This window comes from Asticcacaulis sp. AC466 (assembly GCF_000495815.1).
Taxonomy (GTDB): domain Bacteria; phylum Pseudomonadota; class Alphaproteobacteria; order Caulobacterales; family Caulobacteraceae; genus Asticcacaulis.
On record NZ_AWGE01000012.1, the window covers coordinates 1 to 115343 of the forward strand.

Here is a 115343-nt window from a genome sequence, read left to right on the forward strand (position 1 = left end):
CCGCCGCCGCCGCCTCCCCCGCCGCCGGTTGTGGCGCCTCCGCCTCCTCCGCCGCCGGCTCCGGTCGCGCCTGCCTATGAAGCCCGCGAGTTTGTCGTTTACTTCGAATTCGACAAGTCCGATCTGACGGCTGATGCACAATCGGTTGTCTCGGCTGCCGCTGATTACGCCAAGGCCGGTAACGCCGCCCGTATCGTTGTCGTCGGTCACACCGACACCTCCGGTTCGGCTGCTTACAACATCCGCCTGTCGGAACGCCGCGCTAAGACCGTTGCTGATGCCCTCGCTGGCCTCGGCGTTGACGGCTCCAAGCTGGCTGTCGACTGGAAGGGTGAAGCGGACCTGGCTGTTGCCACCGGCGACGGCGTGAAGGAACCTCTGAACCGTCGTTCGACCATCGACATCACCTTCTAATTTGAAAGTGAGGGACTTCGGTCCTCGTCAATAGTCGAATTAAGACTCAATGGCCCGGCCTGACGTAATGTCAGGCCGGGTTTTTGTTGTTTCAATTGAAGGTCGGAGTGCAATTTGTACGATGTCCAAATTCAAACATAGTCACCAATTTGACGCTACGTAAGGCTCTTATCTGTCGTAATCGTTGACGACTTTCGCCTCATGTCCACGTCAATTAAGGTCAGAATTGGGGCGTGATTTCCAAGCCTGACTTCCACCTGGTGGATTCGTGTTGTTCTGATGTCGCAAAGCGCCAGATAATATATATCAATAAAAACAGTAACATTCTTATATTGCGTCGCAGCATGTGTTGCTGCAATGCCGCAACACGTTGCGTATGTGACAATTGTCACAAAACGTTCATAGGATTTGTAAAAAAAAAGTTATAAAGAGCCCTAGAGATCAATCCGGCAAATATTTCTGAATGTCCGAATACGCACAGGCGGTGAAGCCTGATTTGCGCGCAGGATACCTATGTCGTGTTGCTTTTTTGTTTTAAACCTGGAGAGGGATACTCCTTATGAAGTTCACCAAGTCTATTATTCTGGCCGGTACGGCTCTGACGGGCCTGTTCGTAACCACAGTCGCATTTGCTCAGTCGACGGCGACGGAAGAAGTTGAAGTCATCGTAAAGGGCTCGAAAAAGGGTCTGGGCCCCATTAACAAAGAAGTCGGCACCAAGACCAAGACCACGATCGGGCAGGACTTCATTTCCACCCAATCCAGCGGCCAGACAATTGCCGAAACCCTCAACCTGACGCCGGGTTACAACTTCACCAACAACGATCCGTATGGTTCGTCGGGTGGTAACATGCGTCTGCGTGGCCTTGACAGCTCGCGTATCTCGTTGACGATGGACGGCGTTCAGTTGAACGACGCGGGCAACTACGCCATCTACACCAACCAGCAGCTTGACCCGGAACTGATCCAATCTGCTACGGTCATCACGGGCGCGACCGACGTCGACTCGATGACAGCCTCCGCTTCCGGCGGCACGGTCGCCTACACCACCCGCAAGACGGCGAAAGATTTCGGCGTTGAAGCGACGATCGCTACCGGCAGTTTCAACTTCAACCGCGCTTTCGTCCTGGTGAACACGGGCGCCATTGGTCCATTCGGTACGCAAGCCTGGTTTGCGGCATCGAAGACTAACTACGACACTTTCACGATTGAAAAGCCGAACACGGGCAAGCTCGATAAGCAGCAGGTCAACTTCAACATTTATCAGCCGCTGAGCAACGGGTCCTACTTCGGTATTCGCGGTCACTACAATGAAAACCGCAACCGCTTTATCTTCGGCCAAAGCCTGTCGAACTTCGCCTCGAATGGCAAGTATTACAACAGTGCGGGCATCAACAACATCAACCCGTCGAACACCGGCAACCTGCGCGGCTATTCGAAGTGGGTGATCAATGATCACTTCTTCTTCACCGTCGATCCGACCTACCAATTCGTTGAAGCCAACGGCGGCGGTACGGGCAGCATCAACGAAACCAACGGGCAGATGTCGGTCAGCAGCCGCACCTACCGCTATACGGAACTGGCGGGCGTTGACATCAATGGCGACGGCAAGCTGGGTAGCGTAAGCCTTTACAACCCGAACACGACGACGACCAACCGCTATTCGATCAGCTCGACCGGCGTTTACACTTTTGACCGGGGCGATGTTCTGCGCTTCGGCGTCTCGCTCGATCGCGGTCGCACACGTCAAACCGGCGAGAGCACCTTGCTTGATGCCAGCGGTCGTTACGTCGATCCGTTCGGTGGCCGTGACGACAAGAGCCTGCGCATCCTCGGCAAGGACGGCTCGGTGCACGAACGTCGCCAACGCTTCTCCCTGGCCAATGTCGATACATATTTCCTCGAGTACCGCGGTCGCTTCCTGGAAGATAAGCTGTTCGTGTCGCTGGGTGTGAAACAGCAAAAGATGGAACGCGATCTGAACCAATTCTGCTATTCGCCGGATGACGGTTCGGGCTCCTACGCTCCCTTCTGCACCACCACCGCCCCGACGGTCGATTATGGTAATGGCACGGTTGGCTTCGGCTATACCTACTTGACCTCCGGCGGTGTTGCCCATACGCGCTTCATCAAGCCGTATCACACCAATGTTGACTTCTCGAAAACCCTTCCGAGCCTCGGCGTCACCTACCAAATCGCCGACGGCAGCCAGCTCTATGCCAACTATTCGGAAGCCTTGTCGGCGCCACGTACCGATAACTATTATGGCGTCATCTACCAGGACAACGCTGTGAAGCCGGCCAATCCGCTGCCGGAAACCAACAAGACGCTTGAATTGGGTTATCGCTTCTCGTCACCGACCTTTACAGCTCAGGCTGATGTTTGGGCCCAGAAGTATGAAAACCGTATCGTGTCTTCCTATGACCCGGCTTCTGACAGCTACTTCGACCGTAACGTCGGCAGCGTTGACCTTAAGGGTGTCGAAGCTTCGGCCGCGTGGGCTCCGTCCACCAAGGTTTCCTTCTACGGCAGCCTGACCTATACCGATACGGAAATTCTCGACAACTACGCCAACGGTTCGACCACCACGGTCAACACCAAGGGCAAGGCTCTGCCGGAAGTTCCGGAATGGATGGGGGCATTCGGCGTCAGCTACAAGCCGTTCAAGGACTTCTCTTTTGATCTGAACGGCAAGTATGTGGGCGACCGCTACGCCACCGATCTGAACGATCTGAAGACGCCGTCCTATACGGTGGTCAACGGCTCCGCCCGTTGGGATCTGCCGGAGACCGGCTTCACGAAGCCGGGCACCTACCTGCAACTGAACGTGATCAACCTCACGAACAAGTACTACTTCGGCTCGATCAGCAGCACCGTCGCTGCCTCTAATAATCCGTCTTTCAATGTCGGTGCGCCACGCACCGTCATGCTGTCGCTTCACGCCGCTTTCTAACCATAGCGCATGATGAAACAAAGAACGGCTTCCGGATTTCCGGGAGCCGTTTTTTTATGTAAATCGTGGTCAAGTCGCCCGGCCCTGTGCTAAGAGCCGGACATATCCTGGAGACCAATCTCCGAGTGACCAGAGCCGCAGCGGATCGTCGTCCGCAGAGGCCAATTGGCGGGAGTCATCATGACACGTATCGTTCCGGCGGAGTGGGAAGCGCACAAGGCCATCTGGCTCGGCTTTCCCAGTCACGAAAACCTGTGGCAGGAAGACCTGATCCCGGCCCAGGCCGAGGTGGCGGCGCTGGTGCGGACCTTGTGTGAACTGGGTGGCGAACACGTCAAACTAATGGTGATGGGGGAGGCGGCGCGCAGCGCGGCGCAGGACCTGCTGGGCGATCTGAAAACCCTGGACATCGTCGATGGCCGTTTCGGCGATATCTGGTTCCGCGATACGGGTCCGATCTATGTCAGTGACGACGCCGACGATGATGACTTGCATCAGGCCCTGCCGGTCAGCTTTCAGAACAATGGCTGGGGCGGCAAATATCACCTAAAGCACGACGATGAGGTGGCGCTTCAGATCAGCCAGGCCGATGGTTTCGCCCACACCGTGCAGGATTTTATCCTTGAAGGCGGCGCGTTGGACCACGACGGTCACGGTACGGCGCTGACCACGCGGCAATGCCTGCTAAATCCCAATCGCAATCCGGGCTGGACCCAGTCCCTCGCCGAAGAAGCCCTGTTTCAGTCCCTGGGCATCCGTAAGGTGATCTGGCTCGATGACGGTATGCTCAACGACCACACGGATGGTCACGTTGACAATCTGGCGCGTTTTGTGGCGCCGGGTGTTGTGGCCTGTCCGATCGCCTATGGGCGTGATGATCCCAACGCCGCCGTCTACGACGCGACGGCCAAGCTGTTGTCGTCCCAGACCGATGCCCGGGGCCAGCCGCTCCAGATCGTGCGCATTCCGTCACCGGGCGAAGTGCTGGACGAGGATGGCGAAATCATCCCGGCCTCCCATATGAACTTCCTGATTGCCAATGATTGCGTGGTCGTGCCGATGTATAACGACCGGCCGGGCGAACTGGCGGTTGAGGCGCTCCAGATCCTCTTCCCGGAACGTCAGGTGCTGGGCCTGTCGTCGCGCGCCATCCTGACCGGCGGCGGCAGTTTCCACTGCATCAGCCAGCAGGTGCCGCTAATCAAGGCGTGACCCGCGCCCCCTTTTTTTGACCATGCCGGACTGCCGATGCATTCCGGAAATGGAGTATGATAGTCATGACCCGTACCGTGTCCGTCGCCGCCATCCAGACCGCCTATGGTCCCGATATGGCGGCCAATATCGCCAAGACCGAAGCCTTTGTGCGCGAAGCTGCCGCGAAGGGCGCTCAGGTCATCCTGCCGTCGGAACTGTTCCAGGGCGAATATTTCTGCGTGTCGCAGGAAGAGAAGTGGTTCGCAACCGCCTTTCCGTGGCGTGAACATCCCGCCGTCCTGGCCATGCAAAAGCTGGCGCGCGAACTGGATGTCGTTATCCCGACCTCGATCTATGAAAAGGAGGGCCCGCATTATTTCAATTCGCTGGTCATGATCGACGCCGGCGGTGAGCTGATGGGCGTGTATCGCAAGAGCCACATTCCCGACGGTCCCGGTTATCAGGAAAAGTACTATTTCCGCCCCGGCGACACCGGCTTCAAGGTCTGGGATACCCGATTCGCCAAGGTCGGCGTCGGCATCTGCTGGGATCAGTGGTACCCGGAAGCCGCCCGCGCCATGGCATTGCAAGGCGCCGAATTGCTCATGTATCCGACCGCCATCGGGTCGGAACCGCACGATGCAGAGCTAAATACCGCCGCGCCATGGCAACGCATCATGCAAGGCCACGCGGTCGCCAATGTCATGCCGGTGATCGCCTCCAATCGTATCGGCACCGAAAGCCTGATTTCGCCGCAGAACGGCGCGGGTCAGACCTTCTATGGCCATAGCTTCATCGCCAATCATCGCGGCGATAAGGTGGCGGAATTTGGCGCCGGAGAAGAAGGCGTTCTGGTGGCCCAATTCGACCTCGACTTCCTCAATACGCACCGCGCCGCGTGGGGCTTTTTCCGCGACCGCCGCCCGGAATTATACACGGCGCTGGCCTCGCCACGGCCGGCACTTTAACGAGCCCGCGCTTTGCCGCAAAGGCATTGTCTCGGTCCACATAAAGGGAAGCGCCATGAAACAGATGCCTTTGATTGCTGTCTTGAGCCTGTGCTTTGCCCTGAGCGCCTGCGCCCAGACTCCGCCGCATGTCGAAGCGGGCCCGGTGGGGTCGCGCCTGGCCATTACCGATGACCTGCAATGTCGTATTCTGGCTGATCTCGGCCAGGCTCTGTCGGCTGACAATTTTGATCCTCAGGTCGACGGCGAAGGGGGCAAGATCGACTGCACCACGGCGTTCCGGTCGGCCGGCCTGCCCATGACCGGTAGCGAAGAGCGCAGTGTGCGCTTCGGCGCGCCGCAGTTTACCGGCGACGACGAGGCCTTCGTCAGGACGGACTTCGTCTGCCGCCGTCTCTGCGGACATGGTGAAATGATTACCCTGCATCTCGATGGCGGTCGCTGGACGATCGCCAATCGCAAGACCACCTGGATGTCGTAGGCCGCTATTGTGGGATCAGGAGGGCTTGCGCTTCTGCCGCGCTCAAAAGCCGCCATTTGCCGGGTTTCAGATCACCAAGGGTCAGGGTGCCCATCTGCGCGCGATGCAGGGTTTCGACATGGTTGCCGACGGCCGCGAACATGCGGCGGACCTGATGATATCGCCCTTCATAAAGGGTGAGGCGCGCCGTTTTTTCACCGGTCACTTCAAGGAAGGCCGGTTTCAGCGCATCCTTTTCGCTTTCCAGCACAAGTGTGCCGGCGGCGAAAATAGCGGCGTAATGGTCTTCGATCGGACGGGCGCAGGTCACTTCGTAAATCTTGGCGACATGATTTTTCGGCGAAATGATCTTGTGCAGATAATCGCCGTCATCGGTAAACAACAGAAGGCCCGACGTATCGGCATCGAGCCGCCCGATGGTCGACAGGACCGGTTTGCGTTCGGCGAACCGTGACGGCAGAAGTTCATAAACAAGCCGCCCGCGATCCTTCAGCGAACAGACATAGCCGGTCGGCTTGTTCAGCATCATCACCATGCCGAAGGCGGGGTCCAGCGCCTTGCCCCGGTAGCGGATCTCTTCGTGCGCAATATCGGTATCGTCGGACAGCGGCGTGCCGGCGGCATCGGTGATGGCGCCCATGCGGATCAGCGTCTGCATCTCCTTGCGCGATCCGTAGCCCAGATTGGCGAGGCGCTTGATCAGCTTCACTTGCTGACACCCTTCGGGCCGACGGCGCGGAAGACCTTGTAGTAGCCGTTTTCGGCGGCGACGCTGACCGACTTGAAGACGCTGTTCAACGTCTCTTCGTAGGGCAGGTGCCGGTTGGCCACCAGCCACATCTGTCCGCCCGAAACCAGTGCCCGCGCGGCTGACACGATGAACGCCTTGCCGATGTCATGGCGATCGGCGCGGTCCGTGGCGTGGAAGGGCGGGTTGGTGATGATGGCGTCGTAGGGGCCGGGAAGGGGCTTGGTGGCATCCAGCCAGTGGAAGCCGACACGGTCGCCATAGGCCGCCAGGTTTTGCCGCGCCATGTCCAGCGCGCGGCCTTCCGCTTCGATGGCGTCGAGGTGGGTGACGGCCGGATTGCGCTTCAGCACCTCGTCGGACAGGAAGCCGAAACCGGCCCCCAGATCGGCCACCTTTCCCTTGAACGTCGCGGGCAGGTGTTGGGCCAGCAGACGTGAGCCCGGATCGAGATGGTCCCAGGCAAAGACGCCGGGGCGGCTGACGAAGCGACCCTCTTCGATATCGCGCGGCGCGTCCAGTTGCCGCCAGTCCGCGATCAGGGCGGCATCGGCGCGAGTGGCATCGACGCGCGCCCAAAAGACGCGGCACTTATTCTTCGACTGGCTGGATATATTGCCGGCCAATGCCTTCAAATCGCTCTCGACGGTCTTGGCGCCTTCGTTGTTGGACACGGCGGCCATAACGATCCCACCGTCCACTGTCTGCGTCAGGGCGCGGGCCAGAAGGGCACGATATTCTTCGCGCTGGCGGGGCGGCAGGACGATGGTCAGGCCGAAGGGGCCGGCATCGCTATCGGCCATGGCAAAGCCCGCACGCAGCAGGGCGTCATGCTGCGGCTTGAAGCTCTGTTCACAGAGCAATTTATCACGCGCGATGTCGTCCAGCGCGTCACCGGTGCGGGCGCGCAGGAAGAGGGCGGGGCCGTTGGCGGGCCAATCGATAGCGCCGCTTTCGAGCGGCAGGAACAGGGTATCTAAGACGGGATCTTGCATCGGCTGGCTATCGCACAGACAGCCGCAAAAGCAAACTGCCTTGCATACATTTCTGAAATATCAGAACCGACATCAGTCGAGCCGATATATGCGGGCGTCCCATCCCGCCAGCTCGCCCGTCGAACCGTTATCGTTGGCCAGAATGGGTGCGCGCGCCGGACAGTCGAAGGCGACGGCCTCACTCGAAAAATTCAGGATAATGAGAAATGATGTATCGCCGAGGGTGCGGCGATAGGCAAAAATCTGCGGATGATCGGGGGCGATGTCCTCATAGTCGCCATAGATCAGGGCGGGGTTGGCGTGGCGCAGGGCAATCAGACGGGCATAGTGGTCATAGATGTCCTGACCCGTCGTAGCGTTGATCTCGGCAAAATTCGGGTTGAGCGCAAACCACGGCGTGCCGGTCGTAAAGCCGCCTTCGGCCGTCCAGGGAATGGGCATGCGGGCATGGTCGCGGCTGAGCCTGTTCTGATTGGCGAAAAAGGCCTCCGGGCGCCACTGACCGCTTTCCACTTCGTCGCGCCAGGCATTCAGCGTCCAAAGGTCGTTGAACTGGCTGATGTCGCTGAACGCGCGGTTGGTCAATCCCATCTCATCGCCCTGATAGATAAAGGGTGTACCTTTCATCGTCAGGATGAGGGTGGCCAGCAGCATGGCCGATTTTTCCCGCCATTGCTGGCTATCGTCGCCGAACCGGGAAACGATGCGCGGATTGTCATGGTTGCTGAGGAAGACGGTAGGCCAGCAATGGCGGTCCAACGCCGCATCCTGACGCGCGAACACCGCCTTGAGGTCGGTCAGCCGCCAGGGCCTCCAACGCCCGTCCGGGCCGCGATCGACCTCGACCGCCGCAAACTGGAAAATCATGTCCAGCTCCTGGCGGCGTTCATCGATCAGTTTCGGCGTGTCCACCAGGGTGACGCCGAAGGCCTCGCCCACCGTCATGACGTCGTACTGGCTCAATACGTCCCGGTTCATCTCGTGCAGATAGTCGTGAACATAGGGGCCGTTGGCATAGACATATTGCGGTTTGGCGCGCAGGTCTTCGGGCAGGTCGGGAAAGGACTTGTCCTTGGAAATGAACGGGATGACGTCCATGCGGAACCCGTCGACGCCCTTGTCCAGCCAGAAACGCATCAGATCATAGACGTCATGGCGGACGGCGGGATTGTCCCAGTTGAGGTCCGGCTGCTTGGGGTCGAACAGATGCAGATACCAATCGCCGCTCGCGTCCTGCGTCCAGGCGGAGCCACCGAAAATCGATGTCCAGTCGTTCGGTTTGTGATCGCTCCAGATATAGTAGTCGCGTTTCGGATTGTCGCGCGACGACCGGCTTTCGGCAAACCAGGCATGTTCGTCCGAGGTGTGGTTGACGACCAGATCGATGATCAGCCGCATGCCGGCGGCCTTGATCGCCGCCAGCAGGTCGTCAAAATCTGCCATGGTGCCGAATTCGGCGCCGACCCGGCGGTAATCGCGGATGTCGTAGCCGTTGTCGGCATTGGGGCTGTCGAAATGCGGCGACAGCCAGATGACATCGACCCCCAACCCCTTGATGTGGTCGAGTTTGGCGATAATGCCGCGCAAATCCCCGATTCCGTCGCCGTTGGAATCATAGAATGAGCGGGGATAGACCTGATAGACCACGGCCGCCTTCCACCAGCGTCTGACATAGCCATTGGGCGTGATCATATCCGCTGTCTGCACGCGTCTCTCCTGTCATTTATTCGCCGTGAGCTTGCCTCCACTTGGCGTAGGCGTCCAGCGCCTTTTGCGGTGACGTGCTGTACCAGTTGTAGCCCTTGCGGCGCTCGGTGGAAATCTCCATCACATCGTCGTGGATGGTGAGGTCGCGGTCGCCGAAGAGCGGCTGGCCCGTCGTCAGGCTGTAATAGCGGGCCCACAGTAAAGGCGCGCCGGCCTGTTCGATCAGTTCGCGATCTTTCGTCCATACCAGATCGTGCAGGGCGGAGGCTTCCAGCCAGGCGGCGCCGGCCTTGACGGCCGCAACCACGCGGGGCGATGGGGCCTTGATGGCCATGAGGTAGATCAGGAGGTTGGCGCTTTCCGAACTGGACAGGGCGGCCGGTTCGAAATTTCGTGCCCCGACCGGCGCCAGGCTAAGGGCGTCGTGCTGTTGCCCCCATACGGTCAATCGGCCGTCGATCCGGACCTGGGTGTCGAGGATACAGGTCAGGGCGCGCGCTTCGGCGTCACGGGCCTGGGTGCGCAAGGCGGCCGATACGAAAGCGAAGTCGGCTTTGCCGGCAGCCACGTCCGACAGCAGGCTGGTGATATCGCCCAGCGCATCGTCATTATAGGTGATGGCGTCGTGATATCCCCCTTGCAGCGGATAGACCTGGGGCCAGCCGCCATTCGGATACTGCGCGTCCAGAATATAGCCGAGACCGCGCATAATGCTGGCGCGATAGGCGTCGCCATCCGGTCCGGGCGTTTGCGCCGCCACGCGCGCCAGAAAGCGCATTTCGGTGGTTGTCGCATTGTTGTCGAACGTGCCGACCCAGTTCCACGCCAAGTCGTCCGGGATGGCCTTGGCGTGGCCAGCGACATAGGGCTGGCCCATTTTGCGCAACTCGCCATCGCGCGGCATATTCTTGCTCCAGCCGCCAGCCGGGGTCTGGAAGCTGACAATGACGTCGGCAACATGACGCGCGCCCGGCGTGGCGTACCACGCGGCTTCACGGTCGAGCGGCATGGTGTGGATGCCGGCACTGGTCTCGGCGACGGGTAGAACGGCCCCGTTGGTGGCCTGTTCCGCCGCCAATGCCGCCTTGTCGGCCGCCATCTGCGCCTGCGACCGTGCCAGATAGGCCTGCCAATCGCTCTTGCCGGCTACCCGCGCCTCTGTTAGCGCTTCGGCGGGCACCGTCTTGCCGACCACCGCGGCGTGACCGGGAGCGGCGATGAAAATCGCCAGGGCGATAAGTGAGGCTGCGCGCATGGTCGGTATCCCTGAATTTGCTTTTGGGGGAGAGTGCCACCACCCAGGCGGGGGCGCAAGACAAATGATACCGGTGTCATTTATTGACTAAAATCCGCTCTTGCATCAGGCCACAAAAATACGCATATAGGCCTCGAGACGGCTGGGCGAAGGCCTCGCCAACCTGGTCAGGGCCGGAAGGCAGCAGCCACAACGAATTCACCTTCGGGTCAGTCGTCTCACTCCGCGCTTTACGCGGATGTTTTGGCTCGGACGCCGCATGTCTCGGCCTGCCAGACAAGCCAGCGACGCTTAAAAAAACCTCACAATTGCACCTGTGCACGAATCGAGCTTTGTGGGCTGACGCTTGCGTAAAAAGCCACTATATAAGAAACCATGTCCGATCATTCTGACCTTGACGATCCTTTTGCCAACGCTGAACTGGATGTGCCGGAGCGCGATGACCTGACCGACGATATGTTCGGCGGTGCGCCGGAGCCCAAGTCGTTGCCGGTCGCCAAGCCGATCGACAAGTCCGAAGCCTATACGGTTCTGGCCCGTAAATACCGTCCGCGCACCTTCGAAGACCTGATCGGCCAGGAAGCCATGGTGCGCACCCTGACCAACGCCTTCCAGGCCGGACGCATTGCGCACGCCTTCATGCTGACCGGTGTGCGCGGCGTGGGCAAGACCACGACGGCCCGCCTTCTGGCCCGCGCGCTCAACTACGAAAGCGACACGGTTCATGAGCCGAGTGTCGATCTGTCGGAGATGGGCGTTCATTGCAAGGCCATCATCGAAGGCCGTCATATCGACGTGCTCGAACTCGACGCCGCGTCGCGAACCGGGGTCGACGCCATGCGCGACCTGCTCGAATCCGTCCGCTATGCCCCGGTCGAGGCGCGTTACAAGGTCTATGTCATCGACGAAGTCCACATGCTGTCGACGGGCGCTTTCAATGCGCTTCTGAAGACGCTTGAGGAGCCGCCGCCCCACGCCAAGTTCATTTTTGCCACCACGGAAATCCGCAAGGTGCCGGTGACCATCCTGTCCCGGTGCCAGCGTTTCGACCTGCGCCGCGTCGAACCCGAAACCCTGACGCCGCATCTGGAAAAAATCTGCACCCTGGAGGGGGTCAAGATCGATGCCGACGCGGTTGCCCTCATCGCCCGCGCTGCCGAAGGATCGGTGCGTGACGGCCTGTCTCTGCTTGACCAGGCCCTGGTGCAGAGCGAAGCGGGAGAGACGACGAGCGCCGAAGTGGTGCGCGACATGCTGGGTCTGGCCGACCGCTCCGCAACGCTGGCCCTGTTCGAAAACATCATTTCCGGTCAGATGAGCGAAGCGCTGCTGGCCTATCGCACCCTGTACGGGTTTGGCGCCGATCCGTCCCAGATCATGGGCGACATGCTGGAATACGCCCACGCGACCTCCGTCGCCAAGATTCTGGGCGCCGATGCAACGCGCCTGCCCAAGGCGCAGGCCATGCGCGTGACCGCCCTCGGGTCGCAACTGTCGGCGGGCACACTGTCGCGGCTGTGGACTCTGATGCTGAAGGCGTTCGAAGAATTGCGTCGCGCCCCGGATGCTTCGGCGGCCTTTGAAATGGCGCTTGTGCGCTTCTGTTACGCGGCTGACTTGCCGGGCCCAGAACTTCTGATGAAGCGTCTGCAGGGCGGTGAACCTCTGGTGCCGAACGGTCCGGGCGGCCTGCCCGGTGGCGGCGGTGGGGGAGGCGGCGCGACCGCCGTCCAGATGCGCCCGCAGGTTCAGGCCCTGCCCAATCCGCAAACCTTTCCCGACGTTCTGAAACTGATCTCCGAAAAGCGCGATATCGGTCTGCGCACGGACGTCGAGCAGTTTGTCCGCCTGATTGCTTTCAAACCCGGTGCGATCACATTCGAACTGGCGCCGCGCGCCCCGGCCGATCTGGTGCGCCGCCTGTCGATGCGCCTGCGCGAATGGACCGGTAGCCGCTGGCTCATCGCGACGGAAGGTTCCGGCGGCGCGGAATCGATCATGGAGCGCGACAAGCGCGAAACCGCCGCCGCCAAGGCGCGTCTCCAGGCAAACCCGTTCGTTTCCACCATGCTGGAAACCTTCCCCGGCGCGGAAATCATTGCCGTCCGCGCCCGCCCCAAACCCGTGGTGACAGAGACGGAGCCCGTGGTTCCCGTCGATGAACGTCCCGATGAAGATAAGGAAAACGACTGATGGATTTTGCCGCCATGATGAAGCAGGCGCAACTCGTCCAGCAAAAGCTGCACGAAGCGCAGGCCAAGATGAGCGAGAGCACGGTGCATGGCACCGCCGGCGCCGGTCTGGTCAAGATGGACCTTAAGGGTTCGGGCGACATGAGCGCGCTCACCATCGACGAAAGCCTGATGGCGCCGGGCGAAGGTGAAGTGCTGGCCGATCTGATCCGCGCCGCCCACGCCGATGCGCGCCGCAAGCTGGATGACCTCAATAAGGAAGTCATGGCGGAGGCTGCCAAGGATCTGGGGCCGGGCGGCGGTCTGCCCAACATGCCGAAATTCTTCTGATTTATGCGTGAAACCGCGCCTCCTTCCTGTATCTGCCGGCCTGTTGCGGGGCGCGTCTGATGGCTTCGGGCGCTGGACCTGAAATCGAGCGTCTGATGGCGCTTTTGTCCAAGCTGCCGGGGCTCGGACCGCGGTCGGCGCGGCGTGCCGCCCTGGCCTTGCTGAAGCGCCGTGACCAGCTGTTGATTCCGCTCACCCATGCCATGCAGGACGCCGCCGACAAGGTGGAAGCCTGTACCGTCTGTGGGCGTTTATCGACGCAAAACCCCTGTCCGACCTGCGCCGATCCGATGCGCGACGACGCCATGATCTGCGTCGTCGAAGAGGATAGCGCCTTGTGGGCCATGGAACGGGTGGGCGCCTTTACCGGGCAATATCATGTGCTGGGCGGGCTATTGTCGGCTCTGGACGGCGTGCGCCCGGAAGACCTGCGTCTGGACGGGCTGATCCAGCGCGTCAAGTCCGGTCGCGTGCGCGAAATCATCATGGCCCTGCCGGCCACAGTCGAAGGCCAGACCACGGCCCATTACATAGCCGACCGGCTGAAAGCGTTCGGGAACCAGATCGCCATCACCCATCTGGCGCGCGGCGTGCCTGTTGGCGGGGAACTCGACTGGCTGGACGACGGGACCATTGCCCATGCGTTCAAGTCCAGACGGTAAAAAGCCTGCCTTTTGGCGATAGGCGTCGCAGTCGTCGCTCGCAGGTATAAAAAATACCTGCATCGCTAGCCGGCTAGCCTCTCATCCAAAATTCAGGCTTTTTGTGCGGGGACGAGGCATATACTTATACCGCCCTGCTTGCGGGGCGGGGGACCGCACGAGACGCGAAGCGTTGAGATGTGGTGGTGGGGGCCTTCCTTCGCCCCCAATAGTCAGATACGGTTCAGGCGCCTGCCGCCAGCGCCGCCTTCTTTTCGCGGTTCTTCATCAGCAGATAGACAATCACGCAGCCGACCAGCTTGGACAAGATGGAAGCGCCGATGGCCCAGATGTTGAAAATGCCGGGAATGGCTGTCGCGGCCATCAGGTAAAAGACCGTCGTATCGATCGGTGAGCCCACCGCCGCCGAAATGAAGACGCGCTTCGACAGCGGCAGCTTCAGGAAGGTAAACAGGGCCCAGTCGATCGTCTCGCTGATCCCGAAGGCGACCGCGCTGGCCATAGCGATTTCCGCAGGGGCCATCTTGAACGATATAGCCAGACCGATCATCAGCGGAATGAAAATCCAGTGGCCGATTTCACGTTGCGCGAAGTCGCGCACCACCAGGACCAGGCCGGTGACAATGGCGAGCGGCGTCCATTCGCCGTGGTCGGGCAGGGGAATGGTCGGCACCGCCGCATAGGCCCAGTTGATGAACGGAATCAAAAACAGATACAGATAGGTCCACGGCGCCCGGCCGGTAAATGTCTTGCGCGCGGCCGCCCTGACGTCGATCATCCTATGTGTCCTCGGTTTCCGTCATCTCACGCCTTCTCTGGCGAAACTGTATCAGCGGCGGTGCGGACTGCAAGCGCAAATAGGGCTTGCCATTTTCGTTTCCGGAAGTTAGGAACATAGCATGAACATGTCAAGCGTCAGTCTGCTCGTTGTTATTGTTGTCGCCGTCGTTTTCGCCGGGGCGTGGTTTTTGGCCTTCACCGAGACGAAACGCCTGCGGACGCGCAACGAGGAACTGAGCGACCGGCTGACCGACGTCACCGCCGATCTGGCCGCGGCGAAGACGCAGGTGCGCAGCCTCGAAGACGCCCGCACGGCCATGAGCGAGCAGTTTCAGCTGGTATCCCATCAGGCCATGGAAAAATCGGCGTCGTCCCTGTTGCTGCGGGCCGAGGAAAGTTTTGTTGCGCGGGAAAAGCTGGCGCTTGAGCGTATGAATTCCAGCCTGCAACCCGTATCCGAAACCTTGACGCGCTTCGAAGCCCAGGTGAAGGCCATGGAAGAGGCGCGCAGCAAGAACAGCGGCGAACTGGAACAACAGATCAAGCAATTGCTGACCGCCTCGGACCAGACCCGTGAGGTGACGCAGAAACTGGCCAATTCGCTGCGCCGTGGCGCCGGTGTTCAAGGGCGGTGGGGCGAAGAAACCCTGCGCAACGTCCTCCAGGCGGCGGGCTTGACGCGCTTCGATTTTATCGAGCAGCACAATCTCGACACGGATGAGGGCCGCCGCCGGCCGGACGTCGTGGTGCGTATGCCCGGCGATAAGTCCAATGGCGTGTTCGTCATCGATTCCAAGGTCAACCTGACCGCCTTTCTCGATTCCATGGATGCGCTGGACGACGAGGCGCGCGAAACCGCCCTGCAACGCCATACCCAGGCCCTTCGCGCCCACGTTCGGGACCTGTCGGGCAAGGCCTATTGGGACCAGTTCAAGGATCAGTCGCCGGACTTCGTCGCCCTGTTTATTCCTGGTGACGGCTTTCTGGCGGCGGCGCTCGACCGCATGCCGCAACTGATGAACGAGGCCATGGACAAGAAGGTGATCATCGTCACCCCGACGACCCTCTTCGCCCTATGCAAGGCCGTCGCCTATGGTTGGCGCGTCGAAGACCAGATGAAGAACGCCTCCCATATCGCCGATCTGGGGCGCGAGCTCTATGCGCGCCTGTCGATCATGGGCGATCATGTGTCGGGCCTCGGCGGCGCATTGGGCCGGGCGGTTGAAAAATACAATGCCTTTATTGGTTCGCTGGAGACCAAGGTGCTGACCCAGGCGCGGCGGTTCGAAGACCTCCAGGTCGACCACCAGGGCAAGCCTTTGCCGGATCTGACGGCCATCGAAAGCCAGCCAAAGGTGGCTAACAAGTTGAAATCACTCCAATCGTCCGACAGTGAATCTGTTTGACTTGAAATTTTCGACCTGTGAGATTACATCTCCGCTATGGCCATACGCGAAATTCTTACCGTCCCGAACCCCGTCCTGAAGCAGGTCTCCAAGCCCGTCGCCGTCGTTGATGACGCCTTGCGCGCCCTCATGGACGATATGCTTGAAACCATGTACGACGCGCCCGGCATCGGCCTGGCCGCGATCCAGATCGGTGAACCCGTCCGGGTCATCGTTATGGACCTGCAGGAAAAGCCGGAAGACGACCCCGAAGGCGAAGCGGTCAAAAAGCCGCGTTATTTCGTCAACCCGGAAATCGTCTGGAAGTCGGATGACACCGCGCCCTACGAAGAAGGCTGCCTCAGCGTCCCGGAAATCTACGACGAAGTGCAACGTCCGGCCCGGGTCAAGCTGCGCTATCTCGACTATAACGGCAACCCGGTCGAAGAAGACGCCGAGGGCCTGTTCGCCGTGTGCATCCAGCACGAAATGGACCATCTGGAAGGCGTGCTCTTCATTGACCACCTGTCCAAGCTGAAGCGCGACCGCGCCGTCACCAAGGTCAAGAAGCTGACGCGCAACGCGGCGTAAAGAGCTTGCTCCCATAGTCTATTGCGATTAGACCTCCCAGACTTGCTGAGAGGTCTTTTATGCGTCTAGCCTTCATGGGCACTCCCGAATTCGCCGTCCGGGCGCTGGCTGAACTGGTGGCCAGCGGTCACGATATCGTCTGCGTCTACAGCCAGCCGCCCGCGCCGAAAGGCCGGGGCCAGGTGCTGAGCCCATCGCCGGTCCACAGCTTTGCGGAAAGCCTGGGGATCGAGGTGCGCACGCCCAAATCCATGAAGGCGCCCGAGGCCATTGCCGATTTCCAGGCGCTCGATATCGACGCTGCCATCGTCGTCGCCTACGGTCAGATTCTGAAGGCAGAAGTCCTCGATCATCCCCGTCTGGGCTGTTTCAACCTGCATGCCTCGCTTCTGCCGCGCTGGCGGGGGGCCGCGCCGATCCAGCGCGCCATCATGGCCGGCGATACCCATACCGGCGTCGAGGTCATGCGCATGAGCGAAGGCCTGGACGAAGGCCCGATTATCCTGACCGGACGCGTCGAAATCACCTTGGATGATACGGCCCAGAGCCTGCATGACAAGCTGGCGGCGCTGGGGGCTTCGCTCCTGCCGGTGGCCCTGGCCGCCATCGAACGCGGTGGCGCCAATGAGCAGGCACAGGTCGGAGAACCGACCTATGCCCGCAAGATTACGCCGGAAGAGGCCCGGATCAACTGGAACCGGCCGGCGCGCGACCTCGACTATCATATTCGCGGCCTGTCGCCCTTTCCGGGCGCGTGGTGCCTGTTGCAAACCGCCAAGGGCGAGCAGAGGCTGAAAGTGCTGATGTCGCGCCTGACGGATGAGGTGTCGGCAGAAACGCCGGGCACGCGCCTGCTGGGGGGCTTGAAGATCGCCACCGGCGACGGCGTGATCGAGCTTGTGCGGGTCCAGCGCGAAGGCAAGGCAGCCCAGGACGCCGCCGATTTTCTCAACGGCGGCCTGCTCAATCCCGGCGATATCCTGCTGTAATGCCCCGTTATAAGCTCCTTGTCGAATATGACGGTCGGCCGTTCAATGGCTTTCAGGCTCAGGGCGATCAGCCGAGCGTCCAGACCGCCATCGAGGCGGCCATTTTCAAGTTCACCGGTCAGGCCCTGCGCCTGACCGTCGCTGGCCGGACGGATACAGGGGTACACGCCACTGGGCAGGTGGTGACCTTCGATCTGGAGAAAACCTACCCGGCCAAGGTGGTGCGCGACGCCATCAATGCCCATCTGTTTCCACTGGCCGTGTCGATCCTGGCGGCGGAAGAGGTCGAGGCTGAGTTTTCGGCACGCTTTTCGGCGACGGGGCGCATGTACCTGTACCGCATCCTCAACCGCGAAGCGCCGCCCGCCATCGATCAAGGCCGCGTCTGGCATGTCAAAAAGCCGCTCGATGTCGAGGCGATGATCGAAGCGGCCAAGGCCCTGACCGGGCATCATGATTTCACGACATTCCGCTTCGTCGCCTGTCAGGCCAATTCACCGATGCGCACGCTCGACATCGCGCGTGTGAAGCGGTTCGGCGAAGAAGTGCATCTGGTCTTCGCGGCGCGGTCCTTCCTGCATCGTCAGGTCCGGTCGATGACGGGAACCCTGGTCGATATCGGCACTGGGCGCTATCCGGTGGCCTATGCCGGCGAAGCCCTGGCCGCCGCAGACCGCGCCCGTTGCGGTCAGGTTGCGCCGGCGCATGGCCTCTATCTGACGCAGGTCACTTACGAGGCGGAGCCGAATTTCGAAAAATATGCCTCGATCAAGGCCGAATAGGCGTGGGTCAGCGCTTCGAGATCGGCGACGGCCACGCACTCGTTAATCTGGTGCATGGTCTGGCCAACCAGACCAAATTCGACCACGGGGCACAGGTCGCGGATAAAGCGTGCATCGGACGTGCCGCCGGTCGTTGACCGGTCGGTGTCCAGGCCGAATTGCGCACGGATCACGTCGGCGATCAGGTCGACGAAGGGGCCGGCCTCGGTCAGGAAGGCCTCGCCGGAAATGCTCGACTGGACCTCGATGGCCGCGCCTGACCTGTCCGCGATATGGCGGGCGACGGTGTCGAACCACTGGCTCAGGGCCGCGCCGGTGTGCGCCGGGTTGAAGCGGATATTGACCCGCGCCCGCGCCGCCTGAGGGATGACATTGGTCGCGGTGTTGCCGGTGTCGATGGTGGTGATTTCGAGGTTCGACGGCGGAAATGAGTCATAGCCGTCGTCGAGATGGCGCGCCTTTAGTTCGGCCAGCAGATCAACGAGTACGGGCAGGGGGTTGAGTGCGCGCTGCGGATAGGCGACGTGGCCCTGCTTGCCGGTGACGGTAAAGGTGGCGTTGATCGAGCCGCGCCGCCCGACCTTGATCATGTCGCCCAGTTGCGCCGACGACGACGGTTCGCCGACGATGCAGTGATCGATGACCTCGCCCGTCTGCTTGAGCCAGTCGACGACGCGCACCGTGCCGTCGGTCGCCACGCCTTCTTCGTCGCCGGTGATCAGGAAGGACAAGGACCCGGCTTGGTCATCGATGCGCGACACGGCGGAGATCCAGGCCGCGATGGCGCCTTTCATGTCCACGGCACCGCGGCCGATCACCTGGCCGTCATGGATTTCGGCGCCGAACGGATCGTATTTCCACAAGGTGCGCACGCCGACCGGCACGACGTCGGTATGGCCGGCAAAGCACAGGTTGGGAGAGGCGGCGCCGCGCCGGGCATAGAGGTTTTCGATCTCGCCGAATGTGAGGCGCGTGCACGTAAAGCCCAATTCGGTCAGAATGGTCTCGACCGTATCCATGGCTCCGGCATCGGCCGGCGTCACCGACGGCCGGGTAATCAGAGCCTGGGTCAGGGTTGTTACGTCAAGCATTCCACACTCCGCGCCGATGTACCGCTTTTCGGCAAAAAACACATGCAATTGCCGCGCCTTTCCTCTAAGTGCCTTTAGACGCCGGGGGAAGACTCTAAATTAGGGTCGAGATTGCATTTTTGCTCAAGGTTTTGCCGTGACTACGCCGCCTGAAACGCCCGCCATCGACCTGCCGCCGCTGCAGGAAGACAATCGCCACCCGTTGCAAATTCCGGATTTCCGCTCGTTCTGGCTGTCACGTCTGTTCGGCGTGCTCGGGACCTCGGCCCAAAGCGCGGCCATCGCCTGGCAAGTATATGAAATCGCGCGGCGGACCGAGGGCGTCAAGGAATCGGCGCTTTATGTCGGCCTGATCGGCCTGGCGCAGTTTCTGACCCTGTTTGCCTTTACCCTGCCGGCGGGCATTGTCGCCGATCGCCACGACCGCAAGAAGATCGTCAGCGTCGTGCTTATGGCCCAGTTGCTTTTGTCGCTGGGGTTTTTCGCCTATTCCTTCATTCCGCATCCGCCGTTCTGGGGCCTGTTTGCCCTGAGCGCGGTGCTGGGTGCGCTTCGCGCCTTCAGCGCTCCGGCCAGTTCGGCCATTGGGCCGATGCTGGTCCCGAAACATATCCTGCCCAAGGCGATCGCCGTCAATTCCATGGCGTTTCAGACCGGATTGATCGTCGGTCCGGCACTGGGCGGGTTGCTTGTCGGGTTTTCACCGCGTTTTGCCTATGGCTTCTGCGCCGGTCTGTGCCTGATCGCCTCGGTCCTGGTTCTGACCATCCGCACACCGACCAATCCCGATGCGCCGTCGGGATCGAAGACGGCGATGCTCAAGGAAGGCATGGAATATATATGGTCTAACAAGATCATCCTGGGCGCGATTTCGCTCGACCTGTTCGCCGTGCTTCTGGGTGGCGCCACCGCCCTCATGCCGATGTTCGTCAAGGATATCCTCCATGCCGGGCCGGTCGCCTTCGGCCTGTTGCGGGCATCGCCGGCCATCGGCGCCATCGTGACCTCCTTTATCCTGTCGTGGTCGCCTATTCGCCGCCATGCCGGACCGTGGATGTTTGCGGGTGTCGCCGTCTTCGGTCTGGCGACGATCGTTTTCGGCCTGTCTAATATGATATGGCTGTCGATTGCGGCGATGATCGTCCTGGGCGCGGCCGACATGATCAGCGTCTATGTCCGCGGTACACTGGTGCAGATCGTCACGCCCAACCATATGCGTGGCCGTGTCGCCTCGGTGTCCTATCTGTTTATCGGTGCGTCGAACGAATTGGGCGAATTCGAAACCGGCGTCGTGGCGCGTTTGATGGGACCGGTCAATGCCGCGCTCTTCGGGGGGATTGGTTCGCTCATGGTCACCGGCGCGTGGATCAAGCTGTTCCCGCCCCTGTGGAAGGCGGACCGGCTGGATTAGCGCGTACCGCTCTTATACCGAATTAACGCGTACCGCGCGTCGTAGTGATGGCGGACCGCAGGGGACGGGCATTGCCGCGAACCGGGCTGACCTCGGTCTGAGCCAGGGCCTGCGGACGTGAGGTCTCGTTTTCGCTCTCGTAATGATAGCCGCCGTTCAGAGCCACGGCGTTGTCGTTGATCGTGGTGCCGTTCGGGCTGACCTGGGCCACGGCGATCATGGAATCGATTTCGCGCTTGCGGGCCCGGAAGGCGAGCAGATCGGCGCCGGCCAGAGTGTTGGATTGGGGCACCTTTGCCCCCTTCGGATCGATCGGATGGTGGTCGTGCCACACTTCGAAATGCAGGTGCGGGCCGGTGGAACGGCCCGTTGTGCCGACATAGCCGATAATCTGGCCCTGGGTCACGTGCTGGCCGGGGCGCACGGCAATCGACGACATGTGGCCGTAGCCGGTTTCCCACTCCTTGTTGTGGGCGATGCGCACCCATCGGCCATAGCCGCCCCACCATTTGGCGTCCATGACGACACCGTCGCCGGCGGCCTGGATCGGGGTGCCTGAGGGGGCGGCGAAGTCGATGCCGGTATGCATCTTCATGAAGCCGACAATCGGGTGAAAGCGCATGCCGAACCCGGACGAGGTGCGCGCGCCATAGATGGGCGTGGCCAGCAGGAAGCCTTTGATGCTGCGGCCATTTTCATCGTAATATTCGGTGTTTTTCGTCCCGCGCGGCGCAAAGGAATAGAAGCGATTGACGCCGCCCTTGGCCTGGATTTCGGCGTAGAGCAGATTGCCGGCTTCGACCGTGCGACCGCTTTCGGTGACCTTGCGGTCGAAGACCAGCTTGAAGCTGTCACCCGCTTGGATATCGCGTTCGAAATCGATCTTGTGGGCGAACAGCTTGACCACCTGGGTGGTCAGGGTCGGGGTCGCGCCGAGGGCGGCGGCGGACGTGAACAAGGAACCCTTGATCTGACCGATGGCGATGCGGCGTTCGTCGCGCACCGATTCTTCCAGGGCGCGCAGGCGCATCGTGCCGTCACGATCCGTGGTCAGGGTGAGTTGCTTGGCGGGGCCGGTGCGCAGGGTGAGGCCCAACAGTCGGGCCGTGCCGGTGCCATTAACCGGGCGGGCAATGGCGGCTTCGAGGTTCAGGCCGGTCTTCAGGTCGGTGACCTTGAACGATTGCGACAGTGTATTGACCGCCATCTGGGCTTCGTCAGCGGAGATTCCCATGCGCTTGAGAGCATCGGTCAGGGATTCGCCGGAGCGCACGGATACCGGCATGTCGACTGGCTGGCTATAGCCCGGACGGGCGGCTGCCTCTGCATAGGCCTGGGTTTCGAGCGCCATCGCGGCGGCAGGGTCCATGGGAGCGGACAGGCCCGGCATGGGCTGAATGACACGCCACAACAAAGTGCCGACCGTCACGGCCGTCGCCAGGGCAAACACCATTGGCGTCAGTCTGACAGGTTGTCGGCGGGGATCGAGTTGAGCCATGTACGCGTATTCGTCCTGTTAAGCGGTGGTGTCCCGCCCGGTTCCGTCATCGGCAAGGCCGCGGACGGGCAGGGGAAACATACTCAATTTAGCTTTGCTTGAGGCCAGTTTGGCGCCCAAGCGGCAGGCAAGACTCGCTGAAAGTCGGCACAATGACCCGAGTCTCATAGATGTGGAAGGCTCTGCTTACGCCAAAATAAGGCGAAAATGAGGCTTGAGGCTCCCCTACAGATCTTCCGGCAGGGTCCGGATTTACCTTGTGATCCTTAAAATCCTGCTTAAAAGAGGTTAATTGAAGGTTAACGCGTTAACCTTTTCAAATTCGCGCCCCGGCCTTTCGCCGGTAAGCATTTCATTGTTCTTGAAAAATTCCGGGTATTCGCTTTCGTTCCCGAAAAAACACCGTTCACTGACGAAATGTCCGATTTTGGGCTCAAATTCCACCTAGGCTGCGGACAAAATTGTTATTGTGTCCACATTTTTTAAGAGGTTTGCATGATACTGGTCCCTTCCCGCAGGCAGAAGCCTCCCGTGCGATACAGAAGCGTATAAGACTCGATTGATGACGAAACCCATCCCCTTTGACGACGAAGCCTTGTGGTTTCCTGCGCATACGAGCGCGGGGGACAGCTTCACGCGTCCGGTGGGGGTGGATGGCGGACCGCCGGCGGACGCGCAAGACGATATCGGTCTGCCGGGGCGAAGACCCACATCTCAACGTGGCGGCGGATCAGGCAACGGCAAAAAGGGCGGCGGGTTCGGCGCGGCGGGCTGGATCGGAATCGCCTTGTGCGGCGTGGCTCTGTGCGGCGTTGCCGTCGTCGGCGCGCGCAAGGAGGTGGCCTCTGCCGTCGTCGAGGGCTGGCTGCGTGGCCAGGGGGTCCGTTCGCGGGTGACGTTTGACGCCTTGTCGCTAAGCCATGCCGAAGGCTCCGTCCTGATCGGCGACGCGAAACAGCCTGAAATGCGCCCTGAAATGAGCATAGAGCACTTCGCGGCGGATTACCGGCTTAGTCTGTTCAGCGGTGGACAACCATTGGCGCGTATCGACCGCGTGCGCCTAACACGACCGGTTGTGGCGTTTTCCATCAAGGACGGTAAACTGCATTTCGGTTCGCTTGACCGGCTTGTGCAGAATATCCTGTCTGCGCCGCCGTCCAACACACCGCCGCCGCGCGACATTATTATAGAGGACGCGCAGGTCCGCCTCGACAGCGACTATGGCCTGCTTCAAGGCCACGGGGGAATCTCCCTGCACGATGGGCAACTGGTGCTGCTCGACCTGACCCTGCCCGCGACCCGCCTGACGGGAAAGCTGGGCGCCGGCCAGGTGCGCCAGGGCCGGATCACGGCGCGGTCCGTCAATACCGGCGTGGGCGGCGACCAGTTGCACGTGAAGGCCAATCTCGGCGGCGACAACTGGACCGTTCGGCCCGGCGGCAATCTGGTTGAAACCATAGGCGCGGACGACGAACGTTTTTTTGCCCGCAATGTCGCGCTCGATGTCGATGCCTATCTGCCCTATCGCCATTCCAAATCTATGTACGAAGCCTTTAGCGGCGCGGTCGCGGCGACGGTGGCGTTGCGAGCCGATGAAATTCGCGGCGCCGGGGCGCGTGCGACGGGCTTTGACACGCAACTGCAATTCGCCGGCAACCTGAAAACAAATGAGAAGGGTACGGCCTATTCCGGCCGCGCCGAGGTTGTGACCCGGGCCGCTACGGTGACGGGCGCGGACCTGACCGGCGATGCGCTCACCGTGTCGGGCAAGGACCTCCAGCTCAATACCGGTTTCTCCAGTGATACCGGCCTGGCCTTCAACCTCACCGGACCGTTGCGCGGCGATGCCGCGCTTCTGAAGCAGGGCGACCTGCTGGCGCGGGCCGTGCGCATCGATCTCGGTGATTTCGCCCTGGCGTCGGATCGCGACGGGGCGAAACTGTCGTTCAATGGTCGCGCGGATCTGGGGCAGTTCCGCCCTATGACCGGCCTGGCGCTGGACCAGTCAACCCTGTCCTTGCGGGGCGAAGGGGAGGCGGCGGCGAACGCCGGTCCGTGGAATTTCCGTCTGACCAGCGATATCTCGGCGGTACGCAGCAGCTATACCGGCCTGTCGGCCATGGCGCGTGGCCGTGCGGCTGACCGCGCTGCCGCCGCCGCGAAAACCCCCGCGCCCGGCGCTCCCAATCCGCCGCCGCCGGACGCCATTATAACCCTCGATCGCGCACTTGAGCGGTTTGCCTTGCGGGTGAAGGGCCTGAGCGTCGATGTCAGCGGTGATCCCTCCGGTGCGCCGCCGCGACTCACCGTGCGCGCCAAAAGCGCGGTCGCCGATTTGAATGGCGGCGGTACGGCCACCCTGACGCCGCATGCTACCAAGCCGCTATTCGCGACCGGTCAGACCGGCGCCTTCGGTTTGGCGCTGAGCGGTCCGGACCTGCCGCAACTGGCCTTGACCATCGATGGTCTGGCCTCCGATCCGCGCGGTGTTGCCGCCGGTGCTTTCGGTCTGGCCGCTCAGTTCGATTTCGATCCCTTCGCTGGGGCCACGTTCGATGGCGAGGGGCGATTTGTTGTGACCAATGGTGGGGGGCTGATTGTGACCCTCAGCCGCCCCGCGACCTTCGCTGTTCGCTCCGCCGAATTGGGGGATCATCTCGAAAATCTGTCGGCGACGATTACCCAAACCGGCCAAACCTTCCTGACCTACAATTCCGACGCCTGGCGCGTCAGCGGGGCATTCGGTGGATTGGCGCTCGCCGCACCCAACGAAAGTGTAAAGCTGGCCGATGGCAATGGGCCGTTCGAAGCCTATAGCCTGGGTGACGGCCTGGGTTTCAAGGCGGCGCTCAGCCGCGCGACCCTGACCGATGGACTACCGGCTGACCAGACACGGTTTACCCCCTTGCTGTTGTCAGGCACGATCAACCAGGACCGTCGCGCCCTGACCGGTCGTTTCTTCGCGGCGACCTCGGCGGCAAAGGGGCCGGATGGCACACCTCTGCGCATCGCCGCCATCAACCTCGATAATAATAACCTCAGTGGCGCGGGCGCTCTATCGGTCAGCACTCTGGACCTGAATTTCAGGGCGGACGGCCTTCAGCCCGCGCAACTGACGCCGATGGCGGCCATGATATTCGCCGGTGGGGTGAACGGCGGCATAGATTTCAAAGGCGCCTTCAACTGGGACAAGACGCGGACCTGGAGTGGCGGCATCCTGAAAATCGGTATGCGCGATTTCATGGGCGCAACGCAAAACCTTGGGCCGAAGGGGATGGACTTTATCGGCCCGACGGGCGCGTCCGAAGGCCTGACCGGTGAGATTGACTTCACCTCCCTGGCGCCGCTACGCTCCGAGCCGGGCCAGAAAATTCACCTGGCCAAGACTCAGTTGGGCGTGCCGCTGACCGATCTGGACCTGAACGTCCAATTCCTTGGCGACCAGATGCGCGTCGAATCGGCCCGTGTCGATAGTCCTGGCGGGGTGCTGCGGCTGGAGCCGACGATTGTGCCGTTCGACGGCAAGACGCCCGTGACTGGCACCCTGACCTTCGACGGCCTCGATTTCGGTAAGGTGGTGGCCGCTTCTGACCTGGCCAAGAGCATGACCTTTGAGGGGCGCATGTCCGGCCGTATGCCGTTCCGCGTCGAAGGCGGCAAGATCCGTTTGTCCGATGGCGCGATGTCGTCGGATGCGCCCGGCCATATATCGATCCGGCGCAGCGCCGTTACCGGCATCGAGGCAACGGGATCCATGACCAGCGACACGCCGTCGCCGACGGCGGCCCTGGCCGCCAGGAATGCCGAAGCCGCTGCCGATCCGAACTTCAATCCGTTTCAGGATCTGGCCTACCAGGCCATGGAGCACATCGCCTTCGATAAGGTTGATGCCCGCCTCAATTCCACGGACGGCGGCATCCTCGATATCAACTTTCACATCAAGGGACATTTCGACCCGCCGCAAAAGCAAAAGGCCAATATCAGCCTGTATGACTATATTACAGGCAAGTGGATGCAGAAGCCGATCGCCCTGCCGTCGAATACGCCGCTGGAGCTCTATCTCGAAGTGCCTCTACCGCTCGACAAGATCATCGACGCGGCGGTGCAGTATAATTCCCTGACGGCGCTGAAGGCAAAGCCGGAATAACCGCGCCTCAGGTGCTTTGACCGTCTTCCGTGCGCGCGATTTCGACGATGATATCGCCGGCCTGAATGGCCTGGGCCGGTGCTTCCCAATAGCCGTATAGTCGGCCGTCGCGGCAGATGCGCACGCCCATGCCGGTGGTCAGGTCGCGCAGGCGTTTGCCGATATCGACCGGAGATGCCGGACGTTCGCGCATGACCACCTTGCCATCAGCCGAGGCCAGGTCGGCGATGCAATCTACGACCAGATGGCCTTCCGAGGCGCGCGCCAGCAGATGACCGCCCATGCTGACCGGATTGATGATGTTGGTGGCGCCGGCCTGGCGGATCAGATCTTCGTTTTCAATGGCGCGGACTGTGGCGCTGATGGGCACCTGTGTGTTCATCTGGCGAGCCGACAGAACGATCAGCACGGTGGAATCGTCGCGGTGGGTCGACACCATCACGGCGCGTGCGGTTTGGACGCAGGCGGCATCCTGTATCGCATTGTAGGTGGCGTCGCCTTCGATACCGGTGACGCCGCGCGCGGTGGCGGCAGTCACGCGGCTGGCATTTTGATCGACAACGACCACGGTGTCCGGGTTCGCCCCCTGACGGAGCAGTTCATCGACCGCTGCTTCGCCGGTTGCACCGTAGCCGTAGACAATGATGTGGTTTTTCAGCTTTTTGCGGATCATGTGTGTCCTGAACTGCTCCCACGTACTTTTCAGCGCCAGGGTATAGGCCGTGCCGAAAAAGATTATCCAGATGAAGAGCCGGATCGGCGTCACCACGAAGGTGTCGAACATCCGGGCGCGGTCGGTAACGGGCGTGATGTCGCCGTAGCCGACCGTCGTGACGGTGATGGCGGTGAAATAGACCACATCGAGAAAGGAGACGTGGTTGTCGGTATTATCGCGCAGGCCGCCACGATCGAGCCAGTGGCCGGCCATGGCTATACCGAGAAGGACCACCACCAGCGCGGCGCGAAGCCACAGGGATTGCCAGATATTGAGCCTGGGACGCCGCCTCGCAATGATCGGTGACGACGGCTTTGGCACGGGTGAAATCATGAACGGCCTTTCGCAGCGTACCTTGTTTTGCTGTAAAAGGCCGCACGGTTTCAAGTAAAATATCCGTTTCGTTCAGCCACGGTTCAGCCTATATCTGCCTATAGTGTCGATATCGATCCAAAGCGCGTTCAAGAGGGAGCCATTATGAAAAAAGTGATTGCGGCGGGAGCTTTAGCGATTTGCGGACTGACGCTGATGGCTTGCACGCCCTCGGTCAACGTCAATGTCAATCTGGCGCCCATCTACGCCAAGCTCGATGTCGATGTTAAGGTTCACCTGGATGAGGACGTGAAAGCCCTCGCCAAAGAAAACCCGAACCTGTTCTAGGCGCTACGGAAAGTGAGAAAAATCATGAAGAACGCTCTGCTTAAAACCGTCCTGGCTGCCGCCCTCGTGGCCGGTTCGATCACCACGGCCGCTGTAATGACGGCGCCGGCCTATGCCGATGTCGCCGCTTCCAAGGCCAAGGTCGATGCCGCCAAGGCAAAGGGTGTGGTCGGTGAAAAGAACGACGGCTATATCGGTTTCGTATCCGGTGGCGGTGACGCCGCCCTGAAGGCCGCCGTCGACGAAATTAACGCTGGCCGCCGCGAAGTCTATGGTCAGGCCGCCGCCAAGAATGGCGTGTCGGTCGATGCCGCCGCCCAGGCCGCCTTCGTCAAGGTCATCCTGGCGAAGGTCAATGCCGGTGAATATTACCAGGATGCCGGCGGCGCCTGGGTCAAGAAATAGTCTCGAAACCGACATTTTGGCTAAAGACTAACCCTCCGGACGATGTCCGGAGGGTTTTTTGCCGGCTGTCATCTATGTCGCTTCAGGCTTAAGTCAATCTGCAACCTTCTCCGGCACACTTCGTGCATTGGGCGGAAATGGCGCCGTGTGGGCGTCGGATTTGATACAGCTGGTTCCTGAAGTCAGGGACGACGGGAGCAGGGAATGCAACAGGACCATTTGAAGCCGCTGACATCGCTGCGATTTTTCGCCGCCTTCTGGGTCGTGCTCTATACCTATATTCATGAACTGGCGGGAGCGCCGGTCGTCGGAATCGTCGACAAGGGGTATCTCGGTGTCGACCTGTTCTTCGTGCTGTCGGGTTTTATCCTGTCCTATTGCTATCTCGACGGCTTCGGCGAGGGGCGGTTCAGCTACGGCCAGTTCACCGTCCACCGTCTGGCGCGTGTCTACCCGCTTCATATCGCAACCCTGCTCTTTACCCTGCTGCTGATCGCGGCGGCCGCCTTAAAAGGGGTGCAGCTTGACGCCAATGCCGCAAACTGGGCGGCGCTGCCGGCGCATCTGACCCTGACCCAGGCGTGGGGGCTGGCGCCGACGGCCTCCTTCAACCATCCGTCCTGGTCTATTTCGGCGGAATGGTTCGCCTATCTGTCCTTCCCGGCGGTGGCCTTCCTTGCCTGGCGGTTGCGCGACAGGCCGATCGTGGCGGTCAGTCTGGCCATTGCCCTTCTGGTAGCCATAAACCTTGCCTTCGCGGCGTTTGCCGGCTTCAACCTGACCCGCGCCACCTTCCAGTGGGGCGCGCTGCGCATTGTCCCGAGCTTCCTGTACGGCAGTGCGCTCTATCTGGCTTGGCGTTCCGGCGCGGTGGCGAATCGCACCGTGGCTATCGCAGGCACGCTGATCGCCTTGGCCGCGGTTGCGGGTGCTGCGACCTTCGGGCAATCGGACATTTTGATGGTTGTCGCCCTGGGACTGCTGGTCCTGTCTGTTTCAGGCCTGAATGAAAAAGGTGTGATGTCGAACCGCACCCTGGTCTATCTGGGGGAAATCAGCTTCGCCACCTATATGATCTACGTGCCCTGGAAGTGGGTTTACCTGAAGGCCGCCAATGCGTTCCTGGGTACTGAACACCAGCCTTTGCCACTGTTTTGGTGGTCTGTGGGGCTAGTCGCGCTGGTGCCGTTATCGATGTTGGCACACCATCTTGTCGAGCGGCCGTTTCGTAAAATCGTCCGTTTTCACGGCGAACGACTTCACAACTCGATCACGTATTTGTGGGCGAAATAAGGTTAATTTTTCTCCGAGCGGGCGCAAAAGCTATTTGAAAATTAATTTTTCTGTTGTATCCAAGACACGGGATCAACAGTAAATGAGTAGTTTGCGTGAAAAAAACCGTTTCGGCGTTGGCCTTTGCCGTTCTTGCCCTATGTGCCGCTGGCTCCGTTGATGCCAAGGCCAAAGCCCATAAAACGACTAAGGCGGCCGCTGTCAAGGTCGCTACGCGTAACTCGCCAGCTAGCGCTGCATATCTCCAATGCGTCACCTTTGCCCGTCAGTTCACCGGCATGCAAATCTTCGGCGACGCATGGACATGGTGGGAAAAAGCCACCGGTCGCTACGAAGAGGGCACGGCGCCCCGTCCGGGCGCAGTGCTGGTTTTCCGTCAGCAGGGCAAGATGAGCCGTGGCCACGTCGCCGTCGTCTCCCAAATCATTACCGATCGCTATATTCAGGTGACCCACGCCAACTGGTCGCCGATCAATGGCCGCCGTGGCCAGGTCGAAGACAATGTCAACGTCCTCGATGTGTCGGAAAAGGGTGACTGGTCGCTGGTCAAGGTCTGGTACGGACCGATGAACGACCTCGGCACCACTGTCTACACGACCTACGGTTTTATCTATCAAGATCCGAACAATGTGCGCATGGGTGACAATGTCACGACCATGATCGCTCAGGCCGAACCGGTCGCCGCGCCGAAGCCGGCCGCGACCCAGATCGCCATGAATACCGCCCCCGTTTCCAGCCCTGCGTCCGTCAAGGATCTGCCGGCTGACCTCGAAGCCGCGCTCACCCCCGGCAATCACAAGGGCTTCCAGTCCGTGAAGCCGGTCCAGGTCACCGCGCACGTTACCGGTAAGCCGGCTGCCGAACTGGTGGCTCAGATTGACGCCGATAACGAAGCCGCCGGCCGTCCGGTCGCCAAGGTCAAGGCGCCGTCCGCCAAGTCGACGAAATCCAACTCGCGCGTTCGCACCAAGCTGAAAGACTGATCTTTACCCCTCCGCAGGTTTGCGGCTAGATACGGGCTGGAAGACATGCCGTTATACGGTATGACTTCCGGCCTTTTTCTTTTGTCCGGCGCTATCGCCGGGCAGACCGTCCGGGGAATCGTTTGCTAACCTTACGTTCACAGAACGGCCATGTTGCCGAAGGCGCCGATGCGCTCAATCCCGCCATCGTCTGGCTCGATCTCCATATGCCGACGCGCGATGAGGAACTCAGCCTGGAAGCCTGGCTTGGCGTCCAGTTGCCGACCCGTGAGGATATGGACGAGATCGAAACGTCCAGCCGCTTGTATCTGGAGGATGGCGCAGCCTTCATGACGGCCCAGATCGCCTTTTTCGGCGGCGCGTCGCAATTGCAGGCGGGCCCCGTCACCTTCGTATTGGTTGGCGGCCGGCTTGTGACCATCCGCTATATCGATCCGGCCTCGTTCAAAATTTTCGGCGGGCATCTGGAAAAGCAGCCAGCCCTGTGTTTCGACGGGGCGGTTGCCTTTTTGAATCTGCTCGATGTTATCGTCGACCGCACCGCCGATCTCATTGAAAAAACCAGTGGCGGCATAGATGCCCTGTCCAAGGCGGTCTTTACGACACGGCGCAAGACCAGGCTGGAAAACGTGCTGATCAGCCTGGGGGCAGCGCAGAACGATATCGTCAAGATACGCGACTCTCTGGTGTCTTTGTCGCGGTTGACCGCCTTTGCCGCCACACTGGAAAAGTCGGCCACGGGTATCCGCAAAATCGCCGAATTGCGCGAATTTCATGATCGCCTGCGCACCATGTCCCAGGACATCGCTTCGTTGAGTGACCACTCAAGTCACGTATCCGGACATATCGCCTTCCTGCTTGAGGCGGCGCTGGGGCTGATCAATGTCGAGCAAAACCTGATCGTCAAGGTCATTTCGATCGTGTCGGTGATCTTCCTGCCCCTGACTCTCATCGCCAGCATTTACGGCATGAATTTCGAGTACATGCCGTTCCTGCATCAGCCTTTTGCCTTCGAAGCCGTTTGCGGCATCATGGGGCTGATCATTGTTGGCCTGCTGGTCTTGTTCAAGGTCAAGCGCTGGATATAAGGCGCTAATGCGTCTCGCGGCAGGCGTGGCACAGGCCGCGGACTTCCAGCGTAACACGGTTGACCAGGAAGCCGGTTTGCGTGGCGCGGGTTTCGACATCGGGCAGGCTGGGGATAGCGATTTCCTCGCTCTGGCCGCAGCATTCGCACAACAGGAAAGCCGCCGTATGTCCGTTCGGAAAGCTGTGGTCGTGCGTATCGCAGGCGACGAAGGCATTCAGGCTTTCGATGCGATGGATCAGGCCCATTTGCTCCAGGAAGGACAGGGCGCGATATACCGTCGGGGGCTTGGCGGCGCCATCGGGATGGAAGCGGTCGATGACGTCATAGGCCTTGATGGGCGCATTGGCTTCCAGGATCAGCTCATAGGTGCGCAGGCGTGACGAGGTCATGCGCTCGCCGGCGTCGGCAACGCGCACCTGAGCGGCCTGCAGACGCATAGCGACGGCATCTGGTGTATGATCATGGTCGTGATCGTGTATGTGTTCGCACGTATGGCTCATTGCTATAAGGTAAGGTCTGAGTAGCGATTCCGCAACTGGCTTAAAAAGCGGCAATCCGTTGCCTCATACCGGCACAAAAGCCGCCTGGTTGCAGAAAAGATCGAACCCCGTTCGCCCGGCCGGTCACAGAGCTTGCCCACTGGTGCGCGTTGCGCTAGAAGCGAGGCTCATTTTTTTCTCCAGCCTTTTCAGTAAAGCGACCATGGCACAAGAACAAACCAACGACGCGACGCTCACAGGGAACGTCCTTTTCTATAAAAATCCTGAGCCGCTGGCCCCCGAAGTCCACGGCGCCATGGGTATTAAGGCTATTCCGGCGCCCCACGCCTTTGTCGCCGAAACCAATGTCGTGCCGCTGACTGTGGCTGAATTTCCGGCGGCATCGCTGAGCTTCCCGATCGTCTTCATCGGTGAAAACTACATGCCCGTCGCCGCCATGGGCCTGTCGGCTGGCCAGAACGTGTTCGTTTCGGCGGACGGCCAGTTCAAGCCGGACGCCTATCTGCCGGCGTTCGCGCGCCGCTATCCGTTCGTTTTCGCCAATGACGAAACCCAGGAGCGCATGATCCTCTGCGTCGATACGCAGGCCGAAATGGTCGCCAAGACCAACCCGGACGTGCCCTTCTTCGAAAACGGCAAGGCCTCTGCCTATGTCGAGAACGCCATGCAGTTCTGCTCGGATTTCGAAAACGAGCGCCGCCGCACCGAATCGTTCGTAGGCCTCCTGCGTGAACTCGACCTGCTGGCTGCGCGTGAAACCCTCTACCGCCCGCAAAATCCGGACGGTACGCCGGGCGAACCGCAAAAGATCGCTGAATACTTCGCTGTCGATGACAAGAAGCTCAACGAACTGTCGGGCGAAAAGCTGGTCGAACTGCGCGACAATGGCGCCCTGACCCACATCTACGCCCACCTGAACTCCCTGCTGGCCTGGGACAAGCTGATCGCCATGACGATCGAGCGCAACAACGCCCAACCGGTCGCCAACTAAAACCTCATACCAATGTGCGCGGTATAGAACCGCTTCATTGGTATTCGCTTTTCAGCTCAGGCGCCGCATGGCTCGCCGCATAAGCGGCGGCGGGCGGCCGCCCTTACCAAACGTCATGGCCAAACGTCATGAGACAAAGGTCGTGAAGCTTGGTATCAGGCGGCTTTAAGGTCTAAAATGCAGAAAGCTCCGGGCGGTTGTCCGGAGCTTTCTTGTATCTGGGCCCTCTTGTATTTGGGCCCTCTTGTATCTCGGTAAGGGGAAGCCGGGATCTATTCTATCGGCGCCTTGGGCAAACGCTGGAACACCGATCGCGTCAGGCAGGAAAAGACCAGCCGCCCGGCTTCGTCGAGCACGTCATTCTGGGCAATGACCACGCCCTTGGTGTCGCCCACCGCATCCTTGCCCATCACGGTCAGGCGGCCGCGCAGCAATTCGCCTGGCGGCGGATTTCGCGACCAGCGCAGAGCATCGACCGCCAATCGCTTGGTCTGCGGCCAGTGGAGCGCGGCTTCGGTTTCCAGTTTCGACCACAACGCGAAGATCAGCGCATCGGGAATGCCGTCATCCGGGTTCCAGCTCGGCGCATAGGATTTGCAAAAGGCGGCCAGTTCGTCTTCAGAGATGACGCCGGCGCCGATGGATACGCTTTGGCCGATATACAGGTCGTCGAAGGCTGCGGGCATGAAAGAGCTTTCGGAAGTCAGCAAAGGAGGTATTTCAATAGACTGACTTGCCGGGGAGCGCAAACACCAAAAATTGGCGGCGGTACAGCCTCTTAACCCTATGCGGTTGTTGATTATTCAATGGCTATATGGTTCTGTTGCGGCGACCCAGTGCAGGAAGACCATGAGTACGTCTGAGCCCCCCATTATCGAGGATGAGCCCTATGAGGGCCTCTATCAGGGTGCCCGCCAGCCGGTCTTTCATACCCGTGACAACAGTCATCTGCCGGATCGCTTTCATCTGGCCGAAATTCTGAAAAGCACACGCGAATCCCTGGGGCTGTCTCTGGACGAGGTCGCCGACATCACTCGCGTGCGCCGGACCTATCTCGAAGCCTTCGAGCAGGCAGCCTATGATGTCCTGCCACCGCGCGCCTTCGCCATCGGTTACGTCAAGGCCTATGCCAAGGCGTTGGGACTTGATGAAGAGACCCTCGCTGACATGTTCAAGCGTGAGGTGACGGCGGCGCCGACACGCCTGCATGCGCCGTCCGGTGCGTCGCTCGATGACGTCAAACCGAACTACCGTCTCTACATCGCCGCCGCTTTGTGCCTGGTCGCGGCGGTCGTGATATGGAATATCGTCCAGCGCCAGCCCAATCTGCGCCTCGGCGGCGGCGCTCATGGCGACGCGGTGGCGAACAAGCCGTGGACCGTTGCCGGTCTGCCCAATACCCTGAATGGGGCGATATTCGTGGGCCAACCCCTGCCTGCACCGCAGGATCAGGACGTGCCCGCGCCCTACGTGACACCAGGGCTGGAAGCCGGGTTCGCGTCGATGCAGGCCGAATCCCGCGCCAATTCCGCCACGGCTGCGCCCGTGCAGGCGGCCGTCCAGATGCGCAAGGCGTTCAATCCGCGCGGTGCGGTTTACGGCGCGCCGCCGGAAAATTCCGCCGTCACCATCCAGGCCAGCAAGATGGTCAACCTGGTTGTGCGCTCACCGGACGGCACTGTCTATTTCGCGCATTCGCTGGGGGCCGGAGAGGCCTATCGTGTTCCCGTCAACGATCAACAGAACCTGTTGCTTGATGTGTCCGACGCGACCGCCTTCGACATGTATTACAACGGAGAATACGCCGGTAGCCTGGCGACTATGAATACGGTCGAAGGCATTAAGTCGCTGGTGGCGCCGATCGGCAAGGTCAATAGCAAGGCATCGCTGCTGTCGGCGGCGCTTGATCAGCATGAGGCGCAATCGGACGGGGGCGCGGCCAAGGCGGTTTCCGAACCCATTGCGCCTCTGAAGCCCACCAAGCCTGCGGGACCCATTCCCTACCTGCCTAGCCAGCGTCCCGCCGCGGTGCCGGATGCCGCCGCCAGTTCAGTCGCGCCCGCGCCCGTGCCATCAGACAACCAATAGCGGCACCGTAATATTATTTGACATCACGCTTGTGACGCGGGGGCGACATCCTGATATAAGCCGCATGGCTTGCTGATTACAGTTCTGGAAATAGACGAGACACCTGGCGCATGGATACCCACCAACCTCACGACCACACCCATGTCCGCCCGTGGCGGATGATCCAGCGCCGCCCCAGCCGCCAGATCATGGTGGGCAAGGTGGCGGTGGGCGGCAATGCACCGATTAGCGTGCAGTCCATGACGAACACCCTGACCTCGGACCCCCAGGCGACGCTGCGCCAGATCGCAGCGATGGAAGAGGCGGGCGCCGACATTGTGCGCGTTTCCTGTCCGGACGTGGACTCCACGGCCGCTCTGAAAACCATTGTCGACAATGCCAACGTGCCGATCGTCGCCGACATCCATTTTCATTACAAGCGCGCCATCGAGGCCGCCAAGGCGGGCGCGGCCTGCCTGCGTATCAATCCCGGCAATATCGGATCGCCCGACCGGGTGAAAGAGGTCATCCAGGCCGCCAAGGATTATGGCTGCTCCATGCGGATCGGCGTCAATGCCGGATCGCTGGAAAAAGACCTGATGGAAAAATATGGCGAACCCTGTCCGGAAGCCATGGTCGAAAGCGCGCTGTTCCACGCCAATATCCTGCGCGATCACGACTTCCATGAATTCAAGATATCGGTGAAGGCGTCCGACGTCTTCCTGACGGTCGCCGCCTACAACGCCCTGGCCGATGCTATCGATTGTCCGCTGCACATTGGGGTGACCGAAGCCGGACCCTTGCGGACCGGCACAATCAAGTCCGCCATTGGGCTAGGCAATCTGTTGTGGGCGGGTATCGGCGACACCTTGCGCGTGTCCCTGGCCGCCGATCCGGTTGAGGAAATAAAGGTCGGTTTCGATTTGCTCAAATCGCTCGGCTTGCGTCACCGCGGCGTCAACATTATCGCCTGCCCGTCATGCGCCCGTCAGGGCTTCAATGTCATCGATACGGTAACCAAGCTGGAAGAGCGCCTGGCCCACATCGCAAAGCCGATGTCTCTGTCGATCATTGGCTGCGTCGTCAACGGCCCGGGCGAGGCGCTGTATACGGATGTTGGCTTTACCGGCGGCGGTGCTGGCTCGGGCATGGTCTACCTGGCCGGCAAGCCCGATCACAAGCTCAGCAACGCCGACATGATCGAGCATATTGTCGAACTGGTCGAAGCCCACGCCGAGAAGCTTTAGCCGTCGGACAGGCTTCGACATCATCGCGACCTACGGCATGCGCGGCGATAGTTTAACCACCTTGGCGGACTTGGCGTAAATGTCGTTGTCCGGTTCGTTCGGCACCAGCTTGCGGTCGTTGTCCCACATGGTGTCGATGACGGTTCCGGCCACCGGCTTTGAGAACAAATAGCCCTGGATGATGTTGCAGCCCGCCTGGCGAAGCAGGTTTTTCTGGGCGCGCGTTTCCACGCCTTCGGCGACGATATTCAGATTCAACGCCTTGGCCAGCTTGACGATGGCGCGGATAACCGCTTCGGCTTCCGGGTCGACACCGAGGTTCGACACGAAGGAACGGTCGATCTTGATCTTGTCCACCGGGTAGCGGCTGAGATAACCGAGCGAAGAATAGCCGGTACCGAAATCGTCGAGCGCAATCGAGAAGCCCATGTGGCGCAGGTCGTGCAGGATCATCTGGGTGGTGCTGTCGTCATTGAGCAGCACACCTTCGGTGATTTCGATCTCGATCTGGCTGGCCGTAGTGCGGGTTTCGATCAACATCTCCTTCATGTGGCTGACAAAAGCCGCGCAACGAATCTGGGAGGCGGAGACATTGACCGCGACCTTCAGGCCGGGCCAGCGATGAGCGTCCATCATGGCGCGGCGCATGACCAGGGTGCCCAGCTCCTGCATCAGGCCGCATTCTTCGGCGAGCGGAATGAAATAGGCGGGCGAGACGGGACCACGGCTCGGATGGGTCCAGCGGCAGAGGGCTTCGACGCCGACGATGACGCCATAGTGGTCGACCTGAGGCTGGTAGACGACATCGATATCGCCATTGTGGACAGCTTCGCGCAGGCCGGTTTCGAGCGTCTTGCGGAGTTTGATGGTGGCATCCATCTCGATTTCGAAGAAGGCATATTGGCCGCGGCCCATATCCTTGGCGCGGTACAGCGCCAGATCGGCCTGGCGTAGCGCTTCGGCGGGGTCGATATCGCCATCGTGCAGAATGGTGACACCGATCGAACAGGAGGAAAACACCTGACCTGAATCCAGATTGACCGTGCCGGTCAAACCTTCCAGGATGCGCTTGGCGAGCGATCCGGCGCTACTGCCGTCAGTATCGGTCTGGATAATGACAAATTCATCACCGCCAAGCCGCGCCAGCGTATCGCTGGAGCGGATCATCGCGGCAATCTTTGCGGCATTGTGACGGATCAGCTCGTCGCCGGCCATGTGGCCGAGCGTATCGTTGACATCCTTGAAGCGGTCGAGGCCGATGCACATTACGGCCACCTGACCGCCGTGCCGTTTGAGACGTTCGGTTGCCTGATTCAGTCGGTCGGCGAACAGGGTGCGGTTGGGCAGGCCGGTCAGGCTGTCGTGCAGGGCCATGTGCTTGGCCTTGGCTTCGGATGCGATCAGGCCCTGAGCGGCGCGCTGGCTCTGGTGCAGCAGAACGATGGCGATCAGGCCCAGGCCGAGCGAAATCATCAGGACGGGGCCGAGCGTGCGAATGAACAGCGTATGGCCCGGCGTGTCCGGCATCCAGGTCAGTTCGGCGGCAACCTTGCCGGTCGCTTCGTCGCGGAAGGCGACGGACGCCGAACCATCGGCGCGCGTCTGGCCGGGCTTTAGCAAGGTGATGTTGGACACCATGTAGCGTTGCGACAGCGCGATCAGTTCATCACCGCTCAGCCGATGTGTCCCGATGGCGACATAGGGTTTGTAGGCGCTAAGCGGCGAATTCTTCTTGTCCGACAGCAGCATAGACGCACCGACAATATAGATTTTGCCGTCAACTGCGATCAGGCGACCTTCGTGATTGGTCGCCGCGCTATAGAACTGTCCCGTGGCGCGCAGGGCATTTTGCCTGTCGCGCAGATCATTGACCAGGCTCTGGCTTTGGCGCTTCAGGTCAGCGAAGAGGGCAGGGTCTACCGTCTTGCCGTCCTTGTAGGCGAAGACGATATTGCCATTGCCATCCAGCAGCATGTTGGCTTCGAAATTGACGAAGTTCTGGAAGTATTCGCCTATATTGCCCTTGACCCAATCTTGATCATACTTGACGGCTGTGCTTTCGACCGCCTTGTCCCAGATGGTGATCGGCGTCATGAGCATGGAATGATCGTCCGCCATCTGGTTCAGTCCCAGACGGACAAGGCGTTCTTCGCGGGTGCGTGACATGCTGTCGGCCTGCTCGGCCCACACCCACAAACTGCCCACCAAAGCACACACAGCCACGATGACAATCAAAGCCATCGGTGCAAGCAGTTTTAATTCACTTGAATGTCTTTTCACCAGGTCCTCATTCTGAGGTTACGGATAATTCAATCTGAAGGTTACTGTAGATATCTTAAATTATGACAAACAAAGGCCTTTTTTATTTAAACGATTGTTAAGATGTTTGTGACGCGAAAAGCAGCCAAACTTATCGCAGACCCTTGACGGCAAAGGGGGTGCAGGTCAGGAAGGGTCCGACCAATTCTTAACCGGATAACGCTGTCATGAAACTCTTTATCAGCCTGAGCTCTGTTTTTGCCCGCAAGACGCGTATCGTCGTCCGTGAAAAAGGTCTGACCGACCGGGTAGAAGAAATCGTCCGTATTCCGGTGGAAGGAGCGCCGGACCTGCTTGCCGTTAACCCCCTGTCGCAGATTCCGGCCCTGATCGACGACGACGGCGTGGCCTGGACCGACAGTGTACTCATCAGCGCCTGGCTGGACACGCAAGGGGAGGGGGCGCGCCTGTTGCCTGACCCGGGCCCGGCCTATTGGCAGACGCGCCGTCTCGAAACCGCCGCCGCTGGCCTGAACGAAATGATGGCGAAGATCGTCTATGAAAATCGCCGTCCGGAAGGTGAGCGGTCCGCCTACTGGCTGACCCGCTGGCAGGACAATCTGATGCGGGGCTTCGCCGCCGCCGATGCGATCTGTCCGTCACCTGACGTTTTCGACATGGGGACGCTGACCCTGGCGATCGCGGGCACCTTCTGCGATTTTCGCCTTGGCCATCTCGACTGGCGCGCTGTGGCGCCGAAAGCGGCCGCTCTGCACGAAGTTTTGGAACAGCGGCAAAGCTTTATTGATACCTATCCAAAATGAGTTTAGGCAGAGGCCTGAATTTTACCCAGAGTTCCTGAATTTTACCGAGAGTCATTACCTTGATACACCTTCCCGACGCCAAGCTGGCCCAGGTCATGGACCGCTTCCAGATGATCGAAGCGCGCATGGAATCGGCGACAGACGGTAGCGAAATCGTCAAGCTGTCCAAGGAACATGCCGAACTGAAGCCGGTCTATGATGCGGTGTCGCGGCTCCAGAAGGCGCGCCAGTCCGTGCCCGAACTGGAAGAGATGGCGGCGCTCAACGATCCTGACCTGTCGCCTTTGGCCGCCGAAGAACTCGATATCCTGAAGACGACGCTTCCGGAACTGGAGCATGGCGTGGCGCTTTTGCTGGCGCCTCAGGACAAGGACGTCAACGCCTCGGCCATCCTGGAAGTGCGCGCCGGCACCGGCGGCGACGAAGCGGCCCTGTTCGCCGGCGATCTGTTCCGTATGTACAGCCGCTATGCCGCCGGCCAGGGCTGGAAGGTCGAAATCGACTCGGTCAGTGAAGGCGAAATGGGCGGCTATAAGGAAATCATCGCGTCGGTTACCGGGGATGGCGTTTTCGGCAAGCTGAAGTTCGAATCCGGCGTTCACCGCGTCCAGCGCGTGCCGACCACCGAAGCCGGCGGGCGCATTCACACCTCAGCGGCCACCGTGGCCGTCCTGCCGGAAGCGGAGGATGTCGAGATCGAGATCCTGGACAAGGATATCCGCATCGATACCTATCGCGCCTCGGGTTCCGGCGGTCAGCACGTCAACAAGACGGACTCGGCGGTGCGTATCACCCACTTGCCGACCGGGATGGTGGCGACCTCTTCGGAAAAGTCGCAGCACATGAACCGCCAGATCGCCATGCGCAACCTGAAGGCTCGGCTGTATGACGTGCAGCGCACGGCGCTCGACACCGCCCGCTCCGATGCGCGCAAGAGCCAGGTGGGCTCCGGTGACCGCTCCGAACGCATCCGCACCTACAACTATCCGCAAGGGCGCGTGTCCGATCACCGCATCAATTTGACCCTGTATAACCTGCCGCAATTCATGGAAGGCGACATGGACCAGATGATCAATGCCCTCATCGCCGAAGACCAGGCCGAACGTCTGGCCATGCTTGCCGAAGAACTGGGTTAGGCTTAGGGTTCACCTGACAAGGGCGAAAACAGCGCGTGAGGGCGCAGGCCAGATATAGCGACGATGGCAGAGGGAGGCGCGCGACAATGAACAGGCAAACCGTTTACAAGGCTATCGCCCTGCTGCTTATGGCGCTGGCCTTCTTTTTGGCGCTGCAAGGCGACGGGCGTTTTTCGCTGGCGACCTTGGGTCTGGTCCTGGCGCTCAATGGGCGAATGCTGCCCGGGCGGTGGACATGGGCCTTGTCTGCACTCTGTGTGCTGTTGATTGGCGGCACGGCCATCCGGTATGTCATGACCCATCCGGTTGACTGGCACGATGTGTTCATTACCAACTGGGACGTGACCTTGCTGGTTCTCTATCTGCCGCTTATGGGACTGGCTGGATTTGGTTATTGGCGGTGGCGGTCGCACAAAAACAAGGGAAACATCTGATGCCGAAGTCTGTTATGCGCAAGGTGCTGATCCTGTGGGCCATGCTGCTGATCGCGCAATTCCTCCTGGCGGCTTATCAGATTTACAAGAATATGACCTTCGGCATGCCGGTGGGGCAGGCCCTGACCCAGATATCGCCGATCACGGCGGGCCTCAGCCTGCTGCTGTTTCTGGTCAGCTACGCGCAATATAAGAACAGACCGTGACGCAGGGTGGTGTCATATCCGCCTTGTGGCGGCATCCCATCAAGGGTTTCACGCCTGAGCCGGTGAGCGAAGCCCTGCTGTGTCCCGATGGTTTCTTTCCGTTCGACCGTCTCTATGCGTTGGAAGTCGGCCGTTCCGGCTTCGACCCGTCCGCGCCGAAGACGATTTCCAAGATGAAGTTCGCCGTTTTGGCCCGTTTCGCAGCCGTGGCGCGGCTACGGACACGGTATGACGAATTCGACGATGCGCTCGATGTCGTCGACGAAGACGGTAAGACCTGGCGCTTCGATATGGCCAGCGATGCCGGCCGGCATAGCCTTGCCCGCCATGTCGAAACCGTTTTGGCCCGGCACGAGGATTACGATCCGGCGGCCTTTCCGCTCACCCTGCTGAGCGCGCCCGACCCGGAGGTGGTGCGCAGCCAGTTCCGTTTCACCGATTCCGGCAGGGGGTTCGTCTCCTTCCTCAATCTCAATTCCGTACGCGATCTGGGCCAGCGCATCGGGCGCGACCTCGATCCGCTGCGCCTGCGCGCCAATATCTGGGTCGAAGATCAAAGCGCCTTCGAAGACCATGACTGGGTCGGCAAACATATCCGGCTGGGCACGGAGGGGCCGGAATTCGAAGTGCTGAAACCGATCGTGCGCTGTGTTGCCACGCACGTAAACCCGGATACCGCCGAACGCGATGTCGATCTGTGCGCCGCCCTGTGGGCGCAGTACGGCCATCGCGATTGCGGCATCTATGCCCGCGTCGTCAAGGGCGGAACGGCCCGGCCGGGCGACGCCCTGCATGTCTACTGATCTGTATTGATCTGGGGCGGCAAGCCTCCTATAGCCATGCGCGATAGTCTGGAAACCCCAATAGGAGACGCCTATGCCCACACTCGTCCTGCTTCGCCACGGTCAAAGCCAGTGGAACCTCGAAAACCGCTTCACCGGCTGGGTCGATGTCAACCTGACCAGCGAAGGTGAGGCGCAGGCGACACGCGGGGGCGAGTTGATAAAGGCCGAAGGCATCAATATCGACGAAGCCTTCACTTCGGTCCTGACCCGCGCCATCCGCACCTGCAATCTGGCGCTTGAAGCCGCCGGTCAGTCCTATGTCCCGGTCGTCAAGGATTGGCGTCTGAATGAGCGCCACTATGGCGGCCTGACGGGCCTGGACAAGGCGGAAACCGCCGCCAAGCACGGCGAAGAGCAGGTCAAGATCTGGCGCCGGTCCTATGACGTGCCGCCGCCGCCGCTGGAAGCCGGCAGCCCCTACGATTTCAAGGCCGACCGCCGCTATGCCGGCGCGACCCTGCCGGACACCGAAAGCCTGGCGACCACGCTCGACCGCGTCCTGCCGATGTGGGAAGGCGAGATCGCGCCGCAACTCAAGGCGGGTAAGACCATCCTGGTCGCCGCCCACGGCAATTCCATCCGCGCCATCGTCAAGCTTTTGTTCAATTTGAGCAACGACGCGATTTTGGATGTCGAACTGCCGACCGGCAATCCGCTGGTACTCAAGCTGGATGACAATCTGAAGCCGCTGTCGGCGAAATATCTCGACGCCGCGCGCGCCAATCCGTTGCCGGTGATTTAGAGATAAAAAGGCGCTCTAAGCAGCAGCCCCTCACCCCGGCCCTCTCCCCGCAAGCAGGGAGAGGGGGCTATAGCAGCAAATCCCCCTCGCCCCGTAAAACGGGGAGAGGGTTGGGGTGAGGGGCGCTACCCTGCGTACCAGGAAATCCAAATTAACCGGATTGGCTCAATCCTTACGCCGCGCGGGTAATCTCGCCGAAGACAGGCTGTGGCACGCCCTGCGCAATCGCAATCTGTGAACGGTGTCAAGTTCAGCTGGCAAGTGCCCATAGGCGCATATATTGCCGATTTTGCCTGCCGCGAGCGACGGCTGGTCATTGAACTGGACGGCAGCCAGCATATTGACGATCCGAAAGACCGTATCCGTAATGACTATATGACGGCCAACGGCTGGTCTGTGGCGCGGTTTCCCAGCGGGCACGTGCTTACGACTCCGACAACCCTTATCGAAACCATCCTCGCGATTTGCGAAGGCCGTATCGTTGGGACTATAGTCGATCATGATTTTCAGTTTTATCCGGCAAAACGTGTGACTTCAGTCTCTAAAGGTGCGTCTTTCCCCTCAAGTGGAGAGGGGGAGCGGGACGCCGACTATATGCGCCGGGCCATTGCTCTGGCGCGGCCGGGGAAGACCTGGCCTAATCCGTCGGTCGGCTGTGTCCTGGTCAAGGATGGAGCCATCGTCTCCGAAGGCACGACCGGCGACGGCGGCCGCCCTCATGCCGAAGAGTCCGCGCTCGACCGGGCGGGGGAGGCAGCGCGGGGCGCCACGGCCTATGTTACTCTGGAACCGTGTGGCCAAAGATCGAACGGCGGCTGTTCCTGCTCGCAGCGCCTGGTGGAGGCCGGTGTGGCGCGCGTGATCTATGCCTGCGAAGACCCGTCGCCCTACGCCTCCCACATCGGCTCGGAACGTATCCGGGGGGCCGGCATCCCCCTGGAAAGCGGGCTGTTGGCGCACGACGCCGCCTTCCTGATCGCGCCGACTGCCCATTATCATGCGACCGGTCTGCCTCTGGTGGAAGAAAGCGAGACCGGCATGGGGTTCGATGCCGAGTTCCGGCCCGATACAGGCGACCTGACGGCGGAATTGCAAAGCGCCGCGGCCGCCGGTTACCGTCACCTCTATGTCCGGCCGGCCTCTGCGCTCGCCGTGGCCCTACGCGCATTAAGCTTAATGGTCTGATAACCCAAATTTTAAGATTTGCGTGGCAAACTTCTGTTCCAACAGTGAGGGAAAGCCACGTCCCATGACCGCAACGGCCGGCGACGACCGGTATACAAAGATGACCCAGGCGCAGGTGGATGCCATTTGCGCCCGGCACGAACGTCTCCGGGCCATGAAGCCGGGCGGCGCGCGGGCGGTCTTTGCCTGGTGCGATCTGTCCGGCCTGTCCCTGGCCAATCGTGTCCTGACCGACGCCGATTTCACGGCCTCCATTCTCACCGGCTGCGATTTGAGCCGGGCGGTTCTGGATACCTGCAATCTCTATTGTGCCGACCTGCAAGTCGCCAATCTGATGGGGGCGTCGATGCGCCGGGCCGACCTGCGTGGCGCCTGTCTGCGGGGTGCCAACCTGTCGGATTGCGACCTGTACGAAGCCGACCTGCGCGAAGGCGCCCTGGCCCTGCCCGACAAACAGGCAGGCCTGTCCTATGTCGAAATTGCCATGCGCAGTTCGGAAGCCTCTTACGCCAATCTGCGCGGCGCCAATCTGGAGCGCTCGAAGCTGTCGGGTATTCAGGCCATGAAGGCCGATTTTACCGACGCGACCATGAAATCGTGCAAGCTGGTGCGCGCCAATCTCAGACAATGCATCATGGACAATGTCGATCTGGCGGGCGCGGACCTGTCGGGGGCCGATCTGTCAGGCGCCTCGCTCAAGGATGCCGTCCTCATCGGTGCCAAGACCGACATGTGGCGGACAACCCAGGCCGACATGACCGGCATGTTGACCGACAAGGTGGTCGGCATGGATGTCAAGGCCTTGCCCTATGGCGACATGTTGCGCGATCATGCCCTATGGGTCGATACCCTGGGCAAGGACGGCAAGCCGTCGAAGTTCGATAATGCCGACCTGCGTGGGCTGGTAAGCATCAAGGGCCTCAACCTGGCGGCCCTGTCAGCCAAGGGTGCGGTCTTTTACGGTCTCGATATGCGCGGCGTTCAGCTTCAGGGCGCGCATCTGGAAGAGGCGGATCTGCGCAACTGTAATCTCAAGGGGGCGGACCTGCGCGGTGTGCGGCTGGCGCGGGCGCGGCTCGACGGCGCCAATCTGGAAGGCGCCAACCTCGGGGCGCTGAAGATCGACGCCACCCGCTTCCTCCCCGCCGATCTGCGCAATACGCGTATGCGGAATGTCAATTTCTCGGAAGCCCAGATGAAGCTGGTGCAAATGGACGGCGCCGATATTTCGCGGTCCAACCTGGAAGGCGCGGCGATGAATCTGGAATCGCTGCAAAACGTCACCTGTGTCGGCCTGCGCGGCCGCTTGGCCAGTTAAGCCTTTCACTGCTGACAGATATTTAGCGGCCATGAGGCAAGGTGTCTTCGGTAAGGAGACAGACCATGACCCCGATAACCGCTGATAATCCGTGTGGCGCCACCCGTTTCTGGCTGGCCGTCGCTTGCGCCGAACATGTCCGGCGTGGTCGGGCAGAAGGCTTCATGCAGGTCAATCACGGCAAGCAGGGGCCTTTGCGGCGCATGGTGCCCGGTGACGGCATCATCTACTATTCTCCGTCGGAACAGATGGGGCGTAAGGACGGGTTTCAGTCCTTTACCGCAATCGGCCGCATCCGGCCGGGCGAGGTCTATCGCGGTTATATGAGCACCGAGTTTCAGCCCTTTCGCCGCGATGTCGATTGGGCGGACGGGAGGGAGCAACCGGTAAAGGCGCTGAAAGATCGTCTGGAACTGACGGCGGATGCGAATTGGGGTTACAGCCTGCGGTTCGGCGTGCGCGAAATCAGCCAGCACGATTTCGAAATGATCAACCAGGCTATGACAGGTCAGACGGTGACGGTTCAGTCATGAAAAAAGCCCCCGGCGGCTGACTATCTAAACCACTAGGGCTACACCTGTAGGGACGCAGGCGGAGATCAGCGGGCCGGGGACTTTTAGCGCCATCCAGCCACACCGGCGGACTGCGCGACACACAAAAGGTTCAGGGAGAAACAAAGGGTAGTGGCGTGCCCCCAAACCCTGAAAACAGGGGCCTATATCAGGGGCACGCGACGGGGCGTTACTCGGCGGCGGTCAGGACCGGCGTCGTATCGTTGACGGCCGTCTTGATGGCGATCGTCTTGGGCTTCTTGGCTTCCGGCACTTCAAGCGTAAGCGTGATGGAAAGCAGGCCGTTGGCCAGCTCGGCATCGGTCACCTTGATATGGTCGGCCAGTTGGAAACGGCGCTCGAAAGAGCGTTCGGCGAGACCGCGATGCAGGAAGGTGCGGTTGCCGTCTTCGGCGTCCTTCTTGCCGGTGACGGTCAGGACGTTTTCCTTCACTTCGATATTGAGCTGGTCAGGCTTGAAGCCGGCGACCGCCACTTCGATGCGGTAGGTGTCACCCTCTTCGGCTTCGCTCTTCAAACGCTCGATATTGTACGGGGGCCAGCCCGGCGCATTGTCGGTACGGGTGGCGGTGTCGAGCAGGTTGAACAGGCGGTCAAAACCGACGGCGGAACGATAGAGGGGGGAATAATCAACTGAAGTACGCATAAGGGCTCTCCTTGCATAAAGCGAGTGCCTTACGGACATCGTGTGCACAGCAGGCAGACACGGGCGTAGTCCGTAAAGGTTTGATTTGGTTAAACATCTACACCCCCTAATGGGCGGTGTTGTTAACCAGAAGGCCCGTCATCGGCGCCTTCGCCTTATGATTTGGTGGCGACTTTTTGCTGTTCAAGAGGCAGGTGCGAAAATTCTTCATCGATTTCGCGCGCCGTCAGCAGGGCGTGGTGATGGTCTTCTTCGGCCAGCAGGCGGATCGCTTCCAACGCCGCCTGGCACCCCATACCCGCCGCAGTGACGGCCTGGCGGTAGACATCGTCGGTCACGTCGCCGGCGGCGAAGACCCCTTTGATCGAGGTCTTCGGCGTGCCCGGCTCGACGACCAGGTAACCGCCCTGCTTGGTTTGCAACTGTCCTTCGAACAGCTGCGAAGCGGGCGCATGGCCGATGGCGATGAAAACGCCGTCCAGATCGATGACGCGATATTCGCCGGTATTGACGTCCTGAAGCCGCACGCCCACCACACCGGCGCCGCCAAATTCATTGGTTTCGCCCAGGATTTCATCGACGGCGACATTCCACACCGGCTCGATCTTCGGATCGTTGAGCAGGCGCTCAACCAGGATCTTTTCGGCGCGCAACTGTTCGCGGCGGTGAATGAGATAGACCTTGGCGGCGAACTTGGTCAGGAAGAGCGCTTCTTCGACGGCAGTGTTGCCGCCGCCGACAACCGCGACGACCTTATTGCGATAGAAGAACCCGTCGCAGGTGGCGCAGGCCGAGACGCCGAAGCCCTGATAGGTTTTTTCCGACTCGATCCCCAGCCACTTGGCCTGGGCGCCGGTGGCGATAATGACGGTTTCGGCAAGGAATTGCGCGCCGCTTTCGGTTTCCAGTAGGAAGGGGCGTTGCGACAGGTCCGCCTTGGTGACAATCTCACCGATGATTTCGGTGCCCATATGGATGGCCTGGTCCTTCATCTGGTCCATCAGCCACGGACCCTGGACCACCTCGGCGAAACCGGGATAGTTTTCGACATCGGTGGTGATGGTCAGTTGTCCGCCATCCTGCGGGCCGGTGAAGATGACGGGCGACAGCAGGCCGCGCGCCGCGTAGATGGCGGCGGTCCAGCCGGCGGGACCGGTACCGATGATAGCGCAGCGAAGGTTACGGGGCGTGGACATGACACTCACTCGGAATCGAAATCGTTAATGGCCTCTAGATAGGAAGTGCCGCACGCCTTGTCATTAGGAATTGCATAAAGGCGGTCATTTTCTGAAACCTTGCAAACTGGCGGCATATCCATATCTCGAAAATTCGAGCGGGCCATTAAGGTCGTCTCATCCGCTGTCGCGGTTTTTTTGGCGCGGTTTGGCGCGGCTTTTTGAAAGAGGTGAGTATCATGGAACAACAAGGTATCGGCTGGCTTCTGGCTATTATCGTAGGTGCTGTCGCCGGTTGGGCGGCTGAGCAAATCATGAAGTCCAATCAAGGGCTGCTGATGAACATCATTCTCGGCATCGTCGGTTCGATCGTGGCGAACGCCCTGTTCTCGATTATCGGCATCTCGTTCGGCGGCATTATCGGCTATCTGATCGCTGGCATTGTCGGCGCCTGTATCCTGATCGCCATCGGTCGCATGATGCGCGGTCGACACGTCTAATCCTGCCGCTTCGGCAAACGACATAATCCTGTTGATCCCAATTCTCAGGATTTAGAAATAGGCGACGAAGAGTGAGAGCTTCGTCGCCTATTTTTTATGATAGGCGTCGAGCAGGTGTTGCGCCGCACGCGCCGTTTCATCAAGCGGCGGATAGGCTTCGCCGCTGAGCGTAGCGTTGAAGGGATGCGTAATGCCCTTGGCGCGCAAGGTTTCATGAAACTCCTCGAACTTCTCACCCGAACCCAGAGTTCGCCGCTCCATGCTGAGAATCTGGATCGGCTTTCCCGTTGCGGCCGCTTCCGTCGCCATATTGACGGAGTCTTCCGTGATCAGGAAGCGGTCGGCCGCGCGCAGGAAGGCAAAATAGGGGTTTTCGCCTTGGCCATCAAATATCAGCCCGGGCAAATCGGCAAGGGCGTCGGTCAGTATCCGGCGCGCAGTGTCGGGTGTGCGCCGCGACACGGTCAACAGCACGGAGCCGCAGGCATTGGTGATGGCGCTGTGAATTTCGGCGGCGAGGATCGAGGCGTGCGCCTCATCGATGTCATAAGCCTTTGACCGCCCGCCGACCAGGACCGCGACACGGGGATGGGGCAGGGGACTCAAGCGGTCTTCCCATCCCATATAGGCATCCGCCAAAGTCTTTGCCGTAATGCGGTTGGTCGATCCGATCAATGACAGGACGTTGGCGCCGCTGACATGGTCGTGTTCCGGTGCGATGACCAGGTCGAAAGCCTTCGGATCATGCTTGGGGTCCTGAAGCTGGACAACGAATGTCTTGCCGCCGGACCGGGCCTTTATGCGCAGGCTATGCGGCAGGGTGGCCCGTCCGGCGGCGATCCAGATATCAGGATATGGCGCCGTCAGCGGGTCGCTGTCTTGGCGCAACATGGCGTCGGGAAAGAGTTTCAGCGTCGTGGGCAGGCGATCGAACAGCCTCGCGTAGCGAATGCGCTTGATAACGATCTTTGCCGGCGTGATGCGACCAACGGCCTCGGCCAAACCCAGCGCCTGGTTCTCAATACCAGCGCGGCCGTCAGACACCACCCATATCGTCACGGGTTCTGGCATTCATTCCACCTGAAACAAAATATCTGCGTCCTGTCGCCCCAAATGCCGTGGCAGTCCTTCAGCCTGGCGGTCCTTCAGAAAGCAAAAGACTTGCGCAGGATAGTCCCGCGCAAGTCTGTGTCCGATTCGACAAAATCATAAAGGCGTCGGCCCCTGAGCCCGGCCAGTGACCGACCTCAATGCCGGTATTACAGCCACTCGACCTTGACGATTTCGTAGGCCTTGACGCCGCCAGGGGTCTGGACTTCGACGACATCGCCGACTTCCTTGCCGATCATGGCGCGCGACAGCGGTGACGTCAGCGAAATCTTACCCGATTTCACGTCAGCTTCGTGTTCGCCCACGACCTGATAGCGGCCTTCTTCTTCGGTGTCCTCGTCGATCACGGTGACTGTCGCACCGAACTTGACGTGGGCGCCGGACAGCTTGGACACGTCGATGACCTGCGCGCGGCTGATCCGGTCTTCGATGTCCGCGATCTGGCCTTCGATCCAGCCCTGGCGTTCCTTGGCAGCGTGATATTCGGCGTTTTCAGACAGGTCGCCGTGGGCGCGCGCTTCCGAAATGGCCGCAATCACACTGGGACGCTCTATAGACTTCAAACGTTTCAATTCTTCGTCGAGAACCTGATAGCCCGCGACGGTCATCGGCACTTTTTCCATGTGCGATTAAGTTCTTTTCCACCCTGAGGAATGACAAAAAGCCTGACGACGGTTGAGGGCGACTACAACCGGTCAGGTAACTGTACGACGGTGATGGGTTTGTTCGTTTTGCTGCTGAGCGCAGTGCACAAACGAAACCGGGGGGCCCTTATAGTTCCATTCGCAAAAATATGAAAGGGCTTTTGATCGGGCGGTTTAGACGCCCGATCTGGCCTGTGTTCAGCCCTGCATCTGGCCGGGCACAGGGGGTTTGGGTTCGGTATCGGGATCGGTCAGCTTGATGTCGATCAATTTGATCCCCAGATCTTTCGCTTCCAGCGGGACGGGTTTCAGGTTGTGCGCCTCCGAACGGCCGCGAACATTCTTGCTGACATTGGCCGACACGACGGTTGTCTTGGCCTTGCGGCCCGGTTCGTCGATCAGGAAGCGGATCTTCAGCGTTTCGCCACGCATGACCGAAGCCGGGAGGTGGATAGTGTTAAGCGAAGCCGTGTGGTCGAGCATGATCTCGTCCATCTTCACATTGTTGATGACCACGCTGACCAGAACGGGCTTGCGGCTCTTGGCCTTCAGGGTGAGGTCGAGCGCCTTCGGGCGCGGCGTATCGAATTGGACGTGCTTGATCGGAATACGCAGGTTGGCCTGAGGCCCTTCGCTCCACACACCGTCATATTCCGGACGCGACCAGTTTTCATCGAGCAGGCAGGTGCCCTGGTCAAGCCAGCCGAAGCGGACTTCGGGGCGCAATGGCGTCCATTCCGGCGCTGGCAGGTCGAGATTGACGCCTTCCGGGGGAATGATCCACACGCCGTCCAGCATGCGCAGCTTCGGCCACAGGGACGGTGGCGCGTCGCATTGCTTTAGGAAGACGAACAGGTGATCGGTACGGATTTCGCCGCGCTTGAAGGCGTCCTGGCTAGCTTCCTGATTGGCGATCTGGATCAGGTTTTCACGGGCCGCGTACATTGTATTGACCGGCTTGACCTGAGATGTGGCGCGCCACGTCAGTTCGTAGAACAGGCGGTCGTTCAGGTGGACATTGGTCGGGTAGAAGTCGATGCCCTTGGCGGCGCTGACCAGTTGGTCCCATTCGGGACTAGGGGTTTCATGATACTTTTCCGTGCTGGCGGCCAGGGCGGTCGCCTTACGCATGGCGCGCGACATGCCCGCTATGTCGTAGGCCTGAACGACCAGGACGAGCGGAAGCAGGATGGCGATGGTCTTGGGACGCGATTTGAACAGCACCACCAGCGCGGTGACGATCAGCAGGTAGGTGATCGGCCAGGTCAGGCGGCCCGAGGCGCGCAGGACGGCGGCGGGGCCACGCAGTTCATCCGGCAGTTTGAATTTCCAGACATCGTATCCGTAGAACTGGGCATGGTTCGATACGGCGATGAGCAGCAGCACGATAAAAGGCGCAGTGAGGGGGCGCAGGGCAGCGATAAAGCTGCGCGACTGGCGGGCTTCGGGCTGGGTGAAATAGAGGATCGCTGAGGCGACGACCAGAACAATCAGGCCGAAGCCGAGATACTGATAGCCCTCGAACGATTGCCCGCCATCGAGCGGCCACGCCTTCAGGATGGACGAAAATTCCGGCTTGACCGGATTGAACCAGGCATCGAGCGGGAAGGAGTAATAGCCAAAACCGCCGGCGCCCGGGCTCATGCCCTTGGTGAAGCTGCCGGCAATGAACAGGGCGAGAATGGCCCAGGCCAGGGTAAAGACGGCGCGCACGACGGCATCGACCAGCACCCACGGCCTGGCCTGCAATTTGCGATCGACGATGCTCAGGCCGCTGAAGAAGCGCTTCAGGCAGTCGCCGCCCCATATGGCGGCAACCATGAACAGGATGTAGGGGTGGATCAGACCGGTGACAAACAAAAGGGCGCTATAGCCGCGCATCTTGGCGCCATTGCGGAACCAGCTTAAGACAAAGCCCAGCCCCTTGCCCGCCGGCAATTGATCGTCGCGGACATTGATGAACAGGTGCAGGCCCCACAGGATGAGCCATTGCGCGACCAGCGTGTCGTGACGCATGCGGTAATAGAGCATGGGCAGGGCGGACAGGGCGATCGCCCCGCCCAGCGCGGCCCAGCGGTTGGGGGCATGGGGGCGGATCAGCTTGTACGCAAAGGTAAAATGCATGATCACGCAGAACAGGAACCACGGTCCGATATACTGGAAATTATCGGGCAGCCAGTGACGGAAGGTCTTGAAGAAAAAGGCGAACAAAGGGTTCGAGTCGGTCGAGATGATGGTGTTGCCGACCGGTGCGCCCAGCAGCGTTTCGTGGTTGAAGGTCGACCACGGCATGTGGCGGAAGGCGTTCCAGCCGAGCACATGCTGGCCCCAGTCCTCATCGAGCAGCCACAGGATGCGCGTCGGGTTGAGAACGTTCAGATCGAAGAAGGCGGCAAACAGAAGGAGCGGTGCAATCAGGCACAGGCCGCGATGCAGACCCGTCCATGCCTCCGGCGGCATGCGCCTGACGGCGGCTTGCGTTTTCGCAAAAAGCGGGCCGGGACGGAGCCAGGTCGGCAAGGTCATAGTGTCTCTACTTCAGGATCAGGAGGTCGTCAGTGTGCAGCAATCATGCCAAACCGGGGCTTCTGCCCCGACCGCAAGGCTTTTTTGCGGCACCTTGGACGGTAAGGGTAGTGATTTTTTGCGCTGCAATCATACCAAAATCTGACGCAATCACAAGCGTGTGATCCCGCCCGTCAAGAGATGTGATCAAGACGCAGGCTGTAGAGCTGTATGCCAGCCATCCGCGTGGCATTCTGATCCTTCAACGGTGCGTTTATGAAGGTGATCTGCAACGGCCCCGACTTCAGCGCCGAAGTCGGAATGATGACGGAAATATCCTTTTGTTTTTTGCCCAATTCCTGTTCCGACACGACAGCGCCATTGATGGCGATGCCCATATGCTGCCCTTTGTAACGGGCGCGGACGCTGATCGTCAGCTTGAGGGGTTCGTTCGTCACCGGTGTGTAAGGAAGCGTAACAATCGGCCGCGGATCGGTGCTGCTGAGGCTTTCTGGATCAGGTAGGTTCCATTGCCGGCCTGCCCAGACGACCGCAGAGTGTTCGGCGCCGAACAGATAATCTTTCCCCAGCGTGAAGGGCGCGATTGTCGGCGTATCGGTCAGGCTGGCCATCGCGCTTATTGGCGGAATGATCCAGATGCCGTCGATCTGGCGCACACGGCTTTCGAGACCAACCGGGACCGCGTGGCCCAGAAGTACGTACAGGTGGCGCGGGTCCAGGCGGCCTTCGGTGAAGTTCAGATATTCGTCTCTTTGCAGCGCGTTTTGTACCGCATTTTCACGTGCGGCATACATCATGTTGACAGGCACCTTGCGATCCAGTGCGCGTAGAATAATTTCATAGAACGGGCCATGGTCGCGGATCTGCACAGCCGGCTGAAATGACACCAGGTCGCTTTGGGCGATAATCTTGTCCCATTGTGGACTCTTGGCGGTCCGAAAGGTTTCAGCGGAGGTCGCACTTGCGGTCAGTGCTTTGGTATGTGCCGCGAACGCGCCGATATCGGCAAATTGCAGCGCAACGGCAACACCCAATATTATGCCCATTGTCTTGGGGCGGGCGCGATAGACGCAGATCAAACTCAAGAACACCGCTGTATAGGCTAGCGGCCATACCAGGCGCCCCGACGCACGTACGATATTCAGAACATTGACCACCGGTGTCGGAAATGACAGGTCGATGAGCTTGAAATTGTAGAGATAAATCTGATCGGAAATGGCCAGAGCCAGCAATATGACGAACGGCCATTTCAGAGGCCGGGCCAGAGCCAGGGTTTCGCGGGCTGTCTTTACAAGCGGCGACTTGCGATAGAGATATATAGCGGCGCCGATCAGGAACAGAAGCCCGACCCCCAGATACTGAAATCCTTCGAACGCCATGCGTGGCGGTTGCTTGCCCTGCCAGAAGGCCAGAGAAAAATCATTACGGCCGGGATTGAAAAACGCGTCCAGCGGCATGCCATAGACACCAAAGCCATCACTGGCAGCGCTCTGACCGGAGAAGGCGCCGGAAATGCACAGGGCTGCGACAGGCGGGACAAGGCTTAAAGCCGATAGGGCGGATGTTCGCGCGGCCGTTATGAACTGACCGGCTTTGATCATGGGGACGAACCATCTTATCTGATCTGCGCCCCAGATGGCGAGTATCATGAACAGCAGATAAGGGTGAATAAAACCGGTCACCCCCATGACGATCGCGTAACCGATTTGCTTTTTGCGTTCGTCTCTAATTTCAAAAAAGATAAACAGCGCCCACAACAAAAGCCAGTGAGCGCACAAGGTGTCGTGCCCGATACGGTTATAGAGGGTGGGCAGCAAGGTCAGAAGGGTGGCGCCGCCAATCGCCGACCAGGGGCCAGGCGCATGACGTGCGACCAGTCTGTAGGCGATGTAATAATGCAGCAATACGCAGGCGAGCAGCCAGAGACCGACATATTGAAAATGGTCCGGCAGAATCGGACTCAACACTCTTAACGGCAGAGCTAGAAGCGGGTTTGAATCCGTATAAATCAGGCTGAGGCCCGTCGGGTGCGCCAGCAGGGTTTGGTGATTGAACGGCCACTGCAACGGCGTCTGGCGATAGGCATGCCAGCCGAGAAAATGCTGTCCCCAGTCGCCATTGAGTAACCAGCCAATTCGGGTGGGGTTGAGAATGTCGAGTGTGAAAAATGTCGCGAAGAGAAATATGGGCACGCCGTATCGCAGCGCAGCCTGATAAGGCCTATACTCATTGTCGAACATCTGATCCCCCAACCGGTCGCAGTGTACCGGTATCAAATGCACGTTTCAGTGTCCATAGCGGTTCGATCAGTATCGAACCGCTATGGACCGCATCTTAGTCGGGATTGCCCCCAATCCCCGTGTCCATTCAGGCATATTCCTGCAACGGACGGACATCCAGTTGGTTGTCGCGGCCGCTCTTGATGGCGCGGGTGGCGGCGACGGCGCCGGAGGCCGTGGTGTAGTAGGGGATCTTCATCATCAGGGTGGTGCGGCGGATCGAGAAGCTGTCGGCCAGGGACTGCTTGCCTTCGGTCGTGTTGAAGACCAGGTCGATCTCACCGTTCTTGATGGCGTCCAGAATGTTCGGACGGCCTTCCAGCACCTTCTTGACGGCTTCGATTTCCAGGCCCTGGGCCTTGAGGTAATCGGCCGTGCCGCCTGTGGCGACGATCTTGAAGCCCAGATCGATCAGGGTACGGATCGATTCAACGACGATCGGCTTATCCATGTCTTTCACGGAGACGAAGACGCGGCCCGATTGCGGCAGGCGAACGCCCGACCCCTGCTGCGACTTGGCGAAGGCGCGTGAGAAGGCGTCGATCATCTCTTCGCCGTCCCGCACCCAGTCCAGGCCCATGACTTCACCGGTCGACCGCATTTCCGGCCCGAGAACCGTATCGACATTGGCGAAGCGCGCGAACGGGAAGACGGCTTCCTTGACCGCGACGTGGCGGTAGTCGCGCGGAGTCAGACCGAAACCGGCGAGGGGCTCGCCCGCCATGACCTTGGCGGCGATGCCGGCCAGAGGTTGACCCAGGGTCTTGGCGACGAAGGGCACGGTGCGCGAGGCGCGCGGATTGACTTCCAGCACGAAAATCTGCGGAGCGTCCGAATAGGGGTGCAGGATGGCGAACTGAACGTTCATCAGGCCGCGCACGTGCAACGCCTTGGCCAGTTCGACCGTCTGGCGTTCCAGTTCCTTGACCGTTTCCGGCTTGAGCGAGAAGGGCGGCAGAGAACAGGCGGAATCGCCTGAGTGCACACCGGCCTCTTCGATATGTTCCATGATGCCGGCCACGAAGACATCCGTGCCGTCGGCCAGGGCGTCGGCATCGACCTCGATGGCGGCGGACAGGTACTGGTCGATCAGGACCGGGCTGTCGCCCGACACCTTCACGGCCTCACGCACATAGCGGGTCAGTTGTTCGTCGTCGCGAATGATTTCCATGGCCCGGCCGCCCAGGACGTAGGAGGGGCGAATGACGATGGGGTAGCCGACCTCATGCGCCGCCTTGAACGCCTCTTCGGGCGTGCGGGCAATGGCGTTGATCGGCTGGGTCAGGTTGATGTCGCGCAGCAGATGCTGGAAACGTTCGCGGTCTTCGGCCAGGTCGATGGCGTCGGGTGAGGTGCCGAGGATCGGTATGCCTTCGTCTTCCAGCGCCTGGGCCAGTTTCAGCGGCGTCTGGCCGCCGAACTGCACGACCACGCCCTTAAGCGTGCCCTTGGACTGTTCGACATGGATCAGTTCCAGCACGTCTTCGGCCGTCAGCGGTTCGAAATAGAGCCGGTCGGAGGTGTCATAGTCGGTCGAAACCGTTTCGGGGTTGCAGTTGACCATGATGGCCTCAAGCCCGATCTCCTTGAAGGCGAAGGCGGCGTGACAGCAGCAATAGTCAAATTCGATGCCCTGGCCGATCCGGTTGGGGCCGCCGCCGAGGATGATGGCCTTGGCGCGGTCCGACGGATTGGCTTCGCATTCCGGCACCTGACCCAGGGCGCCCGATTCGTAGGTCGAATACATGTAGGCGGTCGATGAGGCGAATTCGGCGGCGCAGGTGTCGATGCGCTTGAACACCGGACGCACATTCAGTTCCTGACGGGCGGCGCGGACGTCCTTTTCGGACTTTCCGGTCAGATGAGCCAGGCGGGTATCGGAGAAGCCCATGGCCTTGAGTGTGCGGAACGCCTTGGCCGATGTCGGCAGGCCGAGCGCGCCGATCTTGGCTTCTTCGGACACGATGGTTTCGATCTGGCGCAGGAACCACGGTTCGTATTCGCATGCGGCATTGATGTCTTCGACCGACAGGCCATGACGGAAGGCCTGGGCGATGACGCGCAGGCGATCCGGCGTCGGACGGCCCAGTTCGCGGATAACGGCGTCGCGGATGGCATTGAGGTCTTCGGCGGTTTTTACGCCGGGAATTTCGATCTCGTCGAAGCCCGACAGGCCGGTTTCCAAGCCACGCAGCGCCTTCTGAACCGACTCGGCGAAAGTGCGGCCGATGGCCATCACTTCACCGACCGATTTCATCGAGGTGCCGAGCAGCGGTTCGGAGCCAGGATATTTTTCAAAGGCGAAACGCGGAATCTTGGTGACGACGTAATCGATCGACGGCTCGAACGAGGCGGGCGTCGTCTTGGTGATGTCGTTTTGCAGTTCGTCGAGGGTGTAGCCGACGGCCAGCTTGGCGGCGATCTTGGCGATGGGGAAGCCGGTGGCCTTGGAAGCCAGGGCGGACGAGCGCGACACGCGCGGGTTCATTTCGATGACGATCATGCGGCCGTCGCGCGGATTGAGCGCGAACTGCACGTTCGAGCCGCCGGTTTCGACGCCGATTTCCCGCAGCACGGCCAGCGACGCCGAGCGCATGATTTGATATTCCTTGTCGGTCAGGGTCAGGGCGGGGGCGACGGTGATCGAATCCCCGGTGTGCACGCCCATCGGATCAACGTTTTCGATGGAGCAGACGATGATGCAGTTGTCGGCGGTGTCGCGCACGACTTCCATCTCGTATTCCTTCCAGCCGAGGATCGACTCTTCGATCAGCACTTCGGTGGTCGGCGACAGGTCGAGGCCGTTGGCGACGATGTCCTTGAATTCTTCCATGTTGAAAGCGATGCCGCCGCCGGTCCCGGCCAGGGTGAAGGAGGGGCGGATGACCGCAGGCAGACCGCCAATGCTGGTAAGGCCGTCCATGGCCTCTTCCATGCTGTGGGCGACGGCGGACTTGGCCGATTCGAGGCCCAGCTTGTCCATGGCGTTACGGAACTTCTGGCGGTCTTCAGCCTTGTCGATGACCTCGGCTTTGGCGCCGATCATCTCGACATTGTACTTGGCCAGCACGCCGGAATTTTCCAGGGCCAGCGCGGTGTTCAGCGCGGTTTGACCGCCCATGGTCGGCAAAAGTGCGTCCGGACGTTCGCGGGCGATGATCTTTTCGACGAATTCGGGCGTGATGGGCTCGATATAGGTGGCGTCGGCGATGTTCGGATCGGTCATGATCGTCGCCGGGTTCGAATTGACCAGGATGATGCGGTAGCCTTCTTCGCGCAACGCTTTGCAGGCTTGAACGCCGGAATAGTCGAACTCACAGGCCTGGCCGATAACGATCGGACCGGCGCCGATAATGAGAATGGACTTGATATCTGTGCGTTTGGGCATCTCGGTCTTTCGTACACATATAGCGGGCTGCGACGGGCACAGTCCGGTGAGAATATACGCCTGTCGGCGCTGCATGTTTTATGGCTAAGCGGGTGCTTTAGTGGCTTAGGGCGCGGGTTGCAAGCACTGATCTTAAGAAAGTTTATCGGAACCGATTTTGCCTGTGAACGTCGGGCTGGAGACGGGGCTTGCTTTGTGCTATAATCACGGCAAATAGCGCAAAGGGACCGGTGTTGTCCGGTATGACCTCCGTTTCAGGCATGACCAGTACCGTCCGGCACGCATCTTCACAGATGAAAGGGTGACTAAAAATGGCTGCGCATATGAAATGATGGATATGGAACAAATAGTGAACATGATGCGGTTCAAACCATGCTTGGAGCATGTCATAATCGATGCTTGGAGCATGCTAACCATAATCCAGAATCCAGAATAAGATGATGGTGATGATAGGCGCGCCCGCAGGTTTGCGAGCCGAAGGGATCGCCATGCCCTATGGCTTTGGCAGGGCAAGGCGTGGAAAATGTTGATAATATATTGTTTAAAAACGATTTTTTGCAATGTCTGGAATGGGCTTGCAAGCCGTCGCGGCTGTTTTAGCCTGGTCTCGTGGTCGCAGCGATGGCCCATGCACCGACTGGCCGGAGGCGTAACGGGGCGCAAAACCACCCGTTACGGAGCACGATTCGGTGTCACAGAAACGCGCACTTTCGGTAACGGTTGCGGTGTCGCCGAAACGCGCGCCAACGCGACAATCCTGTCGCGTCTCTTAGATGACAGGATCGCCTTAGGCGGGAACCTTGGCGGCGCGCATGTTCTGGGCGAAGCGTTCGAACAGGTAGAGGCTGTCAACCGGGCCAGGCGAGGCTTCCGGGTGGTGCTGCACCGAAAAGACCGGCTTGCCCGTCATGGCGATGCCGCAGTTGGAGCCGTCGAACAAAGAGACATGGGTTTCGACGACGCCGTCGGGCAGCGAGTCGCGGTCGATGGCGAAGCCGTGGTTCATCGACACGATTTCGACCTTGCCGGTCGTTTCGTCCTTGACCGGGTGATTGGCGCCATGGTGGCCCTGGCTCATCTTGATGGTCCGCGCGCCCAGCGCAATGCCGAGCATCTGGTGGCCCAGGCAAATGCCGAAGATCGGCAGGCCGGCCTCAACCAGCTTGCGGATGACGGGCACGGCGTATTCCCCGGTGGCGGCGGGATCGCCCGGACCGTTGGACAGCAGCACGCCGTCCGGGCGACGGGCCAGGATGTCCTCGGCCGTCGTCTTGGCGGGCACGATTTCGACGTCGGCGCCGATATCGACCAGCGCGCGCAGGATGTTCTGCTTGACGCCATAGTCGATGACCACGACCTTGAAATCATGCTTGGTGGCGGGTTTGAAGCCTTCCGGCCATTGCCACAGGCCGGTGGAATAGGCCGCCGACTGCGCCACAGTGGCGTCGATCGCCAGGTCGAGCCCATTCAGGCCTTTCCACTCGCGGGCCTTGGCCTTCAAGGCGTCCAGGTCGAACTGGCCGGTCGGCGAATGGGCGATGACGCCGTGCGGCATGCCGTTTTCGCGAATGGCCTTGGTCAGGCTGCGCGTATCGATGCCGGAAATCCCGACAATGCCGCGTGCGGTCAGCCAGTCGTTGAAGCTCATCTCGGCGCGCCAGTTGGCCGGCGGGGTCGGCGCGTCGCGGAAGATGGCGCCCTTGGCGGCGCGCTTCGGATCGTTGCCCAGCTGTTCGACATCGTCCGCATTGACGCCGACATTGCCGACGTGCGGGAAGGTGAAGGCAATAATCTGTTCCATGTAGGACGGATCGGTCAGGATTTCCTGATAGCCGGTCATGGCCGTGTTGAAGCAGACTTCGCCGAGCGCGTCGCCGACGGCGCCGCAGCCCAGGCCCTGATAAACCGTGCCGTCCGCTAGGACCAATACACCCGTGCAACCTTCCAGAAGTTCAGTTGTCATGGGGTATCATCTCCTTTGAAGTCACAGGCGGCAGGCGTGCACGCAAACGGCGGCACACATAGGGACATGGGCCGCGGTTATCAAGTGTTAATTGTGCGTCGGACATCACGAAGTATTATGGCAAGAAGTATATGGCACGAAGTATACGGCACGAATATACAGCCCGAATATGCCGCGGGCTTAAGCAGGGCGCCGCCTGGCGCGAATCATCTGTTAATATGTGTTAATTCCGATACCCAACCGGCACAGCGAAAGTTTATAACACCCCCGTGCGTTTCGACGATCATTTCCTGGAAGAGCTGAAAAATCGCCTGCGGCCCTCCGAGGTCATCGGCAAGAGCGTGAAATTGCGCCGCAATGGCCGCGAATGGGTCGGTCTGTCGCCCTTCACCAAGGAAAAGACCCCGTCCTTCTACGTCAACGACCAGAAGCGCTTTTATCACGACTTTTCCTCCGGCAAGCATGGCGACATCATCTCCTTCCTGCAGGAAACCGAGCGCCTGAGCTTCAACGAGGCGGTTGAGCGTCTGGCCAGCGAGGCCGGCATGGCCCTGCCGGTCGAAACGCCCCAGGCCAAGGCGGCGGAAATCAAGCGGCGCGGCCTCAGCGACTGGATGGACCTGGCGCACAAATGGTTTGTGGCCCGTTTGCAGGACAAGACCCCGGCGGCCCAGAACGCCCGCGATTACCTGGAGCGGCGCGGCCTGTCGGCGGAAGACATCGCCACCTTCGGCCTGGGCTACGCCCCGCGCGACCGCACCGCCCTGAAAGACGCCATGGTCCAGCGCGGCGCCAAGGTGTCCGAACTGGTCGAATGCGGTCTGCTGATCGAGGTCGAGAACGGCTCGGCCCCCTATGACCGGTTTCGCGACCGGTTGATGTTCCCGATCGAGGACCAGCGCGGCATCGTCGTGTCCTTTGGTGGGCGGGCGCTCAATCCCGATGACAAGGCGAAATATCTCAACGGCCCGGAAACCACGCTTTTCCATAAGGGCCAGATGCTGTTCGGCCTGCCCAAGGCGCTGAAACTGCTGGGCGCCGAGGAGCAGCACGCCGAACTGGTTGTCGTCGAAGGCTATATGGACGTCATCGCCTGCCAGCGCGCCCATGTCGCCGCCGTGGCCCCGCTCGGCACCGCCCTGACCGAGGAGCAGATCGACATCCTGTGGCGCCGTCATGAGGAGCCGACCCTGTGCTTCGACGGCGACAAGGCCGGCCAGCGTGCCGCCTTCCGCGCGCTCGACCGCGCCCTGCCCAAGCTGAAACCTGGCCGGTCATTCAAGGTCTGCCTGCTGCCGGGCGGTCAGGACCCGGACGACCTGTTGCGCGAAAAAGGCGCGCTGGCCTTGCGTGAAGCGCTCAAGGAAACCAAGCCCTTCGTCGAGGTCCTGTTCACGCGTGAGGCCGAGGCTGAACCGCTCGATACGCCCGAGCGCAAGGCCGGGTTGAAAAAGCGCCTGCGCGCCCTGGCCGCCCAGATCGAGGACAAGGACCTGGCCGACAGTTACCGTCAGGACCTTCTGGAACGGTTCGATGTCCTGGTCACGCCGCAACGGCCCGCCTTCCAGCCCCGCGCGCCCTTCGTGCCGAACGGTGAGTTCAAGGGGGGCAAGGGCAATTGGAAGAAGGGTGAGACCTATATTCCGCCTGCCATGCAGGAATCGAAGGTGGCGGCGCAAAACCTGTCGGCCGCCCTCGACCCGACCTCGGCCAGCATTGCCCAGGGATTGATCGAAAATCCCGAGTGGCTGATGGACCAGGTCGAGGGGCTGGAAGCCTATGGGCTGGGCGAGGAGGCCCTGATGCCGCTGTCAGCCGCGCTGGTTGCATTGAGTTTTCAACATGAAGGGCTTGACAGGGACGGTTTGAGTCGCCATCTGCACAAACAAGGACTTGGAGCATTGTTAGGCGAGATTCAGAAGGCGGCCCTTAAAGCTGGCGCGCCATTCCTATCGAAGGACCTATCTCAAGCTGATGCCCACGCCCGCTGGATACAAGCGTTTAACGCGGTCTCGCGTTTGACGGCCTTGGATCGTGCCTTGAATTCGGCCCGCGAACAGGTGGGGACAGAATTTTTTTCACGGCTCAAGCTGGAACGCGATGCCCTGCGGAAGTCCTTGCGAAGCGGACAAATCTGGCAAGACGAGACCTCCTAAAAACCGTGCAGAGTCATGTGGTTAAGGGTTCGTTTAGACTATGCCGAATATGACACATGTGCCGTATCCGCAGGCCGCGGATACAATGCGGAGACCCATATGAGCGTGACAAAATGAGCACACAGACGGAAAAACCTGAAAACGACTCCCCGTCCGATGGGCCCTTGCTCGACCTGACCGATTCCGCGGTCAAGAAATTCATTAAGGCCGCCAAGGCGCGCGGCTATGTTACGATGGATGAGCTGAACAAGGTTCTGCCATCGGAAGAATTTACGTCGGAACAAATCGAAGACACCCTGGCCATGCTCACCGAAATGGGCGTGAATGTCATCGAGTCCGAGGAAGAAGCTGCCGAGGGCGGCGAAGTCGTGGTTCGCGAAGAGGCCGGCGCGGTGGTGGAAACCACCAAGACGTCGAACTATGACCGCACCGACGACCCCGTCCGCATGTATCTGCGTGAAATGGGATCGGTCGAGCTGCTGAGCCGCGAGGGCGAAATCGCCATCGCCAAGCGCATCGAAGCCGGCCGTGACACCATGATCCGGGGCCTGTGCGAAAGCGCCCTGACCTTCGAAGCCATCATGATCTGGCGTGAGGAACTGGGCTCCGGCCGCATTCTGTTACGTGAAATCATCGATCTGGAAGGCACTTACGGCGGCGGTCCGTCGGAAGGCCCGCCTCCGGGCGCTCTGGGCGAAGAGGTTGAAGGCGAAGAGGCCGACATTGTCGTTCCGGCCCGCGCCGCGCCCGCGCCGGTGGTCAAGGCGCCGGAACCGCCCAAACCCGTCGAAACCATGGCTGTCGTGGAAGCCAAGCCCGTCGAGCCCAAAAAACCCAAGGGCGAGGACGACGAGGACGACGACTACGTCCCGATGGACGAAGAAGAAAAGAAGCCCGAGCCCGAAGAAGAAGACGACGACGACTTCGATGACGGCGCAGGCCCTTCGGTGTCGGCCATGGAATCGGAACTGCGTGACGGCGTGATGGCGACACTTGACGCCATTGCCGGCGAGTTCGAAATCTATCGCGACACCCAGGAAAAGCTGCTCAGCGCCAAGCTCAAGGGCGAGCCCGTCGATCCGGCTGACAAGGCCGCCTATGACGAGGTCACCTCGACCATCACCCGTCACCTGAAGACGCTCAAGCTCAACAACCAGCGGATCGAAGCCCTGGTCGAACAGCTTTACGGCATCAACAAGAAGCTGATGGGCCTGGAAGGCCGCCTGCTGCGCCTGGCCGACAGCTACGGCATTTCGCGCACGGAATTCCTTCAGGCCTACTATTCGCGTGAACTCGATCCGCAATGGACCGACAAGGTGCGCGATATGGGCATCCGCTGGCAGAAGTTCGTCGACAACGACTCCGGCGCGGTCAACCGCATTCGCGGCGAAGTGACGCAACTGGCCACCGACATGGGCGTGGCGGTCGATGACTTCCGCCGCATCGTCGGCACCGTTCAAAAGGGCGAGCGCGAAGCCCGTCAGGCCAAGACCGAAATGGTCGAAGCCAACCTGCGCCTCGTTATCTCGATCGCCAAAAAGTACACCAATCGCGGCCTGCAATTCCTCGACCTGATCCAGGAAGGCAATATCGGCCTGATGAAGGCGGTCGATAAGTTCGAATACCGCCGGGGCTACAAGTTCTCGACCTACGCCACCTGGTGGATCCGTCAGGCGATCACCCGCTCGATCGCCGACCAGGCCCGGACCATCCGTATCCCGGTGCACATGATCGAAACGATCAACAAGATCGTTCGTACGTCGCGCCAGATGCTACATGAAATCGGCCGCGAACCGACACCGGAAGAACTGGCCGAAAAGCTGGCCATGCCGCTGGAAAAGGTCCGCAAGGTTCTGAAAATCGCCAAGGAGCCGATCTCGCTCGAAACCCCGATCGGCGACGAAGAGGATTCGCACCTCGGCGACTTCATCGAGGACAAGAATGCGGTCCTGCCGATCGATGCCGCCATTCAGTCGAACCTGCGTGAAACGACCACCCGCGTGCTGGCGTCCCTGACGCCGCGCGAGGAACGCGTTCTGCGCATGCGCTTCGGTATCGGCATGAACACCGACCACACCCTGGAAGAGGTGGGTCAACAGTTCTCGGTCACACGCGAACGTATCCGCCAGATCGAAGCCAAAGCGCTGCGCAAGCTCAAGCACCCCAGCCGGTCGCGTAAGCTGCGGTCGTTCCTGGATTCATAGGGCCTAAACTCCTAAGTCTTTCCATCGATGCACAAACGAAAAAGCTCCGGGCTACGGTCCGGAGCTTTTTACATGTCTGGATGGCGGCCGTCGCCCCTGGTGATCGCTTATCTGGCCTCTTCTTCTTAGATCTGGGTGTGCGCGGAAGCGTAGGCCGTGGTCAGGCGCGTGCTGAGTGGCGTCACCTTTAGCTTTGCGGGTACTTTCAGCGAAATAACCTCAGACGCCGTCTGCGGCGGGACCGCCACGCAGGCCTTGAACGTCCGTGTCGTCTCGTCGAGACGCTCATAGGTATGACAGGGCGAAGGCGCGTAACCCCGTAGGAACCAAGACAAAATATGAAGGGGCCGCATTTTGCCCTTACGTCACGCGTCCGGGCAGAGATATCGGAGGTGTCTTTTTTACATCATGCGCCGCGAAATAGTGTCAAAGCGATAGATTTTCGCCAATTATGGGCTGTAACCGCCCATGGCCTCGGTACGTGGTTAATCTTACGCTAACCTTGTTATCCTACCCCTGTCCACAAGGCGTGATTTGTATACGATTGGCGAGGGCGATTGTATACGATTTGACGGCGGTGTTTGGGGGCGTATGAGTAGGGTGGGGCGCGTAATGTCACGACATATTGGGCTATTGGCAGGGGTTTCATCTCTTATTTTCCTGGCCGGAGCCCAGCATGGGCTGGCGCAAACAGCCGATTGGCAGGTCTCAGGGACATTTGCCGTTGCCAGCGAAGGCGTTAGCAAGGATGTTGCCGAAACGGCCGGGCGCGGACAGCTGAAAGGCGCCATTGAAGCCGCCCGCGGGCCGTTTTTCATCGGTGCACAGTGGCGCAATCTGCACGAAGCCGGCGGCATCGACGGACAGCAGGAATATGTGCTGGGTCTGAAAGGTCAGTCCGCGGGCTTCGATCTCGACTTCAGCGGCGGCTACAAGATCAAGAACAATGCGCCATCGGGTTTCGATGCGCATTTCGTTGAATGGCAAGCCGATGTTTCCCGCACCTTCGCCAATGGCACAACTGTGCGCGTAACGGATGTCTATACGTCCGATGCCCCAGGCGCGACAAAAGGCGACAACTGGATTGAAGCCGGTCTATCGCAGGCGATCAGCGCACGCTGGTCCCTGTCGGGGGCTGTCGGCACGCGTAGCCGGACGCCGAAGGACAACTACAACGCCGTCAATTTCGGTACGACCTACGCCATTCTGCCCCGCACCAAAATCGATCTGAGATATTACGACACGGATCGCCATGACGCTGGGGATGCTCTCAAATCTCGTCTTGTTCTGCAACTGATGCAAAATTTCTAATTCAATACGACTGTCCGTTCCCTGGAGTTCCCATGCTAAAAACCCAAAAAATCGGCGCTAAAATGATGGCGATGCTGGCGGCCATTGCGCTCATCACCTTGGCCTCCAGCCTCGCCATCTTCCTTATGGAATCGGCGGTCGATAAAAACAGCCGATGGAATGACCACAGTTATCTGGTGTTACAAAATGCCGATGCGTTGCTGATGTCGATGGTCAATCAGGAAACCGGTATGCGTGGTTTCCTGATCACCGGGAATGACGCCAATCTTGATCCGTATAAAAACGGTAAGACAAGCTTCGACAGCCAGTTCGCCACATTGAAAGACCTCACCAAGGACAATCCGGCGCAGCAGCAGCGGCTTGACGCTATGAAAGAGATCGCGGACTCATGGCACAGTGACGTTACCGAACCGGCCATTTCCCTCGGCCGGAACCCGGCGACCCAGGCTCAGGGGCAGGACTACGAGAAGACGGGCAAGGGAAAGAGCTATGTGGATAGCTTCCGGGCTAAGATGACGGAATTCCGGGAGGCAGAATCCAGCCTGCTGACGGTGCGGTCCGAGGGTCTGGCGTCCTCTCTGTCCGGCATTGTTCTGACGATTATTCTGAGCAGTCTGGCGAGTCTTGGGGTGATTGTCGCAATCCTGTTCGCCGTATCGAAGATGATTGTTACCCCCATAACCAGCTTGACCAGTGCGATGGAAAAAGTGGCGCGAGGCGAGGACAATGTGAAGGTGCCGGGCGCCGAACGTGGCGACGAGATCGGCGCTATGTCCCGCGCCTTTGAAGACAACGCCAAGCGGGTTGCCGCCATGGCGGAAGCCCAGAAGGCGCTCGAAGCGTCTGCTGCCGAGCAGCGTAAGATCGCAACGCTGAAGCTTGCCGATGATTTTGAAAAGTCGGTAGGCGGTATTGTCACCCTGGTGTCATCCGCTGCTACCGAAATGCAGGCCGCGGCGGCACAGCTCAGCGCCACCGCCCAGGAGGCTTCGGCACAGTCAGTCGCCGTTTCAAGCGCCGCCGAAGAGGCCGGGGCCAATGTCACGTCCGTCGCGTCATCGGCAGAAGAACTCGGCGCCTCGGTGGCTGAAATCGGCCGCCAGGTCGAAACATCTTCGGCCATTTCTTCTGACGCTGTGCGCGAAGCCAATGAGGCTGTGCGGATTGTTGCAGAACTGAATGAGGTCGCCTCATCCATTGGCGGGGTGGTTGACCTGATCGCCGGGCTGGCTGGCCAGACCAACCTTCTCGCGCTCAACGCCACCATCGAGTCGGCGCGCGCGGGTGAGGCCGGTAAGGGCTTTGCCGTCGTCGCCTCCGAAGTTAAGGCCCTGGCTGGCCAGACGGCGAAGGCTACGACCGAAATTTCGAGCAAGATTGGGCAAATACAGGAGGCCACATCACGGGCAGCCGGCGCCATTCAAAGCATCACCGGGACGATCGAGAATATCAACCAGGTCTCTACGACCATCGCCTCAGCCGTCGAGCAGCAATCCGCAGCCACACAAGAAATCGTCCAGGCCGTCAATCAGGCCTCGGTTGGCACCCAGGAGGTCACCTCCAATATTACGGGCGTGGCGCTGGCCGCGGAGCAGACCGGTGAGGCGGCCTCACAGGTTCTCAGTTCGTCAGCCGAATTGGCCACGCAGGCGGAACGTCTGAATTTTGAAATGGACAAGTTCCTGACGACCGTTCGCGCGGCTTAGCCAGAAAGTTAACAGCCCGCCGAATTGTCACGGCGGGCTGTTATATTGTGGCCCCAATCCGCTGACTTTGCCCTTTGAATGAAGTTAGTCGGTTTGCGGTCGGGCCTTAATCAGTCCGCACAGTCAGCCTGCACAAAACAGCGTGGAAATTTCAGCGAAAAACGCGTCGGCCAGTCGTTTGAAATCAGCGACGGTCAGTCGGATATCATCGCCGTCTTTCAGGCCAAGAACGGATGTCGTCGGCGAAAGCGCGATATGGCCGTCCGACTGGAGCTTGTGATGATTGTGCATGATGCATTCGCACAAGGTGCGCACCTCGTTTATCGGACCTTCCGTGTACGCCTCTGGCGATATGGCGTCGAAATAGTGGTCCATAGCCAGGATGAGGTTGCGCAGAAAGACCGGTTCGAAGGCGTCGCGGGCCGCACCCATGGCGGCCGTGTCTTCGCCCGTCTGAGCGGCGATTAGAAAGGCGTGGTAGGTCGCCAGTTGCAGCTCGATCTTGGCACGGGCGTCGGCGATATAGGCAGCGCTGTAGCTATTGAGGCGGGGCATAACTGATCCATTTTTTGACGTTCCAGTTCACAACCCGTCCGTCGGTAATGTCAATGACCAGCAATCGAATAGGTGCCTGCCGTTTTCCACATTGACGCTTTATAACGAAATGCCTTCCTGTGGCGTGTCGCTGATGGGAACCGGCGATGCGTATCAGCTGGGATGTTCGGGGTAATGCCGCTTAGTAAACTTTCGCCCAGTGAGCAGGCAGATTTTTTCCGTCTTGTCCTGGATTCGACGGTCGAAGGCGTATGCACGATGGATGTCGTGGGTCGCGTCACCATGTGCAATGCCGCCTTCGTTGCCATGTTCGGATTCGATGCTCACGATCAGATCGTAGGCACCCTCATTCATGACCGTATCCGCCTTCGCCAGGACGAAAATGCTCACCCGCCGCAACAGTGCCCGATCTACCAGACGGTCTCTACCGGTGAAGGCTGTCACATTCCCTATGAACTGTTCTTTCGCGCCGACGGCAGCCGTTTTCCTGTCGAATATCGCGCCCAGCCCATGCGTCAGAATGGTGAGATAAAGGGCGTCATCTGCACCTATGTCGATATTTCGGACCGTGTAGCCCGCGACGAGCGCATCGCCAACATCCAGACCGTGGCCGACAGCGCCTCTGAACGAATCAATCTGGCGCTCGATTCCGGTGCGGTGGTCGGGACCTGGGTATGGGACATCGCGCGCGACCTCATCATGGGCGACGAACGGTTCGCCCGCGCGTTCAACCTGCCGCCAGATGACATTCAAAACGGATTTCCTGCCGGAGAAACCTATAAGGCCGTCCATCCGGATGATCGCGATCGCCTTGCCGAAGCCTTGCGGGCCACCCTGGAAGACGGCGCGCTTTTCACTACGGAATACCGCCTGCGGACGGCGGATGACTGGCTGTGGGTTGAGGCCAGTGGCGCGGTGGAGCGCGATGCCACCGGCGCGCCCGTCCGTTTCCCCGGCGTGCTCATCGACATCGACCAGAGAAAGCGCACCGAACGCGCCCTGGACGAGAGCCATTCCCAATTGCAGATGGCTCAGAAGGTCGGCGGCATCGGCGTTTTTGCCGTAAATGCGGGCGCGGACCAGATTACCGTGTCGGAAGAATTTTGCACCATTTTTGGCATTCCGGTTGCACCTGCCGCCTCGCTGGAGGAGATTTCCAAGCTTGTCCTGCCTGAGGACCAGACGGCCCGATCGACCCCTGAAGATCGGGCGCGCGGCACGACGCAACTGGAGACGGAATACCGCATCCGACGTCCATCCGATGGCGATATTCGCTGGATTTACCGGCGGGCCGAATTTACCCGCGACGAAGAGGGCAGGGCGCAACATCTGATCGGCATGGTGCAGGACATCACCGAACGCAAGATGGCGGCCCTGCGGCTCAAGGAAAGTCAGGACTATCTCAACCTGATGCTCGAAAGCGTTCAGGATTACGCGATCATCTCATTGGATGAAGCGGGCCGCATCGTCTTGTGGAATCCGGGCGCGCAGCAGATTTTCGGTTACAGGCTGCAAGACGTGCTGGGCCAGCATATAGAGATCATTTTCACGCCGGAAGACCGCGCCCATGGCGCGCCGCGCACCGAACTGGCCATGGCGGCGACCAAGACCCGCGCTTCGGACGAACGCTGGCATTTGCGCCAGAACGGCGAACGCTTTTACGCCTCCGGCACCATGTCGGCCATGTACGACGAAGCCGGCCGCGTAAAGGGCTTTATCAAGATTTGCCGCGACATGACGGCCCAGCAACAAGCCCAGGAAGCTCTGCTGGAGGCGCGCAACGCCGCCGAAGCCGCTAATATCGCCAAGACGGAGTTTCTGGCCAATATGAGCCATGAAATTCGCACGCCGATGAACGCCATTATCGGCCTGACGACCCTTCTGGCAAAAAGCCAGCCGCTCAGCCCGCGCCAGGCGGAGTATCTGCGCACTCTGTCTTCGAGTGCCGACAGTTTGCTGGCCTTGATCAATGATCTGCTCGATATTGCCAAGATCGAGGCGCGCACCGTCGAGTTGGAGCACATTCCCTTCAGCCTGACCCGCCTGTTGCAGGAAGTGACCTCAATGATGGCGGTTCAGGTGCGCGAAAAGGGGCTGACCTTTACCGCCGAAGGGGAGTGCGTCGAAGAACGGGTCTTCATGGGTGACCCGACCCGCCTGCGCCAGATTATCGTCAACCTGTGCTCCAACGCGATCAAGTTTACCGACACCGGAACCGTGCACGTGGCCATCACCTGCGAAGCCGGCGACTCGGCGGACAGCGAATATGTCACCCTTTCGGTACGGGATTCAGGCATAGGCATACCGCCGGAAAAGCTGGACACCATCTTCCAGAAATTCGTCCAGGCAGACACGTCGATTAACCGCAAATATGGCGGCACAGGCCTTGGCCTCACCATAACCAAGACCCTGACCGAAATCATGGGGGGCGCTATTTCGGTCGAAAGCGAGGTCGGTATGGGTTCGACCTTCGAGGTTCGCATTCCGCTGAAGGTGGCGACCGGCGACCAGGTGGCGCGAACGGAATATTCCCTGCCGGCGATGTTGAGCAGCACTGTGGAAGCTTCGCTTCAGCCCAAGGTTTTGCTGGTCGAGGACTATGAGCCCAATATCGTGGTCGCCTCGGCTTTTCTGGAGGATTTCGGCTATTCCATCGATGTCGCCCATAACGGCATAGAAGCCTTCGAAAAGATCAAAATGGGCAGCTACGTCGCCGTGCTTATGGACGTCCAGATGCATGGCATGAACGGGCTGGACGCCACACGGCTGATCCGGGAGTGGGAGGCGGCGCAAGGACGCGCCCCGTTGCGCATCATCGGCATGACGGCCCATGCCCTGGCCGGCGATCGGGAACGCTGTCTGAGCGTCGGCATGGATGACTATATCGCCAAGCCGTTCCGGCCCGAGGCGTTGCGGCAAAAGATCGCCGCCGGCGTCCCGGCTTAGAGTGCGAGTTAGAGTTCCCGCCGCAGATAGCGCACGCCCTTGCCGCGGTCGGCCAGCACGGCCCGGCCAACCTCAACAAAACCCAGCCGGTCGTGAAACGCATCCGAACCGGGGTTGGGCGGATCGTAATTGACCTCGCACACCACCTGGCTGTGGCCGTCTGCCCGGGCTGCTGCAAATACCGTATCGTACAACTGCCGGGCCAGGCCTTCGCCGCGCCGTGCGTCCGAAACCACGATGCGATCAACATAGACGAAGCGGTCATAGCGCGCCTTGAACCACAGGAAGTTCGGACTGTCGTAGTCGGTCGTCTGGTCGCACACGACGACCAGTCCGTCGCCGTCATCGACCGTCGCCGCCAGATAAGCCCCGCCAATCAATCGCTCCAGCGCAACGGGCGACAACGATGACAAAGCTTCGGCATGATCCTGATTGAGGCGATGGAGCTTTGCCAGACGCGCCGGATCGATCGGGGCGGACAGGCGGGTGATGGTGGGCGGATTTGGCATGGGCGCCAGTTGAGCCGCCTCTGGCGCGCTGGTCAACCGTAAGCATGCCTAACGGATGCAGATAATTTAATTCATTTGTATCGACAGGTGGTATCTTTATGTTCCGCCGTGCCCAAGCTTAGCCTATACAGGACAGCCATGCCGCATTTCGACCTGCCAGCCGTCCTGTCCGGGCTGGATATCAATCCGCTCTATTCCTTGTCCGGCCTCATGGTCGGTGTACTGGTCGGCCTCACCGGGGTGGGCGGCGGCTCCTTGATGACGCCGCTTCTGGTTTTGCTGTTCCACGTCCATCCCGCTACGGCGGTCGGGACGGATCTGCTATATGCCGCCGTCACCAAGGGCGTCGGCACGGCCATCCATGGCACCAAGCGCACCATAAACTGGATGATTGTCGGCCTTCTGGCGCTCGGGTCCATCCCTGCGACGATTGTCACCCTGTTCGCCATAAATCACTTTGGCAAGTCGGCGGCGATGTCGTCTCTGATTACCCATGTCCTGGGCTACACGCTGTTTGTCACCGCCGTCATGTTGCTCCTGCGTGATACGATTCAGCGTCTTGCGGCCCGGCGGCAGGAAAAGGCCGTGGCGGACCACCAGCCCCTGCATACCGGCCGCCGCGCCATCTTGACCGTCCTGACCGGCGTGATCCTCGGCTTTCTGGTTTCCTTGTCGTCCGTCGGGGCCGGTGCGCTCGGTGTCACGGCGCTGATCCTGCTGTACCCGCAATTGCCGACGGTCAAGATCGTCGGCTCCGACATAGCCCATGCCGTGCCTCTGACCCTATTGGCGGGCATGGGCTATCTGTTTATCGGCAATGTCGACCTCAACATGCTGGCTTCGCTGCTGATCGGCTCGATCCCGGGCATCATCATAGGCTCTCTGTTCGCGGCTAAGGTGCCGGAAAAGGTGCTGCGCGGCCTGCTGGCCACGGTTCTGACCCTGGTGGGTGTCAAGCTGGTCACGGGATAAGGATGTCGATCTTTTCCCACTGATAGTGAGTTTCGCTGTCGTCCCCGGTCTTTTTCTGACCTTCCATATTGTCCTGGCGCGCGGCTGTCATCAGAAGCGGCAGAAAGCGGTTGATGTCTTCGCGTGAGTTGAAATCGCAGTCCTTTTTGGGCTCTTCGCCCTTATTTTCGCCCCCGATGCTTTCGGCCACTGTGTCTTCGGAGGCGTTTTCGCTTGCCGGCAGGGCCGGGGGCGGATAGCCCGTCCGCATTTCGCAACTAAGGACCATGAGGTCTGCATGGGTTGTGCTTTTGGAGGTGAACCGGGCTGAGCTTGGAAAACGCAGGACGGCGTAGGATGACCGATCCGGCGTCCGGAACACATTGGCGCCCACCAGCCAATAGGCCTGTCCATCCGCCACACCGCCGTCGAACGCCTGCCAGGTTATAAGGGCATCGAGACTTTTTTCGGGGCTGACGGGCGTATTGGGCAGGACGGCTATGTCTGCGGCGTTGCCATGAAAAATCTCAATCGGGGGCGCGTTGTCGTCCGGGGATGTCGATACCAGACGGATGATTGGCGTGTCGCCGAACGGCGAGGGCGGGCGGGCCAGATCCGGGCCAATAGGCATACCGCCGCAGCCGCCCAGTCCGGTCACCAGAAAGGCCATGATCAGGCCGCGAAACCCGTTGTTCGGCATGTCCGTCTCGCTTCTGTTTATGGGGGAAAACTATATCACGAATTCGTGATCGTCAATGCGAACTGTGGAGGCCGTGTCACGGTATGACGCTGTTTTCCCCGCCTATCAGATTCTGCTTGTGAGGTGTTGTTTTGCCGTTAAGTTAGGTTAACGGCCTTTTGTGTGGGGTATGGGCCGTATGGGGGGCTATATTCGATGCGCAGGCAATTCCGGTACAAAGAGACGCGTTTCAAAGGATGGGCGGCGATGGCTGTCACCCTGGCTTTGTGTAGCTCGGGTCTGTGCGTCGCCGCGCCCGCTGTCGCCGAGCCGCCGGTATCAAGTTCCGGCACCGCCATCGCCATCATGCAGGCGACGAGCGCCATGCAGGCCGGCGATTGCGAAGGCGCCCTGGCGCCGCTCAATCAGCTCTGGCACGATCCCTATCTGGAACAGAATGACCCCGCCCTGGCCGCTCAGGTGCGGTTTCAGTTGATCGGCTGCACCCTACAGACGCGCGGCATCGCCGAAGCCCTGGCCTTATCGACGGAAAACGTATCGCGCGCGCGCGACATCAATGCCTATGACGTGCACGTTTTCCTGCAATTGCTGAACGATCAGCCGGACGCGGCAGCGGCAACGCTTGAAGCCGGGATGGCGAAATATCCTGAACAGGGACCCAACCTGACCGATGTAAGCGTTATCGGCGTCCTGCTGCACTTCCATGAGGACCAGCCTGCGCGCACCCTGGCCCTCATGAACCGGCTCGAGGAGGTCCACTGGCAGATCCATAACATCTCCGGACGGCCTCTGATCGGCCTGTTGCGGCTGGAAGGGCTGCGCGCCTCGGTGAAGAGCGGCGACGCGCTCCATGCCGAGCTCTATCGCGCGGGTCTGAAAACCGACAGCCTTTTCTACGTCCTTAGCCAGGGCGATGCCGATATCAGTGCCGCAGATGTGGCCGCCGCGCCGGTCGGTCCCGTCATTGCGCGCGAAATCGATGACGTGAAACGCGTTGTGGCAGGCAATCCCGCCGACCTGTTCTCTCTGAGCTATCTGATGACTTTGGAGCAGGTCAATAATCAGAATTCCCTGGCCCTGACTCAGCTTGAGGGTATTCTGGCCCTGGTCGATCAGTATGGTCTGGACAAGTTCGGTTCGCCGGAAACCTATCCGGAGCTTCTGACCACGCGCGCCGAGCTGCTTGCCAATGTCGGCCGCTATGGCGACTCCGGTGTGGCCTACGAAGACGGCGCGAAAAAGTTGGGCGCCGAAAAGGCCAGCCATCTTATGCTGTCCTATATGAACTTTCTGATCGACCGAGGACAGGAAAAGACCGCCTTGGGTTTGATCCCGCGCATTGATCAAAAAGGGCTCGACGATGACGGCAAGGTCATGCTGGTGATGAACGACGCCTGTGCGCAAGGCTATATGGGCGACAAGGCCGCGTTCGCCAACGACATGAAGGTGCTGGAGGGATCAGGCCTGGTGCAGGTCAAGCCCTATCTGTGCGCCGGCGACACCGAAAGCGCCGCCAGGGCCTTGATAACCGCTATCAACGATCCGGACAGCCGCGACCAAGTCATCGCGTTCCTGCAATTGGGCCTGCCGGGCCTGTCCTACAGCGAACGGGATGCCAAGCTGGTGGCGTCAATGCGGGCGCTGAAGCAGCGTCCTGATGTCCAGGCAGCCGCGAAGGCGAACCGCATCCTTATCCGGAGCTGGGATATCCGTCTCAACTGAGTTGGTGCGGTCAGGCGGCGTCGCAGGTTATGGCGATCGGAGCGGCTTTCGCGGCCTCTACGGTGCCGTTGAATTCCGTGCATTTTAACTGGTTCGCTGTTCCGGCGGTAGGGGACGAATAGACCCGCAGCGTTACCGACGGTTTGCCGTCAGTCGCGGTGCTCAGCACCTCCGGATCGATGCCCTTGCCGCTCAGCTTGACGGTCTGGGTGCTGGCGTCGATATCGGTCATATCCATGCCCAGATCGATTTGCCCGGCCTCATTGACCTTGTCCTTGGCAGTTTCAAGCGGTGAGCCGTGGTAATAGGCTTCGACGGTGGCTTTCTGGCCCAGAGACTTGAGTTTGGCGACGGCCGCGGGCGTGAAGGTTACGGCTGCTTCGTAGCTCATATCAGCCATCTGAGTGCCGCTGGCTTTTTCCGATTTGCCGCCGCATTGGCTGAGCATCACCCCCATCAGGACAGCCGAAGAGACAAATAGGGCGGGCTTGAAATGACGGAAGAGCATGACGGTTTCCTGTAGCAAAAAATCGGTCCTGGCGACCCCTGTCGGGCCGTCGATACAAAAAGCATTCGGAGAAGCCTGTAGTCGATCCTACCATGATGCGCCAGTCATAAAACTGTCGCAAAAATCAGGCGGGACCGCAATAGATCGCGACGGGCTTGGCCTGCGCCGTCTTGACGTAGTCCTGGAACACGCTGCACTGGACCCGTCCCGCCGTGTCCTTGACCGTGATCTGCACTAGGGGCGATCCGGTGTTGATGTCCTTGACACGATCCTTCGGCATGCCGTCGCCGGTCATGTGCACCGTCTGGTCGTGGGCGGCGACCTCAACCGTATCGGTGTTGAATTCGATGGCGCCACCGGCATTGGCCAGATGCATGGTTTCGGGGACGGGCAGGCCGTAATACTTGGCTGACACCGTCAGGGTCTGGGCTTTCGCTAAGGCCTCCGGTTTGACATGCAAGGCGATGTCGTAACTGAAATCGACCGGCTTGGGTGCCGCTGGAGCCGGCGCCTCCGCAGGCTTGGGCGAGCATTGCGTCAGCGCCAGTATGGCGGTGACAATGACGGCTTTGCGGACCATGGCGTTTTCCCCTGTTTGGTCCAGTTTAGCCTAAGACCGGGCGGAAACCAATCCACTGCCGGTGATCTTCAGCACCGGTGTAAAAGTCGGTTTGACACCAGGCAGTTTGACCGTCAGGCCGTCCATACCCAGCTCGAATGTCAACGGCTCGGCGTGGCCCAACAATTCGACCCTGTCGATGGTGCCCTTGCGTTGCGGTGCGCCGTCGGCCATCGAATAGATATGGACAAAGCCAGTGTCCGGCCAGGCCTGGACCAGGGCATAGAGCGCGTCCGGCTTGGTGGTGAAGCGGATATCCTCATGGCTGAACGGCTTTGCCTTTCCTTCGTCCATATGACCTTCCGAAGGGGGCGCGAACGGCCCTTCGCCGAAAATGTCCCAGGGGCGGGTGCCGAAGATGGCTTCGCCATTGACGGCCATCCAGGCCGCCATTTCGGTCAGGATCTTTTCTTCCTTTTCGTCGATTTCACCATTGCCGCGCACCGGGATGGACAGGAGCATATTGCCGTTCTTGGCGACGACGTCGGCCAGGCGCTGAATGACGTCGAGCGAGGTCTTGTAACCGTTGCGCTCATAGAGCGGTCGGTCGTAATGCCAGTTGCCGATGCAGGTGCAGGTCTGCCACGGGACCGGACGCAGATGGTCGGAATAGCCGCGCTCTATATCCTCGGTAATGGCCTTGCGTTGACGGTCGTCGAGCTTCTTGCCGGTAGCCACGACGTCCAGCTTGCCGTGCCACGCGTAGCTGGCATTGTAATAATAGGCGGTGGCGTCGAGCCCCGCCTGTTCAAGCGGCAGCGCCGTATCGTCGAAATAGACCAGGTCGGGCTTATATTTGTCGACCAGGTCGTTCTGGCGCAGCGCCCACTTTTTCACGAAATAGGGATCGTGCGGCGGCACGGTTTCCAACCACTGGCCCGAATGGCGGTCATTATATTTTTGCATGTCGTCCTTGGACGTAAGACCGTCCGGGGGCACCATGTCGCCTTGCGGCCCGGTATACAGCTCTTGCGGGTCGTAACCGTCCCACCACTGACCCTTACCGTCCGCCTTTTTTAGGCGATAGGCGTCGTAGCGCAGGCCACGCGCCGGTCCTTCGGCATCGTAGCCATAGGCCGTCTGCCACCAATGCCAGGCGTGTGCGCCGTGATTGGAGACGCCAAAGCGCAGGCCCGCCGCCCGCGCCGCCTTGGCCCAGGTGCCGACAATATCGCGTTTGGGGCCCAGCTTGGTTGCGTTCCATGCCTGGTATTTCGAATCGAACATGTCGAAATTATCGTGGTGGTTGGCCAGGGAGACGAAGTACTTCGCACCCGCCGCCTTGTAGAGGCCGATCAGGCGCTCAGGGTCCCATTTATCGACGCTCCAGCCATTGATGAACTGCATGAAGCCGAACTGGGCCGGGTGGCCATAGGTCTTGACGTGGTGTTCGTAAACAGGATTGCCCTGCTGATACATCTGGCGGCCGTACCAGTCGCCGAATTCCGGCACGCATTGCGGGCCCCAATGCGCCCAGATGCCGAGCTTCGCATCGCGGAACCAATCGGGCGTCTGGTAGTGTTCGGCCAGGGAGTCCCAACTGCCCTTGAAGGGGGCGGTAGATTTTTTCGATGCAGCAAGGCTCGGCGTCGTCACGGTGAGCGTCGTAAGGGCCGCGCTGGAAAACGTAGCCGTCGCGGTACTCATCAGGGTGCGGCGTGAAATCATCTGTCTATTCCTTGTATAGCGTCGCCGGGTATAGCGTCGCCGGATTTACCGTCATCTGCGACGGATCGGCAGGCAGGAGGGCAGAGCTGGAATAGGGACGGCCAAAAAGCGCAGTGATTCGCGCGAAATCAGGCGTCATGGTCGTCTCCCCCATTGGCTGTTCTTGGTAGTTGTACGGCGGCTTGGTGCGCCCCTTTGGGTCCCTATAGCGTCAAAAAATCCGGCCTTTTTCAAGCTTTTTCCGCAAGATTTTTTTATAAGCAGTATCTATTTCACATTTGAAAAATCACGACATGGACTTTGATAAGTGAAGCGATTTGCCAAGGGCGGGATTGCGCCCTATACAAACGTTTACACGGCAATAAATGCTCAGAATACGGCACAGGGGACCCATGGCGCGCAAGCTGGGACGACGCGGAGGCAATATCGTGACCATTCATGATGTGGCGCGGCATGTTGGCGTGTCGCCCATGACCGTGTCGCGGGTCATCAATGGCGAAAAGAATGTGCGCGAAGAGACGCGGGCCAAGGTCATGGCCAGTGTTGAGGCGCTGAACTATTCACCCAACCTGGCTGCCCGTTCCCTGGCCACCCAGGATTCCGCCCGCATCGGTTTGCTTTATTCCAACCCGTCTGTGGCCTTCCTGTCGGAATTTCTCCTCGGCATCCTGTCGGAAAGCTCGCAAAGCGGTGCGCAACTGCTTATCGAAAGCTGCGAAGGTCCGGAAGGGGCGACCGTCGCGCTGGAAAAGATGAAGGCCGGTGGCTGCGACGGCGTCATCCTCTCGCCGCCGCTCAGCGATTCGACGCGGGTCGCCAAGATTCTCAAGGACATGAACCTGCCCTTCGTTGGCGTCGCCATGGCGCGGCCCGACCCGACCGTGTCCTGCGTCACCATCGACGATTTCAAGGCGGCCAAGGCCATGACGCGGCGGCTGATCGAACTGGGCCATCGGCGCATTGCCTTCATCAAGGGGCATCCGAACGCCTATGCCAGCCAGATTCGTTATGATGGCTTCCTGGCCGCCATGGCGAAGTCCGGGCTTGAGGTCGAGGACAACTTTGTGGGCCAGGGCTATTTCACCTACCGCTCCGGCTTTGACGCGGCCGAACGCCTGCTCAGCCACAAGGACAAACCGACGGCCATTTTCGCCTCGAACGATGACATGGCCGCCGGCGCCGTCGCCGCCGCGCATCGCATCGGCCTGGACGTCCCGGATCAGGTGACGGTGGTGGGCTATGACGATACGGCCATGGCCTCGTCCGTCTGGCCCGAACTAACGACCGTGCGCCAACCCATTTCCGACATGGCCGGTCTGGCGGTGCGCCTTCTCCTCGACCAGATTCGCGCCTATCGTATGGGCAAGCCGTTCGAAGCTGTTCGTGAGGTGCGCGACTTTTCACTGATTGAGCGCCAATCGTCGGCGGCGATTCCGGAGGCGTAGGGGGCGCGGCACGCGTTTTACAAAAAACATATTTTTCTTGACAGATGGGGCGTTGTACCAGATTGGTAGCGCTAACAATAAAAAGCGGTCCGTCAGCATGTACGGGCCTGTCAAACGGGTAGAGAAGACGAGGGTAAACGGCCCTCACATCTATTGAAGGACTTATAGGAATGCCCGATTTTCTGCCTGAGGATTGGCGGAACGCGACCTTGATTGGTCGCATCCAGACGACGGACGGCCCGACGCCGATCCTGATCAAGAATGGCGACGTTTTCGACATGTCGCCGGTCGCTCCGACCGTTTCCCAGCTTCTGAAAGCGTGGCCGGAAACCGGCGTGCCCGAAGGCGGGCTTCCGCTCGGCCACCTCGACGACTTCGACTTTGCGAAGGTCTGGATCGGCAATCGCGGTGACAATCAACTCCTGTCGCCGATCGATCTGCAATGCGTCAAGGCCGCCGGCGTCACCTTCGCCGTGTCGGCGGTGGAACGCGTCATCGAAGAACGCGCCCGTGGCGATTCCGATAAGGCCCAAGACATCCGTAATGCCCTGGCTGAACGTGTCGGCGCCGATATCCGCTCGGTCAAGCCGGGGTCCGAAGCCTCGGCCAAGCTGAAGGCCGCGCTCATTTCCGATGGGCTGTGGTCGCAATATCTCGAAGTCGCCATCGGCCCTGACGCCGAGGTCTTCACCAAGTCGCCGGTTCTGTCGAGCGTCGGCTGGGGGGATGAGGTCGGCGTGCGTTCCGACTCCACCTGGAACAACCCCGAACCCGAAGTCGTCATGGTCGTCACGCCGCAGGGCCGCGCCGTCGGCGCCACGCTCGGCAATGACGTTAACCTGCGTTGCTTCGAAGGCCGTTCTGCCCTGCTGCTCGGCAAGGCCAAGGACAACAATGCCTCCTGCGCGCTCGGTCCCTTCATCCGCCTGTTCGATGACGGCTTCACCATCGATGACGTGCGCACCGCCGTGCTCGACCTGAAGATCGACGGTCCGGAAGGCTATGAGCTGGTCGGTCGTTCGACGATGAGCGAAATCAGCCGCGACCCGCTTGACCTGATCGCCCAGGCGATGAGCGAGCACCACTATCCGGACGGTTTCGTTCTGATGCTCGGCACCTTGTTCGCGCCGACTCAGGATCGCGATGTCCCGGGCCGTGGCTTCACCCATAAGGTGGGCGATGTCGTCACCGTCTCATCGCCCAAGCTCGGGCGCCTGGAAAACCGCGTCACCACGTCGAAAGACGCGCGTGAGTGGACCTTCGGTATCGCCGACCTGATGCAAAACCTGGCCGACCGGGGGCTGCTGAAAGCCCGCAATACGGCCCAACCCAAAAAAATAGCCTCCTAACCAGTGAGTACCGCCATGTCGTCTGCCATTTATCCCAGCCTTAAGGGCCGCAAGGTGTTGATCACCGGCGGCGGTTCCGGCATCGGCGCGGGGCTTGTCGAAGGCTTTGTCCGTCAGGGCGCCCGTGTCCATTTCATCGACCTGGTCGATGACGTGTCGGCGGGCCTTTCGGGTGATAATGCGCCTGTGTTTCACAGGTGCGACCTGACCGACACGCCCGCGCTTGAACGGACCCTGGCCGTTATCCTGGCGGACGGCCCGGTACATATTCTGCTCAATAACGCCGCGCGTGACGACCGGCACAGCCTGTCGGAAGTCACGTCGGAATTTTTCGACAAGAATATCGCCGTCAACCTCAAGCACATGATGATATGCACGCGCCTGATCGCGCCGGGCATGAAGGCGGCCGGCGGCGGGGCCATTATCAATTTCGGCTCGATCTCGTGGCACCTGGGCCTGCCGGACCTCGTGCTCTACGAAACCGCCAAGGCGGCGATCGAAGGCATGACCCGCGCCCTGGCCCGCGAATTGGGGCCGGACAATATCCGCGTCACCACCATCATTCCCGGTAATGTGAAAACGCCGCGCCAGATGAAGTGGTATACACCCGAAGGTGAGCGCCAGATCGTCGAAGCGCAATGCCTGCCCGGCCGCATTGTGCCGGAAAACGTCGCCGCCCTGGCCATGTTCCTGGCTTCGGATGATGCGTCTTTGTGCACCGGCCACGGCTACTGGATCGACGCTGGCTGGCGGTAGTCTTCGCGGTTTTCTTGGCCCTCTCCGGCGTGCCGGGGAGGGGAGCCGCACGGTTTCTGACTTCTCAACGAGACATGCATGACCGAGCTTTTCAAACCAAACTGTATCTGGGACCTCAAGGCCACCCTGGGGGAAGGGCCGATCTGGTCCGCCCGCGATCACGCCGTCTGGTTCGTCGATATCAAACAGCAGCATGTCCATCGCTACGACGTTCGCACCGGCGCGAAACAGACCTTCAATGCGCCATCGCCCTGCGGTTTCATCGCCCCGAAACGGCGCGGCGGCTTCATCGTCGGCTGCAAGACAGGCCTGTATGATTTCAATCCCGATGGCGGTGTGTTCACCCTCCTGACCCATGTCGAGCCGGGATTGCCGACCAACCGTCTCAATGACGGCTATGTCGACGCTCAGGGGCGCCTGTGGTTCGGCTCAATGGACGACGACGAGGAGCGTCCGACCGGCAAGCTCTATCGCTACGATGGGCGCGGCCTGAATGTCATGGACGACGATTACGTCATCACCAACGGCCCGGCCGTGTCACCCGACGGCAAGACCCTCTATCACAACGACACGCTGAAAAAGCATATCTATGCCTTCGATCTCGATGCCGACGGCCATCTGTCCAATAAGCGGCTGTTCGCGCAGCTCGACGCGGCGGGCAAGACGGGCGCGCATGGCGAAGGCTATATGGACGGCCCCGTCGTCGATAGCGCCGGCAATGTGTGGAACGCGCTGTTTTTCGGCTGGGGCATCAACTGTTACGCGCCCGATGGCCGCCTGATCCGTACCGTCCGCTTCCCGGTATCCAACGTCACCAAGATCGCCTTCGGCGGCGCCGATCTCAAGACCGTCTACGCCACCACGGCGGCCAAGGGCCTGTCGGCCGAAGATATCCAGACACAACCCCTGGCCGGCGGCCTCTTCACCTTCCAAACCGACATCGCGGGTCAGCCGCAGTATGAGATTGCACATGTCTAACTATGACGCGCAAAAGCCGAAGCGCATTCCGGCGACCCCCAATGGCCGTTTCCGGTCGCAGGAATGGTTCGAGGCCCCCGGCCATATCGACATGGCGGCGCTCTACCTCGAACGCTTCATGAACTACGGCATCACGCCGCAGGAACTGCGCTCCGGCCGGCCGATCATCGGCATCGCCCAGTCGGGCTCCGACCTCAGCCCGTGCAACCGCATCCATATGGAACTGGCCAAACGCACCCGCGAAGGCATCCGCGACGCGGGCGGCATCTGCATCGAATTTCCGGTCCATCCGATTTTTGAGAACTGCCGCCGCCCCACCGCCGCCATCGACCGCAATTTGTCGATGATGACCCTGATCGAAATCCTGCATGGTTACCCCATCGATGCGGTTGTTCTGACGACCGGCTGCGACAAGACCACGCCCGCGGGCATCATGGCGGCCACCGCCGTCGATATACCGGCCATCGTCCTGTCGGGCGGGCCGATGCTCGATGGCTGGCACGAAGGCGATCTGGTCGGCTCCGGCACGGTCATCTGGCGCGCCCGCCGCAAGCTGGGGGCGGGTGAGATCACCGAAGAGGAATTTATCGACATGGCCTGCGCCTCGGCGCCGTCGGCGGGCCATTGCAACACCATGGGCACGGCCTCGACCATGAATGCGGTCGCCGAAACCATGGGGCTGTCGCTTCCCGGTTGCTCGGCCATTCCCGCGCCTTATCGCGAACGCGGCCAGATCGCCTATGAGACCGGCGTGCGCATCGTCGAAATGGCCTATGAAGACCTCAAGCCGTCGAAAATCCTGACCAAGGCATCGTTCACCAACGCCATTGCCGCCGTCGCCGCCATCGGCGGATCGACCAACGCCCAGCCGCACATCGTCGCCATGGCGCGTCATGCCGGGGTCGAGATTACGGATGCCGACTGGATGGATGCGCACGACATCCCGCTCATCCTCAACATGCAGCCGTCGGGCAAGTATCTGGGAGAACGTTTCCACCGCGCCGGCGGCGTGCCTGCCATCCTGGCGGAACTGCTCGACGCCAATCTGATCGACGGATCGGCCGCCACCATTACCGGCAAGACGATCGCTGAGAATAATACGGGCAAGAACAGCAAGGATCGCGAGATGATCCGCACCATCGCCGAGCCGATGATGGAACGCGCCGGTTTCATGGTGCTCAAGGGTAATCTGTTTGACTACGCCATCATGAAGACCTCGGTGATCTCCAAGGAGTTTCGTGATCGCTATTTGTCGGAACCCGGTAATGAGAACATCTTCGAAGGCAAGGCTGTCGTCTTCGACGGCTCGACCGATTATCACAACCGCCTGAACGATCCGGCGCTCGGCATCGATGAGCGCACCATCTTGGTCATTCGCGGCTCGGGCCCGGTTGGCTGGCCGGGATCGGCCGAGGTGGTCAATATGCAGCCGCCCGACGCCTTGCTGAAACGCGGCATCACCTCGCTGCCGACGCTTGGCGATGGTCGCCAGTCCGGCACGTCGGACAGCCCGTCGATACTTAACGCCTCGCCGGAAAGCGCCGTCGGTGGTGGCCTGGCCTGGTTGCGGACCGGCGACATCATCCGCATCGACCTTAACGCCGGCACCTGCGACATGCTGGTCGACGCCGATGTTATCGAAACACGCAAAAAGGAGGGCTTACCACCCATTCCGGAAAGCCAGACGCCGTGGCAGGAAATCTACCGCGCCACGGTATCGCAATTGCACACCGGCGCCGTCATGGAGCCCGCGTTGAAATACAAAAGAATTGCCGAGAAGATGCCGCGGCATAATCACTGAGTACAGGCCGTAATGGTGCAATGCATCATTGCGGCTTGTTTTGTTAGCGTTATCATTTTGCAGCTCAGCAAAAGCGAATTTTTGTCTAAGTGGTTAGAAAATATCGCGCTTTTCGATTGATTTGTTTGCGAAGAGCCAATTTTCGACTAAGCTTTTCACACGCGCGGGGAAGACCGGACATAAGCCACAAGATCCGCAGTCCGAACGCGCCGGGTTTAGGGAAAACGCGGACCATGTCCGCCTATAAGGGAGTGAGAGGCACATGTCCTCAGCAACGAAGTCCGTCAATATGGGACTGGTCATGGGGCTCGCCATTGGCGCGGCGCTTGGCGGTCTCCTGTTCGGTTACGATACCGCCGTCATTTCCGGTGCGGTTGAAGCGATCGATCATAATTTTGTCCAGCCGCGCACGGAATTGAGCGAGCTGGCGCGCAACGCCATGACCGGCAACGCGGTCGGGATCGCCCTGTGGGGCTGTTTTGTGGGGTCTTTGGTCGCGGGGCCGCTGGCCACACGCATCGGCCGCCGCATGGGCATGATGATTGCCGCGGTCCTGTTCTTCATCTCGTCGATCATGGCCGGTTATCCGGAGCTGGGTCTGGGCGCCATCGGCGGCATGGGCCCCGATGCCTTAACGCCCTTCATGGTTTATCGCTTCCTCGGCGGTTGCGCCATCGGCATGGCGTCGCTGATTTCGCCGCTGTACATCGCCGAAATCGCCCCGGCCAAACAACGTGGCCTGCTGGTGACGTTCCAGCAGATCGCCATCGTCGGCGGCATGCTTCTGGTCTATTTCGTCAATCTGAAGATCGGTCAGATGGGAGACGACGCATGGGTCCTGTCCACGGGCTGGCGTCACATGCTGGCGTCGTGCGCCATCCCCGCCGCGCTCTTCTTCCTGGCCGCCTTCTTCATGCCGGACACGCCGCGCTGGTACGTCATGAAGGGCAAGGAAGACAAGGCGATGAAGCTTCTGACTGCGCTCGACGGTCCTGACGTGGCGCAAAACACCATGGCGGAAATCAAGGACAGCCTTCAGGCCCATTCCGGCAAGCTGTTTTCGTTCGGTGCAGGCGTTATCGTCGTCGGCGTCCTCCTCTCGGTTTTCCAGCAGTTTGTCGGCATTAACGCCGTTCTGTACTACGCCCCGCTGATGTTCAAGAACATGGGATCGGGCACCAATACCGCCCTGTTGCAGACGGTTATCGTCGGCGCCGCCAATGTGCTCTTTACCCTGGTCGCCACGGTCACGGTCGATCGCTGGGGCCGCAAGCCGCTGCTCATCCTGGGGGCCATCATGATGGCGATCTCGATGGCCCTGCTCGGCTATTTCTTTCAGACCCATACCGAAGGCACGGCGCTGCTCTATGCCGCCATCTTCTATATCGCCGGTTTCGCCCTGTCGTGGGGCCCGGTCGTGTGGGTGCTGTTGTCGGAAATGTTCCCGAACTCGATCAAGGGACCGGCCATGGCCGTGGCCGTCGCCGCCCAGTGGATTTCCAACTATATCGTCACCGCTTCCTTCAAGGTGGTGGACGGCGATACGGCGATCAATGCCGTCTTCAATCATGGCCTGAACTACTATGTCTATGCCGGCTGCTCGGTCCTGGCCGCGCTGTTCGTGTGGAAATTCGTGCCTGAAACCAAGGGCAAGACGCTGGAAGCCATTGAAGGCCTCTGGAAGAAATCGTAATCTACCCTATGTAAGTACGGGGCGGAACCTTACAGGGATTCCGCCCTTATTCTTTCAGCGCTCAAGCAGCGAAGCGGTAGCGCAAGGGAAAGGCGCTAAAGCAGCGAAGCGGTAGCGCAAAAAAAGAAGAAAGAGACCTAAAAAATGCTGCGCTTAAGTTCCGGCGATACCTGGCTCGATATCAACCCTGAGGTGGCCGGCAGTGTGTCGCGCCTGGTACGCGACGGCCAGGATGTCTTGCGTCCGACGCCCGAAGGCGCGACCGACGCCCTGCAAACCGCCTGCTTCCCGCTTGTGCCCTTCGCCAACCGGATTCGTAATGGCAGTTTTGTCTTCGAAGGGCATAAGGTCAAGCTGGCGCCCAACCTGGGGGACGACCCCCATACCCTGCACGGGCAGGGCTGGCGCAGGCCCTGGCAGGTTATCGAGGTGACCTCGACGCGGGCTGTGCTCGGCTACCATCATTTTGCCGATGAGTGGCCGTGGGAATATGAGGCGACCCTGATCTACGAATTGCGCGCCGATGGCTTGCGCTGTTTCCTGAATGTGAAGAATCTGTCGAAAGCCATCATGCCGGTGGGGTTGGGCTTTCACCCCTATTTCAATCGCCGGCCCGAATCGCGGCTCAAGGCGACGGTCGATGGCGTGTGGATTTCAGACGAAGAAACCCTGCCGCGCAACTGGCATGCCGGCGTGTTGAAAAAGGACTGGACGCACGGCGATGCCGTCGCGCACGACATCACCATCGACAACGCCTATACCGGCTTCAAAGGGCGGGCGGAAATCTATGACGGCGACCGCCTGACCCATACCTTGCGGGCGTCGCCCGACTGCCACTGGATGCACGTCTTTGTGCCGCTCGACGAAGACTATTTCTGCGTCGAGCCGGTCAATCACATGCCGGACCCGTTCAACCAGCCGAACAGCGGCCTGAAATGCCTGAAAAGCGGCGAAACCCAGATGACGTGGATGGATATCGCCCTGGCGTAATCGCCGAGGAGATTTAGAGCCTTCGTCGGCTCAGTTGAGCCGCCTCATGGCTCTCATTTTTTGTAACGCCTCATGTTTTTCCGAAAAGTGGGGGCCACTTTTCGGCATGAGGCTCTAATTCACCCAGCCGCCGTCGATGACGTGGGTGGTGCCGGTGGTGAAGCTCGATTCGTCCGACGCCAGATACAGCGCCAGATTGGCCAGTTCTTCCGTCCGGCCGAAGCGCCCCATGGCCTGGCGGGCGGTAAATTCGCCATAGGCCTTATCGAAATCGCCTGTATCGCGCAGCCGCTGAAGCAGGGACGGGGTCTCGACCGTGCCGGGGCAGATGGCGTTGCAGCGGATGCCCTGGGCCACGAAATCGGCGGCGACGGACTTGGTCAGGCCGATGACGGCGGCCTTGGTGGCGCCGTAGGCGAAGCGATTCGGGATGCCTTTGACCGATGACGCGATGGACGACATGTTGATGATCGAACCGCCGCCGTTTGTCAGCATGGCGGGCATGAAGGCGCGGATCATGCGGTACATGGCCGTGACATTGAGGTTGAGCGAAAATTGCCACGCCTCTTCGTCGCACTCCAGAATCGTGCCGGCGTGGACATAGCCCGCGCAGTTATAGAGCACGTTTACGTCTGGAAATTCCTCCGCAATCGCCTTTACGGCGGAAGCATCGGTAACATCGAGCCGGCGCGTCGTTGCGCCGGCAAAGTCGGCGAGCGTATCGGCATTGATATCGGTGGCGATAACCGTGGCGCCTTCCTTCAGGAACAGCTCGGCCGTCGCGCGGCCGATACCCTGACCGGCGGCGGTGATGATGGCGGTTTTTCCGGTTAAACGTCCCATTTCATAGTCTCCTTAGTCCGGAACTCAAACGTCTTCCTGGGTTCCGGCAAATGCAATTATGCGTCCTGTCTTTACGAAAACGCGGGCCTGGCGCGCAGCGGCAGGCAAGCCGGGCCGACGGGATCGAACGCCTTGTAGGTCAGGATAAATTCCTGGTGGCCCATCTGTTCGCTGAGAGATTGTTCGCCCGCCGCGACGCGCAGCACCAGATCGGTGATTTCCGTTCCGACCTCATCGATCGTAGCACCGCCTTCCATGATCCGTCCGGCATTGACATCCATGTCGCCTGCCAGCTTGCGGTAGGTTTCCGGATTGGCGCAAACCTTGATGACGGGTGAGATCGCCGACCCGACCACGCTGCCGCGACCGGTGGTGAATATCGTCAGGTGTGCGCCGCAGGCAATCATTTCGACGATTTCCGCATTATCGGAAATGTTCGGGAACCCGAAGCGCGGTTCGCCGTCCGGCACGACATCCAGCAGGTAAAGCCCGCCGGACGGCGGTATGTCGCCCGGTTTGATGATGCCGCATATGGGGGCCGATCCGGACTTGGAATAGGCGCCCATCGATTTTTCTTCCTGGGTGGTCAACCCGCCTTCGGCGTTTCCGGGTGCGAAGGACCCATAGCCCATGACGGTGTAATAGGCCTCGGCCTTAAGGACCGCGGCTTCCAGTTCGGCACCCAGTTCGGGGGTGATGGCGCGTGACGCCATGATCTTTTCGCAGCCGACCAGTTCGCCGGTTTCTTCGAAGATGCAGGCCGCACCGGCGGCGCCCAGCGTATCGAACGTCCGCCCGACCGCGGGATTGGCGGTGATGCCGGACGTGCCGTCCGATCCGCCGCAAATCGTGCCGATGACCAGTTCGGATACCTCCATGGCGACGCGCGGCGTCTGGCTGGCGATATCCTGTACCCGTTTCACGGCGGCCACGCCCTTGCGGATGGTCTCCAGCGTCCCGCCCTCATTCTGGATGACGAAGGTTTCGACCGGCCGGCCTGACCCGGTGATGTGGCGCCCCAGGGCGTCGCGGTTGAAGCTTTCGCAGCCAAGCGACACCAAGACCGCACCGCCGACATTGGGATGGGTGCACAGGGCCTCCATCATGTCATAGGCATAGGTGTTGGGATAACAGCCGGGGAACCCGATCAGGTGAACTTCGCTGTCGTTGCAGGCATTGACGATCTTGCGCGCAACGTGGTGGGCGCATTCGACCAGATAGACGACGACGGTAACGTTGCGGATGCCCTTGCGACCGTCGGGACGCAGCCAGGCGTCAAAGGTCGGATAGGGCGCGGTGGGCTTAGTGTCCATGGCCGGTGACCTCACGCGTATGGCTCTTGATGTAATCGCTTTGCATATTGTGCATGTGTACGTGCGCGCCTTGTTGCACATCGGTCTTCATCGATCCGATGGGGGCACCGTATTTGATGATCTTTTCGCCGGTTCTGAGGGCGCGGCGGGCAATCTTGTGGCCGACATCGATCTCATCGGCCAGGATGACGGCATCGCCATCTATTACCACGGACTGGCCGCGCTGGGCGTGTTGGCGGCAAACCAGGACGTTGTCATCGGGATGAAGCAGCAGGAAGGGACTATCGCTCATATCGCCACCGTCGCTTTGGGGAGGGGGGCATCGGCGTGCAGCAGGTTTTCGTGTCGCAAATCGTCCCACAGGGCGTCCGGTATGCGCGTGGAAAACAGCGCCAGATTCGCCTCGACCTGCGTGGCGGCCGCCATGCCGGGAATGACGCTGACCACGGACGGATGTCCAAGCGGGAATTGCAGGGCGGCGGCGGCCAGCGGCACGCCATGGGCGGTGCAAACGGCCTTAAGCCGGGCGACGCGCGCGGCGACGGCGGGCGGAACCGCGCCGTAATCGTAATGGTCGTCTCCGATCAGGACGCCGGAATTGAAAGGCCCGCCGACAATCACCGACACACCCTTGCGGTCGCACAAAGGCAGGAAACTGTCGAGCGCGGTCTGTTCCAGCAAGGTGTAGCGCCCGGCCAGGAGAACGGCGTCGAGATCGCAATGGGCCATCACGTCTTCGCACACCTGCCATTCGTTGACGCCCATGCCGATCGCGCCGACCCGGCCACTGGCCTTCAGGTCGGCCATGGCGCGGTATCCGCCGTCGAGGAAATCGCGCATATGGCGGTCGGCGTCCGGGCCGTGGGTGGCGCGGCCCAGATCATGCACGAGCAGAAGATCTATGCGATCGACGCCAAGCCGTTTCAGGCTGTCTTCGAAACTGCGGCCTATACCGGCGGCGCTGTAGTCGAAGGCGACGTCAAAGGGATCGCCGTCAATGAAGCCATGCCGTTCGGTGCCGGGGGGCGGGGGATCGATGGGGCTCAGGACGCGGCCGACCTTGGTCGACACGGTCGTACCGGGCCTGAGGTGTGCGCCGACGCGCCGTTCCGATAGCCCCTGGCCGTAATGTGGCGCGGTGTCGATGTAGCGGATACCGGCGTCGAGTGCACCCGTCAGCGCTTCGCGCGTCTCATCGTCGGAAATCTTGCGGTAAAGATTACCCAATGCCGCCGCGCCGTAGCCAAGCGAGCTTACCTCGACAGATGTCGATCCCAGCCGGCGATCGGGAATTATATAAGCGGGCGTCACCTAAGCGTCTTCTCTGCTCTGCACTTCATTCAAGTTTGAAAGTGTTATTATAGATGAAACCCATACCGCCGCATTATGGGTGACGCAAGACCTATCCGCCGAGCATCTTGCTTAAAGTTCTAGCCGTGTCTTTCAGGCAGGCCAAGGCGTCCGGCATACTGATGCCATCGCCGACATGGATCCACGGCATGGTCAGGGCAGCCACGGTTGTCACGTCATTGCTTACCGGACAGGAAATGTCGGTAATCCCGTCTATATAGCTGGAGGCCGCTGTAAAATGGCCTTGCTGGGCCACCTTTTCAGCATCGGCTTCGAAGGCTGCCCAGGCATCGGGTGTCAGGCCGCGACGCAGAACGGCACGCCACTGTTCGCGGATTTTCGGCTTTTGAAAGGCGTAAAGCACGGTGCCGGAAGTCGAAGCCGTCAAAGGGCGCTGATACCCGACGCGGACTGAAAAGCCGAGATCGCCCGGCGCTTCGATGCGGGCGATGACCACCATGCGGTCGTCTGAGGCGATGGCCAAGTGACAGGCCTGACGGGTCTGGTCGCTCAGCGACTGCATCAGCGGCAGGGCGCTGGCCAGCAAGTTCTGGCTGGGTCCACGTGAAATGCCCAGGGAAAAGAGCTTGTTGGTCAGCTCGAACCCGTCGGCATTGGCGGCTGTGGCGACATAGCCGCGCGTCTCCAGAACCTGCACCATGCGGAACAGTTCGCTGACCGAGCGTTCAAGCCGGGCCGAAATCTGCGACAGAGTCATGGGCGATTTGGCGCTCGCCAGCAGTTCCAATACGTCCAATCCCTTTTCCAGTGCGGGCGCACGGTACTTGGTAGCGGCTTTGTCGGGCATGGGGTGAACCTTAATTCAGCGTGTATAGGGTGTTTGCCGTGGCGCCCATGATGGCGTCGCGTGTTGTCTTGGGTTTGTCAGCCAGCCAGCGAATTGTCCAGTCGAACCAATGGCGATAGCTGTCTTTCAGCAGAACAACCGGCCAGTCGGACCCCCACATCAGGCGGTCGGGACCAAAAACGGCAAGCAGATGATCGACATAGGGCGTCAAGGCGTCAGACGATTGTCCGGGGCCTGATTCGGTCAGAAGGCCCGACAGTTTGCAGGCCACATTGCTGTTTTCGGCCACGGCGGCAATGGCGTCCATCCATTCAGCTGGCTTGCCCGAGCCGATGGGCGGCTTGGCACCGTGGTCGATGATGATGCGTAAGCCCGGATACCGCTTGGCCAGGGTGTCGATATGGGGCAAGTGGCGGGGAAAGACGAGCGCATCGAATGTAAGCCCCTGCGCCACCATGGCCTCTAGCGCGGGTTGCGCGCCGGGTGACAGGATCCAGTCGTCGCGCTCAAGGCCTTGCAGCATCGGGCGCAGGCCTTTCAGCTTCGGCTGGCGCGCCAGATAGGCTATATTTTGCGCGGCGCGCGGCGATTCAAGATCGGTCCATCCCACCACGGCCTTGATGAGTGGAACCGCCGCCGCGACACGCAGCAGCCAGAGCGTATCGGTTTCGGACGGTTGCGATTGCACCAGAACCGTACCGGTCAGGCCCAGCCCGTGCGATGCGGCCATCAGGTCCTTTACGCCGAAATCGCGATAAATGTCGGCCAGGTCCGGCGTGGGCCAGCTATGGTCGTTCTGACCGATCTGCCAGAGGTGTTGGTGGGAATCGATGATCATGGGTGCGGTTCGGCTGCGAGTTTAGTGCCCGCCGGAAACGGGCAGGGCGGTGCCGGGGGCGGCAGATTTGGACCCCAGGCCGTACAAGGCGATGACGATAAAGCAGACCAGCGGCACGTATATGGCCGTTCTGATATGGATCATATCCGACACCACGCCCATGATGGCGGTCAGCACGGCGCCGCCAATGATCGCCATAACGACGAACGATGCGCCGATCTTGGTCAGTGGGCCCAGCCCCCGAACCGAGGTGGCGAAAATGGTCGGGAACATGATCGACATGAAGAAGGAGGCGGCGACCATGGCGTAAAGGCCGTATTGCCCGCCCACCGTCGCGGCATAGCCAGTCAGGGCTATGTTCACCACCGCAAACCCGCCAAGCAGGCGGGTGGCCGAAACCACACGCAACAGGGCGGTGCCGGCGAAACGCCCGACGGCGAATAAAACCAGGGCGGCGATGACGTAACTGGCCGCCGCCTTGTCCGTCAGTCCGATTTCGGCTTGGGCGTAGCGGATGGTATAGCTCCAGATACCGACCTGAGCCCCGACATAGAAGAACTGCGCCACCACACCCATCAGGAAATGCCGGTGTTTGAAAAGACCGGTCACGCTGACCTTTTCTGCCTGTGCTTCCGCGACGCTGGCGGTTGCGGCCTTGGGGAATTTCGACAGCCCGACCAGCAAGGCCCAGGCCAGGACAACGCAGCCGATCACGATATAGGGCATCTGCACCGCCTTGGCTTCGCGGACCAGATCGGCGGCGTCGAGCTTTTCCAGGCCGGACAGGATGAAGGTTTGGCCGACCCACAGACCGACCAGCGACCCCAGCGGGTTGAAGGATTGCGCCAGATTGAGGCGGAAGGCGGCGTGCTTTTCGTCACCCAATATGGTCATCAGCGGGTTGGCGGAGGTTTCCAGAAACGCCAGGCCGGCGGCGATGACGAACAGCGACCCCAGCAGCCAACCATACTGGCGGAATTCCGCGCCGGGATAAAAGGAAAAGGCGCCGATGGCGAAGATGCACAGGCCGGTGACCACGGCCGCCTTGTAGCCGAAGCGCCGCATCAGAAGGCCCGCGACCGGCGCCATGAAGAAGTATCCGAGATAGAAGGATTGCTGCACCAGACTCGATTCGAAGTCGGTGAGGGTGAAAGCCTTCTTGAACTGCGGTATCAAGATATCGTTGAGATTGTTCGCCATGCCCCAGAAGAAGAACAGAGCGGTGATCAGGATGATCGGCCAGAGGGCGGCCAGGCCTTTTACGGGGGCCGTGTCCTTCGAGGCGTCATCGGACGGTGGTGTCATATCGTTTAATCCCTGTTCTGGTCGCGTCGGCTTTTTATTAGTGTAAATTACCATCACATATGAATGGATTGGTCAAATATGAAATATGAATCCGTGTTTGCACTTGGCGCAATTCGCCTTTATATACTCAGACAATTTTGAGGCTGCGGGCCACGTAAAATCCGTCTATCTCTCAGAAAAGAAACAGGAAAAATGGATGCCTTCCACGTCTGAAAAATTCGTCTATGCGCTCGATCTCAAGGACGATCCGGATTTGATCGCGCAATATAAGGCCTGGCATGCGCCGGGTCAGGTGCCTGCCGCGATCAATGCTTCCATACGTGACGCGGGTATCGCGGCGCTGGAAATCTATCTGGTCGGCAACCGCATGTTCATGATCCTGACACCGGGGCCGGATTTCGACGCCGACCGGAAAGCCGCGGCCGATGCCGCCAGTGAAGACGTGCAAAAATGGGAAGCCTTGATGTGGGAGTTCCAGCAGGCGCTGCCTTTTGCCGCGCCGGGGCAAAAGTGGGTGGCGATGGATCGAATCTATTCGCTCGCCGAGCAAATTTAATTATACTATAATTTACAACGGCCGGCCGCCGCGCTAAGTACGGCCGCAAGAAAGTCAAGGAAACGGACCTATGGGATTATTTGGTAAGAAGCCTTTGAAAATTGGCCTGATCGGGCTCGGCAAGATCGCGGTCGATCAGCATATTCCGTCGATCCGCGCCAACAAGCACCTGCAACTGGTTGCCGGCTGTTCGCCGCGCGCCCGTCCCGAGGGTATCCAGGCCTATGATGACCTGGACGCCATGATGACGGCGCACCCGGAAATCGAAGCCATCGCCATCTGCACCCCGCCGCAGATTCGTCACGAAATCGCCAAGCAGGTCATCGGCATCGGCCGTCACGTCTTCCTGGAAAAGCCGCCCGCGGCGACATTGGGTGAAGCTGAGGCGATCAAGGCCCTGGCCGCCGCCAAGGGCGTCAGCCTGCTGGCCTCGTGGCATTCGCGTTTCGCCCCGGCCGTCGAAGCGACGCGCAAATGGGTCTCAGAGCGCGAAATCAAGAGCATCACCATTCACTGGAAGGAAAATGTCCGCCAATGGCATCCTGGCCAGGCGTGGATTTTCGAGCCCGGTGGCATGGGCGTCTTCGACCCCGGCATCAATTCGTTGTCGATTCTGACCCGCATTCTGGCCGACGCGGTCATGGTCAAAAAGGCCGATCTGCATATTCCGGTAAATTGCGATGCGCCGATCCAGGTCGAAATGGATATGGTGACCGAAGCGGGCTTCCCGATCCGCGCCGAATACGATTTCCTGCAAACCGGCGTGCAGACCTGGAGCATCTATATCGAATCCAAGGCCTATGAAAAGCTTACCCTGTCCATGGGCGGGACCGAGCTGGAAATCGACGGCCGGACTGTGATCAAGCAGAAGGAAGCCGAATATTCCGGCCTCTACGCCCATTTCCATGACCTGATCCGCAAGGGCCAGTCCGACGCCGACTTCTCGCCGCTGCGCATCGTTGCCGATGCCATGCTGTTGGGTAAGCGGATCGCCGCGCCCGAATACATCGAGTAGTGCGAGAAGTGCCGGCTTTTGGCACGGGGCTGAATAAGCAACCTTATACCGCCCTGCTTGCGGGGCGGGGGACTGCACGACGCGCGTAGCGCTAGATGTGGTGGTGGGGGCCTTGCCTGGCCGTGATGCGCTCGATTGCCAACAGTATGATACCATCGGCGACGCTATCCGCATCCGCAAATACGGCCGCAGCCGAAATGCGATAAACATCAAGACCGCTGGCTTTTAACCAGTCATCCCGAACTTCGTCGCGTTGAAAATGGTCCTCTTCACCATGAAGCCCGCCATCGACCTCAATGACCAATTTGGCCTGGCTGCAATAGAAGTCGGCAATATAGGGACCAATGGCTTCCTGCCTGCGGAACACGGGCTTGCCGGGGGCACGCGCCTTTAATCGCACCCAAAGCAAATATTCGGGTGGCGTTAATGTCTTTCGCATTTTGCGGGCGAGATCGTACTTGGGTTTCACGGCAGAACTATAGCCTGTGTGTCCTGTCGAACAAGGCCCCCACCACCACATCTCGCCAGCGTAGCCGCTGTCTCGTGCGGTCCCCCGCCCCACGGGTGGGGCGGTATAAGGTTGTTGGCTCAGCCCTACGCCAAAACCGGCTAGCGCCGCAGACTGCCAATTTCACCGATGTATTCGGGCGCGGCGATCCTCTTACCCAGCAGCATGGCGTCGGCAACGATACGCAGCGGCGAGAAGTCGGCTTCCTTCTGCTTGATCACGGTCCCGCCCATGCACACGATGGGCTTTTGGTAGGCCTTGGATTCGATATAGATTCTCCAGGTCTGGATGCCGGTTTGAACAGCAAAAACTTTCCCCATCAGCGCGGATTGACTTTCTTCCTTATACCGCCCTGCTTGCGGGGCGGGGGACCGCACGACGCGCGTAGCGCTAGATGTGGTGGTGGGGGCCTTGCTTCGCCCGACGCTCAGACTATGGTTTCTGCCATGAAACCCAGGTACGATCTCGCGCGCAAAATGCGAAAGACATTAACGCCAACCGAATATTTGCCTTGGGCGCGATTAAAGGCACGTGACCCCGGCAAGCCGCTGTTCCGCAGGCAGGAAGCCATTGGCCCCTACATTGCCGACTTCTATTGCAGCCACGCCAAATTGGTCATTGAGGTCGATGGTGGGATTCATGGAGAAGAGGAAAATTTTCAACGCGACACGGTCAGGGATGACTGGTTGAAAGCCAACGGTCTTGCCGTCTATCGCATTTCGGCTGCTGCGGTATTTGCGGATGCCGATAGCGTCGCCGATGGTATCATACTGTTGGCGATCGAGCGCATTACGGCCAGGCAAGGCCCCCACCACCGCATCTAGCGCTGCGCGCGTCGTGCGGTCCCCCGCCCCGCAAGCAGGGCGGTATAAGTTGATTTTACTCGACGTATTCGGGCGCGGCGATCCCGTTTACCCTGCGGCGAGAAGTCGGCGTCCGACTGACCCTTGCGGAGGTCACGGAAGCTCCAGGCTTGCAGGAAATCGTATTTGGCGCGGGATTGCCGTTTTTGCTTATACCGCCCCACCCGTGGGGCGGGGGACCGCACGACGCGCGTAGCGCTAGATGTGGTGGTGGGGGCCTTGCTTCGCCCGACGCTCAGACTATGGTTTCTGCCATGAAACCCAAGTACGATCTCGCGCGCAAAATGCGAAAGGCATTAACGCCAACCGAATATTTGCCTTGGGCGCGATTAAAGGCGCGTGACCCCGGCAAGCCCGTGTTCCGCAGGCAGGAAGCCATCGGTCGCTATATTGCCGACTTCTATTGCAGCCAGGCCAAATTGGTCATTGAGGTCGATGGCGGGCTTCATGGCGAAGAGGACAATTTTCAACGCGACACGGTCAGGGATGACTGGTTTAAAGCCAACGGTCTTGATGTTTATCGCACTTCGGCTGCGGCCGTCTTTGCGGATGCCGATCGTGTCGCCGATGGTATCATACTGTTGGCGATCGAGCGCATTACGGCCAGGCAAGGCCCCCACCACCGCATCTAGCGCTGCGCGCGTCGTGCGGTCCCCCCCGCCCCGCAAGCAGGGCGGTATAAGTAAAAAAGCAATTCCGCATCGATGGGAGACAGTTTTCGCTGTTCAAAACGGCGATGCAGTGCCAAGCTGGCTTGCCCAGTTGCCCCGGTTGTAAGGAACTCAGCTTGGCCCAGGATCTATTCGACGCCGCGAAGGCCGCCCTCGCGTTCAGCCATTCGCCCTATTCCCATTTTCCGGTCGGCGCTGCCATCCGTGGTGACGATGGAAACATCTATAGCGGCGCCAATATCGAGAACATGGCCTTCCCGGATGGCTGGTGCGCCGAAACCACCGCGATCAGCCGGATGATCATGGGCGGCGCCAAACGCATTGCCGAAATCGCCGTTATTGCCGAAAAGACGCCTCTGTGTACCCCGTGCGGCGGGTGCCGCCAGAAGCTGTCGGAATTTGCCGGACCGGACACTCGCATCTGGCTGTGCGACGATACCGGCCCGCAGAGAAGCGTGACTATGGCCGAGCTGCTGCCGGCAGCCTTTGCCACGGATAAGCTGACCTGACGGGGAGGGCGGCTACACGCCGGCATACCAGCACGAAGATGGCCAAAAGGACTAGAGGCGCTATCGGCAGATGGAGCCCGACGCTAAACGTCCGCGTCAGAAGGGGCAGGAAAAAGGCCAGCAACAGCACACTCTTCTCCCATGGCCGAAACCCGGTTGTCATGCCGGTGACGGCGAGCCAGCCGAGAGGCACGGCGCTGATCAACAGATCGTATTTCAGGGAAAACGGCGTGACGAGAAGTGTTGCCGCCACACATAGCGCGCCGAGGGTATAGGCGTCGGGCTTTCGGGTCAGGGCCAGGTAGGTGAGCGCGCCCAGTATGCCGGTCGCCAGCAGGGCGTGCGCGCCATAGGCGACAGGCAGGGGCGCGCCGTACTGGCGCAAGGCGGCAAACAGGCTTTGCATGAGGGCCGGATCGACCAGGCCGTTGTTGAGGGTCTGGCTGGCATATTGGCTGTTGGCCCAAAAGGCGGCATAGGCATCGGTGCCGAAAGCGAGATAGGCGATCACACACAGGGCGGCGGCGCTTAGGCCGGTAGCTAAAAAGGTCTTCCAGCGTCCGGTCACGGCAAAGGCGAGCGGCAGGACGATGGCCAGTTGCGGTTTGACGACCAGCAGTCCCAGCACCAGCCCGGCCAGGATTGGCCGCCGGTCGGCCAGCCAGAATCCGGTGGCCAGTATGGCGAGGGTAAGGGCGCCGTTCTGGCCCGTGCTCATATTGATCCAGACGGCCGGAAAGGCGATGAGCGGCATCCATCCGAGAGGGATATCGGCGACGCCCTTGAGATAGGCGCGCAAGGCCGCGACACCCGCCGCGGTCGTCACACCCAGCCAGACGCACAGCGCCACGCCGAACGGCAGGAGCGCCAGCGGAAAGCAGGCCAGCAGATAGGGGGGCGGATAGAAGAAGGCGAGGTAGCCGTGATCGCCACCGAACAGGCTGTTTTCGACCGCGCCGTGAATCTCCGGCCGCCAGGCGTCGGCAGCATGGCCGGCGAGGGCCAGTTTCGAGGCGGCGTAAAAGCTGAGGAAATCACCGCCGAGCGGATCGGGGGTATGGAAAATGAGGGTATTGGCGACGCTGATCCATATGGCCGAGGCCAGGAACGCGATCAGGATCATCCAGCCATAGACGCGCGCGCGTTCGGGATTGAGCCAGTTCGCTTCGCGCACGGCGGTCAGCAAGGACATAAAACAGGCTCCGGATGACGACATCCGGAGCCTAAGACTAAAGCTTTGATTTAACGTAAAGGCTTATTCGCCGTCGTCGAACTCGGCTTCCAGGGCGTTGCTGCGTGAGACGCGGGCGACGCGCAGGGCATTGGTCGAACCCGACTTGCCGAAGGGCATGCCGGCGACGATGACGATATCCTGGCCCGGCTCGGCGATGCCTTCGGACCGCGCCAGCTTGCTGGCGACGGCAACCGTTTCGGTCATGGAGTGGGTGAGCGGGGTCAACACAGGGTGCACGCCCCAGGTCAGGGCGAGGCGGCGGGCCGTCTGCATGTTCGGCGTCAGGCCCATGATCGGCGCGGTCGGGCGTTCGCGGGCGACACGCAGGACGGTCGATGACGAATTGGTCATGGCGGCGATGGCGGCGGCGTCGATGGTTTGCGCCACCTGACGGGCGGCAGCGGCGATGGCACCGGACGTCGTCTTTTCTGGATCGGGTCGGCGGCGGTCGGTCATGGTGCGCCAACCGTCATCCTGTTCCACGCGACCGACGATGCGGTCCATGATGGTGACGGCTTCGATCGGGAATTGTCCGGCGGCGGTTTCAGCCGACAACATGACGGCGTCGGCGCCGTCGAACACGGCCGTGGCGACGTCGGAGGCTTCGGCGCGGGTCGGGGTGGGCGCGGAAATCATCGACTCCAGCATCTGGGTCGCAACGATGACCGGCTTGCCGGCGGCGCGGGCACATTGCACGATGCGCTTCTGGGCCAGGGGCACTTCTTCTGGCGGCAATTCGACACCCAGATCGCCACGGGCGACCATGACCGCGTCGGACAGGCGAATGATTTCATCGAGATTGTCGAGCGCCTGCGGCTTTTCGAGCTTTGACAATACCCAGGCGCGTCCCTGGATGATTTCGCGCGCCTCGATCACGTCTTCGGGGCGCTGCACGAAGGACAGGCCGATATATTCGACGCCGCGCGACAGGGCGAAATCCATATCCTCGCGGTCCTTCTTGGTCAGGGCGGGGATAGGCAGAACGACATCCGGCACATTGACGCCCTTACGGTCCGACAGGCGGCCGCCGTTGACGACGATGGTTTCCAGGTGGTCTTCGCGGACATGGGTGACGCGCAGCTTCAGCTTGCCGTCGTCGAGCAGCAGATGCGATCCGATCTGGGCCGCAGCGATGATTTCCGGATGCGGGAGGGTGGCACGGGTCGAATCACCCGGCGTCGGGTTGAGGTCGAGGCGGAACGGCTGGCCATTGGTCAGGACGACCGCGCCGCCCTGGAAACGGCCGACACGCAGCTTCGGACCCTGGACGTCGGCCAGGATGCCGATTGGATGCTTCGACCGGGCTTCGAGGTCGCGGATCAAATCGATATTGCGACCATGGTCTTCATGGCTGCCGTGCGAAAAATTGAGCCGGAAAACATCGGCGCCTGCCTGGAACAATTGCGCCAGCATTTCGGCGTTTGAGCTTGCAGGCCCCAGGGTGGCGACGATCTTGGTTTTGCGGCGGCGTAGGATTTTCAAAGCGTCCCTCACGGATTTATACGACAATTCAAGGGCTTAGTCTGAACAGCCGATAGCGCTGATTTACAAGCGATTTTCGCGTGCGACAAAGCCTCTATTCTCGGAGCGGGTCAAGTCAAAATTTTGTTGCGGGCGCATCAAATGACAGCGCTGTCCATACAACAATTTATTATTTGGGTGAGAAAGGCGCGTTTGAATCACCGGCCGGGCGTCGCCGTCTTGTCAGACAATTCATTCCAATATACCGTCACCGTATTGCTCAATGCAGAATTGCTGCACTGCGCAATAGTTTTCATTTGCCAAGCAACGCAAAAATGCGCTTTTTGCAATTTGATTTATTTAATCGGTGGGGGCTAGGTAGCGCCTTTCCACCCATAAACATCGTACAGGGGTAACATGTCCGAATCCAAAGCCGCAGCCAAGCCAGGAGGCAGTGGCCTCGTATTGGCGGTTGTCTATGTCACCGTGCTCTTCTTCATATGGGCGCTGGTCACCAATCTCCTCGATCCGCTCCTGAAGGCCATGAAGACGGTCTTCACGCTCAACAACCTCGAAGCCAACCTGACCGGTTTCGCCTTCTTCATCGCCTACGGGGTCATGTCCTTCCCGTCGGCGGCGCTCATGTCCAAGATTGGTTACGCCAAGTCCGTCATCGTCGGCCTTCTCGGCATTCTGGTCGGCTGCCTGATCGCGTTGGCTGCCACCAAGATCAAGGTCTACCCGGTCTTCCTGGTCGCCCTGTTCACCATGGCGTCGGGCGTCACCCTGCTTCAGGTGGCCGCCAATCCGCTGATCGCCACGCTTGGGGATGCCAAGAGCTCGCACTTCCGCCTTAACCTGTCGCAAGCCTTCAACTCGCTTGGCGCTGCGTGCGGCCTGTTCTTCGGCGCACAATTCCTGCTCGGCGGTGACATTTTCAAGCCGGACGTGGTCGTTACCGACGCACTTCGCGCTGAGACCCTGTCCTTTGTCGGCAATGTCTATCTGTACATCGCGCTGGCTCTGGCCGCCTTTATCGTCGCCATCTGGATGGTCCGTCAGCGTATCAGCGATGCCGCGCCAAAGATGGGCCAGACCATTTCCCCCTTCCTGGCATTGAAGTCCAAGTGGGCCAATCTGGGCGCCATCGGCATCTTCCTGTATGTCGGCGCCGAAGTTGCCATCTCGCTGAACCTTCTGTTGTTCCTCGAGCAATCCAACATCCTCAACATTCCGGCGCAGATGGCCGGTAAGCTGACCACCTTCTATATGCTGTTCGCCATGATCGGCCGCTTTGCCGGCTCGGCCTTCCTGCGCTTTGTGAAAGGCTATGTCATGCTTGGCGTCTTCGCCGTTGGCGCCATCATCCTTTGTGGCCTGATCATTGCCTCCAATGGCTCGCACCCGACCGACCTGCATCAGGTCATGACCGTGCCGTTCGTCGGCGTGTCGATGGAACTGACCACCGGCGTCTATATCGGCTTCGCCGCCCTGCTGGTTGGTCTGTTTAACTCGATCATGTTCCCGACTATCTTCACCCTGACGCTTGAGCGTTCGACCGCGCCGACGTCGGCCACGTCGGGCCTGCTCGTCATGGCGATCGTTGGCGGCGCGTTCCTGCCGCTGGTCTTCGCTCAGATCGCTGACATGACCGGCAGCCGTCAACTGGGCTTCATCGCTCCGCTGATCTGCTACATCTACGTTCTGTGGTTTGCCTTCGCCTCCAAGTCCGCGCCGATCCACGCGATCGACGAAGACGTGGTTGCCGGCGGTCACTAAGACGACGGTCACCCTCCGAAGGCGCAAATACGCTTTCGGAGGGTATTTTTATGAATAAATATAAGAAATTATTGGGTTAAGACCTATGCTATATGTGGGCGTTGACTTTGGCGGCACCAAGATTGAAGCCGCCGCGCTATCCGCTGAAGGGGCGTTTCTGGCCCGCCATCGCGAAGCGAATCCCGGCAACTATGCCGCCGCCCTTAAGGTCGTATGTAACCTGATTGCCCGCGTCGAAAGCGAAGCCAAGCAGGCCGATCCGTCGCTGGCCAACCGTATAGCCACCATAGGCGTCGGTGCGCCGGGGTCCGTCAGTCCGAAAACCGGCGTAATGCGTAACGCCAATTCGGTCTGGCTGAACGGCAAGACCTTTCGCGAAGATCTCGAAAGCGCGCTGCGGCGGCCGGTCAAGCTCGCCAACGACGCCAATTGTCTGGCCCTGTCCGAAGCCATCGACGGGGCGGCGAAAGGCCATACCAATGTTTTTGCGATTATTGTCGGGACCGGCTGCGGTGGCGGCATCGTCATCAACCATCACCTGATCGAAGGCGCCAACGGTCTGGCCGGCGAGTGGGGCCACATCCCCCTGCCGTGGCCGAGCGCGGAAGAACTGTCTGCGCCGCAATGCTGGTGCGGGTTGCGCGGCTGCCTGGAGACCTGGGTGTCCGGGACCGGCTTCGCCCGCGATTTCCAAGCGGTGACAGGGCGGGCGCAAAAAGGCGAGGAGATCATCGCCGCCATGCGGGCCGGTGACCCGGAGGCCGAAGCGGCGTTCGATCGCCTGATGGATCGGCTGGGGCGCGGCATGGCGATCATTGTCAATACCTTGGACCCTGACGCCTTCGTCTTTGGCGGGGGACTGAGCAATGTTAAGGAAATCTACGAGCGCTTGCCGGGCAAGATTCGTCCCTATGTATTTAGCGACACCTGGCGCGCCGATCTGTTCCCGGCCAAGTGGGGGGATAGTTCGGGCGTCCGTGGCGCCGCCTACCTGTGGAAACAGGGTGGACTTTAAGACCATGACCTGGCGCCCCTGGCTTTTGGCCTTCCAATGTCTGGTGGCGTCTGTGTTTATCGCCCTACCATGTCAGGCGCAAACCTCAGCACAGGCCCAGACTGAGGCACAGACTCAGGGCGGGGCGCCGCTTCCGCCCGCCCGCTATCATGTTGTCATTCCGGGCAAGGGAACGGCCAAAAAGAAGACGGTCGCGCCCGCAACGCCAGCTTTGTCGGTGCCCGAAACGGTCCAGCCGGAGGCAATCCAGACTCTCTCCGAACCGCCGCCGCCCGTGAAGGCGGTTCAGGGCGGCCCTCAACCCGACGTCATCGTCCCCATTACCGGCGGTCAGCTTGGCGGCCAGGCCCTGCCTGACGGCACCTTTGCGTTCAAGGCCGTGCCGTTCGCCAGCCCGCCAACCGGCAGCCTGCGCTGGACGGCGCCCCGCGATGTCGCCGCCTGGTCGGGCGTGCGCTTTAGCCCGGACAGCGCGCCGGCCTGTCTGCAACTGTCCTATGGCTGGAACGCGGCGGCATCGAAACGCAGCTCCGAAGACTGCCTCTATCTCGAAATCCGTACCGCCTCGCTGAACCATACGGCGCGCAAGCCCGTCATGGTCTTTATCCATGGCGGCGCCAACCGGGCCGGCGCAGGGGATGGCACCATCTTTTCGGCGCTCGGCCGCAAGGATGTGGTGCTGGTGTCGCTGCAATACCGGCTGGGCGTGTTTGGCTTCCTGTCGCATCCGGCCTTGACGGCGGAGCAGGGCGGCGCATCGGGCAATTATGCCCTCATGGATCAGATCAAGGCGCTGCAATGGGTGCGTGACAATATCGCCAGCTTCGGCGGCGACCCTGATAATGTGACGATCTTCGGCCATAGCGCCGGCGGCCAGGATGTCGGGCTTTTGATGGCCAGCCCATTGGCGCGCGGCCTGTTCCATAAGGCCATTGAGGAAAGCGGCACGCCACAGTTCGGCTTTGGTGCCCGCACCCTGGCGCAGAACGAGGCGCTGGGTGTGGAATTGGCGGAAAGGTTCAGCAAGGACCCGGCCGACAGCGCCAAGGCCCTGGCCGATTTGCGCCGCGCGCCCGCCATGGCCTTGCAGACGGCGGGAGACGCGCTTCATCCGCACATGGAAGACACAGGCTTTATCTGGGATGCCGCCATAGTCGATGGCCGCGTCTTGCCGAAATCGCCGGCGGATATTTTCAAAGCCGGTGAGGGGGCGCCCGTGCCGCTGATCATCGGGGTTTCGGCGCGCGAACTGACCCTGGCCGATGTCAATGCCTCGCTCTACGGATCGATCGCGACGCGTTTTGGTGAGCAGCGCGGCAAGGTCCTGCGTTTTTACAAGCTCGACGTCAGCAAGACGCCTAAGCCGGATGAGGTTCTGGGCGATGTCACCCTGCAATTGTCGACTGACATCATGCTGCGCTGTCCGTCCGACTGGATGGCGCGCCAGGCGACACGCAACGGCCAGACCGCCTATCTCTATCAGCTCGATGTCGATTCCGACCCGAAAGGTACGGTCCATCACGGATCGGAACTCGCCTTCGTGTTCAATGAGCGCCCGAAAGGCGTCAAGTCCGACCGCTGGCCGCCCCTGATGGACTATTGGGTGCAGTTCGCCACGACCGGCGATCCGAACGGCAAGCACCGCGACGACTGGCCGGCCTATGGTCACAAGGGCCGCTATATCGAATTTACGAAAAAGGGTGGCAAGACCCATGACGGCATGCGTGCCGACATGTGCGCCGTGCTGGACCAGCCCTAGTCGCCTGTTGTCAGGGCAGGGTCGGAGGCGTATAATATGGCCTCTAGGCGAGACTTTCCCATGCGCAACGATCCTTCAAAACCCTGGTTTGCCCCGAAGCGCTACGGCTATGGTGCCGGCCTGCCCATAGCCTGGCAAGGATGGGCCCTCATCGCTGGTTATTTTCTGATTTTTATCGGCGCAATCAACTTTTCTGAACAGGATAAGCCTGGGTCCACCTTCATGTCTGTGGTGGGTATGGCAATCTTAGGCGTCGCAACGGTTGCCTTCGTCTTGATCTGCGCCGCGAAGACCAAGGGCGGGTGGCGCTGGCGGTGGGGCGGCAAGCCGTAGCGGTTCCGTCTTTCTTTTCCGGCTCGATCTCATTAGAACAGCGGCATGAGCACTGAATTCCCGCTGTCTGGCCAGATCATCGGCGATGAGCACCATCTGCCCGTCCGTATCTATTATGAGGACACCGATTTTTCGGGCGTCGTCTACCATGCCAATTACCTGAAGTATTTCGAACGCGGGCGGTCTGAATATATGCGCCTGCTGGGCGTTCACCATCACCAGCTGGCGGCGCTTGACGAGCCCTTGGCCTTTGCGGTTAGCGACATCCGGATCAAATACCGGGCGCCGGTGCGTATCGATGACCTGGTCGTCGTCAAGAGCCGGCTTTTGAGCGCGCGCGGGGCCAGTTTCGTCATCCAGCAATGGATTGAACGCGACGGTCTGTGCGTCGCTGACGGTGAGGTGACGGTCGTATGTATAGACCTCAAGGGCCGTCCGCGTCGTATGGCAAAACCCCTGCTCGACGCTATAAAGCCACAGGTTTCCGTGCGAAAAGCGCTGTAGAAAAGCCATTTTTGTGGCCAGGTGCCATAGAAATGTCGCCGTTTGTCGTGCAAGGTGCGCCATATTATGGATTCACTATTCCGATTAACTCTTATTGGGGATGCGACATGAGCGTAAGTTCCGCCGCCAGTTCAGCTTCTGGAAACGCTTCAAGCGCTTTGGACTTCATCAATCTTTTCATGCACGCCGATATCGTGGTGAAAATCATCATGATCGGCCTGGCTCTGGCGTCCTTGTGGTCCTGGGGCATCATTATTCAGAAGGTCATGGCCTTCGGCCGCGCCAACAAGGAGGCCGACGCCTTCGAAGGGGCGCTGAATTCCGGCCGGGCGCTTGACGATATTGCCGCGACCCTGGGCACCCAGCCGAAGGAGCCGTTGCAAAAGTTGCTGGTGATCGTCACCAGTTCCTGGCGCGACTACAAGGGCAAGACGATGAGCGCCGTCCAGGGCGACCTGTTGATCGCCCAGGCGGATCGCGAACTGAACCACGTCATCGCCAATGAGGCCGACACTATCGAAGACGGTCTGTCGGTCCTGGCCGTCATCGCCACGGCTTCGCCGTTCGTAGGTCTCTTCGGCACGGTCTGGGGCATCATGAACGCCTTTTCGGCCATTGCCTCTCAGGGCGACACCAACCTGACGACTGTCGCCCCGGCCATTTCCGAAGCCTTGTTCGCCACGGCCATGGGGTTGTTTGCCGCCATCCCGGCCTATATTGCCTTCAACCTGTTCAACGCCAAGGTCGCGCGGTTCTCGTCGCGCATGGAAGGCTTTGCCGATGAACTTATGGTCTCGTTGACCCGCCGTCTCGGCGACAAGCTGGGGGGCTGATCCATGGCCATGGGAGGTTCAGGCGGAAGCGGTGCCAAGCGTCGCGGCCGCCGTCGCGGCCGCCGCGCCGCCTTGTCGGAAATCAACGTCACACCGATGGTCGACGTGATGCTGGTGTTGTTGATCATCTTCATGATCTCCGCGCCGTTGCTCAATTCCGGTATCAAGATCGAATTGCCGAAAACCGAAGCCGCCGCCCTGAAGGATCAGGGCGATCCGATCACCGTGTCGGTGGATAAGGATGGCAATATCTACGTCAATGACGATCCGGCGAGTTACGAACAGATGGCCCCGCGTATCGAAGCCATGACGCGTGGCGACACCGATACGCCTATCTATGTGCGTGGCGCAGGCGCCGCGTCTTGGGATGCCGTCGCCAAGGTGATGGGCAAGCTGTCGACTGCGGGCTTCGTCAAGATCAATCTCGTGACCGATACCCTGGGCGGCAAGAGCGCGACCTCTGCTTCCCAGACGGCGGCGGTGACGCAATAGACGCATGAAGAAGTTCGGCCCGTCCTTACTGATGTCTCTGGTGCTGCACGCGGCATTGGTTCTGCTTGCCTTCATTACCTGGACTCATACGCCGAAGCCGCTGGTGGTCAATTCCGTACCGGTGCAGATCATCTCCGACATGCCGAGCCGGCAGATGGCGGAGGCGCCGGTCGATGAACTGGCCGTCAAGACGCCCGCGCCTGTCCCTCAGCCGGAGCCTGTGCCGCCAAAACCGACCCCCGCCCCGCCGCAACCCGTGCCGGAACCGATCAAGCCAGTGGCCAAGCCCACGCCTACGCCGGCAAAACCGACTCCGACCCCGCCCAAGCCGACGCCTCAACCGCCGAAGCCAACACCGGCGCCGCCCGACAAGAACGGCCTGAAAAAGGTCGAGCCGGCGCCAGCCAAGACGCCGCCGCAAAAACAGCCGGCCAAGCCTGCGCCCAAGAAAGCGCCGGCAGATGACCTGCTCAGTCGGTTGGCCGCGACGCCGTCCCAGGCGCCGACCAAGCGTCAGGCCCAGGCATCGACACAAAAGACGACCGGCCTCTCGGCGCAAGGCTCCGGTCCGGCAGATGCCGGGTTGAAAGCGGAGGTCAGTGCCCTGACATCGCGCCTGAACAAGCTGTGGCTGCTCAATTGCGATGTGCCGGGCAGCGACCAAGTCAGTCCCGAAATCCGCTTCACCCTGTCGCCCAATGGTCGCGTTACCGATGGTCCGACCTGGGTGAACAAGCGGAACGATCCCGTGTGGCAGGCCGGGGCCAACCTGGCCATGGCCGCGGTCAACAAGGGACAGCCCAATGCCTTCCTGGGCCTGCCCGAAGGCCTCTATAACCGTCCCATCAAGATTACCTTCAACGCCCAGGCAGCCTGCCGCGGCCGCTAAAGGATTAAAGACCATGAAGACAACGACAGTCATATCAAGAATGTTCGCGGCGATGGCCGGCGCCATCCTTTTGCTGTGCGTGCCGGCAATGGCCAATGCGCAAAGCGAACTGACCGGCACGGTCGATTCCGGCAATATCCAGCCCCTGCCTATCGCCATTTCCATCGGCGGAACCGATGCGGCCGGGAGCGACATGGGCGCAAAGATTTCCAAGGTGGTCATGAACGACTTGGAAAGCTCCGGCTATTTCGCGCCCATCAATCCAGCAGCCTTCATCCAGACCAATCTGGACGTCGCCGTCCAGCCAGATTTCACCTCTTGGAAGACAATCAACGCGCAATATCTCTCCAACGGCCGCGCCCTGGTCGATGCGGATGGTCGTCTACAGGTTGATTTTCGCCTGTGGGACATCTTCTCCCAGAAGCAGTTATTGGGGCAGTCCCTGACCGCGACGCCGGAAAACTGGCGCCGCATCGCCCACAAGATCGCCGACGCCATCTATGAAAAGCTGACCGGTCAGGAAGGCTATTTCGATACCCGCATCGTCTTCGTCGCCGAAAGCGGTTATCGCACGGCGCGCGTCAAGCACCTAGCCATCATGGATCAGGATGGTGCCAACCCGTCCTACCTGCCGGTCGCCGGCAACAATACCAAGGTGATGACGCCGCGCTTTTCCGCCGATAGCCAGGAAGTCGCCTATATGGCGCTGACGGCCGACAGCGCCCGCATCTATATCTACAACCTGGAAACCGGTCGTCAGGAAGCGGTCGGGCAAATTCAGGGCATGGCCTTCGCGCCGCGCTTCTCGCCCGACGGTTCGAAACTGGCCTTTTCGGTCAGCCAGGGCGGCGCGACCAATATATATGTGATGGACCTGCGCACCCGCGCCATGACCAAGCTGACCAGCGGCTCGGCCATCAACACCTCACCATCATTCTCGGCCGACGGCTCGACCATCGCCTTTACCTCCGATCGCGGTGGCTCGCCGCAGATTTACCTGATGAATGCCAGTGGAGGCAATGTGCGCCGCATCACCTTTGGCGGCGGCAGCTATTCGACGCCGGTCTTCAGTCCCAAGGGGGACATGATTGCTTTCACCAAGCAGTCCGGCGGCCGGTTTTCTATCGGTGTGATGGACGCGAGCGGCGGGAATGCCAAGCTTCTGACCTCTTCTTACCTCGAAGAAGGTCCGACCTGGGCGCCGAACGGCCGCTACATAATGTTCTTCCGGGAAAGCCCGGCGGGTGTGCCGTCCTTATGGCAGGTGGAAGTCACCGGCCGCGTCGAACGCGCTGTCCCCTACGCCGGTGGGGCATCCGACCCCGCCTGGTCGCCCCGCCTAAAATAATTCAGGCTGAAATAATGTGGTCTGATATTGGTAACCATGTCGCGTAAGGGGAATGCAACGGTTTTGGGGTAACAAGGCACTTCAATTCTGCGCATTCCGCCGCCTACAGGCGAAAAATTCCCAATTCTATGGAAATTTTCCGTCTGAGGTTTGACAAAAGTTAATAGGCATATAATCGTATCTTTATGAGTTTTGTGCATAATCCCGTCACAAGACTGAGATACATTCCCCAAGACTGTTATAAACGAGAGGATTAAACATGACGGTATCCACCAAATCCGTTGCCAAGATCGCCATGGCAGCCCTTATTCTGGCCTCCGTCGCGGCCTGTACCAAAAAGGCCCAGCCGGTTGTCGACACGGCGCCGCCGGCGCCTGCCGAACAACCCGCTCCTCCGCCCCCGCCGGCTCAGCAACCGGTCGCTCAGGCGCCGCTGCCGGGCATCGTTCCGGGCTCGCAGCAGGACTTCGTCGTCAATGTCGGCGACCGCGTCTATTTCGACACCGACTCCTCCAGCATCCGCGCCGACGCGCAAGGTATTCTGGCAGCTCAGGCGGCCTGGCTTGTCCGTTATCCGAACGTCAAGATCCGCATCGAAGGCAATGCCGACGAACGCGGCACGCGTGAATACAACTTCGCTCTTGGTGCGCGCCGCGCCCAGGCCGTCTCGGACTTCCTGACGGGCAAGGGTGTCGTTCCGGCCCGTATCGCGACCATCTCCTACGGCAAGGAAAGCCCGATCGACAACGGTTCTGGCGAAGATGCCTGGGCCAAGAACCGTAACGCCCACACCAGCCTGACCTCGGGCGCCCAGTAAATACCAACGCCAGTAAATACCAGCGCTAAGCGTTGATTTTTCAGAGGCCCCTTGCCGGTCGGCAGGGGGCCTTTTGTTTTAAATGTGCGGGAAAGTACACCCAGGTTGCGGTTTGCTCTGAACGGACGGACTTTTTCATAAACAACGTCTTATTTCAGCCCGACTATATTGCTAACCATATTATAAATATGCTTCGATGCACTACGCTTTCCAGTATTATTGCGGCGGTAGGGTTACGTCATGAATCACAGTTTTAAACTTCGTTTCAACGCGCGTGGCAAAGCTGCCGCCGGCCTGTCTATACTGGCCTTATCGCTGCCTCTGTCTATCGTGCCGCTGACGGCCATGGCGCCCACAGGTGCCCACGCGCAGATTTTCGATGACGAGGATGACAAGGAAATTCCGGGTCAGCAACCCACCGACACCACCGTCTGGGATGCCAAGAAGCTGCAACGCCTCGACCGCAATGTCCGCAAGCTGGAACGATCCGTGTCGCGGGTCCAGAATCAGAAAAGCCCCCCCATCCTGATTGAGCCCGACCCGGAAGTCGTGGCGCTCCAGGCCACGGTCGATACCCTGTCGCGCAAACAGGATGACCAGGCGGCGGCCATCACGACCCTGACGGGCCAGATCGAAGATCTGCAACACCAGAACCAGCAGTTGCTGCAACAGATCACCAACCAGAATGCGCGTCTCGACACCCTGGTCAAGCGCGCCGACCTGGCCGAAGCGCATCTTAAAGACATTGACGCTCAATTGGCGCCGCCACCGCCGCCGCCAGCTTCGCTTGGTAATGCCGAAAGCGATTTCGAACAGGCGTTCAACCTGATGACGTCGGGTAAGGTCGATGATGCTGACCGTGCCTTCGAAGCCTTCACCACGACGTGGCCGCAAGCCTCGCAATTGCCCGAAGCTTGGTTCCGCCTGGGGCAGATTCGCGCTATGAAATCCAACGCGTCGGGGGCCGTGGCCGCCTATGCCACCTCGCTGAAAGGCTGGCCCAAGACGTCCTGGGCACCCGAAGCCACTGTGAAACTGGCCCAGGCCCTGTCCGACACCAATCGTCCGACCGATGTCTGCGCCACCCTGGGCCAGTTCGAAAAGAACTATGCCAAGGCTGCGACCACCGATACCCGTGCACTGGCCAAGACCCTGAAGGACAAGAACCGGTGCGCGGCTGCCTAAAGCCCGTTGCTTTGCTGTCCCTGTCGCGCCGAAGACTCCTTTAGGCGCGGTGAAGCACGCACCATTCCCGCATGGCTTTCCTGATCTGTCCCGTCGTCTCGATGGCGACGGCCCCTTGGCTGTTGCCGTATCGGGCGGTGGGGATTCGGTCGCCTTGCTATATATGCTGGCTGAGTGGGGCCAGCGTCGGCTCCACGTCTTCTGTGTTGATCACGGCCTGAACCCGGACAGTGCGGCCTGGACCGCTTCGGTCGGAGCGCACGCCGAACGGGTTGGGGCCCAATTTACCGCGCTGTACTGGACCGGGGATAAGCCGTCTAGCGGCCTGGCGGCGGCGGCGCGCCGGGCACGCCATGGCCTGCTGGCCCAAGCGGCGCGCCAGTCCGGTATATCTGTCCTGTGTCTGGCCCACACCGCTGATGATATTGCCGAAGCCACGGAAATGCGGGCGCAAGGGTCGAATGTCGGCGCGCCTCAGGCGTGGTCGCCATCACCGGTCTGGCCGGACGGTCGCGGCGTTTTTCTCCATCGCCCGCTGCTCGACGTCCGCCGTGAGGCTTTGCGCGGTTATCTGCGCGATATCGGCGTGGACTGGATCGACGATCCGGCGAACGATAATCCGGCCTCCTTGCGCGCCCGCGTCCGGGCGAGCCTGCGCAGTGCTGTGGCAGCGGAAAACGCGCCTGTGCCGTTTGCGATCGACCTGCCGGATTTGCCAGATTTGATCCATACGCAATGGGCAGACTATGGGCTGATTTCGCTTCGGGCCGATGCGATGCACGCCTTGCCATCGGAGACGGCACTTAGGGTGTTATCGGCCGCTGTCGTCTGCGCCGGAGGGGGCGATAAATTGCCGCGTCGGGCCGAACTCGAAAATCTGCTGGCGCGTCTGCCTGCAGGCGGCGCCATGACCCTGTGCGGTTCCCGGATAGAACCCGCCGCCGACCTGATTCACATTACGCGCAATCCGGGCGATATCGACCGCCGCCCGCCAGCGCTTTCGGATCAGGTTTGGGATGGCCGCTTCGTTGTGACGGGGCTAGATCCGGCCGATATAAGGCCTGTCTGCCGTGTACGCAGCGAGCTCTCAGCTACCGATCGCGATGTTCTGGCAGCCTTGCCGGCCATTGTGCGCGGACATTTGCCGGTTTTGAAAAAAGAAAATGAAAGTAAACTATTGAGTGCTTACAACGTCTCCGGACTAAACTGTTTGGTTATGCCCCGCTTTTTTGCGGCACTTGGAATGATCAAGACGGAAAGCGCGCTTGCCGGGGTGTTCGGGAGCAATTCTTGGCCCGGCCTTTGCAATTCTTGGCCCAGCCCTTGCAATTCTTGGCATGGCCCTGGCAAACGTATGTAGCGAAACCGAACGGACCACCCTATATGGGTGGCTAATGTACTGATTACCCCGCGGAGGGGTGGCCCTGTTGGGCCGTATCGAGGATAGACATTGGCATGAACCTGCGTTCAATGGCGATTATTGGGGTTATTCTGGCCTTCCTGCTCGGCATCTATGTCGTGATGAACGCCAACACCCATGGGGGTCTGGTGCCCGACAACAAAAAGCCGCAGGAGTTGGCCTATTCCGACCTGCTGGTTCAGGCGAATGGCAAGCAGATTAAGGACATCACCATCCACAATGATGAGGCGACGGGGTCTCTGGCCAATGGCGCCAAGTTCCACGCCGTCATCCCGGCCTATGATCATAAGGCGCTAGACGACGCCTTGGTTCAAAACGGGGTGAAGACGACGATTCAGTCCAGCCGCACCTCGCTGCTGATGAGTGTCATCACCACCTTGCTGCCCGTTATCCTGATCATCGGTATCTGGATTTTCTTCATGCGCCAGATGCAAGGGGGCGGTCGCGGCGGCGCCATGGGGTTCGGCAAGTCGAAGGCCCGCCTGCTGACCGAACATAAGAACCGCGTCACCTTCGCCGAAGTCGCCGGCGTCGAGGAAGCCAAGGAAGATTTGCAGGAAGTCGTCGATTTCCTCAAGGATCCGTCCAAGTTCCAGAAACTCGGCGGCAAGATACCTAAGGGCGCTCTGCTGGTTGGCCCTCCGGGTACGGGTAAGACCCTGCTGGCCCGTGCTGTTGCCGGTGAAGCCGGCGTGCCCTTCTTCTCGATTTCCGGTTCGGACTTCGTTGAAATGTTCGTCGGTGTCGGTGCGTCTCGCGTCCGCGACATGTTCGAACAGGCCAAGAAGAACGCGCCTTGCATCATCTTCATCGACGAAATCGATGCCGTCGGCCGTCACCGTGGCGCTGGCCATGGCGGTGGCAATGACGAACGTGAGCAGACCCTCAACCAGTTGCTGGTCGAGATGGACGGCTTCGAAGCCAATGAAGGCATCATCATGATTGCCGCCACCAACCGCCCCGACGTGCTGGACTCGGCCTTGCTGCGTCCCGGCCGTTTCGACCGTCAGGTCACCGTGCCCAATCCCGACCTGGTCGGTCGTGAAGCCATCCTGCGCGTCCACATGAAAAACGTGCCCCTGGCCGTCGATGTCGACGTCAAGGTGATTGCGCGCGGCACACCCGGTTTCTCCGGGGCGGACCTGGCCAACCTCGTCAACGAAGCGGCCTTGATGGCAGCGCGCAAGGATCGCAAGCTGGTGACCATGCGCGACTTCGAAGACGCCAAGGACAAGGTGCTCATGGGCGCCGAACGCAAGTCCATGGCCATGTCGGAAGACGAAAAGAAGAACACCGCCTATCACGAAGGCGGCCACGCTATCGTTGCCCTGAAGGCGCCCGAGGCCGACCCGGTCCACAAGGCGACCATCATTCCGCGTGGCCGTGCCTTGGGTATGGTCATGCAATTGCCGGAAGGCGATCGCTATTCGCAGAACTATGTCCAGATGACCTCGCGCCTCGCCATCCTTATGGCCGGCCGCGTTGCCGAAGAACTTATCTTCGGTAAGGAAAAGGTCACGTCAGGCGCGTCTTCGGATATCCAGCAGGCGACCCGCCTGGCCAAGGCCATGGTGACCCGCTGGGGTTATTCGGACGAACTCGGCTTTGTCGATTACAAGCAAGGCGAAGATGAATATGGCGCGCTCGGCCGCGATACGTCGGAAGCGACAGCGCAACTGATCGACAGCGAAGTCAAGCGTCTGGTCAAGACCGGTTACGACGAAGCCAAGCGCATATTGACCGAAAACCTGGAAGGGCTTCACCGTCTGGCGCGCACCTTGCTGGACCTGGAAACCCTGACCGGCGAAGAGATTGCCAAGATTCTGAATGGCGAGGAAATCGTCCGCGACGAAGACACCGGCGTCTCGATCGAATTGAGTTCCAATTCGGCCGTGCCGGAAACGGAAGTGGCGCCATCGGCTGTCCCCGTGGTCGCCTGAACGGCCTAAATCGATCTGCGAAGCGGGCGGTGCAAAAGCGCCGCCCGTTTTTGTTTATCATACCATGTGCGCGGTTTAGAACCGCTTCATTGGTATTCACTTTTTCAGCTCAAACGCCGCATGGTTCGCCGCATAGGCGGCGGCGGGCAGTCGCCCTAGCCAAACGTCATGGCCACACGTCATGAGTTGAAGGTCATGACGTGTGGATCAGGACATGATCCTGAACCGCGCGATTTCAGCAGGCGAATTCGACGGGGAATCGGATGGCGGCGGAATCTTTATGGATATCGTTACAAATTCCTTACGAAATGCCGCCGCATTATCACTCTGTTAAGGACGTTCGGGTTTTTATGCAGGCTTGACCAAATGGGCGGGAGACTGACGTGACGGGCTTGCCGGGCAAGCGCGGGGCGGAACGTTCTCCCTCCGATATTTTACCTATGCATCGCGCCGCAAAAGCTGGCCGTAAGACCTGGAGAGTGCCCATGCCCGCCGTCGTTCGTGGAGGCAGACGACAAGCCGCCCCGGCCGCACCGAAATCGGCAGGCAAGGCGGCACCGCGCAGCCCGGGCAAGCGGTCGGCCGGACGCAAGGCCGCGCAGGCGGGTAAGCCCAGCGTCATAGGCGCGGTTCATATGCCGAACGAACTGACGGGCTGGCTGGCCGTTGCCGTTATCGTCGGCTTGCTGAGCGTCGTCTTGGCCACCGGACATCGCGCTGAGGCCCTCGGTCACGCGGTTACCGACTTTGCCGACAGCCGCATGGCGGCACTGGGTCTGCGCCTGCAAAAGATTTCGCTGGTCGGTGTCAGTCCGGAAGCCATGCCCGACGTCAAACGCGCGCTCAAGTTCGAGAAGGATCAGCCCTTCGCCCTCATGAATCTCGCGACTGTCCAAAAGGACATCGAGGCCG

103 protein-coding genes and 1 other RNA gene (1 of these 104 running past the window's edge) are annotated in these 115343 nt (G+C 60.3%); 66 read left to right on the forward strand and 38 right to left on the reverse strand.

Annotated elements, in window-relative coordinates; all coding sequences use genetic code 11:
• From AEAC466_RS34595 to AEAC466_RS34615, 5 genes are all read left to right on the forward strand, one after another.
• Nucleotides 1–414 (forward strand): OmpA family protein (locus AEAC466_RS34595; protein ID WP_023458433.1); only part of this gene is annotated, 414 nt, incomplete at its 5' end.
• A 559-nt stretch (nt 415–973) separates the two neighbouring features.
• The gene (locus AEAC466_RS34600; RefSeq protein ID WP_023458434.1) at nt 974–3367 is read left to right on the forward strand and encodes a TonB-dependent receptor; all 2394 of its coding nucleotides are present in this window, start codon (nt 974–976) and stop codon (nt 3365–3367) included.
• A 180-nt stretch (nt 3368–3547) separates the two neighbouring features.
• Nucleotides 3548–4579: an agmatine deiminase family protein gene (locus tag AEAC466_RS34605; protein ID WP_023458435.1), complete on the forward strand. Its 1032-nt coding sequence runs from the start codon at nt 3548–3550 to the stop codon at nt 4577–4579.
• A 65-nt stretch (nt 4580–4644) separates the two neighbouring features.
• Entirely contained in the window at nt 4645–5529 is an 885-nt protein-coding gene (gene aguB / locus AEAC466_RS34610; RefSeq protein ID WP_031238870.1) for an N-carbamoylputrescine amidase, read from the forward strand.
• 55 nt (nt 5530–5584) lie between these two features.
• Nucleotides 5585–6010 (forward strand): hypothetical protein, encoded by a 426-nt coding sequence (locus AEAC466_RS34615; protein ID WP_023458437.1) that lies wholly within the window; start codon nt 5585–5587, stop codon nt 6008–6010.
• Between the two features lie 4 nt (nt 6011–6014).
• On the opposite strand, the gene AEAC466_RS34620 is transcribed toward AEAC466_RS34615, so the two are convergent.
• From AEAC466_RS34620 to pelA, 4 genes are all read right to left on the reverse strand, one after another.
• Nucleotides 6015–6719, reverse strand: coding sequence for a pseudouridine synthase (locus AEAC466_RS34620; protein WP_023458438.1), 705 nt, complete (start codon nt 6717–6719; stop codon nt 6015–6017).
• Nucleotides 6716–7753, reverse strand: a complete 1038-nt coding sequence (locus AEAC466_RS34625; RefSeq protein WP_023458439.1) for a class I SAM-dependent methyltransferase — start codon at nt 7751–7753, stop codon at nt 6716–6718. Before AEAC466_RS34625 ends, AEAC466_RS34620 begins: the two co-directional genes overlap by 4 nt.
• Nucleotides 7754–7825: 72 nt before the next feature.
• Nucleotides 7826–9460 (reverse strand): glycoside hydrolase family 13 protein, encoded by a 1635-nt coding sequence (locus AEAC466_RS34630; RefSeq protein WP_235074272.1) that lies wholly within the window; start codon nt 9458–9460, stop codon nt 7826–7828.
• A gap of 16 nt (nt 9461–9476) precedes the next feature.
• Nucleotides 9477–10715: a pectate lyase gene (pelA, locus tag AEAC466_RS34635; RefSeq protein ID WP_023458441.1), complete on the reverse strand. Its 1239-nt coding sequence runs from the start codon at nt 10713–10715 to the stop codon at nt 9477–9479.
• 132 nt (nt 10716–10847) lie between these two features.
• Between pelA and ffs the strand changes: the two genes are divergently transcribed.
• The 4 genes from ffs (at nt 10848) to recR (ending at nt 13899) form a co-directional block, all read left to right on the forward strand.
• Nucleotides 10848–10941: signal recognition particle sRNA small type (ffs, locus tag AEAC466_RS44145), an RNA gene on the forward strand.
• 149 nt (nt 10942–11090) lie between these two features.
• On the forward strand, nt 11091–12908 hold the full coding sequence (locus tag AEAC466_RS34640) for a DNA polymerase III subunit gamma/tau (protein WP_023458442.1): 1818 nt from the start codon (nt 11091–11093) through the stop codon (nt 12906–12908).
• Nucleotides 12905–13237 (forward strand): YbaB/EbfC family nucleoid-associated protein, encoded by a 333-nt coding sequence (locus tag AEAC466_RS34645; protein WP_035429943.1) that lies wholly within the window; start codon nt 12905–12907, stop codon nt 13235–13237. The genes AEAC466_RS34640 and AEAC466_RS34645 overlap by 4 nt, the downstream gene beginning before the upstream one ends.
• Nucleotides 13238–13296: 59 nt before the next feature.
• Nucleotides 13297–13899, forward strand: coding sequence for a recombination mediator RecR (gene recR, locus AEAC466_RS34650; protein WP_023458444.1), 603 nt, complete (start codon nt 13297–13299; stop codon nt 13897–13899).
• 223 nt (nt 13900–14122) lie between these two features.
• Here recR and AEAC466_RS34655 read toward each other — a convergent pair whose 3' ends face one another.
• Entirely contained in the window at nt 14123–14677 is a 555-nt protein-coding gene (locus AEAC466_RS34655) for a VUT family protein (RefSeq protein ID WP_023458445.1), read from the reverse strand.
• Between the two features lie 121 nt (nt 14678–14798).
• Between AEAC466_RS34655 and rmuC the strand changes: the two genes are divergently transcribed.
• Genes rmuC through truA form a run of 4 tightly spaced genes read left to right on the forward strand, consistent with a single transcriptional unit; the run spans nt 14799 to nt 18426 of the window.
• On the forward strand, nt 14799–16085 hold the full coding sequence (gene rmuC, locus AEAC466_RS34660) for a DNA recombination protein RmuC (protein WP_023458446.1): 1287 nt from the start codon (nt 14799–14801) through the stop codon (nt 16083–16085).
• A 36-nt stretch (nt 16086–16121) separates the two neighbouring features.
• A complete protein-coding gene (gene def / locus AEAC466_RS34665) occupies nt 16122–16655 on the forward strand; it encodes a peptide deformylase (protein ID WP_023458447.1) in 534 nt (177 codons plus the stop codon).
• Between the two features lie 59 nt (nt 16656–16714).
• Nucleotides 16715–17644: a methionyl-tRNA formyltransferase gene (fmt, locus tag AEAC466_RS34670; protein WP_023458448.1), complete on the forward strand. Its 930-nt coding sequence runs from the start codon at nt 16715–16717 to the stop codon at nt 17642–17644.
• Nucleotides 17644–18426 carry a tRNA pseudouridine(38-40) synthase TruA gene (gene truA, locus AEAC466_RS34675; protein ID WP_023458449.1) on the forward strand — a complete coding sequence of 261 codons (783 nt, stop codon included), beginning with the start codon at nt 17644–17646 and terminating at the stop codon, nt 18424–18426. The genes fmt and truA overlap by 1 nt, the downstream gene beginning before the upstream one ends.
• On the opposite strand, the gene dapE is transcribed toward truA, so the two are convergent.
• Nucleotides 18375–19517, reverse strand: a complete 1143-nt coding sequence (gene dapE, locus AEAC466_RS34680; RefSeq protein ID WP_031238876.1) for a succinyl-diaminopimelate desuccinylase — start codon at nt 19515–19517, stop codon at nt 18375–18377. The two genes, truA and dapE, sit on opposite strands and share 52 nt — an antisense overlap.
• 136 nt (nt 19518–19653) lie before the next feature.
• On the opposite strand from dapE, the gene AEAC466_RS34685 reads away from it, so the two are divergent.
• Nucleotides 19654–20928, forward strand: coding sequence for an MFS transporter (locus AEAC466_RS34685; protein WP_023458451.1), 1275 nt, complete (start codon nt 19654–19656; stop codon nt 20926–20928).
• A gap of 22 nt (nt 20929–20950) precedes the next feature.
• Here AEAC466_RS34685 and AEAC466_RS34690 read toward each other — a convergent pair whose 3' ends face one another.
• Nucleotides 20951–22426: a M23 family metallopeptidase gene (locus tag AEAC466_RS34690; protein ID WP_031238877.1), complete on the reverse strand. Its 1476-nt coding sequence runs from the start codon at nt 22424–22426 to the stop codon at nt 20951–20953.
• 562 nt (nt 22427–22988) lie between these two features.
• On the opposite strand from AEAC466_RS34690, the gene AEAC466_RS34695 reads away from it, so the two are divergent.
• Entirely contained in the window at nt 22989–26573 is a 3585-nt protein-coding gene (locus AEAC466_RS34695; RefSeq protein WP_023458454.1) for an intermembrane phospholipid transport protein YdbH family protein, read from the forward strand.
• Between the two features lie 7 nt (nt 26574–26580).
• Here the strand turns inward: AEAC466_RS34695 and AEAC466_RS34700 are convergent, their stop codons facing one another.
• Entirely contained in the window at nt 26581–27621 is a 1041-nt protein-coding gene (locus tag AEAC466_RS34700; protein ID WP_023458455.1) for a potassium channel family protein, read from the reverse strand.
• A 144-nt stretch (nt 27622–27765) separates the two neighbouring features.
• Here AEAC466_RS34700 and AEAC466_RS34705 point away from each other — a divergent pair, with 144 nt between their 5' ends.
• From AEAC466_RS34705 to AEAC466_RS34725, 5 genes are all read left to right on the forward strand, one after another.
• Nucleotides 27766–27948, forward strand: coding sequence for a YnbE family lipoprotein (locus AEAC466_RS34705; protein ID WP_023458456.1), 183 nt, complete (start codon nt 27766–27768; stop codon nt 27946–27948).
• A gap of 24 nt (nt 27949–27972) precedes the next feature.
• On the forward strand, nt 27973–28353 hold the full coding sequence (locus AEAC466_RS34710; protein ID WP_023458457.1) for a YdbL family protein: 381 nt from the start codon (nt 27973–27975) through the stop codon (nt 28351–28353).
• A 204-nt stretch (nt 28354–28557) separates the two neighbouring features.
• Entirely contained in the window at nt 28558–29646 is a 1089-nt protein-coding gene (locus tag AEAC466_RS34715; protein ID WP_023458458.1) for an acyltransferase family protein, read from the forward strand.
• Between the two features lie 95 nt (nt 29647–29741).
• Nucleotides 29742–30629 carry a CHAP domain-containing protein gene (locus AEAC466_RS34720; protein ID WP_023458459.1) on the forward strand — a complete coding sequence of 296 codons (888 nt, stop codon included), beginning with the start codon at nt 29742–29744 and terminating at the stop codon, nt 30627–30629.
• 122 nt (nt 30630–30751) lie between these two features.
• Nucleotides 30752–31717, forward strand: coding sequence for a magnesium transporter CorA family protein (locus tag AEAC466_RS34725; RefSeq protein WP_023458460.1), 966 nt, complete (start codon nt 30752–30754; stop codon nt 31715–31717).
• Nucleotides 31718–31721: 4 nt separating this feature from the next.
• On the opposite strand, the gene AEAC466_RS34730 is transcribed toward AEAC466_RS34725, so the two are convergent.
• Complete coding sequence (locus AEAC466_RS34730) at nt 31722–32156, reverse strand: Fur family transcriptional regulator (protein ID WP_235074274.1); 435 nt, start codon at nt 32154–32156, stop codon at nt 31722–31724.
• A 265-nt stretch (nt 32157–32421) separates the two neighbouring features.
• On the opposite strand from AEAC466_RS34730, the gene AEAC466_RS34735 reads away from it, so the two are divergent.
• The gene (locus tag AEAC466_RS34735; RefSeq protein ID WP_023458462.1) at nt 32422–33210 is read left to right on the forward strand and encodes a SapC family protein; all 789 of its coding nucleotides are present in this window, start codon (nt 32422–32424) and stop codon (nt 33208–33210) included.
• A 272-nt stretch (nt 33211–33482) separates the two neighbouring features.
• Here AEAC466_RS34735 and AEAC466_RS34740 read toward each other — a convergent pair whose 3' ends face one another.
• Nucleotides 33483–33896, reverse strand: a complete 414-nt coding sequence (locus AEAC466_RS34740) for an acyl dehydratase (RefSeq protein WP_023458463.1) — start codon at nt 33894–33896, stop codon at nt 33483–33485.
• 163 nt (nt 33897–34059) lie between these two features.
• Between AEAC466_RS34740 and AEAC466_RS34745 the strand changes: the two genes are divergently transcribed.
• Nucleotides 34060–35298, forward strand: coding sequence for a helix-turn-helix domain-containing protein (locus AEAC466_RS34745; protein ID WP_023458464.1), 1239 nt, complete (start codon nt 34060–34062; stop codon nt 35296–35298).
• Between the two features lie 110 nt (nt 35299–35408).
• Nucleotides 35409–36524 carry a flavodoxin-dependent (E)-4-hydroxy-3-methylbut-2-enyl-diphosphate synthase gene (gene ispG, locus AEAC466_RS34750; RefSeq protein ID WP_031238879.1) on the forward strand — a complete coding sequence of 372 codons (1116 nt, stop codon included), beginning with the start codon at nt 35409–35411 and terminating at the stop codon, nt 36522–36524.
• 30 nt (nt 36525–36554) lie between these two features.
• Here ispG and AEAC466_RS34755 read toward each other — a convergent pair whose 3' ends face one another.
• Nucleotides 36555–38804 carry a bifunctional diguanylate cyclase/phosphodiesterase gene (locus AEAC466_RS34755; RefSeq protein ID WP_235074276.1) on the reverse strand — a complete coding sequence of 750 codons (2250 nt, stop codon included), beginning with the start codon at nt 38802–38804 and terminating at the stop codon, nt 36555–36557.
• 206 nt (nt 38805–39010) lie between these two features.
• On the opposite strand from AEAC466_RS34755, the gene AEAC466_RS34760 reads away from it, so the two are divergent.
• The 9 genes from AEAC466_RS34760 (at nt 39011) to AEAC466_RS34795 (ending at nt 46006) form a co-directional block, all read left to right on the forward strand.
• Nucleotides 39011–39607: a glutathione S-transferase N-terminal domain-containing protein gene (locus tag AEAC466_RS34760; RefSeq protein WP_023458467.1), complete on the forward strand. Its 597-nt coding sequence runs from the start codon at nt 39011–39013 to the stop codon at nt 39605–39607.
• A gap of 62 nt (nt 39608–39669) precedes the next feature.
• Nucleotides 39670–40743, forward strand: coding sequence for a peptide chain release factor 1 (gene prfA / locus AEAC466_RS34765; RefSeq protein ID WP_031238880.1), 1074 nt, complete (start codon nt 39670–39672; stop codon nt 40741–40743).
• Between the two features lie 86 nt (nt 40744–40829).
• A complete protein-coding gene (locus AEAC466_RS34770) occupies nt 40830–41177 on the forward strand; it encodes a hypothetical protein (RefSeq protein ID WP_023458469.1) in 348 nt (115 codons plus the stop codon).
• Nucleotides 41177–41383, forward strand: a complete 207-nt coding sequence (locus AEAC466_RS34775) for a hypothetical protein (protein ID WP_023458470.1) — start codon at nt 41177–41179, stop codon at nt 41381–41383. The genes AEAC466_RS34770 and AEAC466_RS34775 overlap by 1 nt, the downstream gene beginning before the upstream one ends.
• Nucleotides 41380–42186 carry an MOSC domain-containing protein gene (locus tag AEAC466_RS34780; RefSeq protein ID WP_023458471.1) on the forward strand — a complete coding sequence of 269 codons (807 nt, stop codon included), beginning with the start codon at nt 41380–41382 and terminating at the stop codon, nt 42184–42186. The genes AEAC466_RS34775 and AEAC466_RS34780 overlap by 4 nt, the downstream gene beginning before the upstream one ends.
• Nucleotides 42187–42259: 73 nt before the next feature.
• Nucleotides 42260–42970 carry a 2,3-diphosphoglycerate-dependent phosphoglycerate mutase gene (gene gpmA, locus AEAC466_RS34785; RefSeq protein ID WP_023458472.1) on the forward strand — a complete coding sequence of 237 codons (711 nt, stop codon included), beginning with the start codon at nt 42260–42262 and terminating at the stop codon, nt 42968–42970.
• Between the two features lie 207 nt (nt 42971–43177).
• Nucleotides 43178–44155 carry a DUF559 domain-containing protein gene (locus AEAC466_RS44875; protein ID WP_081714636.1) on the forward strand — a complete coding sequence of 326 codons (978 nt, stop codon included), beginning with the start codon at nt 43178–43180 and terminating at the stop codon, nt 44153–44155.
• A 64-nt stretch (nt 44156–44219) separates the two neighbouring features.
• Nucleotides 44220–45473 carry a pentapeptide repeat-containing protein gene (locus AEAC466_RS34790; protein ID WP_023458474.1) on the forward strand — a complete coding sequence of 418 codons (1254 nt, stop codon included), beginning with the start codon at nt 44220–44222 and terminating at the stop codon, nt 45471–45473.
• Nucleotides 45474–45538: 65 nt separating this feature from the next.
• Entirely contained in the window at nt 45539–46006 is a 468-nt protein-coding gene (locus tag AEAC466_RS34795) for an EVE domain-containing protein (RefSeq protein WP_023458475.1), read from the forward strand.
• Nucleotides 46007–46214: 208 nt separating this feature from the next.
• Here the strand turns inward: AEAC466_RS34795 and AEAC466_RS34800 are convergent, their stop codons facing one another.
• Both AEAC466_RS34800 and trxB read right to left on the reverse strand, forming a co-directional pair.
• Nucleotides 46215–46691, reverse strand: a complete 477-nt coding sequence (locus AEAC466_RS34800; protein WP_023458476.1) for an Hsp20 family protein — start codon at nt 46689–46691, stop codon at nt 46215–46217.
• Nucleotides 46692–46846: 155 nt separating this feature from the next.
• Nucleotides 46847–47887, reverse strand: a complete 1041-nt coding sequence (gene trxB / locus AEAC466_RS34805) for a thioredoxin-disulfide reductase (protein ID WP_023458477.1) — start codon at nt 47885–47887, stop codon at nt 46847–46849.
• Nucleotides 47888–48105: 218 nt separating this feature from the next.
• On the opposite strand from trxB, the gene AEAC466_RS34810 reads away from it, so the two are divergent.
• Nucleotides 48106–48366: a GlsB/YeaQ/YmgE family stress response membrane protein gene (locus AEAC466_RS34810; protein WP_023458479.1), complete on the forward strand. Its 261-nt coding sequence runs from the start codon at nt 48106–48108 to the stop codon at nt 48364–48366.
• A gap of 87 nt (nt 48367–48453) precedes the next feature.
• Here AEAC466_RS34810 and AEAC466_RS34815 read toward each other — a convergent pair whose 3' ends face one another.
• The 6 genes from AEAC466_RS34815 to carA form a co-directional block, all read right to left on the reverse strand.
• Nucleotides 48454–49437 carry a mitochondrial fission ELM1 family protein gene (locus AEAC466_RS34815; protein WP_023458480.1) on the reverse strand — a complete coding sequence of 328 codons (984 nt, stop codon included), beginning with the start codon at nt 49435–49437 and terminating at the stop codon, nt 48454–48456.
• A 188-nt stretch (nt 49438–49625) separates the two neighbouring features.
• Entirely contained in the window at nt 49626–50099 is a 474-nt protein-coding gene (greA, locus tag AEAC466_RS34820; protein WP_023458481.1) for a transcription elongation factor GreA, read from the reverse strand.
• Nucleotides 50100–50318: 219 nt separating this feature from the next.
• A complete protein-coding gene (locus AEAC466_RS34825; RefSeq protein ID WP_023458482.1) occupies nt 50319–52646 on the reverse strand; it encodes a DUF6311 domain-containing protein in 2328 nt (775 codons plus the stop codon).
• Nucleotides 52647–52819: 173 nt separating this feature from the next.
• Complete coding sequence (locus AEAC466_RS34830; protein ID WP_023458483.1) at nt 52820–54886, reverse strand: DUF6311 domain-containing protein; 2067 nt, start codon at nt 54884–54886, stop codon at nt 52820–52822.
• A gap of 127 nt (nt 54887–55013) precedes the next feature.
• On the reverse strand, nt 55014–58313 hold the full coding sequence (gene carB / locus AEAC466_RS34835) for a carbamoyl-phosphate synthase large subunit (protein WP_023458484.1): 3300 nt from the start codon (nt 58311–58313) through the stop codon (nt 55014–55016).
• Between the two features lie 787 nt (nt 58314–59100).
• Nucleotides 59101–60276 (reverse strand): glutamine-hydrolyzing carbamoyl-phosphate synthase small subunit, encoded by a 1176-nt coding sequence (carA, locus tag AEAC466_RS34840; protein ID WP_023458486.1) that lies wholly within the window; start codon nt 60274–60276, stop codon nt 59101–59103.
• Between the two features lie 269 nt (nt 60277–60545).
• On the opposite strand from carA, the gene dnaG reads away from it, so the two are divergent.
• On the forward strand, nt 60546–62432 hold the full coding sequence (dnaG, locus tag AEAC466_RS34845; protein WP_023458487.1) for a DNA primase: 1887 nt from the start codon (nt 60546–60548) through the stop codon (nt 62430–62432).
• Between the two features lie 113 nt (nt 62433–62545).
• A complete protein-coding gene (rpoD, locus tag AEAC466_RS34850) occupies nt 62546–64636 on the forward strand; it encodes an RNA polymerase sigma factor RpoD (protein WP_023458488.1) in 2091 nt (696 codons plus the stop codon).
• A gap of 125 nt (nt 64637–64761) precedes the next feature.
• Here rpoD and AEAC466_RS34855 read toward each other — a convergent pair whose 3' ends face one another.
• Entirely contained in the window at nt 64762–64989 is a 228-nt protein-coding gene (locus tag AEAC466_RS34855; protein WP_023458489.1) for a hypothetical protein, read from the reverse strand.
• A gap of 259 nt (nt 64990–65248) precedes the next feature.
• Here AEAC466_RS34855 and AEAC466_RS34860 point away from each other — a divergent pair, with 259 nt between their 5' ends.
• Together AEAC466_RS34860 and AEAC466_RS34865 are read left to right on the forward strand one after the other, a co-directional pair.
• Complete coding sequence (locus AEAC466_RS34860; protein WP_155913660.1) at nt 65249–65947, forward strand: hypothetical protein; 699 nt, start codon at nt 65249–65251, stop codon at nt 65945–65947.
• 32 nt (nt 65948–65979) lie between these two features.
• Entirely contained in the window at nt 65980–67653 is a 1674-nt protein-coding gene (locus tag AEAC466_RS34865) for a methyl-accepting chemotaxis protein (RefSeq protein ID WP_023458491.1), read from the forward strand.
• 123 nt (nt 67654–67776) lie between these two features.
• Here AEAC466_RS34865 and AEAC466_RS34870 read toward each other — a convergent pair whose 3' ends face one another.
• Entirely contained in the window at nt 67777–68208 is a 432-nt protein-coding gene (locus AEAC466_RS34870) for a hypothetical protein (RefSeq protein ID WP_023458492.1), read from the reverse strand.
• A 174-nt stretch (nt 68209–68382) separates the two neighbouring features.
• Here AEAC466_RS34870 and AEAC466_RS43765 point away from each other — a divergent pair, with 174 nt between their 5' ends.
• Nucleotides 68383–71154 (forward strand): PAS domain-containing hybrid sensor histidine kinase/response regulator, encoded by a 2772-nt coding sequence (locus AEAC466_RS43765; protein WP_023458493.1) that lies wholly within the window; start codon nt 68383–68385, stop codon nt 71152–71154.
• Nucleotides 71155–71162: 8 nt separating this feature from the next.
• Here AEAC466_RS43765 and AEAC466_RS34875 read toward each other — a convergent pair whose 3' ends face one another.
• A complete protein-coding gene (locus AEAC466_RS34875; protein WP_235074278.1) occupies nt 71163–71699 on the reverse strand; it encodes a GNAT family N-acetyltransferase in 537 nt (178 codons plus the stop codon).
• Nucleotides 71700–71801: 102 nt separating this feature from the next.
• Between AEAC466_RS34875 and AEAC466_RS34880 the strand changes: the two genes are divergently transcribed.
• Entirely contained in the window at nt 71802–72635 is an 834-nt protein-coding gene (locus AEAC466_RS34880) for a sulfite exporter TauE/SafE family protein (RefSeq protein WP_023458495.1), read from the forward strand.
• Here the strand turns inward: AEAC466_RS34880 and AEAC466_RS34885 are convergent.
• On the reverse strand, nt 72625–73314 hold the full coding sequence (locus AEAC466_RS34885; protein ID WP_023458496.1) for a hypothetical protein: 690 nt from the start codon (nt 73312–73314) through the stop codon (nt 72625–72627). The genes AEAC466_RS34880 and AEAC466_RS34885 overlap by 11 nt on opposite strands.
• A gap of 246 nt (nt 73315–73560) precedes the next feature.
• On the opposite strand from AEAC466_RS34885, the gene AEAC466_RS34890 reads away from it, so the two are divergent.
• Entirely contained in the window at nt 73561–75036 is a 1476-nt protein-coding gene (locus AEAC466_RS34890) for a hypothetical protein (RefSeq protein ID WP_023458497.1), read from the forward strand.
• A 10-nt stretch (nt 75037–75046) separates the two neighbouring features.
• Here the strand turns inward: AEAC466_RS34890 and AEAC466_RS34895 are convergent, their stop codons facing one another.
• The 4 genes from AEAC466_RS34895 to AEAC466_RS45135 all read right to left on the reverse strand — a co-directional run bounded on the left by AEAC466_RS34895 (nt 75047) and on the right by AEAC466_RS45135 (nt 77970).
• A complete protein-coding gene (locus tag AEAC466_RS34895) occupies nt 75047–75544 on the reverse strand; it encodes a hypothetical protein (RefSeq protein WP_023458498.1) in 498 nt (165 codons plus the stop codon).
• Between the two features lie 124 nt (nt 75545–75668).
• Complete coding sequence (locus tag AEAC466_RS34900; protein ID WP_023458499.1) at nt 75669–76124, reverse strand: hypothetical protein; 456 nt, start codon at nt 76122–76124, stop codon at nt 75669–75671.
• Between the two features lie 30 nt (nt 76125–76154).
• Complete coding sequence (locus AEAC466_RS34905) at nt 76155–77831, reverse strand: alpha-L-fucosidase (protein WP_023458500.1); 1677 nt, start codon at nt 77829–77831, stop codon at nt 76155–76157.
• Between the two features lie 4 nt (nt 77832–77835).
• Complete coding sequence (locus tag AEAC466_RS45135; RefSeq protein ID WP_255346295.1) at nt 77836–77970, reverse strand: hypothetical protein; 135 nt, start codon at nt 77968–77970, stop codon at nt 77836–77838.
• Nucleotides 77971–78223: 253 nt separating this feature from the next.
• Between AEAC466_RS45135 and AEAC466_RS34910 the strand changes: the two genes are divergently transcribed.
• From AEAC466_RS34910 to AEAC466_RS34940, 7 genes are all read left to right on the forward strand, one after another.
• Nucleotides 78224–79276, forward strand: a complete 1053-nt coding sequence (locus AEAC466_RS34910) for a LacI family DNA-binding transcriptional regulator (protein WP_023458502.1) — start codon at nt 78224–78226, stop codon at nt 79274–79276.
• Between the two features lie 164 nt (nt 79277–79440).
• Nucleotides 79441–80625 (forward strand): fumarylacetoacetate hydrolase family protein, encoded by a 1185-nt coding sequence (locus AEAC466_RS34915; protein ID WP_235074291.1) that lies wholly within the window; start codon nt 79441–79443, stop codon nt 80623–80625.
• Between the two features lie 15 nt (nt 80626–80640).
• Complete coding sequence (locus tag AEAC466_RS34920) at nt 80641–81381, forward strand: SDR family NAD(P)-dependent oxidoreductase (RefSeq protein ID WP_023458504.1); 741 nt, start codon at nt 80641–80643, stop codon at nt 81379–81381.
• Between the two features lie 78 nt (nt 81382–81459).
• On the forward strand, nt 81460–82359 hold the full coding sequence (locus tag AEAC466_RS34925) for an SMP-30/gluconolactonase/LRE family protein (RefSeq protein WP_023458505.1): 900 nt from the start codon (nt 81460–81462) through the stop codon (nt 82357–82359).
• Nucleotides 82352–84160, forward strand: a complete 1809-nt coding sequence (locus AEAC466_RS34930; RefSeq protein ID WP_023458506.1) for an IlvD/Edd family dehydratase — start codon at nt 82352–82354, stop codon at nt 84158–84160. The genes AEAC466_RS34925 and AEAC466_RS34930 overlap by 8 nt, the downstream gene beginning before the upstream one ends.
• Nucleotides 84161–84422: 262 nt before the next feature.
• Nucleotides 84423–85853 carry a sugar porter family MFS transporter gene (locus AEAC466_RS34935; RefSeq protein ID WP_023458508.1) on the forward strand — a complete coding sequence of 477 codons (1431 nt, stop codon included), beginning with the start codon at nt 84423–84425 and terminating at the stop codon, nt 85851–85853.
• Nucleotides 85854–85997: 144 nt separating this feature from the next.
• Nucleotides 85998–86843, forward strand: a complete 846-nt coding sequence (locus tag AEAC466_RS34940; protein WP_023458509.1) for an aldose 1-epimerase — start codon at nt 85998–86000, stop codon at nt 86841–86843.
• A gap of 114 nt (nt 86844–86957) precedes the next feature.
• On the opposite strand, the gene AEAC466_RS34945 is transcribed toward AEAC466_RS34940, so the two are convergent.
• From AEAC466_RS34945 to fucP, 7 genes are all read right to left on the reverse strand, one after another.
• Nucleotides 86958–87686, reverse strand: coding sequence for an SDR family oxidoreductase (locus AEAC466_RS34945; RefSeq protein ID WP_023458510.1), 729 nt, complete (start codon nt 87684–87686; stop codon nt 86958–86960).
• Between the two features lie 71 nt (nt 87687–87757).
• Complete coding sequence (locus tag AEAC466_RS34950; protein ID WP_023458511.1) at nt 87758–88999, reverse strand: UxaA family hydrolase; 1242 nt, start codon at nt 88997–88999, stop codon at nt 87758–87760.
• Nucleotides 88989–89291 (reverse strand): UxaA family hydrolase, encoded by a 303-nt coding sequence (locus AEAC466_RS34955; RefSeq protein ID WP_023458512.1) that lies wholly within the window; start codon nt 89289–89291, stop codon nt 88989–88991. The genes AEAC466_RS34950 and AEAC466_RS34955 overlap by 11 nt, the downstream gene beginning before the upstream one ends.
• Nucleotides 89288–90310 (reverse strand): aldo/keto reductase, encoded by a 1023-nt coding sequence (locus tag AEAC466_RS34960; RefSeq protein WP_023458513.1) that lies wholly within the window; start codon nt 90308–90310, stop codon nt 89288–89290. Before AEAC466_RS34960 ends, AEAC466_RS34955 begins: the two co-directional genes overlap by 4 nt.
• Before the next feature lie 91 nt (nt 90311–90401).
• Nucleotides 90402–91157, reverse strand: coding sequence for an IclR family transcriptional regulator (locus AEAC466_RS34965; RefSeq protein WP_023458514.1), 756 nt, complete (start codon nt 91155–91157; stop codon nt 90402–90404).
• Between the two features lie 10 nt (nt 91158–91167).
• Complete coding sequence (locus AEAC466_RS34970) at nt 91168–91995, reverse strand: amidohydrolase family protein (RefSeq protein WP_023458515.1); 828 nt, start codon at nt 91993–91995, stop codon at nt 91168–91170.
• A 21-nt stretch (nt 91996–92016) separates the two neighbouring features.
• Nucleotides 92017–93300, reverse strand: coding sequence for an L-fucose:H+ symporter permease (gene fucP, locus AEAC466_RS34975; RefSeq protein ID WP_023458516.1), 1284 nt, complete (start codon nt 93298–93300; stop codon nt 92017–92019).
• Nucleotides 93301–93496: 196 nt separating this feature from the next.
• Between fucP and AEAC466_RS0122455 the strand changes: the two genes are divergently transcribed.
• Together AEAC466_RS0122455 and AEAC466_RS34980 are read left to right on the forward strand one after the other, a co-directional pair.
• Complete coding sequence (locus AEAC466_RS0122455) at nt 93497–93856, forward strand: L-rhamnose mutarotase (RefSeq protein ID WP_031238893.1); 360 nt, start codon at nt 93497–93499, stop codon at nt 93854–93856.
• A gap of 70 nt (nt 93857–93926) precedes the next feature.
• Entirely contained in the window at nt 93927–94871 is a 945-nt protein-coding gene (locus tag AEAC466_RS34980) for a Gfo/Idh/MocA family protein (protein WP_023458518.1), read from the forward strand.
• A 91-nt stretch (nt 94872–94962) separates the two neighbouring features.
• Here the strand turns inward: AEAC466_RS34980 and AEAC466_RS34985 are convergent, their stop codons facing one another.
• A complete protein-coding gene (locus AEAC466_RS34985; protein WP_255346296.1) occupies nt 94963–95391 on the reverse strand; it encodes an endonuclease domain-containing protein in 429 nt (142 codons plus the stop codon).
• An 89-nt stretch (nt 95392–95480) separates the two neighbouring features.
• Nucleotides 95481–95699 carry a hypothetical protein gene (locus AEAC466_RS34990; protein WP_023458520.1) on the reverse strand — a complete coding sequence of 73 codons (219 nt, stop codon included), beginning with the start codon at nt 95697–95699 and terminating at the stop codon, nt 95481–95483.
• Nucleotides 95700–95825: 126 nt separating this feature from the next.
• Here AEAC466_RS34990 and AEAC466_RS34995 point away from each other — a divergent pair, with 126 nt between their 5' ends.
• The 3 genes from AEAC466_RS34995 to AEAC466_RS35005 all read left to right on the forward strand — a co-directional run bounded on the left by AEAC466_RS34995 (nt 95826) and on the right by AEAC466_RS35005 (nt 97422).
• On the forward strand, nt 95826–96203 hold the full coding sequence (locus AEAC466_RS34995; protein ID WP_023458521.1) for an endonuclease domain-containing protein: 378 nt from the start codon (nt 95826–95828) through the stop codon (nt 96201–96203).
• A gap of 293 nt (nt 96204–96496) precedes the next feature.
• Nucleotides 96497–96874 (forward strand): endonuclease domain-containing protein, encoded by a 378-nt coding sequence (locus tag AEAC466_RS35000; RefSeq protein ID WP_023458522.1) that lies wholly within the window; start codon nt 96497–96499, stop codon nt 96872–96874.
• 155 nt (nt 96875–97029) lie between these two features.
• Nucleotides 97030–97422: a cytidine deaminase gene (locus tag AEAC466_RS35005; protein ID WP_023458523.1), complete on the forward strand. Its 393-nt coding sequence runs from the start codon at nt 97030–97032 to the stop codon at nt 97420–97422.
• Here AEAC466_RS35005 and AEAC466_RS35010 read toward each other — a convergent pair.
• The gene (locus AEAC466_RS35010; protein WP_023458524.1) at nt 97373–98614 is read right to left on the reverse strand and encodes a glycosyltransferase family 87 protein; all 1242 of its coding nucleotides are present in this window, start codon (nt 98612–98614) and stop codon (nt 97373–97375) included. The two genes, AEAC466_RS35005 and AEAC466_RS35010, sit on opposite strands and share 50 nt — an antisense overlap.
• A 63-nt stretch (nt 98615–98677) precedes the next feature.
• Entirely contained in the window at nt 98678–100132 is a 1455-nt protein-coding gene (gene pyk, locus AEAC466_RS35015) for a pyruvate kinase (RefSeq protein ID WP_235074294.1), read from the reverse strand.
• Between the two features lie 402 nt (nt 100133–100534).
• Here pyk and AEAC466_RS35020 point away from each other — a divergent pair, with 402 nt between their 5' ends.
• The 14 genes from AEAC466_RS35020 to AEAC466_RS35085 form a co-directional block, all read left to right on the forward strand.
• The gene (locus AEAC466_RS35020; RefSeq protein WP_023458526.1) at nt 100535–101896 is read left to right on the forward strand and encodes a sugar MFS transporter; all 1362 of its coding nucleotides are present in this window, start codon (nt 100535–100537) and stop codon (nt 101894–101896) included.
• Between the two features lie 85 nt (nt 101897–101981).
• Nucleotides 101982–102911 (forward strand): ROK family protein, encoded by a 930-nt coding sequence (locus AEAC466_RS35025; RefSeq protein WP_023458527.1) that lies wholly within the window; start codon nt 101982–101984, stop codon nt 102909–102911.
• Between the two features lie 4 nt (nt 102912–102915).
• A complete protein-coding gene (locus AEAC466_RS35030; RefSeq protein WP_023458528.1) occupies nt 102916–104670 on the forward strand; it encodes a carboxylesterase/lipase family protein in 1755 nt (584 codons plus the stop codon).
• A gap of 60 nt (nt 104671–104730) precedes the next feature.
• Nucleotides 104731–105003, forward strand: a complete 273-nt coding sequence (locus tag AEAC466_RS35035) for a hypothetical protein (protein ID WP_023458529.1) — start codon at nt 104731–104733, stop codon at nt 105001–105003.
• 45 nt (nt 105004–105048) lie between these two features.
• Nucleotides 105049–105507: a tol-pal system-associated acyl-CoA thioesterase gene (ybgC, locus tag AEAC466_RS35040; RefSeq protein WP_023458530.1), complete on the forward strand. Its 459-nt coding sequence runs from the start codon at nt 105049–105051 to the stop codon at nt 105505–105507.
• A 107-nt stretch (nt 105508–105614) separates the two neighbouring features.
• Complete coding sequence (tolQ, locus tag AEAC466_RS35045) at nt 105615–106340, forward strand: protein TolQ (protein ID WP_031238903.1); 726 nt, start codon at nt 105615–105617, stop codon at nt 106338–106340.
• A gap of 3 nt (nt 106341–106343) precedes the next feature.
• Entirely contained in the window at nt 106344–106832 is a 489-nt protein-coding gene (locus AEAC466_RS35050) for an ExbD/TolR family protein (RefSeq protein WP_023458532.1), read from the forward strand.
• A 4-nt stretch (nt 106833–106836) separates the two neighbouring features.
• Nucleotides 106837–107721, forward strand: a complete 885-nt coding sequence (locus AEAC466_RS43770; RefSeq protein WP_023458533.1) for a hypothetical protein — start codon at nt 106837–106839, stop codon at nt 107719–107721.
• 13 nt (nt 107722–107734) lie between these two features.
• Nucleotides 107735–109069: a Tol-Pal system beta propeller repeat protein TolB gene (tolB, locus tag AEAC466_RS35060; RefSeq protein ID WP_031238906.1), complete on the forward strand. Its 1335-nt coding sequence runs from the start codon at nt 107735–107737 to the stop codon at nt 109067–109069.
• Nucleotides 109070–109328: 259 nt separating this feature from the next.
• Nucleotides 109329–109886, forward strand: coding sequence for a peptidoglycan-associated lipoprotein Pal (gene pal, locus AEAC466_RS35065; protein ID WP_023458535.1), 558 nt, complete (start codon nt 109329–109331; stop codon nt 109884–109886).
• 240 nt (nt 109887–110126) lie between these two features.
• Nucleotides 110127–111071, forward strand: a complete 945-nt coding sequence (locus AEAC466_RS35070; protein ID WP_023458536.1) for a tetratricopeptide repeat protein — start codon at nt 110127–110129, stop codon at nt 111069–111071.
• 49 nt (nt 111072–111120) lie between these two features.
• Entirely contained in the window at nt 111121–112431 is a 1311-nt protein-coding gene (gene tilS / locus AEAC466_RS35075; protein WP_023458537.1) for a tRNA lysidine(34) synthetase TilS, read from the forward strand.
• A gap of 95 nt (nt 112432–112526) precedes the next feature.
• Entirely contained in the window at nt 112527–114431 is a 1905-nt protein-coding gene (gene ftsH, locus AEAC466_RS35080; protein ID WP_023458538.1) for an ATP-dependent zinc metalloprotease FtsH, read from the forward strand.
• 485 nt (nt 114432–114916) lie between these two features.
• A protein-coding gene (locus AEAC466_RS35085; protein WP_023458540.1) for a cell division protein FtsQ/DivIB crosses the window boundary here: on the forward strand, nt 114917–115343 show its 5' end (the start). It continues 482 nt past the right edge of the window; only the first 427 of its 909 coding nucleotides appear in the window; its start codon is at nt 114917–114919; the stop codon falls past the right edge of the window.

Bases quoted from the DNA above. Each gene is read 5' to 3' on its own strand.
- AEAC466_RS34600 (WP_023458434.1), top strand. From the start codon at position 974: ATGAAGTTCACCAAGTCTATTATTCTGGCCGGTACGGCTCTGACGGGC.
- AEAC466_RS34605 (WP_023458435.1), top strand. From the start codon at position 3,548: ATGACACGTATCGTTCCGGCGGAGTGGGAAGCGCACAAGGCCATCTGG.
- aguB (WP_031238870.1), top strand. From the start codon at position 4,645: ATGACCCGTACCGTGTCCGTCGCCGCCATCCAGACCGCCTATGGTCCC.
- AEAC466_RS34615 (WP_023458437.1), top strand. From the start codon at position 5,585: ATGAAACAGATGCCTTTGATTGCTGTCTTGAGCCTGTGCTTTGCCCTG.
- AEAC466_RS34625 (WP_023458439.1), bottom strand. From the start codon at position 7,753: ATGCAAGATCCCGTCTTAGATACCCTGTTCCTGCCGCTCGAAAGCGGC.
- pelA (WP_023458441.1), bottom strand. From the start codon at position 10,715: ATGCGCGCAGCCTCACTTATCGCCCTGGCGATTTTCATCGCCGCTCCC.
- AEAC466_RS34640 (WP_023458442.1), top strand. From the start codon at position 11,091: ATGTCCGATCATTCTGACCTTGACGATCCTTTTGCCAACGCTGAACTG.
- recR (WP_023458444.1), top strand. From the start codon at position 13,297: ATGGCTTCGGGCGCTGGACCTGAAATCGAGCGTCTGATGGCGCTTTTG.
- AEAC466_RS34655 (WP_023458445.1), bottom strand. From the start codon at position 14,677: ATGATCGACGTCAGGGCGGCCGCGCGCAAGACATTTACCGGCCGGGCG.
- rmuC (WP_023458446.1), top strand. From the start codon at position 14,799: ATGAACATGTCAAGCGTCAGTCTGCTCGTTGTTATTGTTGTCGCCGTC.
- def (WP_023458447.1), top strand. From the start codon at position 16,122: ATGGCCATACGCGAAATTCTTACCGTCCCGAACCCCGTCCTGAAGCAG.
- fmt (WP_023458448.1), top strand. From the start codon at position 16,715: ATGCGTCTAGCCTTCATGGGCACTCCCGAATTCGCCGTCCGGGCGCTG.
- truA (WP_023458449.1), top strand. From the start codon at position 17,644: ATGCCCCGTTATAAGCTCCTTGTCGAATATGACGGTCGGCCGTTCAAT.
- dapE (WP_031238876.1), bottom strand. From the start codon at position 19,517: ATGCTTGACGTAACAACCCTGACCCAGGCTCTGATTACCCGGCCGTCG.
- AEAC466_RS34690 (WP_031238877.1), bottom strand. From the start codon at position 22,426: ATGGCTCAACTCGATCCCCGCCGACAACCTGTCAGACTGACGCCAATG.
- AEAC466_RS34695 (WP_023458454.1), top strand. From the start codon at position 22,989: ATGACGAAACCCATCCCCTTTGACGACGAAGCCTTGTGGTTTCCTGCG.
- AEAC466_RS34700 (WP_023458455.1), bottom strand. From the start codon at position 27,621: ATGATTTCACCCGTGCCAAAGCCGTCGTCACCGATCATTGCGAGGCGG.
- AEAC466_RS34705 (WP_023458456.1), top strand. From the start codon at position 27,766: ATGAAAAAAGTGATTGCGGCGGGAGCTTTAGCGATTTGCGGACTGACG.
- AEAC466_RS34710 (WP_023458457.1), top strand. From the start codon at position 27,973: ATGAAGAACGCTCTGCTTAAAACCGTCCTGGCTGCCGCCCTCGTGGCC.
- AEAC466_RS34715 (WP_023458458.1), top strand. From the start codon at position 28,558: ATGCAACAGGACCATTTGAAGCCGCTGACATCGCTGCGATTTTTCGCC.
- AEAC466_RS34730 (WP_235074274.1), bottom strand. From the start codon at position 32,156: ATGCGTCTGCAGGCCGCTCAGGTGCGCGTTGCCGACGCCGGCGAGCGC.
- AEAC466_RS34735 (WP_023458462.1), top strand. From the start codon at position 32,422: ATGGCACAAGAACAAACCAACGACGCGACGCTCACAGGGAACGTCCTT.
- AEAC466_RS34740 (WP_023458463.1), bottom strand. From the start codon at position 33,896: ATGCCCGCAGCCTTCGACGACCTGTATATCGGCCAAAGCGTATCCATC.
- AEAC466_RS34745 (WP_023458464.1), top strand. From the start codon at position 34,060: ATGAGTACGTCTGAGCCCCCCATTATCGAGGATGAGCCCTATGAGGGC.
- ispG (WP_031238879.1), top strand. From the start codon at position 35,409: ATGGATACCCACCAACCTCACGACCACACCCATGTCCGCCCGTGGCGG.
- AEAC466_RS34760 (WP_023458467.1), top strand. From the start codon at position 39,011: ATGAAACTCTTTATCAGCCTGAGCTCTGTTTTTGCCCGCAAGACGCGT.
- AEAC466_RS34770 (WP_023458469.1), top strand. From the start codon at position 40,830: ATGAACAGGCAAACCGTTTACAAGGCTATCGCCCTGCTGCTTATGGCG.
- AEAC466_RS34775 (WP_023458470.1), top strand. From the start codon at position 41,177: ATGCCGAAGTCTGTTATGCGCAAGGTGCTGATCCTGTGGGCCATGCTG.
- gpmA (WP_023458472.1), top strand. From the start codon at position 42,260: ATGCCCACACTCGTCCTGCTTCGCCACGGTCAAAGCCAGTGGAACCTC.
- AEAC466_RS34790 (WP_023458474.1), top strand. From the start codon at position 44,220: ATGACCGCAACGGCCGGCGACGACCGGTATACAAAGATGACCCAGGCG.
- AEAC466_RS34795 (WP_023458475.1), top strand. From the start codon at position 45,539: ATGACCCCGATAACCGCTGATAATCCGTGTGGCGCCACCCGTTTCTGG.
- AEAC466_RS34800 (WP_023458476.1), bottom strand. From the start codon at position 46,691: ATGCGTACTTCAGTTGATTATTCCCCCCTCTATCGTTCCGCCGTCGGT.
- trxB (WP_023458477.1), bottom strand. From the start codon at position 47,887: ATGTCCACGCCCCGTAACCTTCGCTGCGCTATCATCGGTACCGGTCCC.
- AEAC466_RS34810 (WP_023458479.1), top strand. From the start codon at position 48,106: ATGGAACAACAAGGTATCGGCTGGCTTCTGGCTATTATCGTAGGTGCT.
- AEAC466_RS34815 (WP_023458480.1), bottom strand. From the start codon at position 49,437: ATGCCAGAACCCGTGACGATATGGGTGGTGTCTGACGGCCGCGCTGGT.
- greA (WP_023458481.1), bottom strand. From the start codon at position 50,099: ATGGAAAAAGTGCCGATGACCGTCGCGGGCTATCAGGTTCTCGACGAA.
- AEAC466_RS34825 (WP_023458482.1), bottom strand. From the start codon at position 52,646: ATGACCTTGCCGACCTGGCTCCGTCCCGGCCCGCTTTTTGCGAAAACG.
- AEAC466_RS34830 (WP_023458483.1), bottom strand. From the start codon at position 54,886: ATGTTCGACAATGAGTATAGGCCTTATCAGGCTGCGCTGCGATACGGC.
- carB (WP_023458484.1), bottom strand. From the start codon at position 58,313: ATGCCCAAACGCACAGATATCAAGTCCATTCTCATTATCGGCGCCGGT.
- carA (WP_023458486.1), bottom strand. From the start codon at position 60,276: ATGACAACTGAACTTCTGGAAGGTTGCACGGGTGTATTGGTCCTAGCG.
- rpoD (WP_023458488.1), top strand. From the start codon at position 62,546: ATGAGCACACAGACGGAAAAACCTGAAAACGACTCCCCGTCCGATGGG.
- AEAC466_RS34855 (WP_023458489.1), bottom strand. From the start codon at position 64,989: ATGCGGCCCCTTCATATTTTGTCTTGGTTCCTACGGGGTTACGCGCCT.
- AEAC466_RS34860 (WP_155913660.1), top strand. From the start codon at position 65,249: ATGTCACGACATATTGGGCTATTGGCAGGGGTTTCATCTCTTATTTTC.
- AEAC466_RS34865 (WP_023458491.1), top strand. From the start codon at position 65,980: ATGCTAAAAACCCAAAAAATCGGCGCTAAAATGATGGCGATGCTGGCG.
- AEAC466_RS34870 (WP_023458492.1), bottom strand. From the start codon at position 68,208: ATGCCCCGCCTCAATAGCTACAGCGCTGCCTATATCGCCGACGCCCGT.
- AEAC466_RS43765 (WP_023458493.1), top strand. From the start codon at position 68,383: ATGCCGCTTAGTAAACTTTCGCCCAGTGAGCAGGCAGATTTTTTCCGT.
- AEAC466_RS34880 (WP_023458495.1), top strand. From the start codon at position 71,802: ATGCCGCATTTCGACCTGCCAGCCGTCCTGTCCGGGCTGGATATCAAT.
- AEAC466_RS34885 (WP_023458496.1), bottom strand. From the start codon at position 73,314: ATGCCGAACAACGGGTTTCGCGGCCTGATCATGGCCTTTCTGGTGACC.
- AEAC466_RS34890 (WP_023458497.1), top strand. From the start codon at position 73,561: ATGGCTGTCACCCTGGCTTTGTGTAGCTCGGGTCTGTGCGTCGCCGCG.
- AEAC466_RS34895 (WP_023458498.1), bottom strand. From the start codon at position 75,544: ATGCTCTTCCGTCATTTCAAGCCCGCCCTATTTGTCTCTTCGGCTGTC.
- AEAC466_RS34900 (WP_023458499.1), bottom strand. From the start codon at position 76,124: ATGGTCCGCAAAGCCGTCATTGTCACCGCCATACTGGCGCTGACGCAA.
- AEAC466_RS34905 (WP_023458500.1), bottom strand. From the start codon at position 77,831: ATGATTTCACGCCGCACCCTGATGAGTACCGCGACGGCTACGTTTTCC.
- AEAC466_RS45135 (WP_255346295.1), bottom strand. From the start codon at position 77,970: ATGACGCCTGATTTCGCGCGAATCACTGCGCTTTTTGGCCGTCCCTAT.
- AEAC466_RS34910 (WP_023458502.1), top strand. From the start codon at position 78,224: ATGGCGCGCAAGCTGGGACGACGCGGAGGCAATATCGTGACCATTCAT.
- AEAC466_RS34920 (WP_023458504.1), top strand. From the start codon at position 80,641: ATGTCGTCTGCCATTTATCCCAGCCTTAAGGGCCGCAAGGTGTTGATC.
- AEAC466_RS34925 (WP_023458505.1), top strand. From the start codon at position 81,460: ATGACCGAGCTTTTCAAACCAAACTGTATCTGGGACCTCAAGGCCACC.
- AEAC466_RS34930 (WP_023458506.1), top strand. From the start codon at position 82,352: ATGTCTAACTATGACGCGCAAAAGCCGAAGCGCATTCCGGCGACCCCC.
- AEAC466_RS34935 (WP_023458508.1), top strand. From the start codon at position 84,423: ATGTCCTCAGCAACGAAGTCCGTCAATATGGGACTGGTCATGGGGCTC.
- AEAC466_RS34940 (WP_023458509.1), top strand. From the start codon at position 85,998: ATGCTGCGCTTAAGTTCCGGCGATACCTGGCTCGATATCAACCCTGAG.
- AEAC466_RS34945 (WP_023458510.1), bottom strand. From the start codon at position 87,686: ATGGGACGTTTAACCGGAAAAACCGCCATCATCACCGCCGCCGGTCAG.
- AEAC466_RS34950 (WP_023458511.1), bottom strand. From the start codon at position 88,999: ATGGACACTAAGCCCACCGCGCCCTATCCGACCTTTGACGCCTGGCTG.
- AEAC466_RS34955 (WP_023458512.1), bottom strand. From the start codon at position 89,291: ATGAGCGATAGTCCCTTCCTGCTGCTTCATCCCGATGACAACGTCCTG.
- AEAC466_RS34965 (WP_023458514.1), bottom strand. From the start codon at position 91,157: ATGCCCGACAAAGCCGCTACCAAGTACCGTGCGCCCGCACTGGAAAAG.
- AEAC466_RS34970 (WP_023458515.1), bottom strand. From the start codon at position 91,995: ATGATCATCGATTCCCACCAACACCTCTGGCAGATCGGTCAGAACGAC.
- fucP (WP_023458516.1), bottom strand. From the start codon at position 93,300: ATGACACCACCGTCCGATGACGCCTCGAAGGACACGGCCCCCGTAAAA.
- AEAC466_RS0122455 (WP_031238893.1), top strand. From the start codon at position 93,497: ATGCCTTCCACGTCTGAAAAATTCGTCTATGCGCTCGATCTCAAGGAC.
- AEAC466_RS34980 (WP_023458518.1), top strand. From the start codon at position 93,927: ATGGGATTATTTGGTAAGAAGCCTTTGAAAATTGGCCTGATCGGGCTC.
- AEAC466_RS34985 (WP_255346296.1), bottom strand. From the start codon at position 95,391: ATGTGGTGGTGGGGGCCTTGTTCGACAGGACACACAGGCTATAGTTCT.
- AEAC466_RS34990 (WP_023458520.1), bottom strand. From the start codon at position 95,699: ATGGGGAAAGTTTTTGCTGTTCAAACCGGCATCCAGACCTGGAGAATC.
- AEAC466_RS34995 (WP_023458521.1), top strand. From the start codon at position 95,826: ATGAAACCCAGGTACGATCTCGCGCGCAAAATGCGAAAGACATTAACG.
- AEAC466_RS35000 (WP_023458522.1), top strand. From the start codon at position 96,497: ATGAAACCCAAGTACGATCTCGCGCGCAAAATGCGAAAGGCATTAACG.
- AEAC466_RS35010 (WP_023458524.1), bottom strand. From the start codon at position 98,614: ATGTCCTTGCTGACCGCCGTGCGCGAAGCGAACTGGCTCAATCCCGAA.
- AEAC466_RS35020 (WP_023458526.1), top strand. From the start codon at position 100,535: ATGTCCGAATCCAAAGCCGCAGCCAAGCCAGGAGGCAGTGGCCTCGTA.
- AEAC466_RS35025 (WP_023458527.1), top strand. From the start codon at position 101,982: ATGCTATATGTGGGCGTTGACTTTGGCGGCACCAAGATTGAAGCCGCC.
- AEAC466_RS35030 (WP_023458528.1), top strand. From the start codon at position 102,916: ATGACCTGGCGCCCCTGGCTTTTGGCCTTCCAATGTCTGGTGGCGTCT.
- AEAC466_RS35035 (WP_023458529.1), top strand. From the start codon at position 104,731: ATGCGCAACGATCCTTCAAAACCCTGGTTTGCCCCGAAGCGCTACGGC.
- ybgC (WP_023458530.1), top strand. From the start codon at position 105,049: ATGAGCACTGAATTCCCGCTGTCTGGCCAGATCATCGGCGATGAGCAC.
- tolQ (WP_031238903.1), top strand. From the start codon at position 105,615: ATGAGCGTAAGTTCCGCCGCCAGTTCAGCTTCTGGAAACGCTTCAAGC.
- AEAC466_RS35050 (WP_023458532.1), top strand. From the start codon at position 106,344: ATGGCCATGGGAGGTTCAGGCGGAAGCGGTGCCAAGCGTCGCGGCCGC.
- AEAC466_RS43770 (WP_023458533.1), top strand. From the start codon at position 106,837: ATGAAGAAGTTCGGCCCGTCCTTACTGATGTCTCTGGTGCTGCACGCG.
- tolB (WP_031238906.1), top strand. From the start codon at position 107,735: ATGAAGACAACGACAGTCATATCAAGAATGTTCGCGGCGATGGCCGGC.
- pal (WP_023458535.1), top strand. From the start codon at position 109,329: ATGACGGTATCCACCAAATCCGTTGCCAAGATCGCCATGGCAGCCCTT.
- AEAC466_RS35070 (WP_023458536.1), top strand. From the start codon at position 110,127: ATGAATCACAGTTTTAAACTTCGTTTCAACGCGCGTGGCAAAGCTGCC.
- ftsH (WP_023458538.1), top strand. From the start codon at position 112,527: ATGAACCTGCGTTCAATGGCGATTATTGGGGTTATTCTGGCCTTCCTG.